Below are 113677 nucleotides of genomic sequence, written 5' to 3'. Positions count from 1 at the left end.
GGCTGAAAATTGGACAGGACGGAGATCAGGGCATCGACCCCCCCGGTGCTGGAGCCGATCACGATGATCCGGTCAGCGTCGGGTATCGCCTTGACGGGCGCCGGGGGCGGCGGGCTGGGCTTGGCCGCGACAGGCACCGGTCTGGCGGGACCCGCGCTGGTCAGGCTGCGCAACTGATCGGCGATCATCTCGGGGCTGGCGGTGGCGGGCACCGCGAATAACTCGGACCCCATGGGGTTGCCGGGCGAAACCGTGCGGTGCAGGTCCGCGCCCTGATCCCTGTCCGTGACCACAAGCCAGCGCACATCCAGGGCCGAAAACAGCGCCCGCATGACTTCGAATTCCGGAAGCCTGGCAAGGCCGCTGGAAATCAGGACGACCTTTGGCAGGTTTGCTTCGACTTCGTTGTAGGTGTTCATCAAGTCGGCGGTGCAGGCAATCACCCGAAAATCCGCCAGGCGATCCACCACGGATGCCAGACGGTTTCGCTGGACAGGCTCCGGAATCGCTACAATTGTCGACTTTGTCGTCACGATTGATCCTCTAGAAGGCTGTGGTCCTGGAGCGATGCCCTGACTGACCGATTGCGAAGGCGGCCGTTTTCGACCGGCAAAGACCGTTCGGTGATCAGAACAGTTCCGCGTGTTGCGTTTGTTCGCGTTTGACCTCGGCTCCGCGCAGGCGCGCAGCCATGTCGCGCAAGGTGATGGCGGATATCGCATCCTTGACGCAGACCTGCCCATCGACCGTGGTCAGCATCGACAGCCGTTCCAGATAGTTGGACAGGGCCGTGATGGACTGCAACAAAAAGTCCACATCCTGAAGCGTGCCGATGGAATGCCCGTCCAGTTTGACCGCGGGGTTCTGGTACAACGATTCAAGCGTGTCCTCGAGCCGTGCAATGCGGTCCTGCAGGCCGCGCAGCTCGGCTGCCACGCGGCCGCTGGCGACGGACAGCGGTTGCAGTTCTGCCCCCGACCCGGTCATAGGCGCCCCACGACACTTTCGATGCATTGCTTCATCGAAGCGGATGTAAAGGGTTTCTTGATCATGTTGTTCAACCCCAGCCGCCTTGCCTCATTGACGATCTCCGGGGTCGGGCGCCCGGTCACCAGGATGAACCCCATCTTTTGCGTAGATGGCGCGGTACGGACGGCCTTGAGCAGACCGAGGCCGTCCAGCCCGGGCATGTTGAAGTCCGACAGGACCAGGTGGACCGGCGTCGTGGACAGCCGTTCCAGTGCGCGGCTGCCGTCGTTTTCGGTGATGTAGTTCTTGATCCCGATGTCATCGAGCGCCTGGGTGATCAGGCCGCGGCTGGTCGCCATGTCGTCGACCACCATAATTCTAAGGGATTCTTTCAAACCCATGTTGCTCTCCTATCGAGGTTGTGCGGCTGTTGCGGTCGCGGTTTTCTGGTAGCTGGTGATGCCAACGCCCCTGAGGACGCTGGTGGCGGGGCCGGTGATCCGTTCCGAATGTCCGATGAACAGATACCCGCCGGGCATGAGCAAATCGCAAAAGCGCTGCCACAATGCCTGCTGGGTTTCCTGATCGAAATAGATCGCCACGTTTCGGCAGAAGATCGCGTCGAACGGTCCCTGGAACGGCCATTGGGAAATCAGGTTCAGCTCGGCAAAGGTGATCAGACGGCGCAGGTCGTCGGACATCGAAAGCGCCGGTTTGCCACCCGTCGCGGTGGTCACCCATTTCTTGCGATAGGCCTCGGGGATCGCGGCGGCGTCCTCTGGCGCATAGCGCCCGGTCTTGGCCTTGGCGACGATTTGCGGGTCGATGTCCGTGGCCAGGATCTTGGCGTCGTGGTTGTGGGCCTCGGGAAAGACATCGAGCAGGGACATGGCGATGCAATAGGCCTCTTGACCGGAGGAACAGCCGGCCGACCAGATGCGCAGGCGCTTGCCGTTCCGGGCGCGATCGGCGCAGGCCGGCAGGACATCCTTGCGCAGCATCTGAAAATGATGATCCTCGCGGAAGAAATTGGTGACATTGGTCGTCAGGGCAGAAATCAGCTCCATCCGTTCGGAATCATCATCGCCCTTGTCCAGCAGTTTCATGTATTCGGAAAAGCCGGCGATCTTGCGCGCCTTCAGGCGTCGCGACAGGCGCGAATAGACCAGCGGCTTTTTGCTTTGCGCCAGGTTCAGCCCGAATTCCCGGCGCGCCAATGTGGCGAGGGCCTGAAAGTCCTCATCGCTGAAGGGCACGTCTGCCGCGCCTGGTGTTCCGACCAGCTGGGTCATCAAGAAGCGCCTTTGCCCGCGTCCAGAACCGCATCCAGATTGACCACCCGCACCATCGATTCATCGACCGAGATCATGCCCAGGATGCTGTGCTTGGTTGCGTCCGATTTGATGTCGGGGGTTTCCTGAATGGCGGATTTTTCCACCGACAGGATCTCCGAGACGGATTCGACCAAAAGGCCGATGGTTGTGCCGCCAACCGCTGCAACGATGACGACATTGCGTTCGTTCGCCGGCGTCGCGCCCAGGCCAAAGCGTGCCGCAAGGTCAAAGATCGGGATCACCGCGCCGCGCAGGTTCATGACGCCAAGCACGTCCTTGGGCGTGTGCGGCAAGGCGGTGACCGGGGTCCAGCGCCGGATTTCCCGGATCTGCGTGATCTCGAGGCAGAAACTCTGCCCGCCCGCAGAGAAGGTGATGAATTCGAACTGCGAGTCGTTGCGGACTTCTGCTGCTTCAGCCATGACGAAGCTCCATTCTGCTCTGTTGTGCCATGAGATCCGTTCCGGTGATGTGGCCAAGGCGGATCAGTTCTTCGGGATCGAGGATCAGCGCGATCTTGCCATCCCCCAGGATGGTGGCGGCCGAAACCCCGGGGATTGCGGTGTAATTGCTCTCAAGACTTTTGATCACGACCTGCCGCTGGTCGTGGATCGAGGACACCCGCAGCGCGGTCAGCCCGTTGGTTTCCGTCGACACCAGCAACAGGATACCGGTCTGCGCCCGTTCGGGTTTGTCGGCCAACCCCAACGACTGGGCCACATCGACAATCGGCACGTACGAGCCGCGGACACTGACCACTTCGCTGTCGGTGCCGATGATATGGATGTCGCGGGCGCTGGGTCGGATGGTTTCCAGGATCGAGGCGATCGGAATGACCATGGTCTGATCGGCGACGGCGATCACGAAACCGTCCATGACCGCAAGGGTCAGGGGCAGCACGATCGTGAAGGTCGTGCCCTTCCCCGGCGTCGAGCTGATCGAAACGCGACCACCCAGCGCCTGCACGGCGTTCTTGACGACGTCCATGCCGACACCGCGCCCGGACAGGTTGGACACCTGGCCTGCGGTCGAAAACCCGGGCAGGAACAAGAGGTTGTCGATCTCGGGTTCCGACAGTTCGGCATCGGCGGCGACCAACCCCTTTTCGACGGCCTTGGCCAGGATGCGTTCGCGGTTCAGGCCGGCGCCATCGTCGGCGATTTCGATGAACACGCTGCCCGAGCGGTGCGACGCCGAGAGCCGGATGGTGCCGGTGGCATCCTTGCCTGCCGCAGCCCGGTCGGCCGGGCTTTCGAGCCCATGGTCGACGGCGTTGCGCACCATGTGAGTCAGCGGATCGGCCAGACGTTCGATCACCGTCTTGTCGACTTCGGTGGAATCGCCCACAGTCACCAGCTTGGATTTCTTGCCGGTGGCATCGGATGCCTCGCGCACGATGCGGGACATGCGCTGGAACAGCGGTTTCACGGGCTGGGCGCGGATCGCCATGACGCCTTCCTGGATGTCGCGCGCCAGCAGCTTGTAGGCTTCGAGCTCGTTCGTCAGATGCGCCACGGTCGGCAGGTCAAGCTCCTCGATTCGCTGGGAAATCATGGCCTGGTTGATGATCAGTTCGCCAACCGTGTTGATCAGGCGGTCGACCCGGTCCAGATCGACGCGCAGGGTTGGCTTGGGGCCGCGGGATTCCTTGGATTGCGCCGCGGCGGACGATGCCGGTTTCCCGACCTCGGCTGCCTTGGAGGAAGCCGCGGCCTCAGGCTTTTTTGCCGTGGGTTCCGGATCCTGAAGCGGAGGGAGCGCGTTGGGCGCCGCCAGAACAGAAGGCGCGGCATCCGCATCGACGGCGATTTCCAGATCGCACAGCCCTTCGACGAATTCAAAGACCTCGTGCAGCGTCGTCTCCGGCTCGGCGGTGGTCAGTTCAAGCGCCCAGGACAGCACGGAATCAGACGGATCGAATGCGTCGAATTCGGGCAGGTCGGACAAATCGACCGTGGATTTGAGCTGGCCCAGTTCGGCCAGGGCGTCAAAGATCAAAAGCGGTTCGTGACCGTTTTCATACAGCGACTTGCGCGGGCGAAAGGTGATCCGGAACAGCCTTTCGCCGTCGGCCAGATCCTCGGGCAGGTCCAGGCCCAGCGGCGGGGGGCCGCCAATGTCCAGGGTCATCGCCTCAAAGCTGAATTCCTCCTCGACCGCCTCGGGGCCAAGGTAATCCTCAAGCTCTTTGATCAGGGTGGTTTCGGCGCTTTCGTCCAGGTCGGTTTCGTCGCGGGCCGAGGCGACCAGGTCGTTCAGCATGTCGCCGGACCGATGGAACAGGCCGATCAGCTTTTCATCCACGCTGAGTTCACGATCGCGCACCTTGTCCATGACGGTTTCAAAGGTATGCGCGAAATTGACAAGCCGGGTCAGCGCAAAGGCACCGGCGCCACCCTTGATCGAATGCACGGACCGGAAGACCGCGTTGACGACTTCCGTGTCATCAGGCGATTCCTCCATGAGGGCCAGTCCCTCGACCAGGGCTTCGAGAAGTTCTTCGCATTCCTCGAAGAAGGTATCGCGGATCGAATTGCCAGACATCAGCCTACATGCCCCGTCAATCTTTTGAGGACGGAAACCAGAGAGGCGTCGTCAAAGGGTTTGACGATCCAACCGGTTGCCCCGGATTCGCGCGCCCGGGATTTCAGGTCATCCGAGCTTTCGGTGGTCAGGACGAGGATGGGAACATTGGTCTTGTTGGGGCCGCTGCGCAGGGATTCGATCACGCCAAAGCCATCCATGCGCGGCATGTTGATGTCGGTTATCACGACGTCCGGATCGACATCGGGAAAGACCTCGACCCCTTCCTGCCCGTCCTCGGCAGAATGAAATTCAAACCCCGCCCCTTCCAGCGATACCCGCAGAAGGTTTCGGATCGTGCGTGAATCGTCGATTGCAAGCACCTTTGTCGTCATTGCGGCATCTCCTTGTCGAAATGATCGGGCGCGAGCCCAAGCCGGCCTAGGCCATCACGGAAAGTCGGCGTCATGTCGGTGACCTGAAATACGGACCCGTCGTTGCGCCATTGCTTTTCGGCGACCAGAAGCAACTGGAGCCTGTGGGCATCCAGGCGCTGGACATCGCGCGCCGAAATCGTCACGGGTGCATTGCGGGCGCCAAGCAGGAAGGGAACCAGAGGATCCTCGCCCGAACGCGCCCTGGTTGCCCCAAGAGCGTGAAAGTTAATGTCTTGCATCGTGAAACCGTTCCTTCGTGGCACCATGCGCGCCGCTGATGGGCACAATTGACAGCCAGAAGGAATACGGACGCACCCTTAATAAAGGGTTTTGAGGTTTGAGGTTTCAGGCCAGACTTGCCGCGCGGTGGCCGATCGGGGCCGAAGCAAGGCCCGGCCTGGATTGACTGTGGCAGAACCTTGGGGATTTTGCGAAATCCCGAAAATTTCATTTTGAAGCAATGGGTTGGGCCAGTGTCCTGGCCCGCTGCGCGCGGGTCATGCCAAAGCCCCGGACTGGTCCGCGGCTCTGCTGGGCGTTTCAAAAGGTCAAGTTGACGCGAATTGGACAGAGTTCGGGGGCCGCCAGGGACTGGCCTTGGACGGCCCCCGTACACCCCCTTACAGCAACAGCGGCATCATCAGCGTGGCCAGGCTGAGCACCAGGAAGAAACCCGCCATGTCGGTGATCGTGGTCAGCAACGGCCCGCTTGCCGCCGCCGGGTCCTGGTTCAGCCGCTTGAGAAGCAAGGGCACGACGCCGCCGATGGACACCGCGATCACCGTGTTGATGGCCAGCGCCAGGCCGATCACCAGGCCCAGATAGGGGTTGCCCTTCCAGGCAAAGGCGACAAGCCCGATCAACACACCCAGCGCCAGGCCGTTGATGACCCCGACTGACACCTCCTTGAGCCAGACGCGAAAGGCGTCCTTGGGCTGGACGATGCCCAGCGACAGCTCGCGCATGGTGACGCCGACCGCCTGGTTGCCCGAACAGCCGGACATGTCCGACACCATGGGCAAAAAGACCGCGATGGCGATGACGGCGGCCAGGGTTTCCTCGTAGGCGGAAATGACGCTGGCGGCGATGATGTTCAGAACGATGTTGGCCGACAGCCAGGCCAGCCGCCGGCGCGAACGCAGCCACAGCGGCATGGCGCGCACTTCGTCGCCGACAACACCCTGACGTTTCAGGCTGGAGCTTTCGGCCCGTTCCAGCGCGGCGGCATCGACGGCGCTGCGCGACACGACCCCGGCGATCCGGCCATCCTTTTCGACAACCGGCAGGCCAAGATAGTTGTTGCCGTCGAACAGATCCTGCAATTCGTCCAGCGTGGTATCGACGCTGACGGTCATCGGGGTGGTCATGATCGTGGTCAGCTTGTCGCTGCGCTTGGCGGTCAGCAGCCCGCGCAGCGAAACGACCCCGACCGGGCGATCATCGGCATCGACCACATAGGGGTGCTGGCCGCGATAGCGTTCGAAATCGTCATCTTCGCTGACCATGCCGCGCAGCACCGCGCCCACGGTCGCCGTGTCGGGAAAGGAAAAGGCCTCGGCCACCATCAATCCGCCGGCGGTGTCGTCCTCGTAGGCGGCCAGCCTGCGCAGGTCGGCGGCCTCTTCGGGGTCAAAGCGGGACAGGATCGCTTCGGCCTCTTCGGTGTCGAGATCGCCGATCAGGTCGGCCTGAAGGTCGGAATCGAGTTCATCAAGGACTTCGGCGGCGCGTCCGGCCTCCATCCGTTCGACCAGGTCGGTGGCGGTTTCATGCGGCGCCTCTTCGACCAGGTCGGCGGCGAGCTCAGCATTGACCAGTTCCAGCAGCAGGTCGCGGTCGTCCTGGGACAGCGACAGAAGTTGCCGCATCTTGCCGCTGATCGGCAGCGGGGCCAGCAGGGACTCGATCTTTTCGGCGTCGCGTTGATCGAGCGCCTCCTTGATCTGTTCGCGCATCGGGCGCTGGCTGTCCTCGGCGGTGTCGAGTTCGATCTGGTCTTGGTCATCGGTCATGATGCCGACTCCTTTCCGGCCCTGTTCGCGGGGGTGTAAAGGGTTTTGGGGGGCTCAATCCCGCAGGGGATTGGCAACAAGCTGCGCGTGGATGTCGTCGTCCAAAGGCGTTCCGAAGGTGTTCAGGATAAAGCCCAGCGTGGAATAAAAGCCGACCGTCGCCATCAGGTCGAACACCGCATGGGTGCCAAAGGTGGCGGTGACGGCGGCCAGCGTTGCAGGGTGCAGGCGGGCGCCGTCGAACAGTTCGTCCACGGCGGCGCACAGGATCGCGTCGCCCGGTTGCATGGCGTCCAGCGGGCCGCGCAGGGATGCGATGCGCGGGTCCGTCAGCCCGTATTTGCGGGCCCGGACGATATGCTGCGACCATTCATAGGGCGATTGCAGCCGGTGGCCGCCGCGCAGGATGACGACCTCCAGATCATCGCGGCCAAGCGCCGAGTGGTTGACGATGTGATCGCGCAGATCGGCCCAGGCCCGCAGCAGCGCCGGGTGATGCGCCATGGTGCGATAGACGTTCAGCCCGCCGGCAAAACCGGACAGCATGTCCGCCAGTTCGGGCGGCCAGTCGGCATCGCCCAGCGGCGCCAGAACGGGCTGGGGACCAGCGTCAGACATAAGAGGCATCAAACGGTTCAAAGGCTTCGGCCCGCGCCCGGTTCCAGCGCATGGAATAGCCAAAGTCGTCACCGTCGCCGCGCAGCAGGAACCCTTCGGGCAGGTAGGGATAGACCTCTTCTCCGGTGACCATGTCGCGGTCGCTTTCGCGCATCAAGAGGTGGTGCGGCATGAAGCCGTTGGGATGGGTCAGGCCCGCCGCGCCGGTCATTTCGGCCAACGCCTTGAGCGTGTTCTGGTGAAACCGGAAAACGCGTTCGGATTTGGCCGGGACGTCCAGCGCGCGCTGGCGCGTCTTGTCCTGGGTGGCCACGCCGACGGGGCAGTGGTTGGTGTGGCAGGCCTGGGCCTGGATGCAGCCGATCGAAAACATGAAACCGCGCGCGGAATTCGCCCAGTCGGCCCCCAGCGCCAGCGATTTGGCAATGTCAAAGGCGGTCACCAGCTTGGCCGAGGCGCCCAGTTTCAACCGGTCGCGCAGGCCCGCGCCGCGCAGGGTGTTGTGGGCAAAGACCAGCCCTTCGACCAGCGGCATGCCCATGTGGTTGGCAAATTCCAGCGGCGCAGCGCCTGTGCCGCCCTCTTTGCCATCGACGACGATAAAGTCGGGGACGATGTCGGTTTCCAGCATCGCCTTGACCATGCACATGAATTCGCGCCGGTGCCCGATGCACAGCTTGAAGCCCACCGGTTTGCCGCTGGCGTTGTCGCGCAGGGTCTTGATGAATTGCATCAGTTCGATCGGGGTGGAAAATTCGGGGTGCGAGGCGGGCGACACGCAATCCTGCCCCATCGGCACGCCGCGCGCCTCGGCGATCTCGGGCGAGATCTTGGAGGCGGGCAGAACCCCGCCGTGCCCGGGTTTGGCGCCCTGGCTCAGCTTCAGCTCGATCATCTTGACCTGGGGATCGGCGGCCTGTTCGCGGAACTTGTCGACGTCAAAGCGCCCCTCGGGGGTGCGGCAGCCGAAATAGCCCGACCCGACCTCGTAGATGATGTCGCCGCCGCCCTGGCGGTGATAGCGGCTGATGCCGCCTTCGCCGGTGTCATGGGCAAAACCGCCCATGCGCGCGCCTGTGTTCAGCGCAAGGATCGCATTGGCCGACAGCGCGCCAAAGGACATGGCCGAGATGTTGTAGATCGAGGCATCATAGGGCTGCTTGCAGTCCGGACCGCCGATCGTGACGCGGAAATCATGGTTGGCGATGTGTTTGGGCGCGGCGGAATGGGTCAGCCACTCATAGCCGGAATCGTAAACCCGCTGCCGGGTGCCAAACGGGCGCTTGTCCTCGACCCCCTTGGCGCGCTGATAGACAAGTGATCGTTTGTCGCGCGAAAACGGTTCTTCGTCCTGATCGCTTTCGATCAGGTATTGGCGGATTTCGGGGCGGATGCCTTCGAACATGAACCGCATGTGACCGATAATCGGATAGTTGCGCAGGATCGAATGGCGCGGTTGCACCAGGTCACTGACGCCTAGCGCCACAAGCGCCCCGAACAGCAGGACCCCCAGCCAGAACCAGGACGACCAGATCAGCCCGACAAGGGACAAAAACGCCAGAACGGCACAGCCGGCAAGAACGGAAAAACGCATGTATGGCCCCTTTTCGGATCAGGTCCCGATGACGGCGTCTATGGCGCGCCCCAGCTTGTCGGTCAGCTCGTCCAGCTGGTGGTCTTCGATGATGAAGGGCGGGGCCAGCAGGACATGGTCGCCGCGCCGCCCGTCGATGGTGCCGGACATCGGATAGCAGGCCAGGCCTTCGGCAAAGGCGGCCTTCTTGATCTTGGCGGCGACGCCCCTGGACGGATCGAAGGGGGCCTTGGTATCGCGGTCCTCGACCAGTTCGATGCCGCGAAACAGCCCGCGCCCGCGCAGATCGCCCACATGCGGGTGCTGGCCAAAGCGCTGCTCGAGCCGCTGCGCCAACGCTGTGCCTTGCGTGTTCACCCGCTCCAGCAGGCCGCGGCCAAGGATCGCGTTCACCACCGCATGTCCGGCCGCGGCGGCGGCGGGGTGGCCGATATAGGTGTGTCCATGCTGGAAAAAGCCGGACCCGTTCGCGATGGCATCATAGATCGCCGAGGTGCAAAGCATTGCGCCGATCGGCTGATAGCCCGCGCCAAGCCCCTTGGCGATGCAGGCGATATCAGGGGCGACGCCGTCCTGTTCGCAGGCGAACAGGGTGCCGGTCCGGCCCATGCCGCACATGACCTCGTCAAGGATCAAGAGCACGCCGTAGCGGTCGCAGATCTCGCGGATGTGCTTGAAATAGCCCGGGGCAGGGGCCAGCGCCCCGGCGGTCGCGCCGACGACGGGTTCGGCCATGAAGGCCATGACCGTTTCGGGACCGACGCGCAGGATTTCATCCTCAAGCGCCTGAGCGGCGCGTTTGCCGTAATCCTCAAGGCTTTCGCCGTCCTGGCGGAGGCGGTATTCGTAGCAGGGGTCGATATGGCTGACGTCCAGAAGCAGCGGGCCGAACTGCTGGCGCCGCCATTCGTTGCCCCCGGCGCTGAGCGCGCCGATGGTGTTGCCGTGATAGCTTTGCTTGCGGGCGATCAGGCGGCTGCGTTGCGGTTCGCCCTTTTCGACCCAGTACTGGCGGGCCAGCTTGATCGCGGCCTCGGTGGCCTCGGACCCGCCGGAGACCAGATAGACGCGGTCCAGATCGCCGGGCGCGTGTTCAATCAACAGATCGGCCAGCTGTTCCGCCGGCTGCGATGTGAAGAAACCGGTATGGGCAAAGGCCAGGGTGTCCAGCTGCGATTTGATCGCTTCGGTGATGTCGGGATCGCCGTGGCCCAGGCAACTGACCGCCGCGCCGCCCGATCCGTCCAAGTACTGCTTGCCCGAGGCGTCGAACAGATAGCAGCCCTTGCCGCCCACGGCGACCGGAGGTGAGGCATGACAGTGGCGGGCAAAGATATGCGACATCAGGATTTCCCAGTTGTGTAGGCCGACAGGCGCTGCGCACGCCCGGCACGATGGGCGTCAGGCAAACACGGTTGCGAGCGTGGTTCAAGGGTCCCATGGCGCAGCGCGCGCCATGGGCCGTGCAGGTTTTGGCGCCTATTCAGCCGCCATGGCGGGCATATCCGCGACTGCGTCGGCCAGAGCGGCCTCGAAGATCTGCAGCCCTTCGTCGATGATCGCGTCCGATGCGGTCAGCGGCACCATGATCCGCAGCGCGTTGCCGTGCATGCCGCAGGACAGCAGGATCAGGCCCCGGCGCAGCGCATGGGCGATGACCGACTTGGTAAAGGCCGCGTCAGGCTTGGCCGTGTCGAAATCGGTCACGAATTCGATGGCCAGCATGGCGCCAAGGCCGCGAATGTCCCACATCCGGAAGGGCGCGGTGCGCGCGCCGATTTCCGCAAAGCGGGCGCGGAAGGTTTCGCCAAGCGCGGTGGACCGGGCCAGCAGACCTTCGGTTTCGATGGCCTCGATGGCGGCCAGCGCCGCGGCGCAGGCAACAGGGTTGCCGCCATAGGTGCCGCCAAGACCACCGGGGGCCAGCGCGTCCATGACATCGGCGCGCCCGATCACGCCCGCGATGGGATAGCCGCCGGCCATGGATTTGGCGACGGTGATCAGATCGGGGACCACGCCGGAATGCTCGATCGCGAACCATTTCCCGGTACGCCCGAAACCGGCCTGGATTTCGTCGGCAATCAGAAGGATGCCGTGCTTGTCGCAGATCGCGCGCAGCGCCTGCCACATTTCGGTCGGCACCGGCTGATAGCCGCCTTCGCCCAGCACGGGTTCAAGAATGATGGCGGCGACACGGGACGGATCGGCATCGGTCAGGAACAGGGTTTCCAGACCGTTCAGCGCATCCTTTACTGTGATGCCGTTGCGGGCATCGGGGAAGGGCGCGCGGAAGATATCCGCCGGGAAGGGGCCGACGTCTTTCTTATAGGGGGTGACCTTGCCGGTCAGGCCCAGCGTCAGCAGCGTGCGGCCATGGTAGCCACCGGTAAAGGCGATGATCCCGGGGCGCCCGGTATGGGCACGGGCGATCTTGACCGCGTTTTCGACGGCCTCGGCGCCGGTGGTGACCAGCAGCGATTTCTTGGGGAAATCGCCGGGCGCCAGGGCGTTCAGCTTTTCGGCCAGCGCGACATAGGGCTCGTAGGGGACGACCTGGAACGAGGTGTGTGTATAGTGGTCTTCCTGCGCCTTGGCGGCGGCAACCACGCCCGGGTGGCGGTGCCCGGTGTTCAGCACGGCGATGCCGCCGGCAAAGTCGATATAGCGGTTGCCTTCGACGTCCCAGAGTTCAGAATTCTCAGCATGGGCCGCAAAGATCGGCGCGGCCGAGGCGACACCGCGCGGCACAGCCGATTCGCGGCGCGCGAGCAGGGCGGCGTTGCTGCCGCTGGGGGCAATCCGGGCGCCTTCAGTCATTGCCAGAGCGGCGGCAGCGGTCTGTGCCACGGGCTTGGAACTGTTTGTTTTCCGGGATTTGGCGCGCGAATTCTTGGGCGCAGAGGGTTTCTTGGTCATGGTTGGCTCCGGTACAGGCAGCAGTTTGTGATGAGAATATTAGTGCAGCGATTAGGATAATTGTCAATTATCATAGCATTTCATCGCCTGAAAGTTGAGCATTTCGAAGCGCCGGAAAAGGTGTTTTTCAAATTTTCATTGACGGGTCCGACATGCGGGTGCTTAAAATAACAATCAATCGTAGGGGCCGTGGGGGATTCTGTAGGTGGATATCGGAGGCAAGTTGAGGGCCGTTCGCGAGGCGCGCAAGATGTCTCAGCGGGAATTGGCTGCACGTGCCGGGCTGACCAGTGGGGCGATCTCGCTGATCGAACAGAACAAGAGCAGCCCCTCGGTTGCGTCTCTCAAGGCGCTGCTGGACGGTATCCCGATGACCATGTCCGAATTTTTTGCCGAAGTCGAAAACAAGGCCGAGCCAAAGTACTTTTACGGAACCGGAGAATTCGTGGAGCTTTCGCCGCAAAAGATCGGTCTGGCCGACAGCGCCAATGGCCTGTCGCTGCGGCAGCTGGGGAACGCGGGGGAACACAGTCTGCAGATGCTGCACGAACATTATCCGCCGGGTACGGACACAGGCCCCGACCTGATGTCGCATGACGGCGAAGAAGCCGGTATCGTGGTGTCGGGCAAGATCGAGATAACGGTGGATGACCAGGTGCGCGTTCTTGGCCCCGGCGAGGGCTATCTCTTTGACAGCCGCCTGCCGCACAGGTTCAGAAGCCTGGGGGACAGCGCATGCGTGATCATCAGCGCCTGCACGCCTCCGACCTTCTGACACAAGGAATGCGGTCTGCCGGGGCGTCCTGCCCCCGGACCGAATGGCAGCAATAAAGCTGCAAAGTAAACTGTAGTAAAACAGGGAGTTAAACATGAAAATCTTCAAAGTCGGGGCGCTTGTCTCTGCGGCGCTGCTGGCCGGTCAAACCGCCACCGCGCAAGAAAAGTTCATCACCATCGGCACCGGCGGCCAGACGGGTGTCTATTTCGTCGTCGGTCAGTCGATCTGCCGCCTGGTGAACCGCGGCACCGCCGAGCACAACCTCAAGTGCACCGCGCCGTCGACCGGTGGCTCGATCGCCAACATCAACGCGATCAAGGCCGGTGACATGGATATGGGCGTGGCCCAGTCCGATTGGCAGTTCCACGCCTACAACGGGTCGTCCCAGTTCGAAGGCGACAAGTTCGACAAGCTGCGCGCCGTCTTCTCGGTGCATGGCGAACCCTTCACCGTCGTGGCCCGCGCCGACAGCGGCGTGACCAACTTTGACGACCTGTTCGGCAAGCGTGTGAACGTCGGCAACCCCGGTTCCGGCCAGCGCGCCACCATGGACGTGGTTCTGGAAGCGATGGGCAAATCGTCCGCCGATTTCGCTCTCGCGTCCGAGCTGAAGCCCGCCGAGCAGTCTGCCGCGCTGGGTGACAACAAGGTCGATGCGATCATCTACACCGTTGGCCACCCGAACGGGTCCATCCAGGAGGCGACCTCGACCGTGGACGCCAAGCTGGTGAACGTGACCGGCGAAGCCATCGACAAGCTGGTGAACGACAACCCCTACTATGCCAAGGCGACCATCCCGGGCGGGCTTTATGCCGGCAACGACGAGGATGTGCAGACCTTCGGCGTCAAGGCGACCTTCGTGACCTCGTCCGATGTCGATGACGAGGTTGTCTACACCGTGGTCAAGGCCGTGTTCGACAACTTTGACCGCTTCAAGGGCCTGCACCCCGCCTTTGCTACCCTGCAAGAGGCAGACATGATCGCCGACGGTCTCAGCGCGCCGCTGCACCCCGGTGCGGAAAAGTACTATCGCGAGCGTGGCTGGATCCAGTAATCCGCCGCTTTTGAAAATCCGGGAAATCCGCTGCGGCGGGTTTCCCATCCGACAAGTCAGCAAAAACAACAAACGCGGCTTGCATCAGCTTTGACAGTGGGGACAGATCCATGAGTGACGACAAGCAATTCCATGCAGCCGCCACAGAGAACACGGCCGCCGGGGCCGGTGCGCTGAGCCAGGAAGAACTCGACGAACTTGTCGCCTCTTCCGACACGGGCGGGCGATCGCCGTCGGGGGCTGTCGGCACCTTTCTTGTCGTGGTCGCTCTGATCTGGTCGCTGTTCCAGCTGTGGATCGCCTCGCCTTTGCCCTTCATGATCGGCTGGGGTGTCTTCAACGACACCGAGGCACGTTCGATCCACCTGGCCTTTGCCATGTTGCTGGCCTTTGCGGCCTATCCGGCGGCGCGCACGCCGGCGCAACTGGGGCTTGCGGTGGCTGTGCCTGCCTTGCTGACCTTCTTTTTCATCTATGGCGCCAAGGCCGGCGTGCCGGTCTGGTGGATCCCGATCCCGGCGGTGCTGATCATCGCGGCGGTGCTGATGGGATCGCCCAAGGACCGCGTGCCGGTCTGGGAATGGGGGCTGGCCATCGTCAGCGCCCTTGCTGCGCTCTATCTTTACATCTTCTACGATGGCATCGCGACCCGCGTCGGGGCGCCGATCCTGCAGGACTACGTCGTCGCGGTCTTTGGCATCTTGTTGCTGCTGGAAGCGACGCGGCGCGCGCTTGGGCCCGCGCTGATGATCGTGGCCACGGTGTTCCTGGCCTATACTTTCCTTGGCCCGCTGATGCCCTCGATCATTGCCCACAAGGGCAACAACCTGTCCGAAGTCGTCAACCACCAGTGGATCACCACCGAGGGCGTCTTTGGCATTGCCCTTGGCGTGTCGACATCGTTCGTCTTTCTCTTTGTTCTGTTCGGATCGCTGTTGGACAAGGCCGGGGCGGGCAACTACTTCATTCAGGTGGCCTTCAGCCTGATGGGCCACATGCGCGGCGGACCGGCCAAGGCGGCTGTTGTGTCTTCCGCCATGACGGGTCTGATCTCGGGATCGTCCATCGCCAACGTGGTGACCACCGGCACCTTTACCATCCCGCTGATGAAGCGTGTCGGCTTTTCGTCTGAAAAGGCGGGCGCGGTCGAGGTTGCCAGTTCGGTCAACGGCCAGATCATGCCGCCGGTCATGGGGGCCGCCGCCTTTCTTATGGTCGAATATGTCGGCATTCCCTACTTTGACGTGGTCAAGCACGCCTTTGTTCCGGCGGTGATTTCCTACATCGCGCTGGTCTATATCGTGCATCTTGAGGCGATGAAGGCGAACATGCAGGGCCTTCCGCGCGCCTACGAGCCGAAGCCCATCGTGCAACGCCTGATCGGCATCGCCTTTGCGATTGCGGTGATCTGTGCGCTGTCCTTTGGTGTCTACTACGGCATGGGCTGGATCCGCCCGGCCTTTGGCAGCGCGGCGGGCTACATCGTCTTTGCCCTGCTGGTCGCGGTCTACATCGGCCTGCTTTACATCGGCTCGCGCGAAGAACCGCTGGAGCTGGAGGACCCCAACGCACCGGTGACCAAGCTGCCGCTGCCGGGGCCGACGATCCGGTCTGGTCTGCACTTTTTGCTGCCGGTCGTGGTGCTGGTCTGGGCGCTGATGGTGGACCGCCTGTCGCCCGGCCTGTCGGCCTTTTGGGCGGCGTCCTTCATGGTGTTCATTCTGCTGACCCAGCGCCCCTTGATGGCCATTCTGCGCGGCGAAGGCGATACCGCCGGGGCGATCCGCCAAGGCGGGCTTGACCTGATCGACGGTCTGGTCACCGGCGCGCGCAACATGATCGGGATCGGCATTGCCACCGCGACCGCCGGCATCATCGTGGGCGCGGTCAGCCAGACCGGCGTCGGCTCGGCGCTGGCGGATGTGGTCGAGGTTCTGTCGGGTGGCAACATCATGGCGATCCTTGTCCTGACCGCGATCCTGTCGCTGATCCTGGGTATGGGCCTGCCGACCACGGCGAACTATATCGTTGTTTCGGCGCTGCTGGCGCCGGTCATCGTGACGCTGGGCCAGCAGAACGGGCTGATCGTGCCGCTGATCGCAGTGCACCTGTTCGTGTTCTACTTTGGCATCATGGCGGATGTGACGCCCCCGGTGGGCCTTGCATCCTTTGCCGCGGCCGCCGTGTCGGGCGGTGATCCGATCAAGACCGGCGTGGTGGCGTTCTTCTACAGCCTGCGCACCGCTGCGCTGCCCTTCCTGTTCATCTTCAACACCGACCTGCTGTTGATCAATGTCGGATGGGGGCAGGGGATATTCGTCTTTATCACGGCGACCTTTGCCATGCTGCTGTTCGCGGCGGCGACGCAGGGCTGGTTCCTGACCCGCAACCGGTTCTATGAAACCATCGCCCTGCTGCTGGTCGCCTTTACCTTCTTCCGTCCGGGGTTCTGGATGGACATGGTGGCGCCGCCCTTCGAAAACGTGGCCCCCGCGGCCATCGAACAGGCGGCGATGGAAACCGCCGTCGGTGACAACCTGCGGCTTGAGGTCAGCGGCCTGAACGCCGTCGGCGATCCGGTGACCTTTACCGCGCTGCTGCCGGTTGGCGAGGGCGATACAGGTCAGGACCGGCTGTTTGCCTCGGGGCTCGAGTACCTAGTGAACGGCGATGAAGTGGTGATCGACAACGTCGCCTTTGGCAGCCCCGCCGCCGAGGCAGGCTTTGACTGGGATCAAAAGATCGGCCAGGTGCTGAAACCGGTGCCGCAGCCGTCGAAATACTGGATGTTCCTGCCCGGTCTGTTGCTGTTGGCCTTTGTCGTGATGCTTCAGCGTCGGCGCGCGCAGCCCGAACCGTCAACCGCAGCACAAGGAGCGTAAGCGATGTTCGACAGAATCCTGCTTCCCATCGACGTCACCCATCCCGAAAGCTGGGAAAAGGCGATCCCCGCGGCGCTTCAATGCGCCGGGACCACCGGCGAAATCCACCTGCTGGGGGTCGTTCACGACCTGGGCAGCGCCGTGGTGTCGTCCTTTCTGCCCGAAGGGTTCGAACAGAAGGCGATGGAAGACCTCAAGACCCGTCTGGCCGAGCTGGCGCAAAGCCAGTTCCCGGCCGGGTCCAATGTCATGGTCCACGTGGGCCATGGCCATGTGCCCGAAACCATCCTGCGCATCGCGGAACAGACCAATGCCGACCTGATCGTCATGCATTCCCAACCCGCGACCGAGCTGCAGACCCTGTTGGTCGGATCGAACGCCAACAAGGTCGTGCGGCACGCGACCATTCCGGTCCTGACCATCCGTTGATGCGCCAGGACATGCAAAAACAAGAAAGCAGCTGACCTTATGACCCCTTTCGCAATCGCCGGCATCCAGATGCACGTTTCGGCGCTGCATTCGAACGTCGAGGCGATGCGTCATCGCATCGAAATCCTTATGGCGCGTTTTCCCTGGACCCAGATGGTCCTGTTCTCGGAGCTGGCGCCCTATGGGCCGCTGGATCAATTCGCGCAGCCCTTTCCGAACGACGCGCTGGCCCAGTTCCAGGAAGACGCGCGCCGGTTCGGCATCTGGCTGATCCCGGGGTCGATGTTCGAAAAACTGCCCGATGGCCGGATCTTCAATACGTCGGTGGTGATCAACCCGCAGGGCGAAATCGTCGCCAAGTATTCCAAGATGTTCCCGTTCAAACCCTATGAACACGGCATTTCCTCGGGGACCGAGTTCTGCGTCTTTGACGTGCCGGACGTGGGACGGTTCGGGCTGTCGATCTGCTATGACATCTGGTTCCCGGAAACCACCCGCCAGTTGACCAGCCAGGGCGTCGAGGTGCTGCTGCACCCGGTTCTGACGGGCACCACCGACCGTGATGCGGAAATCGCGATCGCCCGGGCCACGGCGGCGCAGTTCCAGTGCTATGTCTTTGACGTCAACGGCCTTGCCGCAGGCGGTGTGGGCCGGTCCCTGGTGGTCGATCCGTCGGCCACGGTCCTGCACCAGTCCGCCGGACAAGAGGACATGTTCCCCATCGAGGTCGACCTGGACATGGTCCGGCGCCAGCGCGAAACCGGCCTGAAGGGTTTGGGCCAGGTGCTCAAAAGCTTTCGCGACCGCGCGGCGGATTTCCCGGTCTACGACCGCACCAGCGGGGCCGATGCCTATCTCAAGACGCTTGGCCCGCTGGAGACCCCCAAACAGGGATCGCGCGCCGGTGTCGGCGCCCGTGATCCGCGCAGCGCGGTCACGGACAATCAATCGAATATAGCCGCACATGCCTTTGTGCCGGGACAGAAAGGCAAGGTCGACCCCGGATAAGGAACAAGACGGCTGAACCGCATCGCATTGCAAGATGCACAAGGGAGGACCTGCATATGAATGTGCAGCACGATAGTCATAAACTACCCTCGGTCAGCGATTATTACAGTGCCACGCAGCTGCGCGCCGACCGTTGGAGCGCGCTGCGTGAAACGGCGGAATCCATGCTGGTGCACGGCGTCGAAGGGCGCAAGGGCAGCAAGCTGTTGAAGACCGCCGAAACCCTTTTGGATGCCCTTGCCCCGATCGAGCTTTACTGGGCCTTTCCGGGCGGGCAGGTCTTTGACCACCTTCGAAAACTGCTGGAACAGCGCAGCATCGAAGATTTGTCGATCTCGGTGCGCCGGGTGGCGCGTGCCCTGACTTCGGGGGCCTATCGCCGGCGCAAGATCCCCGTGGGCGGCGAAGAGACCGACAACGAGGACTACGAAGACGAAAGCACTCTGGCCCCCGAGGACCGCGCCCTTGGTCGCCCCTATTTCGAGGTGTTGATCGTCGACAATGTCAACGAACAGCAGGAACGGTTCCTGCGCAACAACCTGCACCGGGTACGGCGCGCCGAAGATCCCTTCATCTATGAACCGGTGATCGTGCCCAGCCTCGAAGATGCGCTGATGGGCATCTTGTTCAACCACAACGTCCAGGCGGTCATCGTCCGCCCCGGGCTGGTGCTGAAATCCAAGAACGTCCTGCCGATCCTGCAGCAGTATCTGAACGGTCTGAACCGCGAAGAGGACGTCGACGGGCTGGAGCCCTATGAATACGGTCCCGAAGCCTGCCGCCTGATTGCCAAGGTGCGCCCCGAACTGGACGCCTACCTGATCACGGACCGTTCGGTCGAGGATATCGCCGGGCTGGACCTGGGCCGCTGTCGCCGGGTGTTCTATAACCAGGAGGATTTCCTGGAACTGCACCTGAACATCCTGCGCGGCGTCAACCGACGCTACAAAACGCCCTTTTTCACGGCGCTCAAAGAGTATTCGAAACAGCCCACCGGGGTGTTTCACGCCATGCCGATCAGCCGGGGCAAGTCGATCAGCCGGTCGCACTGGATCCAGGACATGGGCGCCTTTTATGGCCCCAACATCTTTCTGGCGGAAACCTCGGCCACTTCGGGCGGGCTGGACAGCCTGTTGGAGCCGCGCGGCCCGATCAAGGAAGCGCAGGACATGGCGGCGCGGGCCTTTGGGTCAAAGCAGACGTTTTTCGCGACCAACGGCACCTCGACCTGCAACAAGATCGTCGTGCAGGCGCTGGTGCGGCCGGGCGACATCGTGCTGGTCGACCGCGACTGCCACAAGTCGCACCACTACGGCATGGTGCTGGCGGGGGCCAATGTCGCCTATATGGACAGCTATCCGCTGCACGAATATTCGATGTATGGCGCGGTGCCGATCCACGAGATCAAGCATACCCTGCTCAAGCTGAAGGCAGCCGGAAAACTGGACCGGGTGCGCATGGTGCTTTTGACCAACTGCACCTTTGACGGGCTGATTTACAACGTCGAGCGCGTCATGGAGGAATGCCTGGCCATCAAGAAGGACCTTGTGTTCCTGTGGGACGAGGCCTGGTTCGCCTTTGCGCGCTTCAGCCCGACCTACCGCCAGCGCACCGCCATGTCGGTGGCCAACGCCCTGCGCGAGCGGCTGCGCGAAGACAGCCACAAGGCCGCGTGGGAGGCCCAGCAGGTCGCGTTGAAGGACGCCGACGAAGACACGCTGATGCAGACGCGGCTGATCCCGCCGCCCGATGCCCGGGTCAGGGTCTATGCCACGCAATCGACGCACAAGACGCTGACCTCGTTGCGGCAGGGGTCGATGATCCACGTCAACGACATGGATTTCAAAGGCGAAGTCGAACAGGCCTTTCACGAGGCCTACATGACCCATACCTCGACCTCGCCCAACTACCAGATCATCGCGTCGCTGGATGTGGGGCGCCGGCAGGTCGAACTGGAAGGCTTCGAATTCGTCCAGCGCCAGATCGAAAGCGCCATGGCGATCCGGCGGGCGGTCGCCACGCATCCGCTGTTGCAAAAGTATTTCAAGGTGCTGACACCGGCGGACATGATCCCTGAAAACTACCGCGAAAGCGGGATTTCATCCTATTACGACCAGCACGACGGCTGGTCCGACAAATGGGAGATCTGGGCGCAGGACGAATTCGTCCTGGATCCGACGCGCGTCACCCTGGCGGTGGGCGGCACCGGCTGGGACGGGGATACCTTCAAGACCAAGATCCTGATGGACAAATACGGCATCCAGATCAACAAGACGTCGCGCAATTCGGTCCTGTTCATGACCAACATCGGCACGACGCGGTCCTCGGTCGCCTATCTGATCGAAGTGCTGGTCGAGGTCGCCAACGAACTGGACGACTTGCTGGACGACGCATCGAAGATGGAGCGCCGGTCCTTCGAAAAACGGGTCAGCGCCCTGATCGAACATGTGCCGCCGCTGCCCGATTTCAGCCGCTTCCACGATGCCTTCCGATCCGGGTCGGAAACCCCCGAGGGCGATATCCGGTCGGCCTTTTTCCTCGCCTACAACGAGGACAATTGCGACTATTTCGATCTCGACGATGGTTTGATGGCGCGGCTCGAAGCGGGCGAAGAGCTGGTTTCAGCCTCGTTCATCATTCCCTATCCACCGGGGTTCCCGATCCTGGTGCCGGGGCAGGTGATCAGCCCTGAAATCCTGTCCTTCATGCGGGCACTCGATGTCAGCGAAATACACGGATACCGGCACGACCTTGGCCTTCGGGTCTTTACCAGCGAGGCCCTGACCGGGCTGTCAAAGAAAGCGCACTAGAAAGGATTGACCATGCCCAAGAAGACCCTGAACAACATCTCCGAGATCCGGCGGTTCTTTCACACCAACACGGACCCGGTCTATTTCGTCTCGGCCACCAACTTCAACCTGCTGGGCCTCGACGAGTGGGTGAAGAACTTCAAGTATATCTGCTACATGGACTGTTTCGACGGCCGTCATCCCAACGTGCTGGTCCCGTCCGAGTTGCCGCATGACGAATTCCAGTCGATCGAGGACATCAACAACTATCTGCTGCAACACAAGGAAGTGGTCGACTACGTCAAGGAACGCGGCGGCAAGCCCAAGTTCGTCTTTCTGATGTTCGACGAAAAGACCGAGGCGTTGGCCAAGGAACTGGGCGGCGAGGTCTGGTTCCCCAAGGCCAAGCTGCGCACCAGCATGGACAACAAGATCGAAACCGTGCGCATCGGCAACAAGGCCGGGGTGCCGTCGGTGCCCAACGTCTTGTCCGAGGTCACCAGCTACAAGCAGCTGCGCGAGGTTTGCGAAAAGGCCGGGATCGGGCACGATCTGGTGCTGCAGTCGGCCTTTGGCGACAGTGGCCACACAACGTTCTTCATCAAGTCCGAGGCCGATTTCCGCAAGCACGAACATGAAATCGTCGGCGAGGGCGAGATCAAGATCATGAAGCGGATCGATTGCCGCGGATCGGCGATCGAGGCCTGCGCCACCTCCGAAGGCACCATCGTCGGGCCGCTGATGACCGAACTGGTGGGCTTCAAGGAACTGACCCCCTATCGCGGCGGCTGGTGCGGCAATGAAATTTTTTCCACCGCCTTCCCGCCCAAGACCCGCGAAAAGGCGCGCGAGCTGACCTTCAAATTCGGTGAACAGCTGCGCAAGGAAGGCTATCGCGGCTATTTCGAACTCGATTTCCTGATCGACAAGAAAACCGGTGACATCTGGCTGGGCGAATTGAACCCGCGCATCACCGGCGCGTCGTCGATGACCAACCATGCGGCCTTTGCCCATGCGGATGCGCCGCTGTTCCTGTTCCACCTGCTGGAATTCTCCAGGAAATCCTTCAAGCTGGATGTCGAAGAGCTGAACGCGCGCTGGGCCGACCCGGACATGATCGACTCGTGGAGCCAGATGGTGATCAAGCACACCGACGACACGGTGGACATCATCACCCATGCGCCGGAATCGGGGATCTACAAGATGCTGCCCAACGGGCAGGTGGTCTTTGACCGCTTTGACTATCACCGCCGGGCGGTCGAGGGCGAGGACGAAGCGTTCTTCTTGCGGATCTCCAACGCCGGGGATTACCGCTATGAGGGCGCAGACCTTGGCATTCTGGTGACGCGCGGGCGGTCGATGACCAAGGGCTTCCAACTGACCGACAAATCCAAAAAGTGGATCGAGGGCATCAAGAAAGCCTATTCCGCACGGCCCTTGCCTTCGGCGCAGGCGCTGGCGGACCCGGCTTTCAAGATCATGTAAGTTCCGGGGACAAAGGGGGCGGTCTTGCCGCCCCTTCGCCCCGGGGGCGATCGGCGCCGGGCAGGGCAGGGCGGTGCGCGGTTTCGGGCCTGACCTCGGCTTTGTGACTTGTTCGGTAATCAAATTCGGGTATCCAGACCGCATGAACGTCGTGTTTCGCGCCATCAGTGAGGATCAGCCAGGGCCGAAATGGGCTGGCCAATTCGCCGAATACTGGCCGTCCTACTCGGCCTGGTGGGCCCGAGAGGGGCTGTCGGGGCGCCCGACCTATGCCGAATCCCGGCGCGCCATCCGCGACTACATGCCGGAACTGCTGGACCTGTATGACAGGCTTTGCGCGCTGGCCGGCGGCGGCGATACCGAGGCGCGGTTTCTCAGCTTTTATTGCCCGCCGCGTTACCTTGCGGGATGCAGTCAGGCGATCTGGCCGGGCAACGAACCGCTTTTGGTGCGCAACTACGACTATGACAGCAACGCCTTTGACGGGATCACCCTGAAAACCCGGTGGAACGGTCGCGGTGTCATCGGCACGACGGACGGTCTGTTCGGACTGGTCGACGGGATGAACGATGCCGGACTGGCCGCTTCGCTGACCTTTGGCGGGCGGCGCGAGGTCGGCACAGGCTTTGGCGTGCCGCTGATCCTTCGCTATATCCTGCAAACCTGCACCACCGCCAAAGAGGCGGGCGCGGTGCTCAAACGCATCCCCTGCCACATGAGCTATAACGTCACCGTTCTGGATGCCCAGCGGCAGTACCTGACCGCCTATCTGACACCGGACCGGCCCACGGTGCTGACACGGGCGGCGGTGGCCACCAACCACCAGGAACGTGTCGAATGGTCCAGCCACGCAAGGTTCACCGCCACGGTCGAGCGCGAGCGGTTCCTGCTGCAACGGCTGACCCTGCACCCGGACACGCAGAAACGCTTTGTCGGGGCCTTTTTGAAACCGCCGCTGTATTCCACGGCCTTTTCGTCGGGCTTTGGCACGCTGTATACCGCCGCCTATCGGCCCAGAAAGGGAACGCTGGACATTCACTGGCCGGATCGGACCTGGTCCAAGGGTTTTGATGACTTCCCCGAGGATGCGATTACCGTGACTTTCCCTTCGGCCGAACGGCAGGTCACCTACTAGGACGCAGGGCCGCGCTTGTAAGGCTGAACGGAAATGAGGCGGGGCAGGGTCCCACCATCAGGTTTCCGAACCGTAAAGGGTGCCGAAAACCTGATGGGTGGATCTGGAGGCGAGTACCGGAATCGAACCGGTGTACACGGATTTGCAATCCGCTGCGTCACCACTCCGCCAACTCGCCAGAGCAGCGCCTGCTTAGGGTCTTCGCAAAGCCGCGTCAAGCGGATATCGGGCCTTGGGCCGGCTGGAAACCAACCGGTAACGACGTGCACGGTAAATCGTCCCGACAGGCCCGCAAGACATTGCCGTTCTTCGCCGGTTGTGTCACAAAAGGACAAGGTATCTGAACGAAAGAGTTTAGTTCATGACTGACTTCGCCACCCGCCGCCGCATGATGGTCGACACTCAGGTGCGCCCGTCCGATGTGACCGAGTTCCCGATCATCGACGCCATGCTGAACGTCCCGCGCGAGGTTTTCGTGCCGCGTGACCGGATCGAGGCCGCCTATGCCGACACCGATGTCGAACTGGGCGCAGGCCGTGTTCTGCTGGAACCGCGGCTTTTCGCCAAGATGCTGGATGCCCTGAACCTGACCAATTCGGACTTTGTCCTGGATGTGGGCGCAGGGCTTGGCTACTCGTCCGCCGTGATCGCCCGCATCGCCGAGGCAGTCGTCGCCCTTGAGGACGACGAAGAACGCGCCGGCGAAGCCCAGGCGCTTTTGACTGAACATCAGGCCGACAACGTGATTCTGCAGACCGGCCCGCTGGGGCAGGGCGCTGCGGAACATGGCCCCTATGACGTGATCATCGTCGAGGGCGGGGTCGAAGACTTGCCGCAGGCGCTGTGCGATCAATTGAAGGACGGCGGACGAATTGCCGTCATCTTTATGGAAAAAGCGCTGGGAACGGTGCGGGTTGGCCACAAGATCGACGGCGTGATCAACTGGCGCTTTGCGTTCAACGGCACGGCGCCGGTGCTGCCGGGCTTTGAAAAACAGGCGGCTTTCGCCCTGTAATCCCGGGAATCAACGGTGGTGCGGGTTTGGATTTCCATGCTCCGTAACCCGCGCGCCGTCAGAAAAGATTAACTTTTTCTGCGTCTGTTGTGTGAACGCCTTGGCGCGGGTAAACTGATGCCCGAGGCGAGAGTGGATAAAAACAGATGTCTGATCCTGTGACGAATATGGAAATAGAGGATGTCCTGTCCTCGATTCGGCGGCTCGTATCCGAAGATTCGCGGCCCAAACGTGTTCCCGATTCTCCGTCACAGCCGGGCAAGCTGGTTCTGACACCGGCCCTGCGGGTCAAGCAGGACAGCCCTGCCAAGGCGCCGGATCGGCCTGCCTCGGCCCCGGTGCTGCTGACCAACCCGACTGTCCTGCCCGCCGAAGACATCCCCGCCGAACCCGCGCCTGAACCGCAGGCCGCCGTGGAACTGCCCGCGCCCGAACCCGCTGTGCCGGAACAGGCCGAACCGCAGGCGATTCCCGAAACCATTCCTGACGCCGACTCTGCGCAGGTCGCCGATCAGCCCGAAGATCGCCAGGACCCGGCCGAGCCTCTGCCCGAGGTCGATGAGACCGACATGGCGTTTTTCGACAATCACGACCTGGATGATGATGCGCCGCTGACCGCCTCGTCGATTCTCAGCCAGCTGGTCGAACAGGAAGTCGCCCGCGCCTTTTCCACCGAAACGGACGACAGCGCGCCTGCCGAACAGGCCGCAGACTCCGCGCCGCAACCGGCAGAGGCCGCAACCGACGCCCCGGAGACCGCAGCGCCTGTCGAAGCGCAGCAGCCGATGCTGGATGAGCCCGAGGACAGCGCCGACCTGGCGCCGCAGGTCCAGTCGGACACCGCCGCCGAGGACGCGCCGGCGCAATCGCTGGAAAGCAAGATCGCCGAGTTGGAGGCGATGGTCGGGCGCACCCCGGACGAATGGGAATGCGACAGCAGCGAAGAGCCCGCCTTTGTCCACCGCCCTGCGACACCCATCGATTGGGAAGATCACCACGACAACCGCCCCAAGGCCGACCGGACCAAGCCCGAGCTTAAGCCCATGGAGCCGGAATTGACCGCCATCGCCACCGAAAACGAGGCGCTGCCCACCATTGACGAGGCGACGCTGCGTGAAATGGTGTCGGATATCGTGCGGCAGGAATTGCAGGGCGCGCTGGGCGAGCGGATCACCCGCAACGTGCGCAAACTGGTGCGCCGCGAAATTCACCGCGCCATGGTCAGCCAGGATTTCGACTAGTCCTTGCGCCCTTGCACCCCGGCTTTGTGCCGGGTGCGCGGCCCTGATCCCTAATCCCGAAACTGCACGTCAGACAACAAAAAACGCGCCCCTTCAGGGCGCGTTTTTCTGCTTGGCAGCGTTTGGATGTCAGGCCGCTTCGGCCTGCTGAGCGGCGGCATTGCGACGCTCGCTTTCTTCGCGGGACAGCGCCACCGAGGTGCGCACACCTTTGGAGACGAAATCCATCAGACCGGACACGACACGTTCGTTCGGGTCGATCCCGGCGCAGGACAGAACCTCGCGACCGTCGCGGGACCGTGCCCAGCGTGCGATCTGTTCGGGGCCATTGCCATACTTCTTGTCATCCGCAATGGCGTCATCCAGAGCAGCCAGTACCACCGCCGCGAACAGCTTGCGTGCGCGGTTGCCTTGTTCGGCATTGAAGGCGGTGCCGTCAACGAAATCTTTCATAGTTGGACCTTTGATTATTGCTCTTGTGTTTTCCGGCGTGAAGGGGGTTATGGACTATTCGATCCGATTCGGATACCCCTTGTGCGCATACCACCCATGCAATTTGCTCATATCTGTCTGCAAATGCGAAACGACATATCGTTGTCTTGCACGGGCGTCTTCCGCCAGATATAGGAGCCGTCAACCAATCTTCAACCTTTTGCCACGGTTTAGCCACATGCCTAAGATCAACGGAAACGAGATCCGCCCCGGGAACGTTCTGGAGCACAATGGTGGCCTTTGGGCCGCTGTCAAAGTCGACCACGTCAAGCCCGGCAAGGGCGGCGCCTTTGCCCAGGTCGAGCTGAAAAACCTGCGCAACGGGTCCAAGCTGAACGAACGGTTCCGCAGCGCCGACAAGGTCGAGCGCGTGCGCCTGGAACAGAAGGACATGCAGTTCCTGTACGAAGACAGCGGCCAGCTGATCTTCATGGACACCGAGACCTATGAGCAGGTCCAGCTGGACGCAGACCTGCTGGGCGATCGCCGTCCGTTCCTGCAGGACGGCATGACCATCGTCGTCGAATTCCACGACTCCGAGGCGCTGAACGCCACCGTGCCGCAAAAGGTGATCTGCAAGATCGTCGAGACCGAGCCGGTCGTCAAAGGCCAGACCGCAGCCAATAGCTTCAAGCCGGCGGTTTTGGACAACGGCGTGCGCATCCTGGTGCCGCCCTTTGTCGGGCAGGACGAGGATATCGTCGTGAACACCGAAGCCATGGAATATTCCGAACGCGCCTGAGGGCTGCATTCGGCCCTCATCGACGGGGGTTGCACACGATCAAGGCCTCCGGCGCAGCGCCCGGAGGCCTTTTTCATGTCACGTCTCGACCGGCAGGATCTGCCGCAGGTGGTGCCGCTGCTGCGCGCCCTGCATGCCCATCACGTGGCGCATCTGCCCGATGTCTTTCACGATCAGGCGTCCAGCGGCGCCTTGCTGGCCTTTCTGGAAACCCAGGCCAAGGCCGGGGCTTGGTTCTTTGGCCACCGCGACAACGGCGTTTTGTCCGCCTACCTGATGGCCGTGCCGGAACGGCGCCCGCGTGACAGTTTCCGCCAGGCCCAAAGCCGCATCCTGCTGGATCATCTCTATGTTGCCCCGTCGTTGCGCGGCCGGGGCATCGCGCAGGCGCTGGTCCACGAGATGGAAGAGCGGATGCGCGAAGGCGCGATCACCTGCTGGGACGTTACCCACCACGCCTTCAACACGCAGGCGCAGCGGTTCTTTGCCCGGCAGGGTGCCATGCCCCAGGTGCACAAACTGGGAAAATCCCTGAAAGAATAGGCGCCGTCAGTCCGACGCCAGGCGCAGGCTGGCGCCATCGGCTTGCATCGGGCCGCTGGCCCGGTCGAACCGCAGATAGGCAATGCCGCGCCCGCCGGACTGGGTGTAGATCGTACCGACCGGCTTTCCCTCGGCGGTGATGTCGCTGCCAAGGGGCGCCGCGCCGTCGACGGTGACAAGGGCCAGGCCCTTGCGCAGCTCGGTCTTGTGCTTCATGCGCGCGGTGACCTCCTGGCCGACATAGCACCCCTTTTTGAAATCCACCCCGTTCAGGCGTTCGAACCCAGCCTCGAGGATAAAGGTGTCTGGGGTCAGCTCGATCCCGCTTTGCGGAATGCAGGCGGCAACGCGCAGCGCGTTCCAATCGGCATCCTGCCCGGGCTGCCCGGCATAGCCGCGCCAGCCCAGCGACGGATGGCGCGGGTCGGCATAGGCGCCCTGCGGCGGCGTGCCGGTTCCGCGTGTCACCGCCAGATCGGTCTGCGTGATGTCGACCTTCGATCGCAGCTTGTACATCGCCAGCCGTTGCATCAGGGCCGGGGCCTGGTCGGCATCGGCGTCGATCAGAACATCCTCCCCATCGGGGACAAGGAAGAAATCGGCCAGGTACTTGCCCTGCGGCGTCAGCAGCGCCGCATAGACCAGACCGCTGTCCAGCCGCGCCACGTCGTTGGTCACCAATCCTTGCAGAAAATGCCGGGTGTCCGGCCCGCTGACCCGCAAGATTGTCCTGTCGCTGTGTGCCATGGCTTTCCCCTTTTGCTGTTCCTTGCCATATAGGGTGCACAAGCCATAGCGAACAGGCCCCATGCGCGCCCCCATCTCGGTCATCATCCCGACGCTCGACGCCGAAGCCGGATTGCCCGCCTGCCTTGCCGCCCTTGGCGAAGGCCTGGGCGCGGGCCTGATCCGCGAGCTGATCTTTACCGACGGCGGATCGCGCGACGCCACGCTGCGCATAGCCGAGGCGGCAGGCGCCGAGGTGGTCAGCGGACCGCCGTCGCGCGGCGGACAGATGCGCCGGGGGGGCACGGCGGCGGCGGGCGACTGGCTGCTGTTCCTGCATGCCGACACCGTTCTGGACGAAGGCTGGACACAGGCGGTCGCGGCCGCCCTCTCACGGCCTGGCGCCTATCATTTCCGCCTGCGCTTTGACGCACCTGGCGCTGCGCCGCGCCTTGTGGCGGGCTGGGCGAACCTGCGCTCGCGGTTGTTCGGGCTGCCCTATGGCGATCAGGGGTTGCTGATCGACCGCGCCACCTATGACACGGCGGGCGGGTTCCCCGATATTCCGCTGATGGAGGATGTGGCCCTGGCGCGTGCCCTGCGCGGCCACCTGACCGAAGTGCCGGTTTTTGCGATCACCAGTGCCGACCGCTATCGGCGGCAGGGCTGGTTGCGGCGCGGCGCGCGCAACCTGGGCACGCTGCTGCGGTACCTGGCCGGCGCGGACCCCCGGACGCTGGCCCGGGACTATCGCAAATAGGCCTTAGCCATGGTCGAATTGCAGGTGGTACAGATCCTGGTACGGGCCATCGCGGGCGATCAATTCGTCATGCGTGCCCTGATCGACAACGCGGCCCTGGTGCATCACGACGATCTTGTCGGCATTGCGGATCGTCGCCAGCCGGTGCGCGATGACAAGCGTGGTGCGCCCTTCGGACAGACGTTCCAGGGCTGACTGGACCACCGCTTCGGACTGGGCGTCCAGCGCGCTGGTGGCTTCGTCCAGCAGCAGGATCGGAGTGTCGCGCAGCAGCGCGCGGGCGATCGCGACGCGCTGGCGTTGCCCCCCCGACAGGTTCGATCCGCGCGGGCCGACAGGCGTGTCCAACCCGTTTTCCAGGCGCGGCAGAAAGTCGGTGACATGGGCCGCCTCAAGCGCCTTTTGCAGGGCCTGTTCGTCCACGTCGCGGCCAAGCACCACGTTTTCGCGCAGGGTTTCATCGAACAACAGCGAATCCTGGCTGACGACCGAGAACATCCGGCGCAATGCGCGCAGCTCCATGTCGCGGGTGGCGACGCCGCCGATCAGCACATCGCCCTGATCGCTGTCCAAAAGCCGGGTCAACAGGTTGAAGATCGTGGATTTCCCCGCGCCCGAGGCCCCGACAAGCGCGGTGGTCTGGCCAGGCTCGGCAATCAGCGACACGCCGCGCAGGGCAGGGGCATCGCCAAAGCTGAGATGGACGTCGCGCAATTCGATCCGCGGCACGCCCTGCGGCGCGGGCACGGGATGCGCCGGGTCCTTCAACGTCGGGCTTGTCTGCATCAGTTCCTTGATGCGTTCGATGCTGGCGGCGGCCTGCTGCCATGCGCCGCTAAAGGCCCCCAGCCGGCGCAGCGGTTCAAAGGCCAACCCGATGGCGGTGAAAAAGGCCATGAAATCGCCGACGGTCTTGGCGCCGGACAGGATTTCGCTGCCGCCGTACAGCAACACGCCGACAAAGCCGATGCCGCTCATCACGTCGATCAGACCGGGCAGGGCGGCCTTGCCCACCGCTGCGCGGGTTTCGGACCGCACCCGCGCCTTGGTCAGCGTGGCATAGCGTTTGGCCTGATACCGCTCGAGCGTGTTCAGCTTGACCGGGGTGATGCCGTGGAACACCTCGTTGAGGTGGCTGGACATGCCGGCGGTGACATTGCGCACATGGCGTGAATTGCCGCGCACGAAGCGTTGCAGAAAGATCGAGGGCACCACCAGCAGCGGCACGCCGATCAGCGCCACCAGCGTCCAGCGCCAGTCGATCAACAGCGCCACCCAGAAAAGCGAGATCAGCGCCACCACGTCGCGGCCCGCCCCGGTGATCAGCGTGCTCCAGATCTTGGAGATCGCCGAGACGTCGCCTTCGACCCGGTGCATCAGAAGGCCCGGCCCGTTGCTTTGATGAAACCCGGTGTCCAGCACCATGATGTGTTCCAGCATGTCCTGGCGCAGATCGCCCATGGACAGCTGCGACACCCGCGTCAGCAGCACTTTCTGGATCACGCCGGAAAAGGCCCGCGCCAGGAAAATGGCCATCACCGCAAAGGCGACCCAGACCAGCGCATCGGCATTGCCGCCGACAAAGACGTCGTCGAACATCGGCTTCATCATGTAGGACAACATGCCGAACATCGCGCCTTCGATTGCCATGAAGACCATCGCGATGGCCATCAGCCCGGTGTATTTCTTCAGGTAGCCTTTCCACAGCCACAGCGCCAGGCCGCGCGCCGCCTCGGGCGAGACCTCGGGGGTCTTGTGGCGATCGGCCTTGCGTTTCTTGCTCATCGCATCAGCTCTTGGGCGATGTCGGCGGCCGGGCGGCGGCCGTCCCAGGCCTCCTGGATGGGCTTGGCCTTGTATTCGTCGCGAATCCAGTCCTCGAACCCGATGGGGCCAAGGACAAGGCGCGCCTCGTAGATGTCCAGGATATAGTCCTGCACGCCCGTGGCGGTGAAATCGAGATGGATGTATTTCAGGCCCAGCTGTTTCTTGGCCTCCTGGATGCTGGCGCCTTCAAAGACCAACAGATAGGTTGCCGCAACGAACCCGGCGCGATCCGCCCCCGACTTGCAGTGGAACATCATCGGCTTTTCGGCTTTGCGCAGGGCGTCGATCACCGCCAGGATGCGCCGGCTGGGTGCCGCTTCGCGCGCCCAGAGCTTGGCATTGACCAGGGTCAGGCCAAGCGCCTCGCAGCTTTCCTGTTCCAGCAGGTAGTGGGCATGCTTGTCCTCGCCGCGCAGGTTGACCACGGTCTTGATCCCCATGGCGGCGTATTTTTCGAACCGCGCGTGCGTCGGCTGGTTCGACCGCCAGACCCCCGGCGCCACGGGCCAGAAGTTGGTCCACAGGATGCGCAGAAAGGCATGGTCGAACAGGTGGTAATGCAGTTTCGCCCAGCGGCGCGCCGACGGGGTCGAGATGTCCTTGCCCCACGAGCGGCGGAACTTGCGTTCCGCGTCTTCCAGTTGGGTCCAAAGTTTGCGCAGCATCAGGTTTGTCCCGTCACATCAGGGGCCGGATGTAGCCCCTGACCCTCGGTCTTGCAAGCGCGGCATTGACGCGCGGGCCGGTGCGGGTAGGGTTGCGCGGCCCCGCGATGGGCCTTTTCTGGAGTTTCAACGATGTCGCTTGCCCATGGTCGCCCCTACCTGGCCATCCCCGGTCCTTCCGTCATTCCCGACGCGGTCTTGCAGGCCATGCACCGCCCTGCGCCCAACATCTACGAAGGCGCGCTGCCCGAGATGGTCGACACGATGATCCCGGACCTGCGCTATGTGGCGCAGACCAGCGGCCATGTGGGCATCTACATCTGCAACGGCCATGGCATGTGGGAGGCGGCGTTGTCGAACGTGGTGGCCGAGGGCGAAAAGGTGCTGGTGCCCGCCACCGGGCGCTTTGGGCTGGGCTGGGCCGATACCGCGCAGGCCATGGGGATCGAGGTCGAATTGCTGGAGCATGACCGCCAAAGCGCGATCGACCCCGAGCGGGTGCACGCCGCGCTGGCGGCGGACAAGGCGCACAGGATCAAGGCGGTGCTGGCGGTTCACGTGGATACCTCGACCTCGGTGCGCAGCGACATGACGGCGCTGCGCGCGGTTCTGGACGATCTGGGGCATCCGGCGCTGTTGATGGCCGATTGCATCGCCTCGCTGGCCTGCGACGAATTCCGCATGGACGACTGGGGCGTCGACGTGATGATCAGCGCCTCGCAAAAGGGGCTGATGGTGCCGCCGGGGCTGGGATTCGTGTTCTTCAACGACAAGGCCGCCGAGGTGCGCCGCGCCATGCCGCGCGTCACGCGCTATTGGGATTGGACCCAGCGCGCCAACCCCGAGATGTTCTACCAGTATTTCAACGGCACCGCGCCCACCCATCACCTGTACGGGCTGCGGGTGTCGCTGGACATGATCAAGGCCGAGGGGATGGAGGCGATCTGGGCCCGCCATGCCGCGCTGGCCGGGGCGATCTGGGTGGCCTGCGATGTCTGGGGCAGCGCCGGGCCGCTGACGCTGAACATCAAGGACCCGGGCCTGCGATCGCATGCGGTGACCGCGCTGCGGCTGGGCGCGCCGCATGGCAAGCGGCTGCGCGAATGGACGGCCGAGCAGACCGGCGTCACGCTGGGGCTGGGCATCGGCATGTCCGAGCCGGACGATCCGAACGGTACCGGGTTTTTCCGCCTTGGTCACATGGGCCATGTGAGCGCGCATATGATCCTGGGGCTGCTGGGGGTCTTGGAAACGGGCTTTGCCGCGCTGGACATTCCGCACGCCAAGGGCGGCGTGACCGCCGCGGCACAGGTTCTGGCGCAGGCCAGCGCGCGGGGCTAGGGTCAGATCGGCCCGGTTCCGTCAAGGCCGGGCCGCTTGCGGCGCTTGTGCAGATCCAGCCGGGTGATCAGGTGATTGAGCACCGTCGCAAGGACCAGCACGGGGCCCAGGCCCCAGGCGCTCCAGACGGCGGCGAAGATCCACATCAGGTTGACGAAGATCAGGATCAGGTTGGCCGTGGTATAATCCTCGACCGGTTCGGGATGATTGCCGTTCATCAGGCCCTCCACTTCGGTATGCGACTACCGAAAAACGATACCGCGAAACATGCCCCTCTCGGATCACGATCCCGTAAAGCCGTCAATTTTTCGTAAACTTAGCCGGATTTCGCTGATGCAAGCGCCTTTGGCAGGGCTTCGGCAAGGATTTTCAGGTCTTCGGGCCGGCCCGCGCTGACCCGGATGCAGCGATCCTGCGGCGCGACAAAGGGCATGCGCACAAAGACCCCGTCGGCGATCAGCGCCGCCAGGACAGAGCGGGCGAAATCACCGTCGCGGCCGCAGTTGATGGCCACGAAATTGGTGGCCGAGGGCAGGGTGCGCAACCCGCAATCCCCGGCGATGCGGGTGATTTCCTGCTTGGCGTCCTCGACCAGGCGCAGCACCTGCTCCAGCCATTCGCTGTCCTGCAAGGCGGCCAGCGCGCCGGTCTGGGCCAACCGGTTCATGGCGAAATGGTTGCGGATCTTGTCATAGGCGGTGATCAGATCGCGCGCGCCCACCGCATAGGCAACCCGCGCCCCCGCCATGCCATAAGCCTTTGAAAAGGTGCGAAAGCGCACGACCCGCGGATCATCGGCGGCAATCTGCGGGGCGGTGCCGTGGGGGGCGAATTCGATATAGGCCTCGTCCAGCACCAAAAGCGTGCCTTCGGGCAACAGCTCCAGCGCGTCCTTGATTGCGGCGCCGCTGTGCCAGGTGCCCATGGGGTTGTCGGGGTTCGACAGGTAGACCAGCTTGGCGTCGACCTCGGCGGCCTTGGCCATCAGCGCCTCAAGGTCCTCTTTGTCGTCCTTGAAGGGGACCTTGTGCAAAACGCCGCCATAGCCCGCGACGTGGAAATTGAAGGTCGGATAGGCCCCGTCCGAGGTCACCACCGCATCGCCCGGCTCGACCAGAAGGCGCACGGTATAGCCCAGCAGCGTGTCGATGCCTTCGCCGATGACGATATGGCCGGGGCCGCAGCCCATGTGCGCGGCAAGCGCGGCCATCAGTTCGTGATGGGTGGGATCGGCGTATTTCCAGATATCGGCGGCTTCGTCCTGCATCGCGGCCACGGCAAAGGGCGAGGGGCCAAAGATGTTCTCATTCGCACCAAGGCGGGCGCGGAACGGCGCGCCACGTTGGCGTTCCTGCACTTCGGGGCCAACAAAGGGCACGGTCGAGGGCAGCGATTTGATCAGGGCGGGGTATCTGGGTCCGGTCATGGGCGCACTATGGCAGGGCGCGCGGCGGGTGCAAGCCTTGCAATTGCCGCTCAGCGTTCATACCTGAGAATGACTCGCAACAGTAAAAAGGCGTTTCCATGCCCCAGATGTCCCGTCGTGGTTTCATCATCACCGGCCTTGCCGCCACCTCTGTGCGCGGCCTGCCGCAAATCGCCCTGCGCCAGAAACGCGTTCTGACGTTGGTCTATGACAAAAGCATCGGAGCCATGCGCGCGATTGATCGTCTGGTCCCTTAACGCATGAACTTCTGGCGTGCCTCGCGGGCGATTTCATAGCGCAGCTGCATGTCGGCGATCGCCTTCATCAGGCGTTTCTTGTCCTCGGGGGCGCTGGCGGCCTGCCAGTCCGCGCGGGCCTGATCCAGCGCCGCCTTGAGCTTGACCTCGGCGGGCAGGGCGCCTGCCTCGGCCATGATGCGAAAGCCGACAGCTTCGCCGGGGTCGACAAGTGCGTCTCCGGGCCGTTTCGGCAGGGGTTTCCCTTCGCCTTCAAGGCCCGAAAGTTTGCCTTCGGCCAGGGCTTTGCGAATTTGCGACTCGGTCAGATGTCTAAGCTTGTCCATCCTCGATTTGTGGCACGCCGCAAGGCCAAGGACCATCGCGGCTCACGCCGAATTGCGCCGACGGCGGGGCAGCCATCCCCTGTTACGCTTGACCCGGCACGCCCAAAAGGCCAGTTTCCGCCCTGAGCAGCCGGACAAGAGCAAGAATGCCCAGAACACCGCCCCCCTTCGCCCCGTTTGAATGGATGATCGCCTGGCGCTATCTGCGCGCCAAGCGTGCCGAGGGCGGCGTGTCCGTGATGACCTGGATCAGCCTGATCGGCATCACGCTGGCGGTCTTTGCCTTGATCGCCACGCTGGCGGTGCGGGCGGGGTTCCGGGCGGAATTCGTCGATACGATCCTGGGCGCCAACGCCCATGTCACGGTCTACCACATAGAACGCACCGACGATCAGGGCCGCAGCACGCGCACCCTGCCGGACCATGACGCCATGGCGGCCCGCATGGCGCAGGTGCCGGGCGTTGCGCGCGTGGCGCCTTTGGTCAAGGGCCAGGTCATGGCCACCGCAAACGAACGCAACGCCGGGGTCGAGGTCTTTGGCATCACCGCAGATGACCTCAAGGCGATCCCGCGCATCGCCGATCCCGAAACCGGGCGCGGCAGCCTGGATCTGTTCGGCGAAGGCGTGGCCATCGGATCGGGCGTTGCCCTGATGCTGGGGGTTGGTCTGGGCGATCAGGTCAAGCTGATTTCGCCCAACGGGGTCAAGACCGCCTTTGGCGTCAGCCCCAGGGTCAAAAGCTATGACGTGACCTACATCTTTACCGCCGGGCGCTATGACATCGACCGCACCCGCATCTACATGCCCTTTGACGAGGCGCAGCTGTATTTCAACCGCGAAGGCGCCGCCGACGAGTTGGAGGTCATCGTCGAGGCCCCCGAAACCGTCGAGCAATACACCGGTGCCATCGCCGAGGCCGCCGGCGTCGGCGCGCTGATCTGGACCTGGCAGGATGCCTCGGGCGGGTTCCTGCGGGCGCTGGACATCGAGGACAACGTAATGTTCGTGATCCTGTCGGTGCTGGTGCTGATCGCGGCGATGAACATCACCTCGGGGCTGATCATGCTGGTCAAGAACAAGGGCGGCGACATCGGCATCCTGCGCACCATGGGCCTGACCGAAGGGTCAGTGCTGCGGGTGTTTTTCATCTGCGGCGCCTTCACCGGGATCATCGGCACCGCACTGGGCGTGGTGCTGGGCTGCCTGTTCGCGTTTTACATCGACCCGATCTTTGCAACGGTGAACTACCTGTCGGGCGGCGGCGTCTGGGACCCGTCCATTCGTGGCATCTATGCGCTGCCTGCGAAACTGCAGCTGCAGGACGTGTTGTCGGCGGTCGCCTTGTCGCTGGGCCTGTCCTTTGTCGTCACCATCTTTCCGGCCCGCCGCGCGGCCCGCATGAACCCGGTCGAGGCCCTGCGCTATGAGTGATCCTGTCCTGCGCCTGACCGGCGTCGAAAAAGCCTATAAGCGCGGCACCCCGGCCGAGGTGCAGGTGCTGCGCGGCGCCGATCTGACCGTCAACAAAGGCGAGGTCGTCGCGCTGGTCGCACCGTCCGGCGCGGGCAAATCCACGCTGCTGCATATTGCCGGGCTGCTGGACACCGCCGATGCCGGCACGGTCGAGATAGCGGGCGAGGAAATGCAAGGCCGCTCGGACCGCAGGCGCACGGCGATGCGGCGCGAGAACCTGGGCTTTGTCTATCAGTTCCACCACCTTCTGCCGGAATTCACCGCGCTGGAAAACATCGTGTTGCCGCAACTGGCCAACGGTGTCGCCCGCGGTGACGCCGAGGCGCGCGCCCGCGATCTGCTGGCCAGTGTCGGCATCGCCGAGCGCGCCGATCACCGCCCCGCCGCCATGTCAGGCGGCGAACAGCAGCGCGTCGCCTTTTGCCGCGCCATGGCCAACCGGCCCAGGCTGCTGCTGGCGGACGAGCCGACCGGCAACCTTGATCCGGCGACCTCGGACAGGGTGTTCGACGCGCTGATGCGGCTGGTGCGCGAAACCGGCCTGTCGGCCCTGATCGCCACGCACAACCTGGAACTGGCCGCCCGCATGGACCGCTGCCTGCGGCTGGATGACGGTCACCTTACGGAAAGCTGAGCCCGGCACCGGGTTTGACCCCAATCCTGCCCAAATTTTAGCGATTTCTTCGGATAGCCCTGCCAGAAGCAGACTTTCGAAAGGGTCGAACATGGGCGTTGAGCTGATCATTCTTTTGCTGGGCATGGTGCCCTTTGCTGCCGCGATGTCCAGCGGCGGTGACGACGACGCCGCCGAGGATGACATTCCGCCCGAGGATACGCTTGATTTCGGTCTGCTTGAGGGCCTGATCGGGTCGGACGACGAAGAAGACACCGAACCGGACACCGGGTCGGGCGACGAAACGGTTGCCCCCGACGAGGCGCCGATCGACGAAACCGCGACCCCGGATTTGGGCGAACCGGACGCCGCGCCCACGACGCTGGTCGGCACGGACGGGGCCGATACCATCGCCGGCACCGCCCAAAGCGACACGATCGAGGCGGGCGCCGGCGACGACAGCCTGGATGGCCGCGACGGCTTTGACCAGATCGACGGCGGAACCGGCAATGACACGCTGCTGGGCGGGCTTGGGCAGGATACCCTGCTGGGCGGTGACGGGCTTGACCTGCTGCGCGGCGGCGATGGCGCCGACCAGCTGTTCGGCGGCGCCGATGCAGACACGCTCGAGGGCGACGCCGGGGCCGACGTGCTTTGGGGCGGCGAGGGGGCTGACCAGCTCAGCGGCGGCTCGGGCGATGACATTCTGGACGGCGGCCTTGCGGGCGGCGCGGATGGGCAGGGCGACCTGCTGGATGGCCAGACCGGCGACGATACGCTGTACCTTGAAGATGGCGATACCGGCACCGGCGGCCTTGGCGCCGACAGCTTTTATGCCAATGGCGTGGTGCAGATCACCGATTTCACCCCCGGCGAAGACCTGTTGACGATCGAATACCTTGGCGCGACGGCCCCGACGGTGGCCGATCAGTCCGTGACGGCCGGTGGCCTGACGCTTAGCCTGACCGACGGCACCGTGGTCCTGCTGAGCGGTTTGACCGAGGCACTGGACGAGGCCAGCCTGACCTATGTGTCGCTGGGTCCGATCACCTGACGGGCCTTGGCGCGCCCCTTGGGGGGCTTGAGCGGGCGCAGCCCAGGTCCTAGGGTCCGGGGGACGCGCCCGCCCGTGGCGCATATCTGCGAAACCGCCGGAGAGCCCGATGCCCGAAATTTCCATCGACCAGATCGAAGCCCTGTCCGCGCAGGCGCTGGAGCGTCACGGCGCCGCCCCGGACGTAGCTGCCGAAATGGCGCGGGCCATCGCCTGGGCCGAGGCGCGCGGCAACCGCATTTGCGGGCTCTACTATCTTGAAAGCTATTGCCAGCAACTGGTGACGGGCCGGGTCGATGGCAAGGCGCAGGTGCAGATCGCGCGCCCGCGCCCGGCGGAATTCCGGGTCGACGCGGCGCATGGCTTTGCCCAACCCGCCTTTGCCGCCGCGCTGCCGCAGGCGCTGGTCGCGGCGCAAGAACAGGGCATCGTCAGCCTGGCGCTGCATCACGCGCATACCTGCACCGCGCTGGGGTATTTCACCCAGCAGGTGGCCGAAGCGGGCTGTCTGGTGCTGGGGGTGACCAATGCAACGCCGATCGTGGCGCCGCCGGGGGGCAAGACCCGGGTGATCGGCACCAACCCGATTTCCTTTGCCGTGCCGGATGGGCAGGGCGGGGTGTCGATGATCTTTGACCAATCGACGACCCCGGTGGCGATGGGGCGGATCACCATGGCCAAGGCGGCAGGCGAGCCGATCCCCGAAGGCTGGGCCATCGACGCAAAAGGCCATCCGACCACCGACCCCGAGGCCGCGTTGGCAGGGTCGATGCTGTCCTCGGGCGGGTACAAGGGCTGGGGCATCGGGCTGATGGTCGAAATCCTTGCCGCCTGTCTTGGCGGCGGCGTGCTGAGCCGCGACGCCAAACCGCTGAAGGCGCCCGAGGGGGCGCCGCATGACCTGGGGCAGTATTTCGTGCTGATCCACCCGGGCGAAAGCGGGTTCTTTGACAAGGTGGCGCAGTTGGCGGCCTTTGTGGCCGAAGACGAAGGTTGCCGGATGCCGGGGCAGGGCAAGTCGGTGGCGCTGCGCGCCGCGGTGCCGCAACCGCTTTTGGACCAGTTGCACGATCTGGCCGGGACAAGCGGGGCATAACCCCGCCTGTGCTGTCAGGCGCGCTGGGTGATCCAGACCCCCAGCGCCATCACCGCGATCCCGGTGGCGCGGGTCAGGGTCAGCGGGCTGATCCTTGCCCCGAACAGGCCGAAATGGTCGATGGCGGCGGCGCTGATCAACTGCCCGAGCAGGACAAAGAACACCGCATTGCCGACGCCGAAATGCGGCGCGATCATCGTGATCGACAGCACGTAGAAGGCAACCAGAAGACCCGCCAGGAACAGGTGTCTTGGCGCATCGGCCAGCCGGTTCAGCCCCTGTGCGCCGCTTAGCCCCCAGACAAGGGTCGTGGCCAGCAGCGCCACGCAGAACAGGATCATCGCCGCCGCCACCGGCGAGCCAAGGCGCAGACCCAGGGCCGCGTTCAATGCGGCCAGCAGCGGAATGCCGATCCCGGCGGCCAGCATGACCAAAGCGTAATGTGCCATGATGTGCGCGCCCCTTATGGCAAAAAGAACGTGGCGCTGGCGGCGGCCACGGGCTTGCCCTCGGGCAGGGATGACAGCAGCGCCTCGGCAAAGATCAGCGCCCGCCCGGCGCGGATCACCCGGGCCTCGCAGCGGATGGTGTCGCCGCGCGCGGCGCTCAGGAACCGCGTTTCCAGGTTGGTGGTTGCCACCAGCTTGAATTCCCCCAGTTTTCCGGCGCAGGCAAAGACCATGCTGGTGTCCGCCAGCGTCGCAAGCGCCTGCCCGCAGACGATCCCGCCGACCCGGGCGATGGCCGCAGTGACGGGGATTTCCAGAACCGCGCCCTCGGCGTCGATGCGGGTGACCTGCGGCGACAGGGCCTGAACCCAGTCGGCGAAATTCTCGGCCAGCAGGCGCTGGGCGGTTTGCGTGGTAACCATCTGTGTCCCTTCCGTTTGCGATGGCACGATGGGGCCGCCGCGCCCCGCTGTCACCTGCGAATGATGCAGATCATGGGCCGCTTTGCGCTTTTGCGGCAATATGGTACCGTAAGAAAAAAGAGCAGAACAAAAAAATCGGAGCAGGACAATGGTTCGCATCTCGATGGCCCTTCTGGCCTTGGCGGCAGGCTGCAATCCGCAGCCGGACGATCCGGTCAGTGGCCGGGCGCTGTACGATGGCTATTGCGTGAAATGCCATGGCGAGCGCGGGCTGGGCGATGGGCCCATGGCCGCCGAGCTGCCGATCGCTGTCGCAGATCTGTCGATGCTGCGCGAAAGCAACGGCGGGGTCTTTCCCTACGAGGCGGTCATGACGCAGATCTACGGGTATCCGGGGCGCTATCACCAGGGGCTGATGCCGGAATTCGGCCCGGTTCTGGAAGGCCAGCAGATCGACTGGGTCTCGCCTTCGGGGCAGGTGGTCAGCACGCCGCGCGCGTTGGTCGAACTGGTCGATTATCTCGAACACCTTCAGCAATAGCGCTTGCAAGGGCGCGGTGCTCTTGTCACCTAGGGCGCAAAGAGACAGAGGAACGTCATGCGTAAAATCGCGATTGCATTCGCCGGGCTGACCGCCCTTGGGGCCTGCCAGCAGGGGGCCGAAATGCCCGGCCCGCAGGATGGCCGCGCCCTGTTCATGGAAAACTGCGCCGTGTGTCACGGGGCAGACGCCAAGGGCAACGGGGAACTGGCCCGGTCGATGGCCAAGCCGCCCAAGGACCTGACGCTGATCGAAATCCGCAACAAGGGCAGCTTTCCGCGCGCGCGGGTCATGTCGCTGGTCGATGGCTATGCGCGGTCGGACATGTCGGGGCCGGGAATGCCGGAATTCGGCGCCTTGCTCGAAGGCGACCTGGTGCCCTTTGATTCCGGCGACGGCATCCAGACACCGACCCCGCGCAAACTGGTGGCGCTGGTCGAATACCTCGAATCGATCCAGGCGAAACGCTAGGGGGCGCCGCGTGGGTGCGGGTGCGGGCCGTCAGGCGCTGACGGCCTTGCGCACCATGTCCCAGTAGTTCCGGGCGACCTCGTCCTCGGACAGGCGCCCGCCGCTGCGATACCATGTGGTGACGCCGGTCAGCATGGCGATCACCGCCAGCGTGGCGATCTTGGAATCGGCAACGTCGAACAGCCCTTCGGCGCGGCCGGCGCGCAAGATATCCTCGAGCGCGTTTTCATAATCGCGGCGCAGCCCCTCGATCACCTCGAAGTTCGGGCGGTCGAGGTTGCGCAATTCCATGTAGGAAATGAACACCGCTTCTGGCCGCGCCAGATGAAAGCGGATGTGAAAAAGGACAAAGCGTTCCAGCCGTTCCAATGGCGTGCCGGTCTGGGCCAGGCTGGTCCAGGCCTCCAGCAATTCGTCCATGTGCCCCTTCATCAGGGAAAACAACAGCGCCTGCTTGTCGGGGGTGTAATTGTACAGGGCGCCCGCCTGTACCCCGACCTCGGTGGCGATCTGGCGCATGGAAACGGCGGCAAAGCCGTGTTTGGCAAACAGCTTCAAGGCGGCCTCGCGCACGCGCGGGCCGGTGATCTGGGAATGACTGCCTTGGGTTCGTGCCATGCCTCAAGGTGTATCTGAACAGATGTTCAGATCAAGCGGGCGTCTTGCGTGCACCGCCAGAGTGCGGCAAGAGAGAGACATGGCAAACCCCTTGCGTGGCCCCCTGCGTCCCGGCGCGATGATCCTGATGACCGGTCTGCTGATCGGCCTGTCGGGCTGTGCGCAGTTTCCCGAACTGGACGCGGTGCAGACGCCGGGGATCGAACAGGCGCCCTATCCGGCGCTGGTGCCGCTGGACGGCCTCTTGGCCAATCCCGAACCGCGCGCCACGCTTGCGGTCCTGGGGCAGGTGCAGGGGCGGGTGTCGGGGCTTCAGGCGCGGGCCGACCGGTTGCGCCGGATGCGTGCCACCCCCGCCGCTTTGTCGGACCGGGTGGCGCGTTTGCGGCAAAAGGCGGCGACGCTGCGCGCGGCCGAGTGACCGCGCCCGGCAGGTCCTGCGGGCGCGGCCGTGGGTTGTGGCGGGTGCCTAGGCGCAGCAGCAGCTGTAGCAATAACACATGACAGCGCCCATCGGGCCGACCTCGAATTCGTAATCGGCCTTGGCGGGGACGAACATCCAGTCGCCCTGGGTCAGTTCCATGTCCTTGTAGTGGATCGAGCCGCTGATCATGAAGCGGATGCCATCGCCTTCGTCGTGGCTGTGGCGGGGCACCTTGACGCCCGGCGCCCCGGCCGAGATGTAAAGCGTCGTCGGGTCAGAAAAGAAGACCGGCAGCCGGGTCTTGGTGAAGCCGTCCGGCACGTTCGAGACGTTCAGCTGGTCATAGGCCAGTTTGCGGATCACCGGATCGCGCGATGTCAGGATGCGCCCGGTGTCCAGCCCGAATTCCTTCTGGATGTCGCGCAGTTCCTGCATGCAGCCTGCAAGGGTGGATTGGTTGGGGTTGAATGCCATCTGGAAAAATCCTTTTGTCCTATCTTGCCATCAATTCGGCAAGGACAAGCCTTTCATGCCTGCGCAATCCCTGCGCAAAGCTACCGTTAAAGTTGCGTGAATCTTGATGCGGGGCCGACACGGGCCGAAACAATTGCCGGTGCGGCCCCAGCCCCCGTTGCACCCGGACGCGCTTGGCGCTAACCGGAGCGCAACATTTCATCACGTTCAGGAGCCTTCCTTCATGTCCAGTCCTCTCCGTCTTGGTATCGCCGGTCTTGGAACTGTCGGCGCGGGGGTCGTGAAGATCGTGCGCCAGAAGGCGGCGCTTTTGTCCGCGCGGTCGGGGCGTATGGTGGAAATCACCGCCGTGTCGGCGCGCAACCGGGACAAGGACCGCGGTGTGCCGCTGGACAGCTACGCCTGGGAAGACGATCCCGTCGCCCTGGCCAAACGCGACGACGTGGATGTGTTCATCGAACTCATGGGCGGCAGCGATGGCCCGGCCAAGGCCGCGACCGAAGCGGCGCTGAAGGCCGGCAAGGACGTTGTCACCGCGAACAAGGCGCTGTTGGCCCACCACGGGCAGGCGCTGGCCGAACTGGCCGAGGCCAATGGCTGCGTGCTGCGCTTTGAGGCGGCGGTCGCGGGCGGCATCCCGATCATCAAATCCCTGACCGAAGGCTTGGCCGGCAACGAGATCAAGCGCGTGATGGGCGTGATGAACGGCACCTGCAACTACATCCTGACGCGGATGGAAGCGACCGGGCAGGGCTACGAGGCGCTTTTCGCCGAAGCCGACAAGCTGGGCTATCTTGAAGCCGATCCCAACCTGGACGTGGGCGGCATCGACGCCGGGCACAAGCTGTCGCTGCTGTCGGCCATTGCCTTTGGCACGCAGGTCGATTTCGACGGGGTCGAGCTGGAGGGTATCCAGCGTGTGGCGCTGGAAGATATCCGCCAGGCCGCCGACATGGGCTATCGGATCAAGCTGCTGGGCGTCGCCCGGATGACCGGCCGCGGGCTGGAACAGTCGATGGCGCCCTGCCTGGTGCCGGCCAATTCGCCGCTGGGCCAGCTTGAGGGCGGCACCAACATGGTCGTCGTCGAAGGCGACCAGGTGGGCCAGGTGGTGCTGCGCGGCGCCGGTGCGGGCGAAGGCCCGACCGCCAGTGCCGTGATGGGCGATGTCATGGACATCGCGCGCGGGCTGCGCATGACGACGTTCGGGCAACCTGCCACGACGCTGGTCAAAAGCACCTCGGCGCGGGCGGCGGCCCCGGCGGCCTATTACCTGCGCATGGCGCTGATGGACAAACCCGGCGCGCTGGCAAAGGTGGCCACGGTTCTGGGCGAAGCGGGGGTTTCGATCTACCGGATGCGCCAGTACGACCACGTCGACAATTCGGCGCCGGTTCTGATCGTCACCCACAAGACAACCCGCGCCACCCTGGACGAGGCGCTGACGCGGATGGGATCGACGGGGGTTCTGTCCTCGGACCCGGTGGCGCTGCGCATCGAGGAAGTCTGACTTTCGCGTCTTGCCCGCCGTCGTTAGCGCCAGCGGGACTTGCCGCTGGGGGGGCTTGCGGGCTACACCCCCGGTAAGGATTTGCACGCAAGGAAGATGTTCCCATGACCAGCCCGATCGATTTCAATGACCGCATGCTTTCTCTCGGGCTTGCCCGGGTGGCGGAACAGGCCGCCATCGCCAGCGCAGACTGGATCGGCCGCGGCGATGAAAAGGCCGCAGACCAGGCCGCCGTCAACGCCATGCGCGATCAGCTGAACCAGCTGGACATCAAGGGTGTCGTCGTCATCGGTGAAGGTGAACGCGACGAGGCCCCGATGCTGTACATCGGTGAAGAGGTCGGCAACGGCAACGGCCCGGGCGTCGACATCGCGCTGGACCCGCTGGAAGGCACGACCCTGACCGCCAAGGACATGCCCAACGCGCTGACGGTGATCGCCATGGGCCCGCGCGGCACCATGCTGCATGCGCCTGACGTCTATATGGACAAGCTGGCCATCGGCCCGGGCTTTGCCGAGGGCGTCGTGTCGCTGGACATGAGCCCGAAGGAACGCGTCGAGGCGCTGGCAAAGGCCAAGGGTTGCACGACTGCGGACATCACCGTTTGCATCCTGGAACGCCCACGCCACGAAGAGATGATCGCCGAAGTGCGCGCCACCGGCGCCGGCATCCGGTTGATCACCGACGGCGACGTCGCGGGTGTCATGCATTGCGCCGAGCCGCACATCACCGGTATCGACATGTACATGGGTTCGGGCGGCGCCCCCGAGGGCGTTCTGGCGGCCGCGGCGCTGAAATGCATGGGCGGTCAGATCTTTGGCCGCCTGCTGTTCCGCAACGACGACGAACGGGGCCGCGCCGCCAAGGCCGGGATCACAGACCTGGACAAGATCTATACCCGCGACGAGATGGTCACGGACAACGTGATCTTTGCCGCCACTGGCGTCACGGGCGGGTCGCTTTTGCCGGGGATTCGCCGCGAGGTTGGTTGGCTGACCACCGAGACGCTGCTGATGCGGTCCAAGACCGGGTCGGTGCGGCGGATGAGCTATCGCAACCCCACCAGCTGATGTGGGGGCCGGGGAAGGGGGGCTTTGCCCCCGCCGTGCCTTTGGCACGACTCCCCCAGAGAATTTTTTCCAAGAAGAAGCAGGGGCGCGGCTTTGGCCTATCTGGGCGTTGAGAGCAGTCTGACCGGGCGACGCTGGGTCGGTCCGACGTCCGAGGTGGAGCGCCAGTCCGAGGCTCTGGTGCAGGCGCACGGCTATCCGCGCGGACTGGCGTTGGTTCTGGCGCGGCTTGGGGTCACGCCGGCGGAAGCGCCGGGCTACCTGGAGCCGAAGTTGCGCGATCTGCTGCCCGATCCGCGATCTCTGCGCGACATGGAAAAGGCTGCGGCGCGGTTTCTGGAGGCGCTGCGCCACCGGCAGAAGATCGCGGTTTTTGCTGACTATGACGTGGATGGCGGCAGTTCTGCGGCGCTTTTGATCCATTGGCTTCGGCAGATGGGTCTGGGGGCCACGCTGTATGTTCCGGACCGGATCGACGAGGGCTATGGCCCCAATGCACCGGCAATGCGCGATCTGGCGGCGGCGCATGATCTGATCGTCTGTGTCGATTGCGGAACCCTGTCGCACGAGGCGATTGCTGCGGCCAAGGGGGCCGACGTGGTGATCCTGGACCACCATCTGGGCGGGGAAACCCTGCCCGAGTGTCATGCGGTGGTGAACCCCAACCGGCAGGATGAAACCGGTGATCTTGCGCATCTTTGCGCGGCGGCCGTGGTGTTCCTGATGCTGGTCGAGGCGGGGCGTCAGCTGCGCGAGGCGGGGGCCAAGGGGCCGGACCTGATGGCGCTGCTGGACCTGGTGGCGCTGGCCACGGTTGCGGATGTCGCGCCCTTGAAGGGGGTCAACCGGGCCCTTGTGCAGCAGGGGTTGAAGGTGATGGGCGCGCGGGCGCGGCCCGGGCTGGTGGCGCTGGCGGATGTGGCCAAGCTGGATACCGCGCCGTCGTCCTATCACCTGGGCTATGTGCTGGGGCCGCGGGTCAATGCGGGCGGGCGCATCGGGCAGGCCGATCTGGGCGCGCGGCTGTTGGCCACTGACAACCCGCACGAAGCGCAGGCCATGGCCGAACGGCTGGACCAGTTGAACACTGAACGGCGGGATATCGAGGCGGCGGTACGTGCCGCTGCCCTTGCGCAGGCCGAGGACCGGGGGCTGGATGCGCCGCTGGTCTGGGCGGCGGGCGAGGGTTGGCACCCCGGTGTTGTCGGGATCGTCGCATCGCGGCTGAAAGAGCTGACAAACCGCCCGGCGGTGGTGATCGGCCTGGACGGCGACGAGGGCAAGGGATCGGGCCGGTCGGTTTCAGGCGTGGACCTCGGGGTATCGGTACAAAGGCTGGCGGCCGAGGGGCTGTTGATCAAGGGCGGGGGCCACCGGATGGCCGCCGGTCTGACGGTCGCGCGTGACAAGCTGGAGGCCGCGATGGAGCGCCTGTCCGAGATGCTGGCCAAGCAGGGCGCGGGGCAGGGCGGGCCCTCGGACCTGCGGCTGGACGGGATGTTGATGCCCGGCGCGGCCAACCTGGATTTGGTCGAAAACCTGGAGCGCGCGGGGCCGTTTGGCCAGGGCGCGCCGGGGCCGCGCTTTGCCATTGCTGACGCGCGGATTTCCTATGCGCGGCAGGTCGGTACCGGGCATCTCAAAATCGCCTGTGACGACGGTCTGGGCGGGCGGCTGGAAGGCATTGCCTTTGGCGCCTTTGACGGGCCGATGGGGGCGGCGTTGATGAATCACGGCGGCGCGCGATTCCATTTGGCGGGCCGACTCGAGGTAAACGAATGGGGCGGGCGCCGTTCGGTTCAGCTTCGGCTGGAGGATGCGGCGCCTGCTGCCGGGTAGGTCAGCGGGGGTGATTTTTATCCGATTGATTTTGCGGGATAAAAAATAGAAATTCGCGGCTGCGGAAAAAACTTTGCCGGAAGGTGAAAAAGTTGAAATTTCCGCTTGCAAGCGCGTGGTTCATTTCATAGAAACCGCCTCACGCCGCAGCGGTGGACACGGTCCGAAGCAGCGGAAACACAGAGTGGCCCGTTCGTCTATCGGTTAGGACGCCAGGTTTTCAACCTGGAAAGAGGGGTTCGATTCCCCTACGGGCTGCCACTTTTCCCCAAAAACTCAGTCAGTTGCCAGATCAAGACCACCGCCTTTGCGTCTTGCCGTCACATGGGTTTGGCCTGATCCGTGGTTCGCGTTTTGGCGCGGCGCGTCGGGGCTCTGTGGCTTTTGAAATCCCGGTTTTAGCTGGCCCCCAGGCATTGGACGCGGGGCGCCTTTCATGGCGGCCCGGACGGGGCGGTTTGCCGCCTGGGTGCGTCTGTACGCACGAAAACGGCGCGGAACTGGTGTTCCGCGCCGTTGCCGTTCCAGAGGGGCGTAGGGGTCAGCCCAGGGCGTCGTTGCAGCGTTTGCAGGTGCCCGGGTGCTGATGCGTGCCGACGTCTGGCAGGATCTTCCAGCAGCGCTGGCACTTGTCGCCGTCTGCCTTTTCGAACACCACGCCGACGCCTTCGACCTCGGGCATGCGGAAGGCTTCGTTCGGCATGGGATCACCGGTCAGCTGCACGTCCGAGGTGATGCAGATATCCTCGAACGGGACGGATTTCAGCGCCGCCAGCATTTCGGCGTCGCGCACATGCACCACCGGCGCTGCCTCGAGCGAGGCACCGATCACCTTGTCGGTGCGCTGCACCTCAAGTGCGGCGGTCACGGCGCGGCGGGCGCGGCGAACCATCTGCCATTTCGCGGCCAGCGGTTCGTTCAGCCAGTCCTTGGGCGTGTCCGGGATATCGATCAGGTGCACGGAGGACGATTCGCCGGGGAAGCGTTCCAGCCAGACCTCTTCCATGGTGAAGACAAGGATCGGCGCCAGCCAGGTGGTCAGGCGGTGGAACAGGATGTCCATGACCGTGCGCGCGGCGCGGCGGCGCGCGGTGTCGCCATCGCAGTACAGCGCATCCTTGCGGATGTCGAAGTAGAAGGCAGACAATTCCAGCGTGCAAAAGTTGAAGACCTGCTGGAATACGCCCTGAAAGTTGTACTCGGCATAGCCCTTGCGCACCACGTGGTCGAGTTCGGCCAGGCGGTGCAGGACATAGCGTTCCAGTTCCGGCATGTCGGCGGGGTCGACCCGCTGGCTGTCGTCGTAATGGGCCACGGCGCCCAGCAGGTAACGCATGGTGTTGCGCAACCGGCGATAGCTGTCGGCCACGCCTTTGAGGATCTCGGCCCCGATGCGCAGGTCGGCGGTATAGTCCGACTGGGCCACCCAAAGCCGCAGGATATCGGCGCCGTACTGTTTGGTCACATCGTCGGGCGACACGGTGTTGCCCAGCGATTTGGACATCTTGTTGCCCTTTTCATCCAGCGTGAAGCCGTGGGTCAGAACACCGCGATAGGGCGCGCGGCCCTTGGTGCCGCAGGCCTGAAGCATGGACGAATGGAACCAGCCGCGATGCTGGTCGGTGCCTTCCAGGTACAGGTCGGCAATGCCGTCCATGGCCCCGTCAGGCCGGTCACGCAGCACAAAGGCATGGGTCGAACCGGAGTCGAACCAGACGTCGAGGATGTCGAACACCTGATCGTAGTCATCGGGATTGACGATATTGCCCAGGAACCGCTCTTTTGCGCCGTCCTTGTACCAGGCGTCCGCGCCCTCGGCCTCGAAGGCCTCGGCGATACGGGCGTTGACGTCCGTATTGCGCAGCAGGAAATCATCGTCCGTCGGCAGCGCGCCCTTCTTGGTAAAGCAGGTCAGCGGCACACCCCAGGCGCGTTGACGCGACAGCACCCAGTCGGGGCGCGCCTCGATCATCGAATACAGGCGGTTGCGCCCGGTTTGCGGTGTCCATTTCACCAGTTGGTCGATGCTGGTCAGGGCGCGCTGGCGGATCGTGGTGCCATAGTCGTCCTGACCGTCGCCGACCGGCTTGTCGATGGCGGCGAACCACTGCGGCGTGTTGCGATAGATCACCGGCGCCTTGGAGCGCCAGGAATGCGGATAGCTGTGGGTCATGCGGCCACGGGCGATCAGCCCGCCGACCTCGACCAGCTTGTCGATCACGGCCGCGTTGGCCTTGCCTTCCTTGCCCTTGCGGTCAAAGACCTGCAGGCCCGCGAAGATCGGCACATGCGGCAGGAATTCCGATTCCTCGCCGACGTTGTGGGTCATCCGGTCCATCCAGCCGCGCGCGACAAAGCATTCATAGTCGTCCTGACCATGGCTGGGCGCGGTGTGCACGAACCCGGTGCCGGCGTCGTCGGTGACATGGTCGCCGTCGATCATCGGAACGTCATAGTCCCAGAAGCCGTCCGCGCCGTCGAGGCCGCGGAAAGGGTGGGCCAGCGTCAGCGACGCCAGCTCATCTGCCGTCACATCGCGCAGGCGGCGAAACATCGTGGGTTCCAGCCGCGCCTTGCCCAGCACCTCTTCGGCGAGGGTATCGGCCAACAGGTAACGATCCCCGATGCGCACCCAGCATTCCTCGGGGCGGCCGGTGATTTCATACAGCCCGTACGAGATGGCGGGGTTATAGGCGACCGCCTTGTTCGAGGGGATGGTCCAGGGGGTCGTGGTCCAGATCACGACTTTGGTGCCGACCCATTCGGAGCGCACCTTTGCCATATCTACGTCATCCCAATTACCGGCATTTTGTCTTCCGGGAATCGGATCGCTACCCTCAAACTGGACTTCCATCGCATGCTGAATCGAGTTTTCCGATACATCGACCACCTTGAAGGGCACCCAGATCGTGTGGCTCTTGTGATCGTGGTATTCGATCTCGGCCTCGGCCAGCGCGGTCTTTTCGACCGGCGACCACATCACCGGCTTGGAGCCTTGGTACAGTGTGCCGTTCATCAGGAACTTCTGGAATTCCTCGGCGATCACGCGCTCGGCGTGGAAATTCATCGTCAGGTAGGGATCGGGCCAGTTGCCGGTGACGCCAAGGCGCTTGAATTCCTCGCGCTGGACGTCGATCCAGCCCTCGGCGAACTTGCGGCATTCCTGGCGGAAGTCGATGACCGGGACTTCGTCCTTGTTCTTGCCTTTCTGGCGGTACTGTTCCTCGATCTTCCATTCGATCGGCAGGCCGTGGCAATCCCAGCCGGGGATGTAACGCGCGTCATGGCCCATCATCTGCTGCGAGCGCACGACCATATCCTTGAGCACCTTGTTCAGCGCATGGCCGATGTGCAGGTTGCCGTTGGCATAGGGCGGGCCGTCGTGCAGCACGAAATCGGGCCGGCCCTCTTTCTCGCGCAAGCGGTCGTAGACGCCGATCTTTTCCCAGCGCTCCAGCCAGGCGGGCTCGCGCTTGGGCAGGCCGGCGCGCATCGGGAAATCGGTCTTGGGCAGGTTCAGGGTGTCTTTGTAGTCGGGGGTCTGATCGGTCATTGCCGTATCTTTCCTAAATGGTCAGGGGGTGCATGTCGCAAGGGTGCGGTTGAATGCGGCGCGGATGGTCCATACGCCTTAGCCCGGCGGCCCTGTGTCAGAGCGCCGGGGATATAATTCGAATAATGATCGCAAATCCCATCATCTTGGGGGCGGTTATAGGCCCGCGCGCGGCGATGGTCCAGAGCCGCGACACGCGGCGCAATGGCGCCCCTGTCGGCCATGTGCTACAGCCGCCGCCATGACCAGTTTGCCGCCCAAGTTCGACATCACCCGCGAAGAAATCGACCGCGTCGTCGCGGCCTTTTATGCCCGTATCCGAAGCCATCCGGGGCTGGGTCCGGTCTTTGCCGCGCATGTCCACGAATGGCCCCCGCACGAGGCGAAGGTCGCCGGGTTCTGGGCCAATGCGATCCTGCATGAAAGCAGCTATGACGGCAATCCGCTGTTGGTGCACCGCGAGGCGGGCAATGTCCGGCCCGGCATGTTCGAAACCTGGCTGGCGCTGTTCGACCAGGTGCTGGCGCAGGAATTGCGCCCGGATCAGGCCCGCGCCTGGTCAGCGCTGGCGCACAGGATCGGGCGATCCTTGCGGGCGGGTGTCGTCGAACGGGTCAAGGGGCCCGGCGGCGTGCCGATTCTGCGCTAGGGCGCAGCCTGTCCGTCCGGACCCGGCGCAAAGGAGGCCGCACCATGACCCAGCGTTTGAAGATTGCCGTGGCAGGCGCCGGGATCGGTGGTCTGGCGGTGGCCGCCGGGCTGGCGCAGGCGGGCCATCAGGTGCAGATCTTCGACCAGTTCGACGCGCCCGCGCCGGTCGGCTCGGGTCTGGTGATCCAGCCGGTGGGGCTGGAGGTGCTGCATCGCCTTGGGGCAGGTGCCTTGGCCGAGCATCAGGGCAACCGCGTCACCCGACTGCTGGGCCACGAGGCCGACAGCGGGCGCCGGGTTCTGGATGTCAGCTATGGCACGGGCAAGGACGCGCGCTTTGGTCTGGCGATCCACCGCGCGGCGCTGTTTGGCGCGCTGTTTCAGGTGGCGCAGACCGCGGGCGTGCAGATCTGCGCCGGGCACCGGGTCAGTGCGGTCAGCGGGCAGGACCTGTTGTTTGAAACCGGCCGCGCCGGGCCGTTCGACATGATCGTGGACGCCTGCGGCGCAGGCTCGCCCTTGTCGCCGCTCCGGGCGCGGGCGCTGGGCTATGGGGCGCTTTGGACGACGGTGGACTGGCCGCAAGACAGCGCCTTGCCCCGGGACGAATTGCGCCAGGTCTATCGCCGCGCCGACCGGATGCTGGGCGTTCTGCCGATCGGCACGGTGCCGGGGCAGCAGGGAAGCAAGGCGGCGATCTTCTGGTCCTTGCCGCGCGGCGGTCATGCGGATTGGCTGGCGGCGGGCCTTGACGCATGGCGCAACGAGGCCGGCGCGCTTTGGCCCGCCTATGCACCCTTTGCGCAGCAGGTCCGCGACCCGGCGCAGATGACCATGGCGCGTTATTCCCACGGCACCCTGCGCAAACCCTACGGGCGCGGCGTGATCCATATCGGTGACGCGGCGCACCGGGCCAGCCCGCAACTGGGGCAGGGGGCGAACATGGCGCTTCTGGATGCCTGGGCCCTTGTGCGGGCGTTGGGCGTCGCGCAGGGTGATGCCGATCTGGCGGCGCTGTACTATGCCCGCGCGCGGCGCTGGCATGTTTGGGGTTATCAGGCCATGAGCTGGCTGTTCACCCCGCAGTACCAGTCCGATAGCCGGTTGCTGCCTGCGCTGAGGGACCACGTCCTGTTCCCCGTGTCACAGGTGCCCCCCGTTCCCAGCGTCTTGACGCGTCTGGTGTGTGGGGACCTGTTGCCTCCGGCGGGATCGCTGGCGTAGGGGCGTCTTGCCCGGTCCAAACGGCCTGCCGCGCGTCCTGGGCGCGCCGGTCCGACCGGCGGTGGATCAGGCGCAGGATGATCGCCGGAATGCCCATGGCGATCCAGAAGCTTTGGATAAGGGCAGCGGCCAGGTTGAATTCCTGCGCCAGCGAGATCAGCACAAGCGTGGCGGCAAAGATGTTTCCGCAGAAATACAGGATGCTGTCGCTGTGCAGGACGCGCAGCGACAGGCAGGAATACAGGGTGACATAGGTGAGAAATCCAAGCACGCCGATAATACGAAGCACATCGGCGCCGACGGCCGTTTGTAAATAGTCCAACATTGGAAAGCCCCGTGAGCAGGAGTTTGAAAAGGGTTCTGAAACAATGCTCCAAGGCTAGAAGAGCGGGCTGGCCCGCTCCAGTCAGGTATTCCTGACGTCGGCGAAAAGGCGCGGTTGCCCGCCGCCGCGCCGCGCCGCAACCCAAAGGCCGACCCCATCGGGCGATCAGCGCGCGCAATCACATGGCAAACAGGGTGCCCGCCGAATAGGCGATGACCGCCGCCACGCCGCCAATGGCAAGGGTTTCCAGCCCCGACCGCCACCACGGGCTGAGCGACCAGATGCTTTTCAGCGTCCCGATGGCAAAGAATCCGCACATGGTCAGCACCGACGAGGCCAGAAACGCCTCGGCCGCGCCAAAGAAGAACGGCAGCAGAGGGATCAGCCCGGCGATCAGAAAGGCCGCAAAGGTCACAAGCGCCGCGCGCATCGGGTGCGGCTCGACCGAGGACAGCCCGTATTCGCCCTCCAGCATGGCGGCGATCCAGTTGTCCTGATGCGCGGCGATCTGCGCGGTGGCCTGCTCCAGCGTGTCGCCCGACAACCCCTTTTGCGCCAGGATGGTGCGCAATTCACGCAGCTCGCCTTCGGGATTGTTGGCGATATGGCGGGTTTCGACGGCGCGCAGGCGCTTGATGTCGTCCAGCTCTGTCTTGGTCGCCGAATAATTCCCTGCCGCCATGGAAAATCCGTCGGCCAGAACGTTGGCAAAGCCAAGGGCGATGATGACATAGGGCGACAGCCCCGCCCCCGCGACCCCGGCCACGATGGCAAAGGTGGTTACAGATCCGTCGATGGCGCCATAGACCACGTCGCGCAGATAACCGCGTCCGGGGGGCTGTGACAGGCGTGCGTCAATCTCGGCCTGGCTGTGGCCGTGCTCGATGGATTGGGTCATGGTGTCTCCTTGCAGGCAGAATGCGGCGCAAGTGGCGCGCTGCGCCATGCGCTATGTCAAACGCCGGGCAGCTTGTCCGTTCCGGTGTCCTTGTCCGGGCCGGGGCCGGCGCGGGTTTGCACCCAGCGATTGAACCAGGCGAGCCCGGCCAGCGACAGACCCAGCACCAGAAAGGAAAACACCCGCACCAGCCCGCTGAGCCCCGAAATGTCGATCAAAAAGACCTTGGCCACCGCCAGCGCGATCACCAGGACCCCGACCCGGCGCAGCAGATCAGACCGCCGCGCCAGCGCCTGGTAGAACAGCAGCGCCCCGGTCAGCAGAAGGGCAACGGTATAGGAATAGAGCTCGGGCTGGGTCACGCCATGGCTGACGCGCATCGCCTCGCCGCCCTGCCAGACATGGCGGATGGTCAGAGCGGCCCAGAAGACGGCCAGCCCCAGCGACACCCCACCCAACGCAAGACGCGTCCAGCGTGGCAGGGTGCCCAGCCTCCAGGCCCCCGCCGCAAGGATGATCGCCGGCAGCAGATAGGCCGGTATCAGGCTGTTGAGAACGGGCCAGCCGATGACGCTTTGACTGCCGACAAGCGGGTTCGCCAGCGTCAGCGCCAGCACCATCATCAGGGCGGCAATCGCGCCAAAGACGCAGGACAGCGCGATGCGCACATAGCGCATGCAGCCGCCCAGGCTTTGACGGTGCACCTGCGCCAGCGCGACCCCCGCCCAGACACAGGCATAAAGCCCGAAACCCCAATGGGTTTCAGAGGTATCCTGCCGCGAAAAGGCGGCAAAGGCGTGATACAGCGTCAGGCTCAGCGTCATGCCCCCGGTCGACCAGGCGGCGCTTTCCAGAAAGACCCGGCTGCGCGGGCGGTCCATCGCGGCCAGCAGCCAAAGCGCTGCCAGAAAGGCTGTCAGCGTGCCGCCATAGGCCAGCAGCATCGACAGCACCGGCGCCCGGGTGGCCCAGTCAAGGCCCGGGTCCACGGTCAGCCGATACCCCAGCGCCACCACCCCGGCGGCGATGTAGGTACCCATCAAGGGCATGTCGAACCGCCGGTCCAACCCGGCGGCGGCCAGCACGGTTGCGGCCAGCGCCAGGGTCAGGGCCGATTGGCTCAGGACCAGACCCAGGCCAAAGGCCAGGCAGGCCAGAGCCGAAAGCGCAGCCAGCGACGCGCGGGTCGGATCGGCGCCATCGCGGCGGGCAAAGCGTTCGGCCAGTACGGTCATTACCGCTGCCACAAAGGCGGCGTGCAGCGCCCAAGGGTAGGCACCGATGATCTGGTCGGGGTGCCAGGACATATCCAGGAACAACCCGGCGGCAGGGGCGATCAACGCCGCGGCGGCGGCCCAGACGATGCGGTTCTCGGGCACGGCAAAGCTGCGCCAGGCGGCCATCAGGCTGAGGATCAGCGCGGCGCCCAGGGCTTGGCTGATGTCGCGGATCATGCGGGTTTCGGTCTGCTCGGCGGCGGCCTGCAGTTGCAGCGTGATGGCGTCGCGTGCCGCCAAGTGCAGATCGGGCAGACCCAGCAGCGCCATCAAGGTCAAGACAGGCAGCAGCGCATGGTCCTGAAGCGCCGGGGCCCTGGCCGACCAAAGCATGTAAAGCGCGCCAAGGGCGGTCACCAGCGCAATGGCGCTCCAGTAGGTCAGGGCGCTGTGCGGGGTCTGCGCCGCGATGGCAAGGCAGGCGGCCAGCAGGCTGCCCAGCGACAACCGGGCCGGGAAGATCGGCCAGCTTGCCTTGCGCAACAGGGTTTCGGCCAGGCAAGGGCCGCCATGATCGGGCACAAGGTCGCGGGCGGGGATCAACGTTGCCATGACGCTCAGCCCGGCGGCAAAGCCGGCGAAGGCCAGCGCCAGGCTGTCGCTGGGGGCGCTCAGCACCTGCAACATCCAGCCCGCACCGAACCCCAAAACCAGCGCCAGAACACTGACCCAGGCCCAGCGGCGCAGCGTGTCGATGCCCAGGCCAAGCGCGCTGAGCAGCGCAAAATACAGCAGCAGCCATTCGGGCGTCTCGGACGATCCGCCGACCAGGAAAGGCGCGGCCATGCCGCCCAGCAGGCCGATCGCGGCCAGCAAGGGACCATGGAACCAACCCAGGACCATCCCGCCAAGGGCGACGGCGAACAGCCCGGCCATGGCCGGACCGGGCTCGATCAGCCCGTACAGCATGCGCGCCGCCAGGATGCCCCCGAACAGTGACACCAGCCCGGCGCTGGACAGGACCGAGGGCAGATAGGCGGCGCTGCTGTCCTCGCTGTCGCCAAAGCGGCGGCGGATGTATTCACCCGCAGCGATCAGCGCCGCGCCAAGGACAAGCGCGGCAGCAACCCGCGCCTGCGGCGGCAGCAGGCCGTTTTCCATGCCGTATTGCACCAGGAACAGGCCGGACAGCGCCAGCGACACGGCGGCAACGGCATAAAACCAGTTTTCCCGCAACCAGGCGGCCAGCGCCTCCATCCGTTCCCTGCGAAAGACCACGGCTTGCGACTCTGGGTCCTGCGGGGTCGGGGATGGGACCGGGGCAGCGGCAGGGGCCTTTCGCGCGGCGCCAACCCATGGCGTGCGCTCGGGCGATACCGGGACGGCGTCCGGAATGTCCTGCTGCCGCGGGTCCTGGCGGACCTGCGGGCTGTCCTGACGGGTGCCATCGGTTGCGGCAACAGCGCGGTCGGCCCCGGGGGCCTCGTCCAGCCGCCGGGTCAGGTCCCGCACCTTGTTCTTCAGGTCCGAAACCGCCAGCAGCAGGTAGATCACCGCGACCGGAATCGCCAGAAGCGCCAGCGCAAGCAGTAGAAGAAGGGGTTCCAACACGGGGCGGCTCCTGCAATTTTGCTCAGGATACGCCGTTGCCGGGCGAAAGAAAGGTAAGATTTACCAGACTGTTGGCGAGGCTCAGCCCTTGTCCGAGCTGAACAGCCCGCTCAGCGCCGTGCGCACGATGCCGCGTACCGAAGGCCGGCTGCCTTTCCCGAAAGGCAGGGGGCGACAGACCTCCATGGCGGCGACGCCGACCCGCGCGGTCAGCGCACCGTTCACCAGGCCTTCGCCAAAGCGGCGCGACAGCTTGCCCAGCAGGCCGCCGCCCAGGATCGGCTCCAGCATGTCGTCGCCCACGGCCACGGCGCCGGTCGCGACCAGGTGCGACATCACGGCCCGCGTCAGGCGCAGACTGCCCAGCGTGCCCGAACGCCCGCCATAGATTTCGGCGATGCGGCGGATCATCCGCAGGTTGGCGGTAAGGGCGGTCATCACATCGGCCAGCGCCAGCGGGACAAGCGCGGTGACCGTGGCGACCTGGCGCGCCGCGGCCTCGACCTGCGCCTTTGCGGCGGCGTCCAGCGGCGTCAGCAGCTCGTGCTCGGCCAGGTCCAGCAGCGCGCCGGCGTCAAAGACCTCGGGTTCGCGTTCGGCCAGCCGGTCACGGCCCCAGCGCGTATCGTCGCGGCCTTTGTATAGCGCGGTCAGCCGCGCGGTCACGGCGCGGGCCTGTTTCAGATCGTCATCAGCGCGGGCGGTCATGGCGGCATGGTGCAGCGCGTCGATGCGCGACAGGCGCGAAAAGGCGGCCAGTTCCTTGATTGCGATCAGCCCAAGCGTCAGGACGAACAGCCCCATCAGCACCGCCACCGCATAGCCCAGCAGCGGCACACTGGCGATCAGGCCGGTGACATAGTTCCAGGCCGCGATCGACACCAGCGTCCCGGTCAGCGCCAGCAGCAACCGCCAGAACCAGCGCGCCAACCGCGACGGCGGCCGCGCGCCCAGGGCGGCGACCGTGGCCATGGCGCGGCCCTGGGGGGGCATCTCGGGGTGCAGGTCCGGCACCGGCGGCGCCTCCGAGGGGGAGGGCGCGGCCTGGTCTTCGAGGTCGATCAGCACGGGGCCTTTGCGATCAGTCATGCGCGGCGTCCTTCAGGGTCAGGGGGGCAGGCCAGCGATAGCGGATATCGGGCAGACCTTCTTCGTTGCTCGCACCATCGGTGCGTTCCAGAACGGCAAAGCCTTCGCGTTCGTAGAACCGCTGCGCACCGGTATTGGCGGCAAAGGTCCACAGTTCGAGCCGGCGGCACTGCGCCTTGGCGTGATCGATCAGCGCCTTGCCGACGCCGCCGCCCTGGGCGTTGGCCGCCACATGCAGCGCGTGCACATATTCGTCGTCGCGGGCGATGAAACCCAGCAAGGTACGGTCCTGCGCCGCAACGGTCACCCAGCCGCGGTCGATCAGCTTGCCGGCATGGGCGATATCCTCGGCCCCGCTGTGCAGCATGGGTTTCCAGTCAAAGCCTGCGACCGCTTCGGACATCATGGCGCCCAGCTTGCCGGCATCGGTGCTGCGCGCGGGGCGCAACTGGAAAGGCTGGGTCATAGCCGGTCTCCGATCAGGAATTGCGCGGCGCGGTCCAGCCGGATGTGCGGTGGCCCCTCGCCGGGTTTCAGCGTCAGCCGGGCGGGGGCAAAGCGCATGATCCGGTAATCCTGGTCCAGCCAGCTGTCCGCGCCCTCGCGCGCCGGACCCAGCAGATGCGCCGGGTCCTGCGGCAATTCGCCGGGATAAAAGGCCGCCTGCTTGCCGCCGTCCAGCAAGGTGCCGCGCACGCAGTCCAGTTCGCGCCCGCCGTGGGAAATCGTCTGTTCGGTGGTGGCGCGCAGCGCGGCCATGGACATGGCCTGCGTTTCGGCCCCCGAGAACCGCGCACGGTCGCGGGCTTCGCGCACCAGCGCCTCCATGATGGCGGTCAGGCGGGGGTGCTGGCTGTGATGCAGGTGGTCCGCCTTGGTGGCGGCGAACAGCACCTTTTCCACCCGCTTGCCCAGCAAAAGCTGCGTCAGAAAGGCATTCGCCCCCGGGCGAAAGGCGGTCAGGATATCGGCCATGGTGCGGCGCAGGTCCTCGACGGCCCGTGGCCCTGCGTGGATCGCACCCAGGGCGTCGACCAGCACGACCTGGCGGTCGATCCGCGCGAAATGATTGCGAAAGAACGGTTTGACCACCCGCGCCTTGTAGGCCTCAAAGCGCCGCTCCATCTCGCGCCACAGCGATTTGCGCGGAGCACCGGACTGCGGCGGCAAGGGGGCAAAGGTCAGCACCGGACTGCCCGCCATCTCGCCCGGCAGCAGGAACCGCCCCGGCGAGCAATCGGAAAACCCGGCATCGCGCGCCGCATGCAGCGCCCGGGTATAGACGTCCGACAGGGCGCGGGCGCGCGATTCGTCCAGATCGCCGCCGGCCTCTTCGGCGCGGGCCATGGCCACATAGGCCGGCCCGTCCGGACGCGCCGCCATGCGCTCCAGCATTTCCTCGGACCAGCCCGCATAGGTCTTGTCCAGCAACCCAAGGTCCAGCAGCCATTCGCCGGGATAATCGACAATGTCCAGATGCACGGTGCGCGGCCCCTGCAACCCGGACAACAGCCCGCTGGGCCGGATCTTCAGCGACAACCGCAATTCGGACACCGCGCGGGTGCTGTCGGGCCAATGCGGTGCGCTGGCGGTCAGGGCGCCCAGGTGCGCCTCATAGTCAAAGCGGGGCAGGGTGTCGTCGGGCTGCGGTTGCAGATAGGCCGCCAGGATGCGGCCCTCGGTCTGCGCCACCAGCTGCGGCATGCGGCCGCGATCCATCAGGTTGGCCACCAGCGAGGTGATGAAAACGGTCTTGCCCGCGCGCGACAGCCCCGTCACGCCCAGCCGGATGACGGGATCATGGAACACCCCCGTCACCGTGTCGGTCACGTTTTCGACGCCGCGCGCCAGCGTGTCGGCAAGTGTTCCAATAACCAAGTGCTGCCCCCAGGTTCCGTTCTTGACCCTCAAGATAGGCACGCCCGCCGCAAAGGGCCAGAGCAGAAGCCCCGCAGCCCCTTCCCCCGTGTTTCCTCTTGCCCCAAATATCCCGGGGGTGAGGCCGCAGGCCGAGGGGGCAGAGCCCCCTGATCCCGTAACCCCCATTGCTCCCCTCGAAAACAGAGGCTAACCCCTTTGCATGCCCAGATACGCTCTTCTCATCGAATACGACGGCCGCCCGTTTTCGGGGTGGCAACGGCAAGCCGAACAGCCCTCGGTCCAGGGGGCGATCGAAACGGCGCTGTCGCGGCTCGAACCGCGCGCGCATACCATCGCCGCCGCCGGGCGCACCGATGCGGGGGTGCACGGGCGCGGGCAGGTGGCCCATTGCGACATGGACAAGGACTGGGATCCCTTCCGCCTGTCCGAGGCGCTGAACTATCACCTCAAACCCGCGCCGGTGGCAATCCTGCGGGCAGTGCGCGCGCCGGATGACTGGCACGCCAGGTTCTCGGCGCGCGAACGGCGTTACCTGTTCCGCCTGTTGACGCGCCGCGCCCCGGCGACGCTCGAGGACGGGCATGTCTGGCGGGTGAACCACGATCTTGACCTGCAGGCCATGCGCGAGGGCGCGGCATATCTGGTGGGGCAGCATGACTTTACCACCTTCCGCTCGGTGGTGTGCCAGGCGCAATCGCCGGTCAAGACGATGAACGAAATCGACATCACCCGGGTGCAGGGCTTTGCGGGGCCGGAGATCCAGTTCCGCCTGCGCGCGCGGTCCTTTTTGCACAACCAGGTGCGCAGCATCGTCGGAACGCTGGAACGGGTCGGAGCCGGGTCCTGGACACCGCAGGACGTCAAGACCGCGCTTGATGCGCGCGACCGCGCCGCCTGTGGGCCGGTCTGCCCGCCGCAGGGGCTTTACCTGATGGGCGTCGGCTATCCCGACGATCCGTTCGCAGGCCCGCCCGCGCGCTAGTCGTTGTCGATATTCCCCGCCCCGGCGCCCGCCAGGCGCGAGGCCTCGGAGGCGGGCACATAGGTGCGGGCGGCCAGTTGGCCCAGCGCCTCGATCAGGCTTTGCGGTGCCTCGATACGCGGTGGAAAACGCAGCCTGGCCGGGGTATCCGTGTCGGCGGCGACGCGCAGCCTTGCCTGGCCGGCCTCGCCGTCGGCTTCGACGACGGTGCAGGCGGTCATCCGCAGCGGCAAGAGCCGGGCATAGGCCGTGGCCAGCGCCTCGTCGCCCGGGTGCAGGGTCAGTTCGACCTCGGGGCCGGTCAGGGACAGGGCGCGCAGCACATCATCCATCAGCAAGGGCAGGCGCAGCAGCGGGCTGTCCGCAGGATCGCGCAGCGCCGTCAGCAGGGCATCGGGCGGCTGTCCGGCGGCCAGGTATGCCACCGCAGCCTGGCCAAAGCGCGCGGCCTGTTCGGGCGGGAACCCTGCGCCGCTGGCGGCCTTTTGCGCCAGTCCCATGATTTCATTGGCTGACCGGGTCATGCGTGCAGCCCCCACAGCCACCAGTCATCGGCTGTTCCTTGCGCCACATCGTCCGGCAGGGGCGCGCCCTGGGCCAGCGCGATGCGGGTCCAGCGATCCGATTTCGGGTCGAACTTGGTCGCGCCGAAAAAGGCCAGCTTGCAGCGCAGCATGTCGATGGGCAGGCAGGCGGCGCCGATCAGGTTGTCGTGGATTTCCGAATAAGGGTGCAAAGCGTTGATCTGCACCCGGCGCAGCGCCAGTTCGTGTTCGGGGTGAGCGGCGCGAAATTCGCGCAGGTCGCAGGGGCCGTTCAAGGCCCGGTGCAGCGCCTGCACCCGGCGGGCGATGTCCAGCGGGCTTTCCAGCTCGGCCCCCGGTTCTTCAAAGCGCAGACCCAGCCGCGGTTCCAACTTTTCCTCTGAGACATACCAGAACTGGTGCTGTTCGGGCGGGGTGTCGAAATCGATGGCCAGCGCCCAGGCAAACCCTGTCTCGATCGCGCGGCGCAGGTCATCGGCCTTTGCAAAAGGCAGGGCGCGCAGGCCCAGCGGGTCGGCCATGCAATCGGACAGCCCATCCACCAGCGTCGGAAAGGGTTCCAGCAGCAGCGCAACCAGCAGTTCCTGCGTGTCCTGCGAAAGCGCCTGCGCGCGCACAAAAAGCTGGTCCAGCGGCGCGGGTCCCTCCAGCCGGGACAGCCAGTCCTGCACCTTTGGCCATTCGCCCGCGATCCGGTCGATGCGGGCCTGGTGTTCGGGGGCGGGGACGCGCCATTCGTCCAGGTGCAGCGCCGCGCGCCGGGCCAGGTGGTGCAACTGGTCCTTGTGGTCATCAGTCAGGGCATCCACCGCCCGCACCCGCGCCAAGGCCGTTTCGCGCGCCATCATCCAGTTGTTCAGCAGGATCGGGTGCGAGACCAGGAAAGGCGCCATGCCCAGCCCGGTGGAATTGCCGATGCCCAGGTGGCGTTTCAGCCTTGCGTCCAGCGGCGCCCCGCCCAGGTGTTCGACCAGATCATGGGTAAAGCTGCGGATCATCCAGACCGTCAGCATCTCGGCGGCAAAGGGTCCGGACAGCCCGGGCCTGTCCTCGATCAGGCCACGGTCGGCGATGCCGAACTTGCCGTTGCCATAGACCGCGGTGGTGCGCATCAGGTAGCCCACGGCGTTGATCAGCCCTGCGTCGGGCTGTTTGCCGGTGCGCAGGCTGTCGACCACATGGGAAAACAGCCGCACGGATTTGTTGGCGCGGCTCAGGACCAGGTCGGCCTGGGTGAACCGTCCGGCCTCTTGCCGGGGGGCGTTCTGCGCAATGCGGGCGATTTCATCGGCATCGGGCACCCCGTCATACAGGACATAGGCGCTGTCCCAGGCGGTGGCGATCACCCGGTCGCTGCGCATCTCGTCGGGCAGGTGGGATGAAATCGCCACCAGACTGTAAACCCGCCCGCCCAGCGTGATGGAATAGACCGCATGTCCATAGCCCTGTTCGTCGATCTCCCAGACCGGGCGGGTCAGCCGCGCGCGCTCGGCCGCCAGATCCCGCAGCAGGCTGCGCAGGAACGACAGGCGTGTGGGAAACATCGCCCCCATGCGCGACAGGCGCATGACCTCTTGCGGCGGGCGCAACGCGGTCTGAGGAGGAGGCGGGGCAAGATCCTTCATGGTGGAAGACTGCCAAAGGAATCCCGTTCTGGGAAGCGGATTTCGGCTGCGGGCGTCATATGGACTTCACACAGGGCCATTACCGGCGCAGTGTCGAGGCACACAAACAACAAGGGAGTCTGCAAATGCCGCTGCAATTCAACCGCCGTCAATTCCTTGCCGGAACCGCGGGCCTGATCGCCCTGCATCCGTTTTCCGCCCGGGCGGCCTCGGGTCAGGCGCACCTGCGCATCATGGAAACCACCGACATCCACGTGCATGTCTTTCCCTACGACTATTACGGCGACAAGCCGGTCGACACCGTCGGCCTTGCCCGCACCGCCAGCCTGATCGGAAATGTCCGCGCCGAGGCGACGAACTCGATCCTGCTGGACAACGGTGATTTCCTGCAGGGCAACCCGATGGGCGACTACATCGCCTATGAACGTGGCATGAACGAAGGCGACACCCATCCGGTGATCGCCGCGATGAACGCGCTGGGGTTCGATGGCTCGACCCTTGGCAACCACGAATTCAACTATGGGCTGGGGTTCCTGACAAAATCGCTGGCCGGAGCAGGGTTTCCGGTGGTCTGCGCCAACGTCGCCAAAAAGATGGGCGCCACCCCGACCGAAGACGAAACGATGCTGCCGCCCTATGTCATTCTTGAGCGCACCATCACCGATGGCGACGGCGCCAGCCACCCGATCAAGATCGGGCTGATCGGCTTTGTGCCGCCGCAGATCATGAACTGGGACCGCAAGCATCTGGAAGGCAACGTGCAGGCGCGCGACATCGTCGCCACCGCCAAGGCTTATGTGCCGCAGATGAAAGAGGCGGGGGCCGACATCATCATCGCGCTGTCGCATTCGGGAATCGGTTCGGCCAACCACGAGGACGGGATGGAGAACGCCGCGATTCCGCTGGCGGCGGTCGATGGCATCGACGCGATCCTGACCGGGCATTCGCATCTGGTGTTCCCTGGCCCCAGTTACGACGGCTGGGCCGGTGTCGACAATGCCAATGGCACGATCCACGGCAAACCTGCCGTGATGGCCGGGTTCTGGGGCAGCCACATGGGGCTGATCGACCTGATGCTGGAACGTGACGGCAACGGCTGGCGCATCGCCGCCCATACCTCCGAGGCGCGGCCCATCTCGCAGCGTAACGAGGACCGTTCGATCACCGCGCTGGTGGAAAGCGATCCGGCGGTTCTGGCTTCGGTCCAGGCCGAACATGACGAAACCCTGGCCTATGTGCGCCGCGCCGTGGGCAAGACCGACGCGCCGCTGCATTCCTATTTCGCGCTGGTGGCCGATGATCCGTCGGTTCAGATCGTGTCGAACGCGCAGCGCTGGTACATCGAACAGATGATGGTCGGCACGGCGCACGAAGGTCTGCCGATCCTGTCGGCGGCGGCCCCCTTCAAGGCAGGCGGGCGCGGCGGCCCCGAGTATTATACCGATGTGCCCGTCGGCGACGTGGCCATCAAGAACGTGGCCGACCTGTACCTGTATCCCAACACCGTGCGCGCCGTGCGCGTCACTGGCGCGCAGGTCAAGGATTGGCTGGAGCGTTCGGCGGGGATGTTCAATCAGGTTCAGGCCGGGGCGCAGGACGCCGTTCTGCTGAACCCCGATTTCCCGTCGTACAACTTTGACGTGATGGACGGGGTGACCTATCAGATCGACCTGTCACAGCCGTCCAAATTCGACCGCGACGGCGCGGTGATCAACGAAGACGCCAACCGCATCGTGAACCTGGCCTTTGACGGCCAGCCGATTGATCCGGCGGCCGAATTCATCATCGCCACGAACAACTACCGCGCCTCGGGTGGCGGCAGTTTCCCCGGCACCGGCGATACGGTCATCTTTGAAGGGCCCGACACCAACCGCGACGTGATCGTGCGCTATATCGTCGAAAAGGGCACCGTCAGCCCGCGCGCCGATGGCAACTGGTCCTTTGCTCCGATGGAGGGCACGACGGTGCTGTTCGAAACCGGCCCGGCGGGGGCTGGCTATGCCAGCGACGTGCCCGGCGTGACCATCGAAGAAGCGGGCATGTCCGACACCGGCTTTGCCCTGTTCCGCATCGCGCTGTAACCCGCGCCCGAAACGACAAAACGCCCCGGCCTGCCCCGGGGCGTTTTCTTTGGCGCCGGCAGGGGACAAAGCCGCGTCAGGCCGGACCAAAACTGTTTTCGTAAAACCGCAGCCAGTTGCCGCCCAGAATGCCATCGGTGTCCTCGCGCGAAAATCCGACCTCGCGCAGACCGTCGCGGATATTGTCCCAATCGCGGTTGTCCTGAAACCAGTCGGGCATCGGGGGAAAACCGGGGTTGCTGGCCGAGCCTTCGCCAAAGTCGATGTCCTTGGTCCAGCGCCCCACGCGCATCCATTCCACCACGCTGTCGGGCTGATCCTGACACAGGTCGCTGCCCATCCCGAGGTTCTCGGCGCCATAACGGTCCGCCGCCTCGGCGATCATCTCGCAGAAATCGGTCAGGCGGCAGTTGGTGCCACCCGCAAGGTGGTGCGGATACAGCGAAAACCCCAGCATCCCGCCGGAATTGGTCAGCGCCTTCAAAACCTCGTCCGATTTGTTGCGCAGGGCCGGGTGCCACCAGTCGGGGTTGGCATGGGTGATGGCGATGGGGCGGGTCGAATGGTCGATCGCCTCAAGGGTCGAGCGTTCTGCGCTGTGGCTCATGTCGATGACCAACCCGACGCGGTTCATCTCGGTCACCACGGCGCGGCCCATACGGGTCAGCCCGGTGTCCTCCTCCTCGTAACAGCCCGTCGCCAGCAGCGACTGGTTGTTGTAGGTCAGCTGCATGAAACGCACGCCCAGCTGGTGCACGATCTCGATCAACCCGATATCGTCTTCGATGGGGCTGGGGTTCTGGAACCCGAAAAACACCGCCGTGCGCCCGCTTTCCTGCGCCTCGCGCACATGGCGCGCCTCGGTCCCGCGCATCAGCATGTCGGGATACCGCTCGAACCAGCGGTTCCACTGCTCAAGGTTCAGGATCATCTCGCGCAGCGTTTCGTGATAGGCGATGGTCACGTGGATCGCGTCCACCCCGCCGGCACGCAGCTGGCGGAACACCTTTTCGGAAAAGTTGGCGTATTGCAGGTTGTCGATCAGGGGCGCTTTCATGGCCGCGACGCTAGCAAGGCGATCGGGCCCTGCCAATCCCCCGTGTGACAAGGGAAGATGCCCGTACCCGCAACATTTCCCTTGATTTCTGGCGCAATAGCGCGCATCAGGCGGCCATGACCAAAGCGACCCAAACCCGACGAGCCTGAGCTTATCCCCGCGTGCCAAATCGGCGCGCCCCGGTCCTTTTCGTCCTGCCACCCCTTTCAAAACTTGACTTGCCCACGGCGGCTTGCCACCAATCGGGCTTCCCAACTGAGGATAGCGATATGATCTCCCCCGTCCTGCCGACCTATGCGCGCGCGCCCTTGCACTTTGTCAAAGGCGAAGGCACCTGGCTGATCGATGAGACCGGGCGACGTTTCCTCGACCTCGGCAGCGGCATCGCGGTGAACGCGCTGGGCCATGCCAACCCCGAACTTGTGGCCGCCCTGACCGAACAGGCCAACAAGATCTGGCACCTGTCCAACCTCTACGAGATCCCGCAACAAGAGGCGCTGGCCCAAAAGCTGGTCGATGTCACCTTTGCCGATACGGTGTTCTTCACCAACTCGGGCACCGAGGCCTGCGAACTGGCGGTCAAGATGGCGCGCAAGTACTGGTACGACAAGGGCCAACCGGACCGGGTCGAGATCCTGACCTTCTCGGGCTGCTTTCACGGGCGTTCCTCGGCGGCGATCGCGGCCTCGGGGGCGGAAAAGATGGTCAAGGGCTTTGGCCCCATGCTGCCCGGCTTCGTGCACCTGCCCTGGGGTGATCACGACGCGCTGCACGCGGCGATCGGCGACAACACCGCCGCCATCCTGATCGAACCCGTCCAGGGCGAAGGCGGCATCCGCCCGCTGCCCGATCAATGCCTGCAAGGGCTGCGCAAGCTCTGCGATGAAAAGGGCATCCTGCTGATCCTCGACGAAGTGCAATGCGGCGTCGGGCGCACCGGGCGCCTGTTCGCCCATGAATGGGCGGGCGTGACCCCCGACATCATGATGGTCGCCAAGGGCATCGGCGGCGGGTTCCCCCTCGGCGCGGTCCTTGCCACCGAAGAGGCCGCCAGCGGCATGGTCGTCGGCACCCACGGCTCAACCTATGGCGGCAACCCGCTGGGCTGCGCCGTCGGCAAGGCGGTGATCGACCGCATCTCCGACCCCGACTTCCTTGATGGCGTGCGGGCCCGTGCGGGCCTGCTGCGCCAGAAACTCGAAGGCCTCGTCGCTGCCCACCCGGACATCTTCGAAGGCGTGCGCGGCATGGGCCTGATGCTGGGCCTGCGCTGCAAGGTGGCCCCCGCCGACCTGGTCAAGGCAGGCTACGCCGCCGCGGTCATCACCGTCCCGGCCGCCGACAACATCGTGCGCCTCTTGCCGCCCCTCAACATCACAGAAGACGAAATCGCCGAGGCGATCAACCGCCTCGATCAGGCCGCCACCTCCCTCGAAACCGCCTGATCTTCCAATTGCCACAAATATCCCGGGGGGTCCGGGGGGCTGGCCCCCCGGTCCTTCGGCCGAAACAAAGTCCACCCACATGCAGCATTTTCTAGATATTCATAAGACTCAGGAATCCGCCCTGCGCGGCATCATCGACAACGCCAAGGCGATGAAGAACGCCCGCATGGGCCGCCCCAAGGCCATGCCCGACGACGAACGCCCGCTCGACGGGCGCATGGTCGCGCTGATCTTCGAAAAACCCTCGACCCGCACGCGCGTGTCTTTCGACGTGGGCGTGCGCCAGATGGGCGGCCAGACCATGGTGCTGTCGGGCAATGACATGCAACTTGGCCACGGCGAAACCATCGCCGATACCGCCCGCGTGCTGTCGCGCTATGTCGACATGATCATGATCCGCACCTTCGACGAATCCGTGCTCGAGGAAATGGCCGAATACGCCTCGGTCCCGGTGATCAACGGGCTGACCGATCGCACCCATCCCTGCCAGATCATGGCCGACGTCCTGACCTACGAAGAACACCGCGGCCCGATCAAGGGCAAGAAAGTCGTCTGGTGCGGCGATGGCAACAACGTCTGCGCCAGCTTCCTGCACGCCGCGGGGCAGTTCGGCTTTGACCTCACCTTCACCGGCCCCGTGCAGCTTGACCCGGAAATGGAATTCGTCGGCTTTGCCCGCAACAAGGGCAGCACCATCACCATCGAACGCGACGCCATGAAGGCGGTCGAAGGCGCCGACCTGATCGTCGCGGACACCTGGGTGTCGATGCACGATGCCCAATCCGCCCGCGAACGCCGCCACAACATGCTGCGCCCCTACCAGGTGAACCAGCGCCTGATGGAGGCCGCCAAACCCGACGTCCTGTTCATGCACTGCCTGCCCGCCCACCGAGAAGAGGAAGTCACCTCCGAGGTCATGGATGGACCCAACTCGGTCATCTGGGACGAGGCTGAAAACCGCCTGCACGCGCAAAAGGCGATCATGCGCTGGTGCCTCGGCCTTTGACGCCTAGAACACCACCCGCGCGAACCAGGCGATCGTGGTGATCCAGACCGTCGGGACAAGGATCATCACGGCGCCCCAGACCAAAGGCTGCGCCGGATGGCTGCGCGGCACCCGCTGCGCCAGGTGCGGGCGCTGTTGATAGGGGGCCAGGGCAAAACGCTGACCGCGCGCCCCTTGGTGCATCGATTCCATCGCGTGTCGGCTCTGCATTCTCGGCCCTCCTGGCGCCCCGGTTTCCAATGCCGAAGAGTGTGGCGCAGGGACCTTAACAATCCCTTATGACTTCAAGGTCCGGGGCGCTTTGCCCTCGGGGCCCCGCAGTCCAGCCGCGCCTTGCAATGGCCATCCCAAACGCCCCTCGCTGGCGCTGATCCGCGCTTCTTTGTGCCCAAAATATCCCGGGGAGTCGCGCAGCGACGGGGCAGAGCCCCTATGTCCCGCGCGGCTTGGCGCGCAGCGTCGGGTCGGCCTCGCGCGGATCGTCAGGCCAGGGATGGCGCGGATAGCGTGCGCGCATGTCCTTGCGCACATCCTCGTATGATCCGTCCCAGAACCCGGGCAGATCCATGGTGGTCTGCACAGGCCGCTGCGCCGGGGACAGCAGAGTGACCTTCAGGGGGGTCCTGCCGACCATCGGGTGGGTGCGTTGGCCGAACATCTCTTGCAGGCGCAGGGAAATCTCGGGGTGCTCGCCGGAATAATCGATCGGTATCTGCCGTCCCAGCGGTGTGGTGAAACCCGCCGGAACCGCCTTGTCCAGCGCCTGCATCTGCCCCCAGTCCAGCCTGGCCCGCAAGGCCGGCAACAAGTCAAAGCGCTTCCAGTCCGGACCCGTCCTAACGCCGTCAAGATGCGGCAGCAGCCAGTCTTCGAGACTGTCCATCAAGGCAGGCTCGGCCATGTCCGGCAGGTCCAGCCCTGCGGCGCGCCCGATGGCCACACGGGCCACGAAACGGCGCGCGGCATCCGGCAGCGCCAACCCCAGATCGCGCACCCCGTCCAGCATGGCGCGGGCCACCGCCTCGGATGGGGCGTCCTTCCAGATGCGGTCATCCAGGGCGATCGCCCCCAGCCGTTCCTGCTGGCGGGCCAGAACGCGGCGGTCGCGTTTCGACCAGGCGCAGCTGTCGACCCATTTGATCTGGTCGGCAAACAGCCCGCGCAACTCGTTTTCGCTGATCTGGATGGCCTGACGGATGCGTGCTTCGCGCGGGTTGCCATCGGTGTCGGTGACGACGATCAGCCGGGCTCCGGCAAGGCTGTCGCCCTCGGCCAGGATGGCGCCCTTGCCGCCGGACAACTGGAAACGCGGTGCATCGCCCTTGCGGCGCAGACCGATGCGGTCGGGATAGGCCAGCGCCGCCATTTCCGCCGCGCTGAAACCGGAGGCACCGGATCTTACCGCCTTTTCAAGGCGTTTCGCCTCGGACTTGATGCGCTCCAGCGCCGGGCGGTTGACGCCAAAAGGCCGGCGTTCGGCAAAGCGCCGCAGATCGCTCAGCGCCTCGAGGCGTAGGGTCAGATCTGTGGGTGCTCCTGTGAGTGGATCGCGATCAGACAAGAGAGCAGCCAGTTTCGCGGCCTCTGGCCCGGCAATTTGCAGCATATGTCCAAGCCGGGGGTGCAGCGGCAGGCGCGCCAGCGCGCGGCCATGGGCGGTGATCCGCGCGCTGTCGTCCAGCGCCCCCAGCATCTGCAAAAGTGCGCGCGCCTCGGCAAAGCCGCCCTCGTTGGGTTGGGTCAGCAGCGGGAGTTGCCCGGGCTCGGCCCCCCAAAGCGCCAGTTCAAGCGCCAGGGACGACAGGTCGGCCGCTTCGATTTCCGCAGGGGGAAAAGGGCTTAGCGCGCCTTCTTCACCCTTGGTCCAAAGCTTGTAGGCGACCCCGGGCGCGACGCGGCCGGCACGGCCGGCGCGCTGGGTCGCCTCGGCGCGGGTGACGCGTTCGGTCACCAGGCGCGACATGCCCGATCCGGGATCGAACCGCGCCCGGCGCGATTTGCCGCCGTCGACGACGACGCGGATATCCTCGATCGTCAGAGAGGTTTCGGCGATCGAGGTTGCCAGCACCACCTTGCGGCCCCGGGTTTCGGGGCGGATCGCGGCGCGCTGCGCCTCGAAGGGCATGGCGCCGAATAGCGGGCGCAGCGCGGCGTCGTCCGGCAGCCGGCCCTTGAGCGCGGCCTCGACCCGGCGGATTTCGCCTTCGCCGGGCAGAAAGGCAAGAAGGCCGCCATGTGTCTCGGAATAGGCTTGGGCGATCAGGTCGGCCATGGCCTGGTCGAACCGCTGCTGTTTGGCCAGAGGCCGGTCGAGCCAGCGGCTGTCCACCGCAAAGCTGCGTCCCTGCGAGGTGATGATCGGCGCCTGCATCAGGTCGGCGACGGGCTGGGCGTCCAGCGTGGCGGACATGGCCAGCAAGATCAGGTCGCCGCGCAGCGCGCCGGCGATTTCAAGGCAGAGCGCCAGCCCCAGGTCCGCATTCAGCGACCGTTCGTGGAATTCGTCGAAGATCACCGCACCGATGCCCGGCAGGTCCGGATCGGCCTGGATCATCCGTGTCAGGATGCCTTCGGTCACCACCTCGATGCGGGTTCGCGGGCCGATCTTCGCCTCGCCACGGATGCGGTAGCCGACGGTGTCGCCGGGGGCCTGGCCGAGCGTTTCGGCCATGCGCGCAGCGGCGGCGCGGGCGGCAAGGCGGCGTGGCTCCAGCATCAGGATGCGGCCCTGGGTCAGGTCCTGTTCGAGCAGGGCAAGGGGCACGCGCGTTGTCTTGCCTGCGCCGGGGGGCGCTTGCAGCACGGCGCGGCCGTGGCTGCGCAGGGCGGCGATCAGGTCGGGCAGGGCGTCTTCGATGGGCAGGGCGGTTTGGGTCATGGCGTCTTATCGGCAAATCCGGCGCTTTTGGCCAGTGCCGGAGCGAGGGGCGCTGCCCCTCGCGCTCCCCGGGATATTTGCGGCACAAAGAAGCGGGATGGTCTGGACTTTTGGGCAGGGGCGGGGGAAGAAACGGCATGGATATTCAAGAGCTTTCAGAGCGGATTTTGGCGGGTGAGCGGCGGGCGCTGGCGCGGGCGATCACCCTGGTGGAATCGCAGCGCGAGGATCATCGCGTGCAGGCGGCCGGTTTGCTGGAGCGGCTGCGGGGCCATGGGCGCGAGGCGTTGCGCATCGGGCTTTCCGGCACGCCGGGGGTGGGCAAATCGACCTTTATCGAGGCCTTTGGCTGCATGTTGACCGGGCTGGGGATGAAGGTGGCGGTTCTGGCGGTCGATCCCAGTTCGGCGCGTTCGGGCGGGTCGATCCTGGGCGACAAGACGCGGATGGAGCGCCTGGCGCGCGATCCGGGTGCCTTTATCCGGCCCTCTCCGTCGCAATCGCAACTGGGCGGCGTGGCGCGGCGCACCCGCGAGGCGATCGACCTGTGCGAGGCGGCCGGATTTGACGTGGTTCTGATCGAGACCGTGGGGGTCGGGCAATCCGAAACCATGGTGGCCGAGATGTCGGACCTGTTTCTTTTGCTGCTGGCGCCTGCGGGCGGGGATGAATTGCAGGGGGTCAAGCGCGGCATCATGGAGATGGCGGACATCTTGCTGGTCAACAAGGCGGATGGCGATCTGAAGACCACGGCGATGCGCACCTGCGCAGATTACGCGGGGGCGCTGCGCCTGCTGCGCAAGCGGCCGCAGGACCCCGAGGGTTTCCCCAAGGCGCTGACCGTGTCGGCGATCGAGGAGAACGGTCTGGAGAAGGCATGGGAGGAAATGCAGGCCCTGGCGCAATGGCGGCGCGCGCAGGGGCATTTCACCGCCCGGCGGGCCGCGCAGGCGCGGTATTGGTTCGAGGCGGAGGTGCGCGAGGCGCTGTTGGCGCGGTTGAAGCGTGAACCGGTCAAGGGCGCCATGACGGCGCTGGCGGGGCAGGTGGAAAACGGCGATCTGAGCGCCACGGCGGCGGCGGATCAGCTGATGCGCGAATACCTGATGGTCTGAGGCGCGGCCGCGGGCGTTTCCTGTGGGATAGGGCCTTGACGGGCGGGGCGCATCTGCCTAAAGACCACCAAACGAGATTCCGGGCGCCGTGGTGGCGCCCTTTCACATTGGCGAAAAGTACGATTCGCGTGCTGACGCCCTGAAGGATGAGGATAGACCCATGTCGCGTGTTTGCGAACTGACCGGTAAGGGCCCGATGGTTGGCAACAATGTCAGCCACGCCAACAACAGGACCCGGCGCCGTTTTCTGCCGAACCTGAACGATGTGACGCTGCAGTCGGAAACGCTGGGCCGTGGCATCAAGCTGCGCATTTCCGCGCATGCCTTGCGTTCGGTCGACCACCGCGGTGGTCTGGACAAGTTTCTTGCCAAAGCCAAGGATACCGAGCTGTCGGACCGCGCTTTGAAAGTGAAGAAAGAGATCACCAAGGCCCAGGCAACCGCCTGATTCTTGTGAATCTTCGGATTGGCAGCCTCGGACCGAAAGGTCCGGGGCTGTTTCCTTTTGTCGCTTTGTAACTTCTGAAAGCCTGCCTAGATTGGCGTCATGATCAACGCGTCCCGCAGATGGGTCGGGCTTGCCCTGGCCGTGCTGATGGCCCTCACTTCGGTGCAGGTGGCCGTGGCGCGTGGCGCGTCCCCGGCTGTGGGGACGATGGTGATCTGTCTGGGGCAGACGGTTGTGACGGTCGCGGTCGATTCGGATGGCCAGCCGACCAAGGGCACGACCCATCTTTGCCCGGACGTGGCCCTGTCGCTGTTCGTGGCGGAAGGGGGCGGCTTTGTCCCGGCCTCTCCGGTTCCGTCATGGGTGCGGCTGCCGCGCGATATCGCAGCCTTTCGCGGTGTGGGGCGCGATGCCCCCACGGCGCTGGCCCGTGGTCCACCCCTTCCGGTCTGACGCTTATCTATCACCTCAGACACGACAGGATGCCAGGCGGCGCGATGCGCCCGGGCACCACAATGGAAGGACATGAAATGACGTTCAAAATGATTCTCGCCGGCGCAGCAGCCCTGGCATTCGCCGCCCCCGCCTTTGCCGATATCATCATCACGGATGCCTATGCGCGCGCGGCCATGCCGGGTGCCAAGACCGGTGCCGCCTTCATGGTGATCGGCAACGATGGCGCCGAGGCCGACCGCCTGATCGACGCCCGTTCGGATATCGCCGCGCGGGTCGAGCTGCACACCCATATCGCCAACAGCGAAGGCGTGATGCAGATGGTGCATGTCGAAGAAGGCTTTGAGATCCCGGCAGAAGGCCAGCACCTGCTGGCGCGTGGCGGCGATCACGTGATGTTCATGGGATTGTCGCAGTCGCTGGTTCAGGGCGAAAGCGTCAAGGTCACGCTGGTCTTTGAAAAGGCTGGCGAAATCGAGGTCGAGATCCCCGTGGACCTTGAGCGCAAGCCGATGCACCAGGGCATGGGCCATGGCGAAGGTCAGGGCATGATGCACGGCACAAAGAACGACAGCTGACCCATGCTGCGCGGCGGGGATGCCCCTGCCGCGCGCGGACTATGCCCGGCGGCCCCGCTTGTTGCAGGACGCCGGGTTTTTCATGCCAGAAGGCTGGCAACCCAGTCCGGAACTGCCTGGCTGGCCGGGCCGATGCGGCGGCTGTCAAAGGCGCGGGACACATCGGTGATTTCCAGGTTGATCTCGATCGTGCTGGCCCCTGCGGCGCGGGCCTCTTGCACAAAGCCGGCCGCGGGATAGACCTGCCCTGAGGTGCCGATGGCGGCAAACAGGCTGCAGTCGGCAAGGTGGTCGGCGATCTGGTCCATGTGATAAGGGATTTCCCCGAACCAGACAACATCGGGCCTGGCGGCCGGGCTGTGGCAGGCCGGGCAGGGGGTTTGCGGGGTCATCTGCGGCGGGGCCTGCCAGGTGGCGTCGCAGGCGGCGCAGCGGGCGCGCGACAGCTCTCCGTGCATGTGGAGCGCCTGAGCGCCCGCCTTTTCGTGCAGCCCGTCGACGTTCTGCGTGACGATGACCACCTCGTCTGGCCAGTGTTCTTGCAACTGCGCAAGCGCGAGATGGGCGGGGTTGAGGCTGGCGTCGGCGGCCTGCACGCGGCGCGCGTTGTAGAAATCATGGACCAGCTGCGGGTTGCGGGCAAAGCCCTGCGGGGTCGCGACGTCCTCGATCCGGTGCCGGGCCCATAGCCCGTCTTCGTCGCGAAAGGTGCCCAGCCCGCTTTCCGCGGACAGGCCCGCGCCTGTCAGAATCACGATCTTGCCTGCCATTTGGTTCCCCTTGCCCTGACCGCGCCCCGCGGCTAGGTCGGGGCATGACCAAAGCTATCCTATTCGTCTGTCTGGGCAATATCTGCCGTTCACCCAGCGCCGAGGGCGTCGTGCGCCAGATGGCGCAGGCGCAAGGGCTGGACCTGCGACTGGACAGCGCCGGAACGGGTGACTGGCACGCCGGAGAGCCGCCCTATGCACCGATGCAGCGCGCCGCGGCGGCGCGCGGTTTCGATCTGTCGCAGCAGCGCGCCCGGATGGTCACCCCGGACGATTTCGACCGATTCGACCTGATCCTGGCGATGGACCCGGACAACCTGCGCCACCTGCAGCAGATGCGCCCGGCGCAGGGCGGGGCGCAGTTGCGGTTGTTCACCGACTATGCCCCGCACAAGGGTACGGATGTGGTGCCCGATCCCTATTACACGCGCGATTTCGACGGCACTTTGGACCTGATCGAAACCTGCGCCAAGGGGTTGCTTGCTCAGCTGTAGATCTGCTTGGCCACGTACCAAGCCACCGGGATCGAGACGACGAAACCGGCAGCGGCGGCCCAGAGAATCGGGAAAAGCGTGCCGTAGCCCGCGACCAGAACCGCGATGATGGCGCTGCCCGCAAGGGTGGTCGAGATCAAGGAATACAGGATTCCAGCCAGACGAAACATGATCAACTCCTGTCAACGAGACGTGTCTTACATATAGTAAAATTGCGATGTGATGTCCTTGATCTGCATCACGTCCCGACCGAAAAGCCAGCCATGGTGCTTTTCCATGCTTGATCGGATCGCCGCGTTCTTGGTAAATCCAGAGTATTGCTTTCGACTGGATACTACATGAAACGCCTTTTCCTTTTGCCAGCACTTTTGCTGGCCTTGCCCGCCTGTGATCCTGCCAGCCTCGCAGGCAAGATGCACCGCTCGAAACCCCCTGTGACCAGCTGCGACAGCTATTCCGGGCCGGGGTGCAAATTCGACAAATCCCCGCTGCGCGTTCTGCCCGAACCGGTGGTTCTGCCAAAGCGGGCCTATACCTTCTTTCCCACCGCCGAGCGGCTGCAGTTCGTCGATGCCGCTGGCAAGACCTGGGTCGCGCCGGACCGGACCCTGACGGACGGGGCGTCGATCCCCAAGATTTTCGTGTCGATCGTCGGCGATCCGACCAGCCCCGAATTCATCAACGCCGCCGCGGTGCACGATGCCTATTGCGGGATCGGGAACGAAACCGGGTCGATGTATCACCAGGCGCGCTGGGAAGACGTGCACAAGATGTTCTATGACGGGCTGGTGGTGGGCGGGGCCGAACCCTTGACCGCCAAGCTGATGTTCGCGGCGGTCTGGATGGGCGGGCCGCGCTGGGACACTGCGCGTACCCTGGCCCATGTTCCGGTTGCCGAACGGCAGCAGGGCATGCGCCGCGCCAAGGCTTTCATCCAGGCGCAGAACCCCACGCTGGACGAATTGCTGCAGTATCTGCAGCGCGAGGAAACCCGGCTGCTGAGCCAGTTCCCGCGCTTTCGCGCCAGCCCCGACGCGCCAGAGTCGTCGTCGCACGAAGAAATCCAGGAAGAAGAGCCCTACGATCCCTCGACCGGTCTTTGACCACACCTGCGCCCCGGGTGCTGGGGCGCAGGGCAGGGGCCCGCGATGCTGCGGGCCGCGGCCTGATCACGGCCGGATATAGGCGTAGCCCTGTTCCTGAAGGTCGATCAGACGCACAACCCCCGAAGGCGTGATCTGTGCTTCGTCCAGCAGCGCCACCTCGGTCCCGGCCTTTTCGGACATCTTGCGATGGGTGTTGCCGCAGGCCGCAAAGGTCAGGTTGTCCATCGCCAGGCTCATGGTGCTGATCCTGTCGGCCACGGGGCTTTTGCCCGCGATAAGCATGTTCAGCCCGGGGCCATAAGTGACCAACTCGACGATGACCTGATCGCCTTGCGCGCTGTAGTATTCGGACAGGTTCTGAACATTGTTCAGGGTCATGTTCATGACCTGCGGGTCGTTCTGGTTGACATGCAGCGCGACGTGATGCGTGACGCCCTCGGCGCTGGCCTGGCTGGCCACCAACAAGGCGGCGGTGCAAAGCAGGTGTTTCATCTGGTTTCCTCCCGTTTCGATCCCGGAAGCCTAGCAAAGATCGCCGGTATGGAAAGCCATTGATCCCGGGCAGGCGCACACAAGGAAACGGGCACCCACCATGGTGGATGCCCGGCCTTGTCGTGCGTGGCGCATGGCCCGGATGGGCCATGGCCGGAGACAGATCAGAAGATGAAGTCCGATGAGTCGAGGTTCGTGATCGAGATGTTCTCGAGCGTGATGGTGTTGCCCGAGAAGTCGTTGATGATCACATCCGCCCCGACCTGGTACATATGGCCGGTGGTGGACAGATCGGTAAAGTCGGTGATCGAAGCGACCCCCGACAGGTCGATCTTTTCGTTGACATCAAGGGCGGCAAAATCCTTGATCGTGTCGTTGCCAAAGTGGTCTTCGAACACGAAGGTATCGCTGCCTTGCTGGCCGTACAGCACGTCGTCGCCTTCGCCGCCGATCAGGCTGTCGTTGCCGGCCTGACCCCAAAGCACGTCATTGCCGTCCGAACCGTCCAGTTCGTTGGCCCCGGTGTTGCCGACAAGGACGTCGTTGAAGCTGCTGCCCAGCAGGGCCTCGGCTTCGCTGATGACGTCGCCCACGGCAGCACCCCAGTTCGCTCCGCCGTCAAGACGGGCGCCAACATTGCTGGTCGCGTCTTCGTAGCTGATCGTGTCGACGCCTGCGCCACCGACCATGGTATCTGCGCCAACACCGCCGATCAGAACGTCGTTGTCGTTCTGTCCGTACAGCTTGTCGTTGCCACGGCCGCCCAGCAGGGTGTCGTCACCGCTGTTGCCCCAAAGGGTATCCCAGCCGATGCCGCCATCAAGGACGTTGTCCCCAGTGCTGCCGACAAAGGTGTCGGCCCAGATGCCGCCCTTGAGGTTCTCGGTCTCCTGGATGGTATCGCCCAGGGCTGCGCCCCAGTTGACGCCGCCGTCAAGACGCGCGCCGGCGCCCTTGGTCGAGTCCTCGTAGGTGATGGTGTCATCGCCGTTGCCGCCGTTCATGACGTCGGCGCCAAGTCCGCCGGACAGAACGTCGTCATCGTCCATGCCCATCAGCGAATCGTCGCCTTCTCCGCCGACAAGGATGTCGTCCCCGGCAAGGCCGGACAGCGTGTCGTTGCCATCGGCACCGTACAGGATGTTGTCGTCGTCGTTGCCCGAAATCGTGTCGGCATAGTTGCTGCCCAGCACGTTTTCGATGCTGACAAAGACATCGCCAACGGCCGCACCGGTGTTCGGGGTGCCGTCAAGATAGACGCCAACGGCTGCCGGAGCATCCAGATAGGACGTGGTGTCCGATCCTTCGCCGCCATCAAGGCTGTCGGCACCCTGACCACCGGTCAGCGTATCGTCACCGTCCAGACCCATCAGGGTATCATTGCCGGCATCGCCCATGATCACGTTGTCCCACTGGTCGCCGACCAGGTGGTTGTCCTCGGTGTCACCGACCAGGGCGCCGTCCAGCGACCGGTCAAGCAGCAGGAAGTCATCATAGGTCAGCGGCTCGGTCACCCCGTTCAGCGTGACCAGCTCGACCCCGCCAACCGAGATCACGAGGTTGCCGCCGACGACCGCCTGGCTGACGACCTCGAGGAAGTTGAACTCGTTGATGTCAAAGTCGATGATGCCGATGGTGTCGACGCCGACCTCAAAGTCGGTGACGACGCTGGCCTGGATGTCGGTCCATTCATCCGACACACCGTAGGAAACAACGAACAGGTCCTCACCGGCGCCGCCCGCAAAGGTGTTGCCACCCTGACCGACCAGATAGTCGCTTTCGGCGGTGCCGTTGATGGCGACATTGGCGTCGTGAATGGTGATTTCCTCGTAGGACATCACCAGCTGCGTGTTGTACAGGGTCGCCGGCTTGATGTCGCCCTTGACGTAGAAGGCCACGTCAAGACCGTCGGTATAGTTCATGCCGTTGATCGAGGTGGTCCCGGACAGGTTGGTATAGCCCGCGCTGATCGACAGCGGCGAAATCGGGTTTTCCCAGTCCAGCAGGTTGATCACCGTGGTGGTGTCTTCGCCCACATCGTATTTGACCTGGTCCTTGGTCGGAGGGGGCGGCAGCGACGGGTCCTCGGGGATCACGACGCTGGGCAGGTCCTGACCGTATTTGTCAGGCTGCAGGCGCCAGCGCGGCCCGACGATGTATTCGCCGTTCTCGTCCAGATCGGCCTCAAAGGGTTCGCGGTCCATGGTGGTGTACCAGGCGGCGGTATAGCCCTCCAGCAGGTCTTCGGACAGCGCGCCCATGGCGGCCAGCGGCGAAGCGGCCGCAGCGGCGGCCAGTGCGGGGTCCTTCAGGACCGTGCCGGCCGGGTAGAAGGTGCCGTCACCAGCGTAGTAGTCATCGGTGGAGACCCATTTGCCGTCCGGCAGCACTTCGTAGGTGGGAAGCTGCCCGATGGCGGATTCGTTTTCATAATCCTCGGGGCGGATCTGGTCGTTGGGGTTGTTGGTGATCGTGTGGTTCACCACCAGTTCGGCCGCGGTGATCCGGTACAGCGGCGCCAGGTCCGGGGTTTCCGGATCGGCGGTTGTCCATTCATCGGGCAGGTCCAGCGTTGCCTCAAGCCGCACGTCGTTCGGGCGCTTGATCGCGTTGCCCCAGCGGTACAGCACCTTGCCGTCGTCCTTGACGGTGATCGAATAGTCGCTGCTGGCTGCGATGTTTTCGGTGATCGTGCTTTCGTTGGGCTGCAGCACGTCCTTCAGGTCGGCCACGCCGTCGCCGTTGCTGTCGCCTTCTAGGACGATCGCATCGGACAGCAGCATGCCGTCATACTGGCCGCCGATCACGTAAAGTTCGTCGTCCAGCGGGTATTTTGCCAGCGGATCGCCAGGATACATCTGGTCGGACAGGATGCTTTGCATGACCGAGTAGTGTTCGGTCGACGCCTTTTCAAAGCTGCCGCCGATGCCCATCAACCAGGTGCCAAGGGTCGCCGGGGTCTTGAAGGTGTCGGTCGGCGCGTCCGAGATGACAAGGCCGATATGCTCTCCGCCTTCGCCGTTCAGATCACCGGCAAACCCTTCGAGGTGTTCGGGGTTTTCGTAGAAATCCTTTTCGATCGCGCCTTCGAAGTCGGTCACGATGAAGCCAAAGTCGCTGTTGATCGGGTAAAGATCGACGCCTTCGGTGGTGATCTTCGGCGTCGCGCTGAAATCAATCAGGGTGTTGTCCCCCGGAGCAAGATCGCCCTGGGTCAGACCGTCAAACGTCCCGGTGATGTCATCCGTGCTGAAGGTGTGGGATGATGTCCAATCCGGAGTGGTGTTTAATACTGTATCGGCACACATATCGGCCCCCGTCCATTTATTTTGTTGCTGTCAAATGCTCTGCGGATGGCGCAAATCACCGCCGCGCGGGCATTGGCATTCGATTGCCTGAATGTATAGGACCACGGGAGCAGGGGCCGGACATTAACATAGATCAAGTGCCGTCCGTTGGTGCCTTTCCAGCGCGACGCGGCTGGCCCTTGGCCATGTGGTCGGACGTGTGCGTTGCGCAAAGATCTTCGCGCCGCGCATGGCGGCAATGGTGTATCGCGAATCCGGCGGGCTTTCACAGGGGCTGAGTTGATCTTTTGGTTGTTTTAGATGACGCAAAAACAACCAAGGGTATAGGTTTGTTGGCTGCCCAGGTCCTTCGCGCCTGTGGGCGATTGCAGATCGGCCGGGCACCTTCATCTGCCCAAAATTTCATCTTTTATCAGGAGGTTGTCGATTGGGCTTCTGGCGCCGTGCGTCCTGCGCCAGAACGTCCCGATCGGTCAAATTAACTTTCCGTTAGGTAATATCCGCTCTCGGGCGTAGTTTCGAAGGGTTTTTAAACGGTCGTATTAACCTTTTCGAAATATTTTACGGGGGGTGGATTGATGAAATTTCTTTTTGGTTTGTCTGGGTACGAAAGGCTGCTGGGCACCTTCATGGACACGGGCGGCAAGGGCGGAGGCCCGTCCACGGGATGGCACATCTTTGGCAACGGGTCCAAGGGCAGCAAACCCATCAACGGGACCAATGCCGATGACACGCTGACCGGTACGACCCTCGCGGACAAGATCAGCGGCAAGAACGGTGACGACACGATCTTTGGCCTTGCCGGGGACGACAACCTTGATGGCAACAACGGGGATGACGTGATCGAAGGCGGCGAAGGGGATGACGACATCACCGGCAACAACGGCTTTGACACGGCGGTCTATGGCGGCTCGATCCTTGATTTCTCGTTTTCCGCGCCTTCGGGCGGGGCCAACACGACGACCGTCACGGATCTGAACACCGCCGATGGCGACGAAGGCACCGACGTGCTGAAACACGTCGAGGCGATCCAGTTCAACGATTTCCTGTATCTGATCGGCCAGGACAATGCGCCCATGGTGATCGGCAATGGCGGCACGACGACCGAAGACAGCGCAGGCACCTTTGTGGTCACGGCCTATGAATTCGACGGCGATGCCTTGCTGCCCCCTGCGGTGACCTACGCGGGGCCGGGGACGGTTTCGCTGGTCTCGACCACGCCTCTCAGCCCGGCGATAGGGGTCGGGGCCACCTATACCTTTGAATTCGATCCGGACGGCCAGTTCGAAACCCTGGCCGACGGGCAAAGCGCGGTGCAGAGTGTCCAGGTCGAGGTGACCGATGCCAACGGAACCGCGAGTGTGATTGATGTCGACGTGACGGTGACCGGGGTCAATGACGCGCCCGTGGCCGTGGACGACACGGCCGAAACCGACGAGGACACAGGCCAGATCATTGACGTTCTGGGCAACGATTCGGATATCGACAACGGCGATACCTTTGGCGTCACCGATGCCAGCGCGCTGAATGGATCGGTCGTGATTCAGGGCGACGGGACGCTGCTGTATACGCCCGACCCGGACTTCAACGGCAGCGATACCATCACCTACGAGATCACCGACGGCGGCGGTTTGACGGATACGGCAACGGTTGCCGTCACGGTGAACCCGGTGAACGACGCGCCTGTGGCGGCCGATGATACTGCCGAAACCGACGAGGACACGGGCAAGATCATCGACGTTCTGGGCAATGACACGGATGTTGATATCGGCGACAGTTTGACGGTCACCGATGCCAGCGCGCTGAATGGATCGGTCGTGATTCAGGGCGACGGGACGCTGCTGTATACGCCCGACCCGGACTTCAACGGCAGCGATACCATCACCTACGAGATCACCGACGGCGGCGGTTTGACGGATACGGCAACGGTTGCCGTCACGGTGAACCCGGTGAACGACGCGCCTGTGGCGGCCGATGATACTGCCGAAACCGACGAGGACACGGGCAAGATCATCGACGTTCTGGGCAATGACACGGATGTTGATATCGGCGACAGTTTGACGGTCACCGATGCCAGCGCGCTGAATGGATCGGTCGTGATTCAGGGCGACGGGACGCTGCTGTATACGCCCGACCCGGACTTCAACGGCAGCGATACCATCACCTACGAGATCACCGACGGCGGCGGTTTGACGGATACGGCAACGGTTGCCGTCACGGTAAACCCGGTGAACGACGCGCCGCGGTCTCTGGAGATCCCGCTGACCATCAACGAGGCGGATGGCGTCCAGATCATCGACCTTGGCACTCAGGCCTTTGATCCTGACGGGGATGGGCTGTCGTTCGACGGCATTGCCCTGACGCGGGACAGCAAACCGATTCCCTTCCAGGTTGTCGGTGACGGGCTGATCCGCATTGATCCGGCGCGCATCCCGGGGTTGGGGCAGGGCGACAGCCTTGATATCACCTTTCGCTATATCGTCACCGATGACAGCGGTGCACCGAACGACAGCGCTGTCGGGTTTGTCCCGGTGACGATCAACGGCATCGACGATGCCCCGCCGCCGGCCAACTCGGCCCCGGTGGCGGCCCCCCTGGTCGTGGTGGCCGACGAAGAGAACGGGCCGGTTGCGATCAAGCTGTCGGAAATCGTCTCGGACCCCGATGTCGGGGACATCCTGACCATCACCAGCCTGACCTGGGACAGCGAAAGTGGCCCGATCCCGGTCAGCTTTTCTGGCGGGCTGACCGGCGGGGATGGTGGCGAACTTTCCTTTGATCCGGCGTTCTTCGGCCTTGAAGAGGGTGAGACCGCGGTCTTTTCCCTGACCTACGTGGTCGAGGATGCCGAAGGCCTGACCGCCAGCAACGTCATCACGCTGGAACTGGCGGGCGACACCCCAGGGGCAGGAAATACCCCGCCCGTGGCGACCAGTCTGCCAATCCAGCCGCCCTTTTCCACCGCTCCGCCCGCGCAGATCATCGTCGATGATCCTTTGGCGCCGACCTTTACCGTCAACCTGTTCGACCTGGTGTCGGACGCGGAAACACCGGACGGTGATCTGGTCATCACCATCGGCGGGCTGGAAATCGGCTTTGACGAAAGCACCGGAGATCCGATCCTGGCCGATGGCGCGCTCAGCTATGATGCGCTGAGCGGTGATCTGACCATCGACCTGACGGCCATCCCCGTCGCCGATGGCAGCAACCTTGTCGGCACGATCGACTATCAGGTCTCGGACGGCGAAGACGTCGCCAAGGGGCAACTGGTCTATGACTACGTCAACCCGGCAGATGGCCCGACCGAGTCCAAGACGGTGGTGCTGGACTTTGAAGAGTTCGCCTGGACCGATCCGGAATTCCAGGGCCCGGTTCCCGGCAGCATGGGCTTTACCTTTTCCGGCGTCGCCACGGCGGTGGAAACCGACGAGCTGGGCGGCGATGGGCGCACCCCGACAGGCATTCAGCTGGGGCAGACCACCGATGGCGGCGACAATGTCGTGATCGGCACCTATTCGACCATCACCACCGTGACCGAGGTGCTGGACGAAGAGGGCCAGCCGATCAAGGACGAGGCCGGAAACCCCGTGGTCGAAGTCGTCGAAACCCCGGACGACCCTTTTGGCATCCTGGCGCCGGGGCTGGCCTTTGGCATTGGCGGCGAGGGTCAGTTCCTGACCACGACGACGCCGGGTCAGACGTTTCCGGTGCCGGAAGACCTGGGAGAATCGTTCGATCTGAACGCGCTGTCGGTGAACCCGGCCTCGGGCGGTCAGGCGACGGTGACGATCACCCTTTACACCATCGGGGTCGTCGAACTGCCCAGCACGACCTTCGCGGGCTTTTCGGATTATTCCTACACCCTGGTCGAGGTCGATTCCTTCGAGTTCGTGATCGACAGCAGCACAGAGGCCACCCAGATCGACTTTGAGGCAAGCGATTTCGGCATCGGCGCGGTCGGGGCAAACACCACGCCCGAGGCCTTTGATGACATTCATGCGGTACAGATCACCACGGACAGCGGCGTTGCCGTCGTGATCGACGATGCCATCATGACGGTCTGATCCGGCGCCCTGCGCCCTGAACCCGCGCCCTGCAGGCCTGACCTGCAGGGCGCGCCATGCCGCACGGGCCGACAGGTTTGATTTGCATCTTCGGCAAGTTTGGCTAGGAGTGGACCAGACCAGAATTGCGGGGCCCCATGTCTGTTTCCATGCTTTCCACCTTCGTCAAGCCGATGCACCCCGAGGGCCGGCGTTTCGTCGCCATCGCGGCGGCGATCACGCTGTTGCTGTTCCTGCTGTGGGAACCGCTGGGCTGGATCGGCGTCGGGTTGACCGTCTGGGTCTATTACTTCTTTCGCGACCCCGAGCGGGTAAGCCCCGAGCGCCCCGACATCATGGTATCGCCTGCGGACGGCATCGTGTCGCTGCTGGAACCGGCGGTGCCGCCGGCCGAACTGGGCCTGGGCGAGGCCGAAATGATGCGGGTGTCGGTGTTCATGTCGGTGTTCAACTGCCACGTCAATCGCCTGCCCACCGCCGGACGGATCGAAAAGGTCGCCTATCGGCCGGGGAAATTCCTGAACGCTTCGCTCGACAAGGCCTCGGCCGACAATGAACGCAACGGGCTGACGGTCGCGTTGCCCGATGGGCGGCGCTATGGCGTCGTGCAGATTGCCGGGCTGGTGGCCCGCCGCATCCTGTGCTGGAGCACCGAGGGCCAGGACCTGGCCCGGGGCGAACGCTTTGGCCTTATCCGCTTTGGCTCGCGGTTGGATATTTACCTGCCCGAGGGCAGCACGCCGCAGGTGCGCATCGGCCAGACCATGGTGGCGGGCGAAACGGTGATCGCGGATCTGGCCGGCACGGTGCACGAGGCGTGAGCATGCCGGAAACTCCCCCCGGAGGGCAGCCCCGCAGCGAAGCGGGTGCCGTTTCGATCCTGATGCTCTTGCCGAACATGGTCACCCTCATCGGGATGAGCCTGGGCCTGACGGCGATCCGTTTCGCCATAGAGGGCCGGTTCACCACGGCGGTCTTTCTGATCATCCTGTCGGCACTGGCCGACGGTCTGGACGGGCTTCTGGCGCGCCGCCTCAAGGCGGAATCGCCCATGGGCGCGCAGCTGGATTCGCTGTCGGATTTCCTGTGCTTCGGCGTCGCCCCGGCGATCCTGGTCTACCAGGTCCACCTGAGCCACACGGGCGGCTTTGGCTGGATCTTCGCACTGCTTTTCGCGGCTGCGGCCTGTCTGCGCCTGGCCCGGTTCAACGTGACATCCGGCCAGGCCGACGAAAGCGCCCCGGCCAAGCGGTATTTCGTCGGGGTCCCGGCCCCGGCGGGGGCCTTGCTGGGGTTGATGCCGGTATTCCTGACCCTGTCCGGCACGTTTTCGGCGGGCAGCATTCCGGTGGCGGTCTGCATCTGGCTGACCATTGTCGGTGGCCTGATGATTTCCCGGCTCAAGACCCCGTCGCCCAAGGCGCTCAAGGTGCCGCGCAGCCTGACGGCGGTGATCCTGTTCGCCACGGTGATCGTGATCGGCCTGAGCTTTACCCACCCATGGTTCTTGCTGGCGGGTGTAAACGTCGGTTACCTGATGATGGTCGCCTACGGCCAGATCCGCGACCGAAGCACCAAACGCTGAGCCGACATCGGACAAGCCTGCGAAATGCCGTGTCACGCGGGTATGGTGCGCGGATCAACGATGCAGGAAAAAGCGGTGGCCCACAGGGGCTGTGATTGCGGCATTAAGAGGTTGATAAGGGACAAGTTCTTTTTGCGGTTTTCGCATAGTGCCCCCAGATCTCCGATTGACTGCCGACAAAGCGCTTCTTGAACCTTCAAGCAGCGCTGTGTTGATTTCCACCCGGACGTGCCCCGGGTTTTCCATCGGGATTTGGCCTGCCTTCAGGGTTTGTTTCGGGGGGCAGTCTTTGGTCAAGGCATGAGTGCCCCATTTGTTTTTCGCGCAGTTGCGGCCGAACTGGCCAGGAAGCGGAAGATGTCATTTCCGGTCCACGGAATGCGGCAACGATGGGTCAGGCGGTTGAGAAAAATCGGACCGTCCCGCGACCGACGCGATTAACCGCGGTGCGTATATTGTCTTTGATGCCGCGCTGCGGGACCCCGCCGAAAGACCCGGAACCCGTGCCAGTGGGCATCGAACAGCAACCATCGACCGACAGTACATTTCCACAGGCAATGTCACGAATGGACTGAGCTTGCTCTGCTGCTTCGGCGCCGCGAACTGTGGCTCGATCGGGCCTGCGTTCACAGGCTTCTTGATGGTTTTGCGCGGCGTCCCGGCCTGCTGCGCAATTTCGCGCAAAGCCATACGTCGGCTGTTGTTCATAAGTCCCATGTGTATCACGCCAATGTCCCCCGTTGCGCATGGCGACAGGCACAGGGGCCAAGGGGCAATTCTCAATGGAAATCACGCCGCTAGGCGGCTCACTTCCGGGTGGAAATCAACATCTGAGCCCGCGCGCTCAGAGATCATCGCCGAAAGTTTCACAGACCTGATCCCAGGCCTGCTCCAGATGGCTGCGCAGGGCCGCTTCTGCGCTGTCGGGATCGCGCATCAAGATGGCGTCGAAGATCCGCTTATGTGCTTCGAAGTTGGCGCGGTTGCGTTCCGGCAACCTTGGCATCCGCGACCACTGCGGTGCAAGCCAGGTGACATAGGCCTTGTGCAGCGCCGGGAGCACGGGGTTGCGCGGAATATCGTAAAGCAGCGCGTGGAAGGCCCGGTCGGTACGGTAGAATTCCTCGCTGTCGTCGATGGCGGCTTGGTTCGCCTCAAGCGCGGCTTTCAGCGCCGCGATGTCGTCCTTTCGCGCTTTTTGCGCCGCCTGCCGCACCAGCGCGGCCTCCATCAGGATGCGGGTGTCAAAGAGGTTCTTCACCCCGCCCGAATTGTTCAGCAAATGAACGACCACCGATTCCATCGCCGAGATCGCGGCGTCATACCCGGGTTTGCGAACGATCGGACGGTGGCGGGGGCGGGCTTCCAGCAATCCCTGTTTCGACAGGCTCTGAACGGCTTCACGGACCACGGTGCGGCTGATGCCGAATTCTTCCATCAAAAGGCGTTCGGGGGGCAGGGGGGTGCCGTCCGAATATTCGCCGGACTGGATTTTCTCTGAAAGCCGGCGCACGACCGTATCGGCGGCGCGTCCCAATTTGCTTTCGTTCATCCCAGGCATGAGGGTCTCCGTCATCCGCTTGTCCTTATAGTACACCCATCACCAGATCGGCGCACCTGTCGCCCAACATCATGGCGGGCGCCTGTGTGTTTCCGGCATTGATATCAGGCATTGCTGAAAGATCGCAAACCCGCAGTCCGTCGATCCCGCGCACCCGCATCCGCGGGTCGAGTACCGCCTTCGGATCGCCGTCCTTGCCCATTCGGGCCGTACCGGCGGGGTGATAGTTGGTCTTCACGAAGCGGCGGCAATAGGCGCGCAGGCTCTCGTCGTCGCGCTGGTCGGGGGGCGGCAGCATCACGCGGTCGATCTTGTCGGCAAGGGGGGGCTGTTCAAACGCACTCAGAAAATAGCGCAGGCCCGCGACCATCTCGTTCATGTCGGCGGGGTCTTTCAGCAGGTTGGGCGAGACAAGAGGCATGGCCGCCGGGTCAGCCGAGGCTAGCCGTACCTCGCCCCGCGACCGCGGCTTGACGACGACGGTGGTGACGGTCAGCCCATGACCGTCCTCCACCAGATCCCGTGTGTCGCGGTCGACATAGACGATCGGCACGCAGAAGGCCTGTATGGTCGGCTCTCCCTCAGGGTTCGCAGGATTGACGAAGGCCCCCGCCTCGACTCCCGCTGACGTCACGGGGCCAGATCCGAACAACTTGAACTGAAGCCCGTTGCGCAACATGCGCCAGCCATCGCCCTGTTTGTAATAGCCGTAGGGCCCGTTGACCCGCGCGGTGATCGGCACCTCGGGGTGATCCATAAGGTTCTGGCCTACTCCTGGCAGATCGGCGATGCACGCAATGTCGTGTTCTGCCAGGTGATCGGCTGGGCCGATCCCCGAAAGCATCAGGATCTTTGGCGTGACAAGTGACCCGGCCGACAGGATCACTTCACCGCCGCAGCGCACCCGATGTTCGCCCGTCTTGTCGCGATAGGTGACACCCACGGCGCGCCCGGTCTCGAAATCGATTCGCGAGACCTCGGATTGCAGGCGGACGGTCAGGTTCGGGTTGTCCGCTTGCGGGGTCACATAGGCATAGGCGGCCGAAGAGCGCCGCCCGTTGCGGTTCATGAACTGGTAAAAACCGACGCCGGTCTGCCGCGCACCGTTGAAGTCATGCGTGAAGGGTAGGCCAAGCCCTTGCGCCGCCTGAACGAAAAGCCGGGACAGGTTGTCGATATGGCCGGGATCCGACACCAGCAACGGCCCGGCCGCGCCGTGGCGGTCATCCAGTAGACGGTTGTTGCCCTCCATCCGGCGGAAGTGGGGCAGCACCGCCTCCCAGCCCCAGTCGACGGGGTCGTTGGAGCCGTGCAGCAGCGCCTGCCAACCGTCGTAATCCGAAGGCCGTCCGCGCATGTAGACTTGCGCATTGACCGAGGAGCCGCCGCCCAGCACGTGGCCTTGCGGGATGTCATGCACTCGCCCGCCCAGATGCGCCTGCGGCACCGTCTTGTGATAGCGCATGAAGCGGGTGCCGTTGATCATCTTGAAGATGCCCGGCGGCATGTCGAGCAGGGGGTGCCGGTTGGAATACCCCGCCTCTAGCAGCAGCACCCGCGCGCCGCCGTCCGAGGCGAGCCGCCCGGCAGCCACGCAGCCCGCGGCACCGCCACCAATGACGATATGGTCGAACTCTTCCACGCGTATCTCCATTTTTGGGCATACCAAAGTTGTGGGGCATCAAGCCATATTTCGAGGTAATCCGCAACATTCAAAGAAATCTGTTGACGAATGTCTCGTTTGAGTCAATGTTTCCCTAAATTTGGTCGTACCAAAAGGACGCACATGGATTTCGCCCCCTCCCAAGCTATCGTTGCGCAAATGCTGATTGGCGGACAGTGGATCGCCTCGCGTCCCGGTGCGCTGATCGAGGTCGAGAATCCGGCGGACGACACGATCATCGGCACGATCCCTGAAGGCAGCACCGAGGATGCCGCCCGCGCTGTGGCCGCCGCCCGCAAGGCGCAGCCCGGATGGGCGGCCCGCCCCGCGGTGGAGCGGGGTCGCGCGGTGCGCAAGCTGGCGCAGCTGGTGGGGGCGCGCGCCGAGGAGCTTGCAACGCTCATCACCCGCGAACAGGGCAAGCCGATCGGCCAGGCGCGGGGCGAGGTGGGGGCCGTTGTCGGTTTCCTCGAGCATGCAGCCGAAGGCGCGCGGCGGATCGAGGGCGACATCATAGCCTCGGACAACCCGGACGAGGAAATCCAGATTCGCCGTCATCCCTATGGCGTCGTCGTCGGTTTGACGGCCTGGAACTATCCGGCAGCCTTGGCGGCACGCAAGATCGGACCGGCGCTAATTGCGGGCAACACATTCGTGCTTCTGGCGCATGAAATCACGCCCTTCTTGGGTCTTTTCATTGCCGCGCTGGCCGAACAGGCCGGCATCCCTGCCGGGGTCATCAACGTGGTGACAGGGCGCGGCGCCGTGGTCGGGCGGGCGCTGGTCGAACATCCCGATACCGGATTGATCACCATGACAGGCTCGAACCGCGCAGGGCGCGAGATCTTCCGCTCGGCGGCGGATGGCATGAAGGTGCTGCGGTTGGAGTTGGGCGGCAAGGCCCCCTTCATCGTCATGGAAGACGCCGACATCGACAAGGCCGTCGCCGCAGCGGTCACGGCCCGCTACACCAACTGCGGCCAAATCTGCACCTGCAACGAACGTATGTACCTGCACAGGGACATCGCGGACGAGTTTCTTGAAAAGTTTGTCGCTGCCTCGCGCGCGCTGACCATCGGCGATCCGATGACCGACCCTGACATGGGCCCCAAGGTCAGCGGGCCCGAGCTCGACAAGGTCAAGTCGATCGTCGATGCCGCCGTGGCCGAGGGTGCCGAGGTTCTGCTGGAGGGCGGGCCGCTGACCGAAGGCGCCTATCTGCGCGGCCATTGGTACGCGCCCACCGTCCTTGAGGTGAAAAACAACGACTCGCCCGTGATTGAGCAAGAGGTCTTTGGCCCGGTGGTGCCGGCGGTGCGCGTGGCGGATTTCGACACCGCCCTGCAAATGGCGAATGACACCGATTACGGGCTGTCTGCCTACATCTTCACGCAAAACCATCGTCGCCTGATGCAGACGCCTTACCGGCTGAACTTTGGCGAAATCTACGTCAATCGCGCCAATGGCGAGCAGTTTCAGGCGTTTCACAACGGTTGGGGGCACTCTGGCCTTGGCGGGGAGGACGGAAAATACGGCTTCGACGGGTATCTGCGCAAGCAGACCCTTTACATGAACTGGGGATAGACCGGTTCGCTGCGGCCGAGGAGAAATGGCCGCTTTTTTGGGAGGAAGACACATGAAAAGACGTATCATTCTCGGGTCGGCACTGACCGGTCTGATTGCACTATCTGCCGGGATTGCAGGGGCAGAAACCCCGCCACTGGCGCAAAAGGACCGCTACAAGGTCGGCTTTGCGCAGATGGAATCCAACAACCCTTGGCGCATCGCGGAAACCAAATCGTTCCACGACACCGCCAAGGCCTGCAACTGGGACCTGATCGCCACGGATGCCGCGGGCTCTGCCGCGAAACAGGTGGCTGACGTGGACAGCATGATCGCCCAAGGCATTGACGTACTCTTCCTGCCCCCGCGCGAGGAAAAGCCCCTGATCCCCGCCGTGATGAAGGCCAAGGCCGCGGGCATTCCCACCTTCCTCGTCGACCGCTCGGTCGATCCGAACGTCGCCAAGGCGGGTGAGCACTTCGTGGCCTTCCTCGGGTCCGATTTCATCGACCAGGGCGAGCGTGCAGCCGAGTGGCTGATCGAGAACTTCGACGGCGACAAGGGAGTGATCGTGGAGCTTGAAGGCACCACCGGTTCCTCGCCTGCCAACGACCGCAAGAAAGGTTTCGACGACCGCATCGCACAGGATGACCGGTTCGAGATCGTCGCCAGCCAAACCGGCGACTTTGCCCGTGATTTGGGCCGCCAAGTGATGGAAACGCTGCTGCAAGCGCACCCTGACGTGAACGTGGTCTATGCCCACAATGACGAAATGGCGATTGGCGCGATCCAGGCGCTGGAGCTGGCGGGCCGCAAGCCGGGTGAGGACGTGACCATCGTTTCGATCGACGGCACCCGCGACGCGCTTCAGGCGATCATCGACGGCAAGATGGGTGTCACCGTGGAAAGCTCGCCATTCTTCGGGCCGCTGGCCTGCGAAGTGATGAAGAAATACGCCGCCGGTGAAGAAATCCCCGGCTGGGTTCAGGTCGAAGACCGCATCTTTACCCAGGACAACGCGGCCGACCACATCGACGAAGCCTACTGAGGCCTTTCGCCGGAGGACGCTGCGCGCGTCCTCCGGATTTCATCACGATCGGATACCACATGACTGACCTCATCGAGATGACGGGCATCGGGAAATCCTTTGCCGGTATCATCGCCTTGCAGGATGCCAGCCTTGCCATCCGCCCGGGCGAGGTGCACGCGATCATCGGCCAGAACGGCGCCGGAAAATCGACGCTGATCAAGATCCTGACCGGCGTTTATCGCCGCGACGCAGGTGATGTGCGGATGAACGGTGCGCCGCTTTCGATCACCACCCCGCGCGAGGCGCAGGATGCCGGGATCGCCACGATCTACCAGGAACTCAGCCTCGTGCCTTTGCGCAGCGTGACGGAGAATGTCGTCATGGGGTACGAGCCGCGCACACGGCTTGGCCTGATCGACTGGAAGGCCGCCCACGCGCGCACCCGCGAGATCCTCGCGCGCTTCGGTGTCGACGTGGACGTGACGCGGCAGCTGGGCAGCTATTCAACCGCAATCCAGCAGCTTGTTGCCATCGCGCGCGCGGTATCGCTTGATGCCAAGCTGGTCATCATGGACGAGGCGACTTCCTCGCTTGACGATCAGGAGATCGCGACGCTGTTTTCCGTGGTTCGGAGTCTGAAGTCCTCGGGCGTCGCGGTGCTCTATATTTCGCACTTCCTGAACGAACTCTATCAGATCTGCGACCGTGTGACGATCATGCGCGATGGCCAGACTGTGGCCACGCACGATGTGGCCGAGACGACCAAGCTGGGGCTGGTTTCCGAAATGCTGGGCCGCGACGCGAGCGAAATCCAGGCCGCGGGCCTGACAGCACTGTCCGGTGGTCACGGCGACCCCGGCGAGGTGCTGTTGCAGGCCGAGGGGCTGCGCAGCAAGACCGGTCTTCGCGGCACGTCCTTCACCATCCGCAAGCGCGAGATCGTGGGGTTGGGCGGGTTGCTTGGGTCGGGCCGGACCGAGGCGGCGCGCGCGGTTTTCGGCCTCGATGCGCTGACCGAAGGCCAGGTGCGCCACCATTCCGGCGCGTCGCTGGACACGCCCGCACAGGCCATTGCGCTAGGGCTGGGGTTCCTGACCGAGGACCGCAAGGCCGACGGCATCATCCCGCATATGTCCGTGCGCGAGAACATCACCTTGGCCTTGCTTCCAAAGCTGAAACGCATGGGCGCCGTCGACCGCGAACGCGAGCGCAAGCTGGTGCAGCACTATATCGATGCCTTGCAGATCAAGACCTCGGGCATGGAGCAGCCGATCCGCGAATTGTCGGGCGGCAACCAGCAAAAAGTGCTGCTGGCCCGCTGGCTGGCGCTGGAGCCGGAAATCCTGATTCTCGACGAACCCACCCGGGGCGTCGACGTGGGGGCGAAATTCGAGATTCAGTCGATCATCCGCAAACAGGTGGCCGACGGGCTGGCGGTGCTGCTCATCAGTTCGGAATTCGAGGAACTGGTGGAAGGCGCCGACCGCATCGTGGTGCTGCAGGATGGCACATCGGTCAGCGAATTGCAGAACCCCGGTGTGACCGAAAGCGCGCTGATCAATGCCATCGCACATCATCACGAAAGGAGCGCCGCGTGACCCAGACGCTTGCCATGATGCGGGGCCGCTTCGACCCCTCCCGCCACGGCGCCTTGCTGGCGCTTGTTGTGATCGTGCTGTTCAACCTTGCCGTGACGCCGAACTTTCTTCAGGCGCAGACGCTTTTCGTCAACATCAGCCAGGTGGCAACCATCGCCATCGTCGCGATGGGCATGACGCTGGTGATCGCCACCGGCGGCATCGACCTGAGCGTCGGCGCGGTGATGGCATTGTCGGGCGCGCTGGCGCCGCTGATCTTCCTGTCGGATTTCGCAACGGCCAACCCCGGCCTGGGGCTGGCGGCGTCGATCCTTGTGCCGATCGTTGTCGCGCTGTGCTGCGGGATTTTCAACGGCGTCCTTGTCAGCGTCCTGAACGTGCAGCCTATCGTCGCGACGCTGATCTTCTTCATCTCGGGGCGAGGGCTGGCGCAGGTGCTGACCAATGGCAACCTGCAGACCTTCACCAACCCGTCGTTCAGCTATCTTGGCACCGGCCGCGTGCTGGGCCTGCCGTTCCAGGGCTGGCTGGTGCTGCTGATCGCCGTGGTGCTGTTCTGGGTCGTCACGCGGTCGGTCTTTGGCCGGCAATTGCTGGCCGTGGGCGGAAACGAGCGCGCGGCGCGGCTCTCCGGGATCCCGGTGCACCGGGTCAAGATCGGGGCCTACGTGATCTGCGCCGGGCTGTCGGGCCTTGCCGGATTGATCGTCGTGGCGATCAACTCGGCCTCCGATGCGGCCCGCATCGGCAATCTGATGGAACTGGACGCCATTGCCGCGGCGGTTGTGGGCGGCACGCTGCTGCAAGGCGGGCGGGCGCCGATCTTTGGCGCGGTGCTGGGCGCAGTCATCATTCAGCTGGTGAAATACACCCTGCTGGCCAATGGCATCGCCGACGAAGTCGCGCTGATCGCCAAGGCGGGCATCATCATCGCCGCCGTCTACCTGCAACAGGCGCGCAAGGAGTAAAGCATGCTGGACAACACTGCATTCGACCTGCGGCGCTATCTGCGCGGCGGCGGGCATTCCTTCGGGGTCTGGGTGGCGCTGGTCGCCATGATCCTCTTTGGCCTCATTCGCTACGAGAATTTCGGCGGTGCCTACAACATCTCGTCCTTTCTGAACTACAACGCGATGTTCATCGTGATCTCGGTCGGCATGTGCTTTGTCATCCTGACTGGCGGCATCGACCTTTCGGTCGGCTCGGTCGCGGCCTTCACGTCGGTTGTGGCGGCTTACCTGTCGCCCTACGGCATCCAGGTGGCGCTGCCCGGCGCGGTGCTGGCGGGGCTGGCGATAGGGGGCTTGAACGCGCTTTTCGTGGTGGCGATGCGCATCCCGCCCTTCATCGCCACGCTGGCCACCATGCTGGGGGCCAAGGGCGGGGCGCTGGTGATCTCGGGGGCGCAGACGATCTCCATCGACTGGGGCTCGAACTTCACCAGGCTGGGGATGGAGCAGGCCTTTGGCATTCTGCCCTGGACCATCGTTATCACCGCTGTCGTGGTCATCGCACTTTGGATCGTGCTGGAGCGCACTTCGCTGGGCCGCACGGTGCTGGCCGTGGGCGGGGGCGAGGACGCCTCGACCATGATGGGGCTGGACGTGACCCGCGCCAAGGTCTTCGTCTACGCGCTCAGCGGGGCCTGTGGCGGGCTGGCGGGGGTCTTTCTGGCCTCGGGCTTTGGCGCAGGCCAGCCGCTGGAAGGCGTGGGCTGGGAACTTTCGGCCATCGCCTCGGTCGTGGTCGGCGGCACGCTGCTGACTGGCGGCATGGGATCGGTCGGGGCGACGGTCGCCGGGGCGCTTCTGTTGGGCTTGGTCTTCAACATTCTCAATTTCGAAAACGGGCGGGGCGTCATCAGCCTTAGCGCCTATTGGCAGATGGTCATCCGGGGCGGGTTCCTTTTTGCGGTGATCCTGCTGCAAAGCCATCTGGCCAGCCGATCCAAGGGAACCACGATATGACAAGGATAACCAAGGTCGAAGCGCGGCTGTTCAACGTGCCGCTGGCCGAGGTGCTGAGCGATGCCAAACACGGCGACCACACGCATTTCGAACTGATCACCGCCACAGTGACACTTGAAGACGGCAGCCAAGGCACCGGCTACAGCTATACCGGTGGGCGGGGCGGCCATGCGATTGTCGCCATGATCACCCATGACCTTGCGCCGTTCCTGGTGGGCCGTGATGCCGAAGACGTCGAGGCGCTGTACGAGGCCATGCAATGGCATGTGCACTACGTGGCGCGCGGCGGCATCGCGTCTTTTGCGATCTCGGCGGTGGATATCGCGCTCTGGGACCTGCGCGGCAAACGCTCTGGCCGGCCGCTATGGAAGATGGCGGGCGGCGCGGATCGCCGTTGCCGGGCCTATGCCGGTGGGATCGACCTGAACTTTCCCCTGCCCAAACTTCTCGACAGTATTCGCGGCTACCTCGCGCGCGGCTTTGACGGCGTGAAGATCAAGATCGGCCAGCCCACGCTGGCCGAGGACGTCGCCCGCATCAAGGCGGTGCGTGCGTTGATCGGGCCGGACGTGGCCTTCATGGTCGATGCCAACTACGCGATGAGCGTGGAGCAGGCCATCGAAGCGGCACGCGCCTTTGAACCCTTTGACCTGACATGGTTCGAGGAGCCGACGATCCCGGACGACTACAAAGGCTATGGCCGGATTGCCGAGGCGACGGGGATGCCGCTGGCCATGGGGGAGAACCTGCACACGATCCACGAGTTCGAATACGCCTTTGCCGATGCCCGGCTGTCGTTCATCCAGCCCGACGCCAGCAATTGCGGCGGCATCACCGGCTGGCTTCAGGTGGCCGAGCTGAGCCGCAAGCATGGGCTTCCTGTTTGCAGCCACGGGATGCAGGAGCTGCACGTCAGCCTCGTCTCGGCGCAGCCCAACGCCGGCTGGATCGAGGTCCACTCTTTCCCGATCGACGCCTACACCCGCCGCCCGCTGGTGGTCGAGGATCACATGGCCGTGGCCCCCGATACGCCTGGAACGGGCGTGGAATTCGACTGGGACAAACTGAATTCAGCACATGAGGACATGAAAGCATGAGCACCATCACCGCCGCCTATTACCGCGGGAACAAGACCTTTGCCGTCGAAGAGGCCAACGCGCCGCCGCCCGCGGCGGGCCAAGTGCAGTTGCGCATCGCCTATTGCGGCATCTGTGGCACCGATATGCATGTCTACCACGGCAACATGGACGCCCGCGTCGGGTTGAACCGGATTGTCGGGCACGAGCTGTCCGCTGTGGTGGAAGACCTGGGCGAGGGCGTGACCGGCTTTGCCAAGGGACAGAAGGTCGTGGTGCGCCCGCTGGACCACTGCGGCGATTGCCCGGCCTGCAACGCGGGGCATCAGCACATATGCCACAAACTCAAGTTCCTCGGCCTCGACACCGATGGCGCCATGCAAGAGCTGTGGAACGTGCCTGCGCATACGCTGCATGTGCTGCCCGACGACATGCGTCTGGACCATGCCGCGCTGATCGAACCGGTGGCCGTAGCCTGTCATGACGTGCGCATGGCAAGCGTGCAACCGGGCGAGGACGTGGTCGTCATCGGCGGTGGGCCCATCGGCGTGCTGGTCGCCATGGTGGCGCGGGATGCGGGCGGCAAGGTCGTGATCTCCGAGGTCAACGAAAATCGGCTGGCTATTGCCGAGAAACTCGGGTTCGATACGGTCAACCCCGCCAGGGTCGACCTGAAGGCGGCGATCACTGACCGTACAGGCGGCAAGGGCGCCGATGTCGTCTTCGAGGTCTCGGGCACGCAACCCGGTGTCGATGCGATGACCGCCGTGGCCGCGACGCGCGGGCGCATCTGCATGGTGGCGATCCATGCGACGAAGCCGCAGGTCGACATGTTCCAGTTCTTCTGGCGCGAGTTGAAGCTGATCGGCGCGCGGGTCTATGAACCGCAGGACTACGACAAGGCCATCGAACTGGTGGCAAAGGGCGCCATCGACGCGGACACGGTGATCACCGATGTCAGCCCGCTGGGTCAAATCCAGCAGGCCTTCGAGTCGCTGGACGCCAGCCCGACCGCGTTGAAAAGCCTGATCAAGGTAGGAGAGCTTGCATGAACGTCCTTCAATCATTTGACCTGAGCGGCAAGACCGCCGTCGTCACCGGTGCCAAGCGCGGCATCGGGCGCGGCATGGCCGAAGCGCTGGCGCAGGCCGGGGCCGATATCGTTGGGGTCAGTGCCTCGCTGGCCCCGGGGTCCGAGGTGGAACAGGCGGTCACCGCGCTGGGCCGCAAGTTCACCGCTTACCAATGCGACTTTTCGGACCGCGCCGCGGTGACCGGCTTTGCCGCGCAACTGGAGAGCGACGGCATCGCGCCAGACATTCTTGTGAACAACGCGGGCACCATCAAGCGCAAGCCTGCGGTCGAGCATCCCGACGACTGGTGGGACGAGGTGATCGAGGTGAACCTGTCGGCGCAATTCGTGTTAAGCCGCGAGATCGGGCGTGGCATGGTGGAACGCGGCCGGGGCAAGATCATCTTCACCGCCTCGCTCCTGACTTTCCAGGGCGGCATCACGGTGCCAGGCTATGCGGCCTCCAAGGGCGGCATCGGCCAGCTGACCAAGGCGCTGGCCAACGAATGGGCCGGCAAGGGGGTGAACGTGAATGCCATCGCACCGGGCTATATCGCCACAGACAACACACAGGCGTTGCAGGATGATCCTGACCGTTCGAAATCCATCCTTGAACGGATCCCCGCGGGGCGCTGGGGCAAGCCGCAGGATTTCGCCGGACCAGTGGTCTTCCTTGCCTCCTCGGCTTCGGACTATGTCAACGGAGAGATTCTCGTCGTCGATGGGGGCTGGATGGGCCGCTAGGGTTTCACGGTGCCGGCAGTGAGTGTCGCGTGGCCTTAAAATCTGAAATGCAGAAGTCAACGAAATCAGGGGGAAAGCTTTGCGTTCAGGGTTCTGACCCTTGTGTTTTGAGCCTTGGATCTTGGTCAGTTTCATCTGGATTGGACAATTGAAGCCTCGTTATCGCATAGCCAGTTCAGCCCGCCCCTAGGACCGCTCAGCGGCTCTGTGGAAGGTCACCGGACGCCCTGTTCCTTTCAAGCGAAGGTAGATGGCGACGGCTTCGGACAGCTTCACGGATTATTGCTGGGTACCAGGCGTTGCTTCCCAGACCATTGGGGCTGCGTTGGTGTTCTGTGCCTGCCGTAGCATGTGTTTGCCCGGAAGATCGCTGTCCTTGATCCTGAGGTGATGCCAGTAGTCGTCCAGCTTTTGCGCTGCTCTGTCGGCCCAGGTCGCAGCTACAGAAACAGATCGGGTGCGAAGAGAATACGCGGTTTTTGGTGAGGTGTAGTGCTGTCGCAGGTCTTTCGGGACGCGTCTCACGAAGTAGAAGACGCCATCTTTGACAAATGTGCGGGCGCCAGGGTTGTTCTCCGCCATGTTCCGCGGCCGCTCCATCATCATATAAAGATGAGGAAAAACAATGGATTATATGGTGCAGTGGTGCCCCACACGGACTGTGATTGCGGCATTAAGTTATTGATAGGGTGTAGGTTATTTTTGCGGTTTTCTCATAGTGCCCCCAATAATGCCCCCAGAGATCCTATTTACTGCCGATAGAGCGCTTCTTGAACCTTCAAGAACGCTGCCTTGATCGCAGAAAGATCACCCAATTTGGCCTTGGCTTCGGATACGCGACCATACCTTGCCGTCAGGAACTCACCCAACTTCGGAAGGGCCAGTTCACGCGTCCCGTTCCTTTCATAGGCGCCAAGGACACCGACCAGCAACTGCTTCAGTTCCTCGTTTTCTTCGCCAGCCATGTCAGACCGCGCAAAATCCGCGCGTTCGTGACGTGAACGCTTCTCGTTCTGGTACAGAATGTAGCTCAATACATCGAATAGATCGCTGTGCGGGGCGTCCACCAACCTTCGGATGTCTTCCAGTTTTTCGCCGTCATAGCCTCGATCCGAAAGCTGATTGATCAATTCCATACGCGTGTCGGGATGGCTCCAGATGCGGCGCAACTGGTCCTCGTTTTCAATCAACCCTGACAGGTCTCCGAAAAGCTGCTCAAGGAACTGCTGGGCAGACATGGGAGTGCCATCCGCGCTCCAGTAGGTGGTCGTCGCGATATACTGGATTTCCCGTTCCTTGCCGTCCGACAGTTTGATCCGGATTTTTTCAATCGGCGGCTCGTTACTTGGTTCCGTCCCGCTGGGGTCATTCGGATCGGTCGGTTCGGGCGAGGGTGTCGGCTCTCTTGGGGCGTTTGGCTCGTCTGGGGGCAATGGCTCGCCATCCCACTCGGGATCATTGAAGTTCAGGTGCGCCTTCACGAAATCCCAGATCGTAAAGTGGTCTTTGCCCTCATAGGTGCGTGTTCCGCGCCCGATGATCTGTTTGAATTCGATCATCGACTTGACTGGACGCATCAGCACGATGTGCCGAATATTCCGGGCATCGACACCCGTGGACAGCTTTTGCGAGGTGGTCAGGATCGTCGGGATGGTCTTTTCGTTGTCCTGAAAGGTGCGCAGCCACTTTTCCCCAATCGCGCCGTCCTCTGCCGTCACTCTGTGGCAATAATCCGGATGATTGCTGCGCTTTTCCTGATTGATCAAATCCCGCACCAAGGCAGCGTGATCCTGGGTCGCGCAGAACACCAGGGTCTTTTGCCGTTGGTCTATGGCCTGCAAGAACTCGCGCACGCGGCTGCGTTCGCGTTCTTCGATCACCACGCGCGTATTGAAATCGCCTTCGGTAAAACTGGTGCCTTCCTCGACCTCGCCCGCCAACAACTCGTCCGAGCCGTCATAGACGTATTCGTCGATGGTGCTGGCCATCTGGCGCACCTTGAACGGGGTCAGATAGCCGTCTTCGATCCCGTCCTTCAGGGCATAGGTGTACGCCGGTTCGCCGAAATAGGCATAGGTATCGGCGTTATGCTTTCGCTTGGGCGTCGCGGTCAGGCCAAGCTGATAGGCCGGTTCGAAATACTCCAGCAGGCTGCGCCATTCGCTTTGGTCGTTCGCGCCGCCCCTGTGGCATTCGTCGATCACGATGAAGTCAAAGAAATCCGGGGCGTACTGGCGGTAAACCTCTTCGCCCTCGCCGGTCATGAAGGTCTGGAAAATCGTGAAGAACAGGCTGGCGTTCTTGGGAACCTGTCCGCCGTTCTTGCGAATGGTCGCGGGATCAATCCGGGTCACGGCATCGTTGGGAAAGGCGCTGAACGCGTTATAGGCCTGATCAGCAAGGATGTTGCGGTCGGCCAGGAACAGGATGCGCGGGCGGCGCACTGGGTCGCCCGACAGGTTCCACTTGGCCTGAAACAGCTTCCACGCGATCTGGAACGCGATGGAGGTCTTGCCCGTTCCGGTGGCCAGCGTCAGCAGGATCCGCCGGTCGCCTTTTGCCACGGCCTCCAGCGCCGCCGTGATCGCATTGTGCTGGTAATAGCGTAGCTCCCACTTGCCGCCGTCCGTTTCGAAGTCGACCGCGCCAAACCGGTCGCGCCACAGGTTCGGGGTGGCAAAGGTGCGGTTCCAAAGATCATCGGGCGAGGGGAAGGGCAGGGCCAGGTCGCCCTCGGCCCCCGTGGTCATGTCGATCTGATACCAGCCCAACCCGTTCGAGGCATAGGCAAAGCGCGAGCCAAGACGGGTGGCATAGTCCTTGGCCTGCCCGACGCCGGTGCGGTGGCTTAGGCCCGCGCGCTTGGCCTCCAGCACAGCGAGCTTCTGGCCCTTGTGGATCAGGACATAATCAGCAGACAGCCCCTTGCCGCGCGTGCCGCCTGATTGAATGCGCCCGGGACAGATCACCTCACGTCGCACCCTGGAACCATTCTGCCCCCAGCCCGCCGCCGCCAAAACGGGGTCTATGCGCTCGGCGCGGGTATCGGCTTCGGTTTCGTCGTGAATGCTCATCAGGTCTACTCGTTACATCATGTTAATTCGCCCGCGAAGGCTTTTTGCAAAAGGGATTGGCGAAGGTCGTCGATGTCTTGAAGCTTGCCTCTAAATGCTTCTTCAAGTCGCTCCATATCATCATAGGCGCTCTGGCAATTCGCTGCGATTGCACGTTGGCGATCAAGGTTCTTCGGAAACCTCAAAGGCACTGTCTTTAGCAGCTTTGCCTTGATACCAACTACAGTTGCGCCTGTGCCGCGTCTGTGAATTTCGGATTGCATGGGGGGTGCCATCAGTGAAAATTTCAAGAACTCCGCCAAAATAACGTCTTCATCTGCCTGCATAGTGATCAATCGCTGACCGATAACGACAGTTTCTTCAGTGTCCAATTGTGCAACGTTTGCAAGCGGTGCCTCGGTCGAGAACAAGACATCGCCTAGTTTTGGAAAACCGCGTGTCATCCATCCTTCGTAAGCACTTTCCAAAATGAACTCTTCGGGTTCACGTTGGATGTAGCCCATCTTCACATTCTTGGCTGTAATCAGCCTTATACCGACTTCTGTTTTCGGTGGGGTCTTCCCGCGATAGTCAATGAAACGCACATGATCGTTGAGCTCACATTCATCCCAGCCTGCTTCATCTCCGGAAAAGGCCGTCGCAAGGTAGCTCTCAAACAACTCCCGCGCGTTTTGGAGGTTGGCTTCGGCGTGGGCGCGGGCGCGGGCCAGACCCTCGAAGGCCTCGTCCAGAACCGCAACAATCCGCTGTTGTTCTTCGAGTGGCGGGAGGGGAATTTCGATATCCTTGATCTTTTTCAGATTAAGGTTTTTCTGACGTGTCCCGCGCCGCTGCTCCATTATAGACGGCTTGATCGCCTCAAGTGCAGCCTTGACGAATCGTAAGTCAGTTCGCGGTGTTGGCTTTATTCCCGCGACGGCTTGGTTGAATGCAGCATCACGATCAAGCAACGCCATCTTCATCGCAGCCGTATCGTACATGCCGACCAATAGAGACCCCTTGGGAAATAGCTTGGCGTTCGATCTATCAAGCCCAAGAGCAGTAATTCTGTCTTTCGGCTCTATTGTGAATTCGCCATTTAGCTCGCCCGATGAGTACCAAGGGATGTCCCCGTCCCAGAATTCAGCAGTTGATTTGAGAGGTGTGCCACCGCTGGCAACAAACGAAAGTTCGCCGAGCTTTTTTACATCCCAACCAGCCTTCACAGCATTCCCCGAATGTCTTCGAGGATTTGCGCCGTCTCGGCATCCCGCGCCAGCATGTCGGCGATGATCTCTTCGGGGCTGCGCAGCGCCTCGGCCTCGGGTGCGTTGGGGTTCTTGACCGACAGATCACAGGTGTCCTCGTCCAGATCGGCGCGACCCACGATCCAGCTTTTCGGCCCATTCGCGCGGGTGCGCTGCAACTCGACAAACTCTGCCAGATCGTCGTCGTTCAGCGGGTTGGTCTTGCCCAGGGACCGCCCGGGATCAAGCTGGTAATACCATATGTCGCGCGTTGGTGCGCCCTTTTCAAAGAACAGCACCACGGTCTTGACACCTGCGCCCTGAAACGTGCCTTGCGGGCAATCAAGGATGGTGTGCAGTTCCGCCGCCTCCAGCAGTTCGCGGCGCAGGGCAACGCTGGCGTTGTCGGTGTTGGACAGGAAGGTGTTCTTGATCACCACAGCCGCGCGGCCCCCGGCCCGCAGCTTGCGGATGAAATGCTGCAGGAAAAGATAGGCGGTTTCCCCGGTGCGGATCGGAAAGTTCTGCTGCACCTCGCGCCGTTCGCCGCCGCCAAAGGGAGGATTGGCCAGAATGATGTCGTGGCGGCCTGATTCCTGAATATCCATCACGTTTTCATTCAACGTGTTGGAGTGGATCAGGTTCGGCGCCTCGATCCCGTGCAGGACCATGTTCATGATCCCGATCACATAGGCCAGGCCCTTTTTCTCCTGTCCATAGAAGGTGCGGTTTTGCAAGGTGTCCCAATGGCTGCCAACGTCCTTGCGGGTGCCATCGGGGTTGGTGGTCAGGTAGGCAAAAGCCTCGCACAGAAAGCCCGCCGATCCGCAGGCGCCATCATAGATGGTTTCGCCAATCTTTGGGTCGGTGACCTTGATCATGGCGCGGATCAGGGGGCGCGGGGTGTAGTATTCCCCGCCGTTGCGGCCAGCGTTGCCCATGCGCCGAATGCGGGTTTCGTACAGTTCGGACAGTTCGTGGCGCTGTTCCTGGGTGTTGAAGGCCAGGCTGTCGATCTGTTCCAGCACGTCGCGCAGGATATAGCCCGAACGGAACTTGTTGCGCAGTTCGGTAAAGACCTCGCCGATCTTGTACTGGATGGTCTGGGGGCTTTCGGCGCTTTGGCGGAAGGCAGCGAGGTGCGGGAACAGGTCCTGATCGACAAAGGTGGTCAAATCGTCGCCAATCATGGCGTTCGGATCGAGTGCGCCGTTTTTCAGGGGCGCGGCCCATTTGTCCCAGCGGTATTTGCCGGTGATGATCGGAGCGTAGTCCTTGCCCTCCAATTCGGCGCGGTCCTGACGTTCGATTTCCAGATCGTGCAGGTACTTCAGGAAAAGCACCCAAGAGGTTTGCTCAACATAGTCCAATTCATTGGCGATGCCCTCTTCGGCGCGAAGGTCTTTTTCGATCTTGTTGAACGCGTTTTCGTACATGTTTGCCCGTCTTCAAGTGTTTTTCGTACTATGGCGAAGGGGGTAGGGCGGCGCAACTCAAGGCGTGGTTTCGCGGATCAATTCCGCCTGCCGTTCCTGCGTGACATGGCAATAGGCGCTGACGGTTGTGACAACGCTGTCGTGACCGATGTTCTGGGAAAAGGCTTTGAAGGCCTCGCGGGTGGGATAGTGGTTGTCCGCCCAGCGCACGAGTGTCTTGCGAAAGCTGTGCGGGCCAAAGGCGGGCATATGTGCATCGGTGAAGGCCTTCTTGATGGCCTCTCGCAGCGGCCCGGCCCCGGCATAGCATTCACGCTTCAAGCCAAGAACTTGGAAGCCGTCATTTCCAACACCCATGCGGGGTGGGGGAAACAGCGTGTCGTCCGGTCCAAACAATTTTTCGGTGCGGAGGTACGTCACCCACTCTTCGAAAGCGGGGCGATATATCGGATCGACCGGCAGGAAATAGGTGTTGAAGGTCTTCGACCCTTTGGTCCGCACCTCGCGCCCGTCCTGAAAGATCGAACCACTGATCAGATCGACGTGTTTGAGCCGAAACGACGACAGCGCGCCATCCCGCGCCCCGGTAATCATCAGGCAGGCAAACAACGCCCGGTTTCGGCGCTCGATCTCAGTGCTTTGCGGCATTGCTACGAAAGCCGCGCGGCATTGTTCAAGCGAGGGATACGGCGTCTCGCGCTGGGCATGGGCGGCGCGGGCGTCTTTGGCGTTCTGGTTGAAGTATTCCGCGTCGGAATAGCTGATCCTGGACTTGTACCCAGGTTGCCCAGCGAGCCACTGAAAGAACGCCTTGTTCGCCCGCAGAATACCGCTGACAGTCGCTTTGCCAAGCGGCTTTCCGGTTGTGGGGCTGACCTCTTCGCTCAAGTCATTCTTGAAGCGGCGTGGCTGGTCGATGTGGAATTTCTTGAAGCACTTGTAGCCGGTGGACTTCTCGAACTTCAGGATGCCTTCAGCCGCGCGACGGCACGTTGTTTCGTCCATGCGCTTGGCTTCGCGCAAGTAATGCAGATAGGCGCGTTTGATACGCTCGTTTTTCTCATTCACTTTGCGGGTCATGCTCGATCCTCTTGCTGTGTGGTTTTCAATAGGGGCAGGGCGTATCCCTTAGGGTTATTTCCCGTCACTGGTGGCGAGGTCGAATATCCGGGCGATTTCCGGTATTTTCGCCGCGCTGACAACGCGGCTACATTTCCCCTCGCATACCTCGCAAAGCCCTTCGATACGCGGCGCGCGCCTCGTGCGAACCAAATCAACCATACCGCCCCAAGGGTGCCGGGGTGCCTTGCAAGTGAGGCAAAAGAGCTGGTCGGGTTCGAGTGGGGATCTTGCCTGCACGTTCGCGACTTCGATGTACGCTTTGGCTGCCGACCCAAGGATGAGGGTCGGGCGCTGGCTGTTCAGCGTCGGCAACCCGCGCCGGATCATTGCCCGGACAGTGCCTTGCGTAACGCCCAGCGCCCGCGCCAGTTCCGGCACATCGTAGGTTAGAACGGCGCGCAGTCGGCGGGGATCAAGACGCTTCGCCATCAGCCCGATCCTCGAACAATGCGCGGATGTCTTCTGCGTGCCAGACAGTGGTGCGAGGTCCAAGCTTGCGCGGCTTTGGAAAACGCCCTTCTTTGACGCCCTGCCACCAAGTGGATTTGGACACTGGGATAGGACCAGCAGGAGCGAGGATCTGAGATAGCCGGACAAAACCGGTGCGGGGGAAGCTCGGATTTTTCATTGGGTTGCCTAAATCTGATGACGTTCAAGCAAATGTTGGCAAGTCCGAGATGGTTTGAGCCGGAATGGCAGCTTTCCTACAGGAATCCTCTTCGCGTCATTGCTTCCAATAGTCTGCCGGAACCAGTTCCGCTGCTTCTCGTACCCACTTTCGAACGGTTTTGTTGTCCATACTCAAACCGACCCGATCCAAGTCTTCACAGATGCTGGATATCGCTGTTGTGCGGGTTGCTTTGGGGTCAAATTGGTATTGCTCACAAGCCATCGCAGCGATCAGCCTAAGCAAAGACTGCCTTTCCTGCATAGAAAGACTTTGGCTAGGTCGATCATCAGGCAATCGGATTGCGAGGGTTCGTTTTTCAAGCTGACTGTAGAACGCTTCCGGAACCTGCAAATCAATCTCGTCTATCAGCTTCTTGAGCCAAACAGGAGAAACAGGCATGTACCCTCCAGGCCCTACTGGAAAATGCCCCTGAAAAAGGCGCATTTGTCGACCTAGATGAAACATTTGCGGGTTCATCTTTGTGGGCTCTTCCTGAGAAGCTGCGGAATGGGCCTGATGTTCCGGAAACTTGGAAGGCTCAACCCCAAGTGACAGCATCGTTGCCTCATAGACGCTGTACCTACTCAATTTACCCCAATAGTCGTAGTCTGCTGCGACATCAGGGTGCCCAAATCCCATTGCTAGCCACACCGGTTGATTGCGCTCTAGGCTTTTGATCTCGTCCCCAAGTAAGCTTGAAAACCATGAGCGCAGATCGGCGAACTCAGGGGCTTGTCCAACCCGTAATTCTCTTAGTTCAAGATCACTCAATTGCTCTAACTCGTGCCTTGCTTTGGCTTTCAACTCATCCAAACGATCAGCAAAGGCGTCGAATGCATGCGGATTGGTCGGGCCAATGCTGTGGACAGGAATGGGCTTGGACCAGAAAAGCCAGCTCCCGAATTTCTTTTTCATGACCCATTCTAGGTGGTCTTCTCTTTCATTTTTTCCAAAAGCCATAATGACCTCACTCAACGAAGAAGCTCAGCTTGCCCGCAGTTCCGTCAGATATCCAGCCCACCAATCCATCATGCGCGCGCGTTCTTCCCAATGTTCGCCGCGCGCATAGGCGCGCCGCACCGCATTGCCTTCGACGTGGGCAAGTTGCCGTTCAATGGCGTCAGGGTGCCATAGCCCGCTTTCGTTCGCCAAGGTCGAGAAACACGCTCGAAAACCGTGGGCGGTCATTTCATCGCCGCCATATCCCATACGTCGCAAAGCTGCGTTCAATGTGTTTTCACTCATCGGGCGCTTGACGGATCGAAGGCTCGGGAACAAATACGAACCGTTTCCCGTAATCTCATGAAGTTCGTTCAGCAGCTCCATCGCTGGCGCTGCAAGAGGCACGCTATGCGGGCGCCGCATCTTCATACGCTCCGCAGGGATAGACCAGACCGCCCCTTGGAGGTCGATGTCAGCCCAATTGGCATGGCGCAATTCGCCTGGGCGTTGCGCCAGTAGCGCCAGAAGTTGCAGGCCAATCCGGGTGGTCGTTTGTCCTTCGAAGGCGTCAATCGCGCGCAATAGCCCGCCCAGTGCTTTGGGGTCGGTAATCGCCGCGCGTGGTGTCGGTTTTGCTCGGACCAGCGCGTCTTTCAAAGCTTGTGTCGGGTCCGTCTCAGCCAGTCCGTTTGCTATGGCATACCGAAAAACGCCACCAATTTTTGACCGCAGCCGTTTTGCTGTTTCATAGTTGCCCTTTGCTTCGACTTTGCGCAGGCAGGTCAGGATCGCCGGCGATGTGATGTCCGTTATCGGCCACTTGCCAAAATCAGCGCAGGCCATGTCCAACAACCATTCAGTCTTGGCCATCGTGGCAGGGGCGCGGCCTTCACGACGGGCTTTGTCGATATACCCCTTGGCCTGGTCTTCGAACGTGTGACTGCGACGTTCCCGATCCAACAACTTTTGTCGTCGTTTGGTTTCGCCGGGGTCTTCGTTATTGGCCAGCTTCGCGCGTGCTTCATCCCGCAACTGGCGAGCCTGCACCAGACTGACTGCTGGATAGGCCCCAAAAGACAGTCGTTTTTCCCGCCCATCTATCCTGTACTTCAAATGCCAAAGCCGGGATCCACTTGGCGTCACTGTCACATACAAACCGTCAAAGTCCGAAACCTTGTAGGGTTTGGCCTTGGGTTTCAGGTTCCGGATTTGTGTGTCGCTCAGTGGCATCTGGGGGCATTCTCCAAAAACAAGTTCTGGCGATGCCCCCAAGAAAGCCCCCAAACTGGGGGCATTCCAAGGGACCAGGCTGGACGTGATTGGACAACCATTCGCCTGAAAACCCTTATACAGAAGGGACTTCTGGATGTCTTTGGCTTTGTTCGGATTGGAAAGTGGTGCCCCCACACGGACTCGAACCGCGGACCTACTGATTACAAATCAGTTGCTCTACCAGCTGAGCTATAGGGGCACTGAATGATGGATGCTGGTGGCGCCATCAACGCTGCGGCAAAGGGGGTGACCCGTGCCGCATCGGCGTTTTACCCGAGCGATGTGCGAAGGACAATACTGCATCGCACATCCGGGACGCGGATTTAACGGTCGCTTTTGGGTTTGCGACGCAGGGGGGAATCGCCGCCCCGGTTGACCGGTTTGCCTTTGCCTGGACCCTTGCTGCCGGGACCCTTGCTGCCCGGGCGGTCCATGCGCACCGAAGTGTCCATGGCATTGGCCGGCCGCGGTTTGCCCGGCTTGGCGCCGGGTTTGCCGGCAGGCTTGCCGCCCTTCTTGTCGAAGGGCTTGCCTTCGCTTTTGCCGAACGACTTTCCCTCGGGCTTGCCGAAGGGTTTGCCATCGCGCTTGGCGGCGGGTTTGCCTTCGGGTTTTCCATAGGGTTTCGCGTCGCGCTTGCCGGCCGGTTTCCCTTCGGGCTTGCCAAAGGGTTTGCCGTCCCGTTTCGCCGCGGGCTTGCCCGCCGGTTTGCCATAGGGCTTGGCGTCGCGCGGTTTGTCGTCCCTAGCGGGACGTTCGCTGCGCGCGGGATGGGCGGTGGCCGCTTCGCCGGCCGGTCTGGCGGGCTTGTCCGCGCGGTCGGGGCGCGGGGCGCGGGGTTTTTCGCGATCGTCCGAGCGGGGCTTACCCTGCCAGGGCTTCTTGTCGCCACGATCACCACGATCACCCCGATCGCCGCCGGGCCCCTTGCGGTGCGGCTGCGCAGGGCGACCGCGATGGGCCGGGGGTTGACGGATCTCGGCGGGCTCGGCGTCCAGCTGGCGGCCAAAGACATCGTTTTCAAGCAAGCCGTCCGGGCCAAGGCTGCCAAGGAAATCGGCGGCCACGCTTTCGGACAATTCGACAAAAGTTTCCTGGTCCTGCACGCGGATGCGCCCGATATTGGCCTTTTCAAAGTTCCCGACACGCAGGATCAGCGGCAAAAGCCAGCGCGCCTCGGCGCCCTTGTCGCGGCCGATGGACAGGGAAAACCAGGCCGAGGGGCCGAAATCGCCGCGGTCCTCGCGCGGGGCGCGGGCTTCGGGCTGGTTCAGCTCTTCGGGGGCGGACAGGCCGGCGCGGAAAAAGCTGAGGCAGGCGGCGGCGACCTTTTCGGCGCCATATTCGGCCAGCAGCTTGGCGGCAAAGCCTGCCTCCTGCTCGGTGGGGGCGGTGTTCCAGACCGGATCGGCCAGCAGACGGGCCTCGTCCTTGGCCAGGATGTCCTCGGGGCCGGGGGCGTGGGTCCACTCGGCCTCGATCTTGGCCCATTTCAGCAGGCGCGCGGCCTTCTTGGAAATCTTGTCCGGCACGATCAGCGCCGAGATGCCCTTGCGCCCGGCGCGGCCGGTGCGGCCCGAACGGTGCAGCAGCGCCTCGGTGTTTTGCGGCAGATCGGCATGGATCACCAGTTCGAGGTTGGGCAGGTCGATGCCGCGCGCGGCGACGTCGGTGGCAACGCAGACCTTGGCGCGGCCGTCACGCAGCGCCTGCAGGGCGTGGCTGCGTTCATCCTGCGACAGCTCGCCAGACAGGCTGACCACGGACAACCCGCGATTGGCCAGTCGGGCGGTCAGGCGGGCAACGGTGGCCCGGGTGTTGGCAAAGACGATGGCATTGGGCGCATCGTGAAAGCGCAGAAGGTTGATGATGGCGTGTTCGGCATCGCGCTGGGTGACCTGAATCGCCTGGTAGGCGATATCGGCGTGCTGCGCCTTGCCGGTGATGGTCGAAATCCGCTGCGCGTCGCGCTGGAACTGTTCGGCCATCTTGGCAATCGAATCCGATACCGTGGCCGAGAACATCAGCGTGCGGCGGTCCTGCGGGGCCTCGCCCAGCATGTATTCCAGGTCCTCGCGAAATCCCAGGTCCAGCATTTCGTCGGCTTCGTCCAGAACCACGGCGCGGATGTCGGTCAGATCCAGCGCGCCGCGCATGATGTGATCGCGCAGGCGTCCGGGGGTGCCGACGACAATATGCGCGCCGCGTTCCAGCGTGCGCCGTTCCTGGCGGGCGTCCATGCCGCCGATACAGGCGGCGATGCGACCGCCGGCCTTGCCGAACAGCCATTCAAGTTCGCGCTGCACCTGCATGGCCAGTTCCCGCGTCGGCGCCACGATCAGCGCCAGCGGCGCGGCAGGCGGTCCGAAACGGGCGTCTTCGCCCAGCAAGGTCGGTGCGATGGCCAGGCCAAAGCCCACGGTCTTGCCCGATCCGGTTTGGGCTGAAACCAGAAGGTCCGCCTCTGACAACTCGGGCGCGGTGACGGCCTCTTGGACGTCGGTCAATTGGTCATAGCCGCGCTCGGCGAGGGCGTCAGAAAGGGTAGAGATCATGGGAGGGTGTGTCCGAGGGGTAAGGATGCCAGATTCCGGCAGAAGCGCAGGCCATAGCGCAAACCGCGCCGCATGTCCATGCGCAGCGTTAGACGTTGGCCAATTCGCCGCGTTGCAGCGTGAAATCCGCGCCAGAAGGCGTCAGGGGCGGCACCAAAGGGCGCCGCCGCTTTGTGTATTACGCGTTCCAGGCCTTGTCGATGCCGCCAAGGCCGCCAACCTGCACCCGTGTCGGCAGGCCGATACGATCAAGGATGGTAAAGAACGGCTTGGGGTCCAGTTCCTCGACGTTTTTCATGGTCTTCGCGTCCCATTCACCGCTGGCCACCAGCATGGCGGCGGCGACGGGCGGCACACCTGCGGTGTAGGAAATGCCCTGGCTGCCGACCTCTTCATAGGCTTCCTTGTGATCGGCGACGTTGTAGACGAACAGCTCGATCTCCTGGCCGTCCTTCACGCCCTTGACCAGATCGCCGATGCAGGTCTTGCCGGTGTAATCGGGCGCAAGGGACGAGGGATCGGGCAGGCAGGCCTTGACCACCTTGAGCGGCACGACCTCCAGCCCTTCGGCGGTGGTGACGGGCTGTTCCGACAACAGGCCGATGTTCTTGAGCACAGTGAACACGTTGATGTAGTGATCGCCAAAGCCCATCCAGAAGCGCACGTCGGCCTGCGGATAGTTGGTGGCCAGCGAATGCACCTCGTCATGGCCGGACTGGTAGGCCTGGCTTGGCCCGACCACCGGCAGATCCCAGACCCGGCCGCTTTCGAACATCGCGGTTTCCTTCCACTTCTGGTCTTCCCAGTAATAGACGGTGCCGGTGAATTCGCGAAAGTTGATTTCCGGGTCGAAGTTGGTGGCGAAATACTTGCCGTGCGAGCCTGCGTTGATGTCGACGATGTCGATGGATGTCACCTCGTCCATCTGGTCGATGGCATAGCGGGCATAGGCGTTCACGACGCCCGGATCAAAGCCCGCACCAAGGATCGCGGTGATCCCCTTTTCGGTGCACAGATCGCGTTTCTTCCATTCGTAGTTGGCGTACCACGGCGGGGTTTCGCAGATCTTGTCGGGTTCTTCGTGGATCGCGGTGTCGATATAGGCGGCGCCTGCCTCGATGCAGCCATCCAGCACGTGCATGTTCACAAAGGCGGTGCCGACGTTGATCACGATCTGGCAGCCGGTGTCGCGGATCAGCTGGGCCACGGCGGCGCTGTCTGTCGCGTCCAGCGCGTGGGCCTTCAGAACGCCCTTTACCTTCATCGAACCCTTTTCGCGGACCGACTCAAGAATGGCGTCGCATTTCGACACCGTCCGGCTGGCGATATGGATATCCCCCAGCACATCGTTGTTTTGCGCAACTTTATGCGCCACGACCTGAGCGACGCCGCCTGCGCCGATGATGAGAACGTTCTTTTTCAACCTTCCGGACCTCCTGAGGGTTTCTCTGTTGTGATGCCTGTGGGCATGGGTTTACGACAACGCCGCTGCGAAATCGTCATAGGTAAAGTCGCGCACCATGCGGACCGAACCATCCAGTTCGCGGATCGCGATGGCGGGCATCTTGACCCCGTTGAACCAGTTCTTCTTGACCATGGTATAGCCTGCCGCGTCCTGAAAGGACAGGCGATCGCCCGGTTGCAGCGCCTTGGGAAAGCGGAATTCGCCAAAGATATCGCCCGCAAGGCAGGATTTCCCGCAGACCATCCATTCCTGATCGCCGCTTTCGTGCATCTTGGCGCTTTCGCGGTAGATCAGCAGATCCAGCATGTGCGCCTCGATGGAACTGTCGACGATGGCCAGGTTCTTGCCGTTGAACAGCGTGTCCAGCACGGTGACTTCAAGCGTGGTGGATTTGGTGATCGCCGCCTCGCCGGGTTCAAGATAGACCTGCACCTCGTTTTCACCGGCAAAGCGTTTGAGCCGCTCGGCCAGCTTGTCCAGCGGATAGTCCGCGCCGGTGAAATGGATGCCGCCGCCCAGCGAAATCCACTGCATGCGGCGGATCAGCGGGCCAAAGCGCGCCTCGATATCGGTCAACATGGCGTCAAAGCGGTCGAAATCCGCGTTCTCGCAGTTGTTGTGGAACATGAAGCCGCTGATCAGATCGGCCACCGGTTCGATATCCTCGGGTGCATGTTCACCAAGGCGCGAAAACGGGCGCGCCGGATCGGCCAGGTCAAAGCTGCTGGTCGACACGCCGGGATTGACGCGAAGGCCGCGGGTGTGGCCGCGCGACATCTCTTCAAAGCGGCGCAACTGGTTCGCGGTGTTGAAAATCACCTTGTCGGAACTGGCCAGCACTTCGGCCATTTCATCGGGGGCCCAGGCAACCGAATAGGCGTGGGTTTCCCCGGGAAACTTCTCGCGCCCCAGCTTGACCTCGAAAAGCGAGCTGGAGGTGGTGCCATCCATGTAATCGGCCATGAAATCAAAGACCGACCAGGTGGCAAAGCATTTCAGCGCCAGCAGCGCCTTGGCGCCCGAGGCTTCGCGCAGATGGGCGATCTTTTCCATGTTCGGCAGCAGCCGGGATTTGTCGATCAGGTAATAGGGTGTTTTCATCTCAATCATGCCTTGGCCGGGGGCGGGGTATCGGCACTGCACCTAATGCGCATGACGCGTCAGGGCAATGCTTTGCTGGGGCGGGCAGGGATTGCAGCGGGGGGGCGGGGCTTGCGCGCCCGGGGTCCTGGGCGTACCAATCAGGCCCTGATCCTTGCCGCAGACCGGAACACCGCCTTGACCAATGCCGGGCAGGCCACCAGCCTTGATACCTTGTTGCGCCGCATCGGCACCGTGACGCGGGGCTGGGGCGGCGATGTGCTGGACCCGCAGGGCAGCCTGCACCATGTGCACGAGACACCCATGCGGCCCCGGCTGTTCTGGTGTTTCAACGCCAACCACGAATTCGACGCCTTGGCGCAGGCGCTGGGCGCAGGGCAGCCACTGGTCGGGATGCGGTCGATGAACAAGGTGGCCGAACCCCTGGCCTTGCGATCCGCCCTGGGCGATGCACTGGCGGGGCATTATGCGCAGCACCTTCTGACGCGGTTCGGTACGGCGCCCTGCATCGTGGGCGGCAATTGCCAGGCGGCGGGCCTGGCCTGGCGGGTGGCGCAACGCCTGATGCAGGCCGGGGTGCCGGTGCTGCGGCTGGTGACGCTGGACGCGCAGCCCCGGTTTCCCTTTGCAGGGCACCTGCGGATGCTGTTCGGTCAGGACAGCGGCTTTGGCACGCAGG

Annotated in this window: 102 protein-coding genes, 3 tRNA genes and 1 pseudogene (2 of these 106 only partly in view); 50 read left to right on the top strand and 56 right to left on the bottom strand. The window is 63.6% G+C overall.

Going from position 1 to position 113677, the window contains the following annotated elements; genetic code table 11:
- The 13 genes from QF118_RS17780 to gabT all read right to left on the bottom strand — a co-directional run.
- Positions 1-419, bottom strand: partial view of a CheB methylesterase domain-containing protein gene (locus QF118_RS17780; protein ID WP_282300375.1) — the start only. It extends 508 nt beyond the left edge of the window; only the first 419 of its 927 coding nucleotides appear in the window; the start codon lies at positions 417-419; the stop codon falls past the left edge of the window.
- 208 nt (positions 420-627) lie between these two features.
- The gene (locus QF118_RS17775; RefSeq protein WP_282300374.1) at positions 628-987 is read right to left on the bottom strand and encodes a DUF8776 family protein; all 360 of its coding nucleotides are present in this window, start codon (positions 985-987) and stop codon (positions 628-630) included.
- Entirely contained in the window at positions 984-1370 is a 387-nt protein-coding gene (locus tag QF118_RS17770; RefSeq protein WP_282300373.1) for a response regulator, read from the bottom strand. Before QF118_RS17770 ends, QF118_RS17775 begins: the two co-directional genes overlap by 4 nt.
- A 9-nt stretch (positions 1371-1379) precedes the next feature.
- Entirely contained in the window at positions 1380-2261 is an 882-nt protein-coding gene (locus tag QF118_RS17765; RefSeq protein WP_282300372.1) for a CheR family methyltransferase, read from the bottom strand.
- Positions 2261-2725 carry a chemotaxis protein CheW gene (locus QF118_RS17760; RefSeq protein WP_282300371.1) on the bottom strand — a complete coding sequence of 155 codons (465 nt, stop codon included), beginning with the start codon at positions 2723-2725 and terminating at the stop codon, positions 2261-2263. Before QF118_RS17760 ends, QF118_RS17765 begins: the two co-directional genes overlap by 1 nt.
- Entirely contained in the window at positions 2718-4847 is a 2130-nt protein-coding gene (locus QF118_RS17755; protein WP_282300370.1) for a chemotaxis protein CheA, read from the bottom strand. Before QF118_RS17755 ends, QF118_RS17760 begins: the two co-directional genes overlap by 8 nt.
- Positions 4847-5221, bottom strand: coding sequence for a response regulator (locus QF118_RS17750; protein WP_282300369.1), 375 nt, complete (start codon positions 5219-5221; stop codon positions 4847-4849). The genes QF118_RS17755 and QF118_RS17750 overlap by 1 nt, the downstream gene beginning before the upstream one ends.
- Entirely contained in the window at positions 5218-5502 is a 285-nt protein-coding gene (locus QF118_RS17745; protein WP_282300368.1) for an STAS domain-containing protein, read from the bottom strand. The genes QF118_RS17750 and QF118_RS17745 overlap by 4 nt, the downstream gene beginning before the upstream one ends.
- Positions 5503-5883: 381 nt before the next feature.
- Entirely contained in the window at positions 5884-7275 is a 1392-nt protein-coding gene (gene mgtE, locus QF118_RS17740; RefSeq protein ID WP_282300367.1) for a magnesium transporter, read from the bottom strand.
- 54 nt (positions 7276-7329) lie between these two features.
- Positions 7330-7893 carry a carboxymuconolactone decarboxylase family protein gene (locus QF118_RS17735; RefSeq protein WP_282300366.1) on the bottom strand — a complete coding sequence of 188 codons (564 nt, stop codon included), beginning with the start codon at positions 7891-7893 and terminating at the stop codon, positions 7330-7332.
- Positions 7886-9487, bottom strand: coding sequence for an FMN-binding glutamate synthase family protein (locus QF118_RS17730; RefSeq protein ID WP_282300365.1), 1602 nt, complete (start codon positions 9485-9487; stop codon positions 7886-7888). Before QF118_RS17730 ends, QF118_RS17735 begins: the two co-directional genes overlap by 8 nt.
- Before the next feature lie 18 nt (positions 9488-9505).
- Positions 9506-10831, bottom strand: a complete 1326-nt coding sequence (locus QF118_RS17725) for an aspartate aminotransferase family protein (RefSeq protein WP_282300364.1) — start codon at positions 10829-10831, stop codon at positions 9506-9508.
- A gap of 135 nt (positions 10832-10966) precedes the next feature.
- Positions 10967-12304 (bottom strand): 4-aminobutyrate--2-oxoglutarate transaminase, encoded by a 1338-nt coding sequence (gene gabT, locus QF118_RS17720; RefSeq protein ID WP_282302506.1) that lies wholly within the window; start codon positions 12302-12304, stop codon positions 10967-10969.
- Between the two features lie 304 nt (positions 12305-12608).
- On the opposite strand from gabT, the gene QF118_RS17715 reads away from it, so the two are divergent.
- The 8 genes from QF118_RS17715 to QF118_RS17680 all read left to right on the top strand — a co-directional run bounded on the left by QF118_RS17715 (position 12609) and on the right by QF118_RS17680 (position 23963).
- Positions 12609-13178: a cupin domain-containing protein gene (locus QF118_RS17715; RefSeq protein ID WP_282300363.1), complete on the top strand. Its 570-nt coding sequence runs from the start codon at positions 12609-12611 to the stop codon at positions 13176-13178.
- A gap of 94 nt (positions 13179-13272) precedes the next feature.
- The gene (locus QF118_RS17710; protein ID WP_282300362.1) at positions 13273-14235 is read left to right on the top strand and encodes a TAXI family TRAP transporter solute-binding subunit; all 963 of its coding nucleotides are present in this window, start codon (positions 13273-13275) and stop codon (positions 14233-14235) included.
- A gap of 110 nt (positions 14236-14345) precedes the next feature.
- Positions 14346-17117, top strand: a complete 2772-nt coding sequence (locus QF118_RS17705) for a TRAP transporter permease (RefSeq protein ID WP_282300361.1) — start codon at positions 14346-14348, stop codon at positions 17115-17117.
- 3 nt (positions 17118-17120) lie between these two features.
- Entirely contained in the window at positions 17121-17546 is a 426-nt protein-coding gene (locus QF118_RS17700; protein ID WP_282300360.1) for a universal stress protein, read from the top strand.
- Positions 17547-17585: 39 nt separating this feature from the next.
- Positions 17586-18554 (top strand): carbon-nitrogen hydrolase family protein, encoded by a 969-nt coding sequence (locus QF118_RS17695; RefSeq protein ID WP_282300359.1) that lies wholly within the window; start codon positions 17586-17588, stop codon positions 18552-18554.
- Positions 18555-18616: 62 nt separating this feature from the next.
- A complete protein-coding gene (locus QF118_RS17690) occupies positions 18617-21364 on the top strand; it encodes an aminotransferase class I/II-fold pyridoxal phosphate-dependent enzyme (protein ID WP_394357067.1) in 2748 nt (915 codons plus the stop codon).
- A 12-nt stretch (positions 21365-21376) separates the two neighbouring features.
- On the top strand, positions 21377-22828 hold the full coding sequence (locus QF118_RS17685) for a biotin carboxylase (protein WP_282300356.1): 1452 nt from the start codon (positions 21377-21379) through the stop codon (positions 22826-22828).
- A gap of 142 nt (positions 22829-22970) precedes the next feature.
- Positions 22971-23963, top strand: a complete 993-nt coding sequence (locus QF118_RS17680) for a C45 family autoproteolytic acyltransferase/hydrolase (RefSeq protein WP_282300355.1) — start codon at positions 22971-22973, stop codon at positions 23961-23963.
- A 104-nt stretch (positions 23964-24067) separates the two neighbouring features.
- On the opposite strand, the gene QF118_RS17675 is transcribed toward QF118_RS17680, so the two are convergent.
- Positions 24068-24141 (bottom strand) — tRNA-Cys (locus QF118_RS17675).
- A gap of 183 nt (positions 24142-24324) precedes the next feature.
- Between QF118_RS17675 and QF118_RS17670 the strand changes: the two genes are divergently transcribed.
- Both QF118_RS17670 and QF118_RS17665 read left to right on the top strand, forming a co-directional pair.
- Positions 24325-24978, top strand: a complete 654-nt coding sequence (locus QF118_RS17670; protein ID WP_282300354.1) for a protein-L-isoaspartate O-methyltransferase family protein — start codon at positions 24325-24327, stop codon at positions 24976-24978.
- Positions 24979-25124: 146 nt separating this feature from the next.
- The gene (locus QF118_RS17665; protein ID WP_282300353.1) at positions 25125-26219 is read left to right on the top strand and encodes a hypothetical protein; all 1095 of its coding nucleotides are present in this window, start codon (positions 25125-25127) and stop codon (positions 26217-26219) included.
- A gap of 129 nt (positions 26220-26348) precedes the next feature.
- Here the strand turns inward: QF118_RS17665 and QF118_RS17660 are convergent, their stop codons facing one another.
- Positions 26349-26672, bottom strand: coding sequence for a DUF6280 family protein (locus QF118_RS17660; protein ID WP_282300352.1), 324 nt, complete (start codon positions 26670-26672; stop codon positions 26349-26351).
- Positions 26673-26889: 217 nt separating this feature from the next.
- Between QF118_RS17660 and efp the strand changes: the two genes are divergently transcribed.
- Positions 26890-27453 carry an elongation factor P gene (gene efp, locus QF118_RS17655; RefSeq protein WP_282300351.1) on the top strand — a complete coding sequence of 188 codons (564 nt, stop codon included), beginning with the start codon at positions 26890-26892 and terminating at the stop codon, positions 27451-27453.
- 75 nt (positions 27454-27528) lie between these two features.
- On the top strand, positions 27529-27996 hold the full coding sequence (locus QF118_RS17650; protein ID WP_282300350.1) for a GNAT family N-acetyltransferase: 468 nt from the start codon (positions 27529-27531) through the stop codon (positions 27994-27996).
- A gap of 6 nt (positions 27997-28002) precedes the next feature.
- Here QF118_RS17650 and ygfZ read toward each other — a convergent pair whose 3' ends face one another.
- On the bottom strand, positions 28003-28743 hold the full coding sequence (ygfZ, locus tag QF118_RS17645; RefSeq protein WP_282300349.1) for a CAF17-like 4Fe-4S cluster assembly/insertion protein YgfZ: 741 nt from the start codon (positions 28741-28743) through the stop codon (positions 28003-28005).
- A 61-nt stretch (positions 28744-28804) separates the two neighbouring features.
- On the opposite strand from ygfZ, the gene QF118_RS17640 reads away from it, so the two are divergent.
- Positions 28805-29482: a TIGR04283 family arsenosugar biosynthesis glycosyltransferase gene (locus QF118_RS17640; RefSeq protein WP_282300348.1), complete on the top strand. Its 678-nt coding sequence runs from the start codon at positions 28805-28807 to the stop codon at positions 29480-29482.
- A gap of 3 nt (positions 29483-29485) precedes the next feature.
- Here the strand turns inward: QF118_RS17640 and QF118_RS17635 are convergent, their stop codons facing one another.
- Positions 29486-31267, bottom strand: a complete 1782-nt coding sequence (locus QF118_RS17635) for an ABC transporter ATP-binding protein (protein ID WP_282300347.1) — start codon at positions 31265-31267, stop codon at positions 29486-29488.
- Positions 31264-31974 carry a fused DSP-PTPase phosphatase/NAD kinase-like protein gene (locus QF118_RS17630; RefSeq protein WP_282300346.1) on the bottom strand — a complete coding sequence of 237 codons (711 nt, stop codon included), beginning with the start codon at positions 31972-31974 and terminating at the stop codon, positions 31264-31266. The genes QF118_RS17635 and QF118_RS17630 overlap by 4 nt, the downstream gene beginning before the upstream one ends.
- Positions 31975-32106: 132 nt before the next feature.
- Between QF118_RS17630 and QF118_RS17625 the strand changes: the two genes are divergently transcribed.
- Positions 32107-33315 (top strand): pyridoxal-phosphate-dependent aminotransferase family protein, encoded by a 1209-nt coding sequence (locus QF118_RS17625; RefSeq protein ID WP_282300345.1) that lies wholly within the window; start codon positions 32107-32109, stop codon positions 33313-33315.
- A 2-nt stretch (positions 33316-33317) separates the two neighbouring features.
- On the opposite strand, the gene QF118_RS17620 is transcribed toward QF118_RS17625, so the two are convergent.
- Both QF118_RS17620 and QF118_RS17615 read right to left on the bottom strand, forming a co-directional pair.
- On the bottom strand, positions 33318-33533 hold the full coding sequence (locus QF118_RS17620; protein ID WP_282300344.1) for a histidinol phosphate aminotransferase: 216 nt from the start codon (positions 33531-33533) through the stop codon (positions 33318-33320).
- A 98-nt stretch (positions 33534-33631) separates the two neighbouring features.
- A complete protein-coding gene (locus QF118_RS17615) occupies positions 33632-34741 on the bottom strand; it encodes a pyridoxal phosphate-dependent aminotransferase (protein WP_282300343.1) in 1110 nt (369 codons plus the stop codon).
- Between the two features lie 98 nt (positions 34742-34839).
- Between QF118_RS17615 and QF118_RS17610 the strand changes: the two genes are divergently transcribed.
- Positions 34840-34998 carry a Tat pathway signal protein gene (locus QF118_RS17610; protein ID WP_282300342.1) on the top strand — a complete coding sequence of 53 codons (159 nt, stop codon included), beginning with the start codon at positions 34840-34842 and terminating at the stop codon, positions 34996-34998.
- Here QF118_RS17610 and QF118_RS17605 read toward each other — a convergent pair.
- A complete protein-coding gene (locus QF118_RS17605) occupies positions 34995-35324 on the bottom strand; it encodes a DnaJ family domain-containing protein (protein WP_282300341.1) in 330 nt (109 codons plus the stop codon). The two genes, QF118_RS17610 and QF118_RS17605, sit on opposite strands and share 4 nt — an antisense overlap.
- Before the next feature lie 146 nt (positions 35325-35470).
- Between QF118_RS17605 and QF118_RS17600 the strand changes: the two genes are divergently transcribed.
- The 4 genes from QF118_RS17600 (at position 35471) to QF118_RS17585 (ending at position 39562) form a co-directional block, all read left to right on the top strand.
- A complete protein-coding gene (locus QF118_RS17600) occupies positions 35471-36757 on the top strand; it encodes a lipoprotein-releasing ABC transporter permease subunit (protein ID WP_282300340.1) in 1287 nt (428 codons plus the stop codon).
- Positions 36750-37433 (top strand): ABC transporter ATP-binding protein, encoded by a 684-nt coding sequence (locus QF118_RS17595; protein ID WP_282300339.1) that lies wholly within the window; start codon positions 36750-36752, stop codon positions 37431-37433. Before QF118_RS17600 ends, QF118_RS17595 begins: the two co-directional genes overlap by 8 nt.
- 91 nt (positions 37434-37524) lie before the next feature.
- A complete protein-coding gene (locus tag QF118_RS17590; protein WP_282300338.1) occupies positions 37525-38466 on the top strand; it encodes a calcium-binding protein in 942 nt (313 codons plus the stop codon).
- Between the two features lie 109 nt (positions 38467-38575).
- Positions 38576-39562, top strand: coding sequence for an Ldh family oxidoreductase (locus QF118_RS17585; protein ID WP_282300337.1), 987 nt, complete (start codon positions 38576-38578; stop codon positions 39560-39562).
- 14 nt (positions 39563-39576) lie between these two features.
- On the opposite strand, the gene QF118_RS17580 is transcribed toward QF118_RS17585, so the two are convergent.
- Positions 39577-40011, bottom strand: coding sequence for a DMT family transporter (locus QF118_RS17580; RefSeq protein WP_282300336.1), 435 nt, complete (start codon positions 40009-40011; stop codon positions 39577-39579).
- Between the two features lie 14 nt (positions 40012-40025).
- Positions 40026-40433: a PaaI family thioesterase gene (locus tag QF118_RS17575; protein ID WP_282300335.1), complete on the bottom strand. Its 408-nt coding sequence runs from the start codon at positions 40431-40433 to the stop codon at positions 40026-40028.
- 148 nt (positions 40434-40581) lie between these two features.
- On the opposite strand from QF118_RS17575, the gene QF118_RS17570 reads away from it, so the two are divergent.
- Positions 40582-40974 (top strand): c-type cytochrome, encoded by a 393-nt coding sequence (locus QF118_RS17570; RefSeq protein WP_282300334.1) that lies wholly within the window; start codon positions 40582-40584, stop codon positions 40972-40974.
- A 57-nt stretch (positions 40975-41031) separates the two neighbouring features.
- Positions 41032-41445: a c-type cytochrome gene (locus QF118_RS17565; RefSeq protein ID WP_282300333.1), complete on the top strand. Its 414-nt coding sequence runs from the start codon at positions 41032-41034 to the stop codon at positions 41443-41445.
- A gap of 30 nt (positions 41446-41475) precedes the next feature.
- On the opposite strand, the gene QF118_RS17560 is transcribed toward QF118_RS17565, so the two are convergent.
- Entirely contained in the window at positions 41476-42063 is a 588-nt protein-coding gene (locus QF118_RS17560; RefSeq protein ID WP_282300332.1) for a TetR/AcrR family transcriptional regulator, read from the bottom strand.
- Positions 42064-42142: 79 nt separating this feature from the next.
- Between QF118_RS17560 and QF118_RS17555 the strand changes: the two genes are divergently transcribed.
- Entirely contained in the window at positions 42143-42484 is a 342-nt protein-coding gene (locus tag QF118_RS17555; protein WP_282300331.1) for a hypothetical protein, read from the top strand.
- A 48-nt stretch (positions 42485-42532) separates the two neighbouring features.
- On the opposite strand, the gene QF118_RS17550 is transcribed toward QF118_RS17555, so the two are convergent.
- Complete coding sequence (locus QF118_RS17550; RefSeq protein ID WP_282300330.1) at positions 42533-42961, bottom strand: cupin domain-containing protein; 429 nt, start codon at positions 42959-42961, stop codon at positions 42533-42535.
- A gap of 223 nt (positions 42962-43184) precedes the next feature.
- Here QF118_RS17550 and QF118_RS17545 point away from each other — a divergent pair, with 223 nt between their 5' ends.
- The 4 genes from QF118_RS17545 to QF118_RS17530 all read left to right on the top strand — a co-directional run bounded on the left by QF118_RS17545 (position 43185) and on the right by QF118_RS17530 (position 47641).
- Positions 43185-44471 carry a homoserine dehydrogenase gene (locus QF118_RS17545; protein WP_282300329.1) on the top strand — a complete coding sequence of 429 codons (1287 nt, stop codon included), beginning with the start codon at positions 43185-43187 and terminating at the stop codon, positions 44469-44471.
- Between the two features lie 104 nt (positions 44472-44575).
- On the top strand, positions 44576-45541 hold the full coding sequence (glpX, locus tag QF118_RS17540; protein ID WP_282300328.1) for a class II fructose-bisphosphatase: 966 nt from the start codon (positions 44576-44578) through the stop codon (positions 45539-45541).
- Positions 45542-45634: 93 nt separating this feature from the next.
- Positions 45635-47380, top strand: a complete 1746-nt coding sequence (gene recJ / locus QF118_RS17535) for a single-stranded-DNA-specific exonuclease RecJ (RefSeq protein ID WP_282300327.1) — start codon at positions 45635-45637, stop codon at positions 47378-47380.
- 186 nt (positions 47381-47566) lie between these two features.
- A tRNA-Glu gene (locus tag QF118_RS17530) sits at positions 47567-47641 on the top strand.
- A gap of 280 nt (positions 47642-47921) precedes the next feature.
- On the opposite strand, the gene ileS is transcribed toward QF118_RS17530, so the two are convergent.
- Positions 47922-50933 (bottom strand): isoleucine--tRNA ligase, encoded by a 3012-nt coding sequence (ileS, locus tag QF118_RS17525; RefSeq protein WP_282300326.1) that lies wholly within the window; start codon positions 50931-50933, stop codon positions 47922-47924.
- A gap of 241 nt (positions 50934-51174) precedes the next feature.
- Here ileS and QF118_RS17520 point away from each other — a divergent pair, with 241 nt between their 5' ends.
- Together QF118_RS17520 and QF118_RS17515 are read left to right on the top strand one after the other, a co-directional pair.
- Entirely contained in the window at positions 51175-51582 is a 408-nt protein-coding gene (locus QF118_RS17520; RefSeq protein ID WP_282300325.1) for a group III truncated hemoglobin, read from the top strand.
- A gap of 44 nt (positions 51583-51626) precedes the next feature.
- Positions 51627-52808, top strand: coding sequence for an FAD-dependent oxidoreductase (locus QF118_RS17515; RefSeq protein WP_282300324.1), 1182 nt, complete (start codon positions 51627-51629; stop codon positions 52806-52808).
- A gap of 139 nt (positions 52809-52947) precedes the next feature.
- Here the strand turns inward: QF118_RS17515 and QF118_RS19840 are convergent.
- The 6 genes and pseudogenes from QF118_RS19840 to QF118_RS17485 form a co-directional block, all read right to left on the bottom strand.
- Positions 52948-53133: pseudogene (locus tag QF118_RS19840) on the bottom strand (CBU_0592 family membrane protein); the annotation flags it as partial.
- Positions 53134-53311: 178 nt separating this feature from the next.
- On the bottom strand, positions 53312-54031 hold the full coding sequence (locus tag QF118_RS17505; protein ID WP_282300322.1) for a VIT1/CCC1 transporter family protein: 720 nt from the start codon (positions 54029-54031) through the stop codon (positions 53312-53314).
- A 56-nt stretch (positions 54032-54087) separates the two neighbouring features.
- On the bottom strand, positions 54088-56859 hold the full coding sequence (locus QF118_RS17500) for a DUF2339 domain-containing protein (RefSeq protein ID WP_282300321.1): 2772 nt from the start codon (positions 56857-56859) through the stop codon (positions 54088-54090).
- Positions 56860-56940: 81 nt separating this feature from the next.
- Positions 56941-57948 (bottom strand): YcjF family protein, encoded by a 1008-nt coding sequence (locus QF118_RS17495; protein ID WP_282300320.1) that lies wholly within the window; start codon positions 57946-57948, stop codon positions 56941-56943.
- Positions 57941-58414, bottom strand: a complete 474-nt coding sequence (locus QF118_RS17490) for a GNAT family N-acetyltransferase (RefSeq protein WP_282300319.1) — start codon at positions 58412-58414, stop codon at positions 57941-57943. The genes QF118_RS17495 and QF118_RS17490 overlap by 8 nt, the downstream gene beginning before the upstream one ends.
- On the bottom strand, positions 58411-59826 hold the full coding sequence (locus tag QF118_RS17485) for a YcjX family GTP-binding protein (protein ID WP_282300318.1): 1416 nt from the start codon (positions 59824-59826) through the stop codon (positions 58411-58413). The genes QF118_RS17490 and QF118_RS17485 overlap by 4 nt, the downstream gene beginning before the upstream one ends.
- 202 nt (positions 59827-60028) lie before the next feature.
- Here QF118_RS17485 and truA point away from each other — a divergent pair, with 202 nt between their 5' ends.
- Positions 60029-60811: a tRNA pseudouridine(38-40) synthase TruA gene (gene truA, locus QF118_RS17480; protein ID WP_282300317.1), complete on the top strand. Its 783-nt coding sequence runs from the start codon at positions 60029-60031 to the stop codon at positions 60809-60811.
- Here truA and QF118_RS17475 read toward each other — a convergent pair.
- Positions 60808-61335, bottom strand: coding sequence for a hypothetical protein (locus QF118_RS17475; RefSeq protein ID WP_282300316.1), 528 nt, complete (start codon positions 61333-61335; stop codon positions 60808-60810). The genes truA and QF118_RS17475 overlap by 4 nt on opposite strands.
- Positions 61332-62981: a hypothetical protein gene (locus QF118_RS17470; RefSeq protein ID WP_282300315.1), complete on the bottom strand. Its 1650-nt coding sequence runs from the start codon at positions 62979-62981 to the stop codon at positions 61332-61334. Before QF118_RS17470 ends, QF118_RS17475 begins: the two co-directional genes overlap by 4 nt.
- Positions 62982-63106: 125 nt before the next feature.
- Here QF118_RS17470 and QF118_RS17465 point away from each other — a divergent pair, with 125 nt between their 5' ends.
- On the top strand, positions 63107-65062 hold the full coding sequence (locus tag QF118_RS17465; RefSeq protein WP_282300314.1) for a bifunctional 2',3'-cyclic-nucleotide 2'-phosphodiesterase/3'-nucleotidase: 1956 nt from the start codon (positions 63107-63109) through the stop codon (positions 65060-65062).
- A gap of 76 nt (positions 65063-65138) precedes the next feature.
- On the opposite strand, the gene QF118_RS17460 is transcribed toward QF118_RS17465, so the two are convergent.
- On the bottom strand, positions 65139-66119 hold the full coding sequence (locus tag QF118_RS17460) for a membrane dipeptidase (protein ID WP_282300313.1): 981 nt from the start codon (positions 66117-66119) through the stop codon (positions 65139-65141).
- Between the two features lie 269 nt (positions 66120-66388).
- On the opposite strand from QF118_RS17460, the gene QF118_RS17455 reads away from it, so the two are divergent.
- Complete coding sequence (locus QF118_RS17455; RefSeq protein ID WP_282300312.1) at positions 66389-67564, top strand: aspartate aminotransferase family protein; 1176 nt, start codon at positions 66389-66391, stop codon at positions 67562-67564.
- A gap of 79 nt (positions 67565-67643) precedes the next feature.
- Entirely contained in the window at positions 67644-68570 is a 927-nt protein-coding gene (argF, locus tag QF118_RS17450; protein ID WP_282300311.1) for an ornithine carbamoyltransferase, read from the top strand.
- A gap of 3 nt (positions 68571-68573) precedes the next feature.
- On the opposite strand, the gene QF118_RS17445 is transcribed toward argF, so the two are convergent.
- Together QF118_RS17445 and hrpB are read right to left on the bottom strand one after the other, a co-directional pair.
- Positions 68574-68780, bottom strand: coding sequence for a hypothetical protein (locus QF118_RS17445; RefSeq protein ID WP_282300310.1), 207 nt, complete (start codon positions 68778-68780; stop codon positions 68574-68576).
- A 220-nt stretch (positions 68781-69000) separates the two neighbouring features.
- Positions 69001-71448, bottom strand: coding sequence for an ATP-dependent helicase HrpB (gene hrpB / locus QF118_RS17440; RefSeq protein WP_282300309.1), 2448 nt, complete (start codon positions 71446-71448; stop codon positions 69001-69003).
- 137 nt (positions 71449-71585) lie between these two features.
- Here hrpB and meaB point away from each other — a divergent pair, with 137 nt between their 5' ends.
- The 4 genes from meaB (at position 71586) to QF118_RS17420 (ending at position 74042) form a co-directional block, all read left to right on the top strand.
- Positions 71586-72563 (top strand): methylmalonyl Co-A mutase-associated GTPase MeaB, encoded by a 978-nt coding sequence (gene meaB / locus QF118_RS17435; RefSeq protein ID WP_282300308.1) that lies wholly within the window; start codon positions 71586-71588, stop codon positions 72561-72563.
- Positions 72564-72723: 160 nt separating this feature from the next.
- Entirely contained in the window at positions 72724-73011 is a 288-nt protein-coding gene (gene rpmB / locus QF118_RS17430) for a 50S ribosomal protein L28 (RefSeq protein WP_282300307.1), read from the top strand.
- A gap of 99 nt (positions 73012-73110) precedes the next feature.
- On the top strand, positions 73111-73464 hold the full coding sequence (locus QF118_RS17425) for a hypothetical protein (protein ID WP_282300306.1): 354 nt from the start codon (positions 73111-73113) through the stop codon (positions 73462-73464).
- A 77-nt stretch (positions 73465-73541) separates the two neighbouring features.
- Positions 73542-74042 carry a copper chaperone PCu(A)C gene (locus QF118_RS17420; RefSeq protein WP_282300305.1) on the top strand — a complete coding sequence of 167 codons (501 nt, stop codon included), beginning with the start codon at positions 73542-73544 and terminating at the stop codon, positions 74040-74042.
- 80 nt (positions 74043-74122) lie between these two features.
- On the opposite strand, the gene QF118_RS17415 is transcribed toward QF118_RS17420, so the two are convergent.
- Entirely contained in the window at positions 74123-74812 is a 690-nt protein-coding gene (locus tag QF118_RS17415) for an NAD-dependent deacylase (protein ID WP_282300304.1), read from the bottom strand.
- 44 nt (positions 74813-74856) lie between these two features.
- Between QF118_RS17415 and QF118_RS17410 the strand changes: the two genes are divergently transcribed.
- A complete protein-coding gene (locus tag QF118_RS17410) occupies positions 74857-75306 on the top strand; it encodes a low molecular weight protein-tyrosine-phosphatase (RefSeq protein WP_282300303.1) in 450 nt (149 codons plus the stop codon).
- Here the strand turns inward: QF118_RS17410 and QF118_RS17405 are convergent.
- The gene (locus QF118_RS17405; protein ID WP_282300302.1) at positions 75297-75476 is read right to left on the bottom strand and encodes a CTP synthetase; all 180 of its coding nucleotides are present in this window, start codon (positions 75474-75476) and stop codon (positions 75297-75299) included. The genes QF118_RS17410 and QF118_RS17405 overlap by 10 nt on opposite strands.
- A 168-nt stretch (positions 75477-75644) precedes the next feature.
- Here QF118_RS17405 and QF118_RS17400 point away from each other — a divergent pair, with 168 nt between their 5' ends.
- Entirely contained in the window at positions 75645-76409 is a 765-nt protein-coding gene (locus tag QF118_RS17400) for a DUF1353 domain-containing protein (protein WP_282300301.1), read from the top strand.
- Between the two features lie 66 nt (positions 76410-76475).
- On the opposite strand, the gene QF118_RS17395 is transcribed toward QF118_RS17400, so the two are convergent.
- Both QF118_RS17395 and QF118_RS17390 read right to left on the bottom strand, forming a co-directional pair.
- The gene (locus QF118_RS17395; RefSeq protein ID WP_282300300.1) at positions 76476-76904 is read right to left on the bottom strand and encodes a DsrE family protein; all 429 of its coding nucleotides are present in this window, start codon (positions 76902-76904) and stop codon (positions 76476-76478) included.
- 164 nt (positions 76905-77068) lie between these two features.
- A complete protein-coding gene (locus QF118_RS17390; protein WP_282300299.1) occupies positions 77069-80212 on the bottom strand; it encodes a calcium-binding protein in 3144 nt (1047 codons plus the stop codon).
- Positions 80213-80790: 578 nt separating this feature from the next.
- On the opposite strand from QF118_RS17390, the gene QF118_RS17385 reads away from it, so the two are divergent.
- The 3 genes from QF118_RS17385 (at position 80791) to pssA (ending at position 85861) form a co-directional block, all read left to right on the top strand.
- The gene (locus QF118_RS17385; RefSeq protein ID WP_282300298.1) at positions 80791-84276 is read left to right on the top strand and encodes a cadherin-like domain-containing protein; all 3486 of its coding nucleotides are present in this window, start codon (positions 80791-80793) and stop codon (positions 84274-84276) included.
- Between the two features lie 137 nt (positions 84277-84413).
- The gene (locus QF118_RS17380; RefSeq protein WP_282300297.1) at positions 84414-85097 is read left to right on the top strand and encodes a phosphatidylserine decarboxylase; all 684 of its coding nucleotides are present in this window, start codon (positions 84414-84416) and stop codon (positions 85095-85097) included.
- Between the two features lie 2 nt (positions 85098-85099).
- Positions 85100-85861 carry a CDP-diacylglycerol--serine O-phosphatidyltransferase gene (gene pssA / locus QF118_RS17375; protein ID WP_282300296.1) on the top strand — a complete coding sequence of 254 codons (762 nt, stop codon included), beginning with the start codon at positions 85100-85102 and terminating at the stop codon, positions 85859-85861.
- An 844-nt stretch (positions 85862-86705) separates the two neighbouring features.
- Here pssA and QF118_RS17365 read toward each other — a convergent pair.
- Positions 86706-87413: an FCD domain-containing protein gene (locus QF118_RS17365; protein WP_282300295.1), complete on the bottom strand. Its 708-nt coding sequence runs from the start codon at positions 87411-87413 to the stop codon at positions 86706-86708.
- A 34-nt stretch (positions 87414-87447) separates the two neighbouring features.
- Positions 87448-89076, bottom strand: a complete 1629-nt coding sequence (locus QF118_RS17360) for a GMC family oxidoreductase (RefSeq protein ID WP_282300294.1) — start codon at positions 89074-89076, stop codon at positions 87448-87450.
- 168 nt (positions 89077-89244) lie between these two features.
- On the opposite strand from QF118_RS17360, the gene QF118_RS17355 reads away from it, so the two are divergent.
- The 8 genes from QF118_RS17355 to QF118_RS17320 are packed head-to-tail and all read left to right on the top strand — an operon-like array spanning position 89245 to position 98135.
- The gene (locus tag QF118_RS17355; protein WP_282300293.1) at positions 89245-90669 is read left to right on the top strand and encodes an aldehyde dehydrogenase family protein; all 1425 of its coding nucleotides are present in this window, start codon (positions 89245-89247) and stop codon (positions 90667-90669) included.
- A gap of 52 nt (positions 90670-90721) precedes the next feature.
- Positions 90722-91696, top strand: coding sequence for an ABC transporter substrate-binding protein (locus tag QF118_RS17350; protein WP_282300292.1), 975 nt, complete (start codon positions 90722-90724; stop codon positions 91694-91696).
- A gap of 59 nt (positions 91697-91755) precedes the next feature.
- Positions 91756-93276, top strand: a complete 1521-nt coding sequence (locus QF118_RS17345; protein ID WP_282300291.1) for a sugar ABC transporter ATP-binding protein — start codon at positions 91756-91758, stop codon at positions 93274-93276.
- Entirely contained in the window at positions 93273-94244 is a 972-nt protein-coding gene (locus QF118_RS17340; protein WP_282300290.1) for an ABC transporter permease, read from the top strand. The genes QF118_RS17345 and QF118_RS17340 overlap by 4 nt, the downstream gene beginning before the upstream one ends.
- A 3-nt stretch (positions 94245-94247) precedes the next feature.
- Complete coding sequence (locus QF118_RS17335) at positions 94248-95243, top strand: ABC transporter permease (RefSeq protein WP_282300289.1); 996 nt, start codon at positions 94248-94250, stop codon at positions 95241-95243.
- Positions 95240-96340: a mandelate racemase/muconate lactonizing enzyme family protein gene (locus QF118_RS17330; RefSeq protein ID WP_282300288.1), complete on the top strand. Its 1101-nt coding sequence runs from the start codon at positions 95240-95242 to the stop codon at positions 96338-96340. Before QF118_RS17335 ends, QF118_RS17330 begins: the two co-directional genes overlap by 4 nt.
- Positions 96337-97371, top strand: coding sequence for a zinc-dependent alcohol dehydrogenase (locus tag QF118_RS17325; protein ID WP_282300287.1), 1035 nt, complete (start codon positions 96337-96339; stop codon positions 97369-97371). The genes QF118_RS17330 and QF118_RS17325 overlap by 4 nt, the downstream gene beginning before the upstream one ends.
- Positions 97368-98135 (top strand): SDR family oxidoreductase, encoded by a 768-nt coding sequence (locus QF118_RS17320; protein ID WP_282300286.1) that lies wholly within the window; start codon positions 97368-97370, stop codon positions 98133-98135. The genes QF118_RS17325 and QF118_RS17320 overlap by 4 nt, the downstream gene beginning before the upstream one ends.
- Positions 98136-98414: 279 nt before the next feature.
- Here the strand turns inward: QF118_RS17320 and QF118_RS17315 are convergent, their stop codons facing one another.
- From QF118_RS17315 to QF118_RS17255, 13 genes are all read right to left on the bottom strand, one after another.
- A complete protein-coding gene (locus QF118_RS17315) occupies positions 98415-98717 on the bottom strand; it encodes a DUF6538 domain-containing protein (protein ID WP_282300285.1) in 303 nt (100 codons plus the stop codon).
- Positions 98718-98884: 167 nt separating this feature from the next.
- Positions 98885-101209: an EcoAI/FtnUII family type I restriction enzme subunit R gene (gene hsdR, locus QF118_RS17310; RefSeq protein ID WP_282300284.1), complete on the bottom strand. Its 2325-nt coding sequence runs from the start codon at positions 101207-101209 to the stop codon at positions 98885-98887.
- Between the two features lie 17 nt (positions 101210-101226).
- On the bottom strand, positions 101227-102414 hold the full coding sequence (locus tag QF118_RS17305) for a restriction endonuclease subunit S (protein WP_282300283.1): 1188 nt from the start codon (positions 102412-102414) through the stop codon (positions 101227-101229).
- On the bottom strand, positions 102411-103871 hold the full coding sequence (locus QF118_RS17300; protein WP_282300282.1) for a class I SAM-dependent DNA methyltransferase: 1461 nt from the start codon (positions 103869-103871) through the stop codon (positions 102411-102413). The genes QF118_RS17305 and QF118_RS17300 overlap by 4 nt, the downstream gene beginning before the upstream one ends.
- 57 nt (positions 103872-103928) lie before the next feature.
- Positions 103929-104951 (bottom strand): site-specific integrase, encoded by a 1023-nt coding sequence (locus tag QF118_RS17295; protein WP_282300281.1) that lies wholly within the window; start codon positions 104949-104951, stop codon positions 103929-103931.
- A 54-nt stretch (positions 104952-105005) separates the two neighbouring features.
- A complete protein-coding gene (locus QF118_RS17290) occupies positions 105006-105422 on the bottom strand; it encodes a helix-turn-helix domain-containing protein (RefSeq protein ID WP_282300280.1) in 417 nt (138 codons plus the stop codon).
- Positions 105406-105621, bottom strand: a complete 216-nt coding sequence (locus tag QF118_RS17285) for a helix-turn-helix transcriptional regulator (protein ID WP_282300279.1) — start codon at positions 105619-105621, stop codon at positions 105406-105408. The genes QF118_RS17290 and QF118_RS17285 overlap by 17 nt, the downstream gene beginning before the upstream one ends.
- Before the next feature lie 96 nt (positions 105622-105717).
- Entirely contained in the window at positions 105718-106578 is an 861-nt protein-coding gene (locus QF118_RS17280; RefSeq protein ID WP_282300278.1) for a hypothetical protein, read from the bottom strand.
- Between the two features lie 69 nt (positions 106579-106647).
- The gene (locus QF118_RS17275) at positions 106648-107835 is read right to left on the bottom strand and encodes a tyrosine-type recombinase/integrase (RefSeq protein WP_282300277.1); all 1188 of its coding nucleotides are present in this window, start codon (positions 107833-107835) and stop codon (positions 106648-106650) included.
- 165 nt (positions 107836-108000) lie between these two features.
- Positions 108001-108076: transfer RNA gene (locus QF118_RS17270), tRNA-Thr, on the bottom strand.
- A gap of 124 nt (positions 108077-108200) precedes the next feature.
- A complete protein-coding gene (locus QF118_RS17265; RefSeq protein ID WP_282300276.1) occupies positions 108201-110432 on the bottom strand; it encodes a DEAD/DEAH box helicase in 2232 nt (743 codons plus the stop codon).
- 178 nt (positions 110433-110610) lie between these two features.
- Positions 110611-111855, bottom strand: a complete 1245-nt coding sequence (locus tag QF118_RS17260) for a saccharopine dehydrogenase family protein (protein ID WP_282300275.1) — start codon at positions 111853-111855, stop codon at positions 110611-110613.
- 51 nt (positions 111856-111906) lie between these two features.
- Positions 111907-112998, bottom strand: a complete 1092-nt coding sequence (locus QF118_RS17255; protein WP_282300274.1) for a carboxynorspermidine decarboxylase — start codon at positions 112996-112998, stop codon at positions 111907-111909.
- A 111-nt stretch (positions 112999-113109) separates the two neighbouring features.
- Between QF118_RS17255 and QF118_RS17250 the strand changes: the two genes are divergently transcribed.
- Positions 113110-113677 carry the 5' portion of an alpha/beta hydrolase family protein gene (locus QF118_RS17250; RefSeq protein ID WP_282300273.1) on the top strand. It continues 482 nt past the right edge of the window, so only the first 568 of its 1050 coding nucleotides appear in the window; the start codon lies at positions 113110-113112; its stop codon lies beyond the right edge, outside the window.

Origin of the sequence: Tropicibacter oceani (assembly GCF_029958925.1) — a bacterium.
Lineage (GTDB): Bacteria > Pseudomonadota > Alphaproteobacteria > Rhodobacterales > Rhodobacteraceae > Pacificoceanicola > Pacificoceanicola oceani.
The sequence above is the reverse complement of the archived record's forward strand: the minus strand, read 5'-3'. Positions and strand labels throughout refer to the sequence as shown.

What these genes read in the sequence shown, in the direction of transcription:
- QF118_RS17595 (WP_282300339.1), top strand. Translation starts at nt 36,750, where the DNA reads ATGAGTGATCCTGTCCTGCGCCTGACCGGCGTCGAAAAAGCCTATAAG.
- QF118_RS17475 (WP_282300316.1), bottom strand. Translation starts at nt 61,335, where the DNA reads ATGACCCGGTCAGCCAATGAAATCATGGGACTGGCGCAAAAGGCCGCC.
- efp (WP_282300351.1), top strand. Translation starts at nt 26,890, where the DNA reads ATGCCTAAGATCAACGGAAACGAGATCCGCCCCGGGAACGTTCTGGAG.
- QF118_RS17725 (WP_282300364.1), bottom strand. Translation starts at nt 10,831, where the DNA reads ATGTCGCATATCTTTGCCCGCCACTGTCATGCCTCACCTCCGGTCGCC.
- QF118_RS17415 (WP_282300304.1), bottom strand. Translation starts at nt 74,812, where the DNA reads ATGGCAGGCAAGATCGTGATTCTGACAGGCGCGGGCCTGTCCGCGGAA.
- QF118_RS17300 (WP_282300282.1), bottom strand. Translation starts at nt 103,871, where the DNA reads ATGTACGAAAACGCGTTCAACAAGATCGAAAAAGACCTTCGCGCCGAA.
- QF118_RS17570 (WP_282300334.1), top strand. Translation starts at nt 40,582, where the DNA reads ATGGTTCGCATCTCGATGGCCCTTCTGGCCTTGGCGGCAGGCTGCAAT.
- QF118_RS17745 (WP_282300368.1), bottom strand. Translation starts at nt 5,502, where the DNA reads ATGCAAGACATTAACTTTCACGCTCTTGGGGCAACCAGGGCGCGTTCG.
- QF118_RS17330 (WP_282300288.1), top strand. Translation starts at nt 95,240, where the DNA reads ATGACAAGGATAACCAAGGTCGAAGCGCGGCTGTTCAACGTGCCGCTG.
- QF118_RS17350 (WP_282300292.1), top strand. Translation starts at nt 90,722, where the DNA reads ATGAAAAGACGTATCATTCTCGGGTCGGCACTGACCGGTCTGATTGCA.
- QF118_RS17650 (WP_282300350.1), top strand. Translation starts at nt 27,529, where the DNA reads ATGTCACGTCTCGACCGGCAGGATCTGCCGCAGGTGGTGCCGCTGCTG.
- QF118_RS17275 (WP_282300277.1), bottom strand. Translation starts at nt 107,835, where the DNA reads ATGCCACTGAGCGACACACAAATCCGGAACCTGAAACCCAAGGCCAAA.
- QF118_RS17315 (WP_282300285.1), bottom strand. Translation starts at nt 98,717, where the DNA reads ATGGCGGAGAACAACCCTGGCGCCCGCACATTTGTCAAAGATGGCGTC.
- QF118_RS17405 (WP_282300302.1), bottom strand. Translation starts at nt 75,476, where the DNA reads ATGTTTCGTCTGGCTGGAATCCTGTATTCCTTGATCTCGACCACCCTT.
- QF118_RS17705 (WP_282300361.1), top strand. Translation starts at nt 14,346, where the DNA reads ATGAGTGACGACAAGCAATTCCATGCAGCCGCCACAGAGAACACGGCC.
- QF118_RS17255 (WP_282300274.1), bottom strand. Translation starts at nt 112,998, where the DNA reads ATGAAAACACCCTATTACCTGATCGACAAATCCCGGCTGCTGCCGAAC.
- QF118_RS17565 (WP_282300333.1), top strand. Translation starts at nt 41,032, where the DNA reads ATGCGTAAAATCGCGATTGCATTCGCCGGGCTGACCGCCCTTGGGGCC.
- QF118_RS17445 (WP_282300310.1), bottom strand. Translation starts at nt 68,780, where the DNA reads ATGCAGAGCCGACACGCGATGGAATCGATGCACCAAGGGGCGCGCGGT.
- QF118_RS17670 (WP_282300354.1), top strand. Translation starts at nt 24,325, where the DNA reads ATGACTGACTTCGCCACCCGCCGCCGCATGATGGTCGACACTCAGGTG.
- QF118_RS17490 (WP_282300319.1), bottom strand. Translation starts at nt 58,414, where the DNA reads ATGACCCAGCCTTTCCAGTTGCGCCCCGCGCGCAGCACCGATGCCGGC.
- rpmB (WP_282300307.1), top strand. Translation starts at nt 72,724, where the DNA reads ATGTCGCGTGTTTGCGAACTGACCGGTAAGGGCCCGATGGTTGGCAAC.
- hsdR (WP_282300284.1), bottom strand. Translation starts at nt 101,209, where the DNA reads ATGAGCATTCACGACGAAACCGAAGCCGATACCCGCGCCGAGCGCATA.
- QF118_RS17640 (WP_282300348.1), top strand. Translation starts at nt 28,805, where the DNA reads ATGCGCGCCCCCATCTCGGTCATCATCCCGACGCTCGACGCCGAAGCC.
- QF118_RS17685 (WP_282300356.1), top strand. Translation starts at nt 21,377, where the DNA reads ATGCCCAAGAAGACCCTGAACAACATCTCCGAGATCCGGCGGTTCTTT.
- QF118_RS17295 (WP_282300281.1), bottom strand. Translation starts at nt 104,951, where the DNA reads ATGACCCGCAAAGTGAATGAGAAAAACGAGCGTATCAAACGCGCCTAT.
- QF118_RS17515 (WP_282300324.1), top strand. Translation starts at nt 51,627, where the DNA reads ATGACCCAGCGTTTGAAGATTGCCGTGGCAGGCGCCGGGATCGGTGGT.
- truA (WP_282300317.1), top strand. Translation starts at nt 60,029, where the DNA reads ATGCCCAGATACGCTCTTCTCATCGAATACGACGGCCGCCCGTTTTCG.
- pssA (WP_282300296.1), top strand. Translation starts at nt 85,100, where the DNA reads ATGCCGGAAACTCCCCCCGGAGGGCAGCCCCGCAGCGAAGCGGGTGCC.
- QF118_RS17620 (WP_282300344.1), bottom strand. Translation starts at nt 33,533, where the DNA reads ATGAACGGCAATCATCCCGAACCGGTCGAGGATTATACCACGGCCAAC.
- QF118_RS17365 (WP_282300295.1), bottom strand. Translation starts at nt 87,413, where the DNA reads ATGAACGAAAGCAAATTGGGACGCGCCGCCGATACGGTCGTGCGCCGG.
- QF118_RS17760 (WP_282300371.1), bottom strand. Translation starts at nt 2,725, where the DNA reads ATGGCTGAAGCAGCAGAAGTCCGCAACGACTCGCAGTTCGAATTCATC.
- QF118_RS17770 (WP_282300373.1), bottom strand. Translation starts at nt 1,370, where the DNA reads ATGGGTTTGAAAGAATCCCTTAGAATTATGGTGGTCGACGACATGGCG.
- QF118_RS17385 (WP_282300298.1), top strand. Translation starts at nt 80,791, where the DNA reads ATGAAATTTCTTTTTGGTTTGTCTGGGTACGAAAGGCTGCTGGGCACC.
- QF118_RS17420 (WP_282300305.1), top strand. Translation starts at nt 73,542, where the DNA reads ATGACGTTCAAAATGATTCTCGCCGGCGCAGCAGCCCTGGCATTCGCC.
- QF118_RS17730 (WP_282300365.1), bottom strand. Translation starts at nt 9,487, where the DNA reads ATGCGTTTTTCCGTTCTTGCCGGCTGTGCCGTTCTGGCGTTTTTGTCC.
- mgtE (WP_282300367.1), bottom strand. Translation starts at nt 7,275, where the DNA reads ATGACCGATGACCAAGACCAGATCGAACTCGACACCGCCGAGGACAGC.
- QF118_RS17665 (WP_282300353.1), top strand. Translation starts at nt 25,125, where the DNA reads ATGTCTGATCCTGTGACGAATATGGAAATAGAGGATGTCCTGTCCTCG.
- QF118_RS17615 (WP_282300343.1), bottom strand. Translation starts at nt 34,741, where the DNA reads ATGACCGGACCCAGATACCCCGCCCTGATCAAATCGCTGCCCTCGACC.
- QF118_RS17290 (WP_282300280.1), bottom strand. Translation starts at nt 105,422, where the DNA reads ATGGCGAAGCGTCTTGATCCCCGCCGACTGCGCGCCGTTCTAACCTAC.
- QF118_RS17765 (WP_282300372.1), bottom strand. Translation starts at nt 2,261, where the DNA reads ATGACCCAGCTGGTCGGAACACCAGGCGCGGCAGACGTGCCCTTCAGC.
- QF118_RS17325 (WP_282300287.1), top strand. Translation starts at nt 96,337, where the DNA reads ATGAGCACCATCACCGCCGCCTATTACCGCGGGAACAAGACCTTTGCC.
- QF118_RS17495 (WP_282300320.1), bottom strand. Translation starts at nt 57,948, where the DNA reads ATGACTGATCGCAAAGGCCCCGTGCTGATCGACCTCGAAGACCAGGCC.
- QF118_RS17505 (WP_282300322.1), bottom strand. Translation starts at nt 54,031, where the DNA reads ATGACCCAATCCATCGAGCACGGCCACAGCCAGGCCGAGATTGACGCA.
- QF118_RS17455 (WP_282300312.1), top strand. Translation starts at nt 66,389, where the DNA reads ATGATCTCCCCCGTCCTGCCGACCTATGCGCGCGCGCCCTTGCACTTT.
- QF118_RS17590 (WP_282300338.1), top strand. Translation starts at nt 37,525, where the DNA reads ATGGGCGTTGAGCTGATCATTCTTTTGCTGGGCATGGTGCCCTTTGCT.
- QF118_RS17460 (WP_282300313.1), bottom strand. Translation starts at nt 66,119, where the DNA reads ATGAAAGCGCCCCTGATCGACAACCTGCAATACGCCAACTTTTCCGAA.
- QF118_RS17470 (WP_282300315.1), bottom strand. Translation starts at nt 62,981, where the DNA reads ATGAAGGATCTTGCCCCGCCTCCTCCTCAGACCGCGTTGCGCCCGCCG.
- QF118_RS17465 (WP_282300314.1), top strand. Translation starts at nt 63,107, where the DNA reads ATGCCGCTGCAATTCAACCGCCGTCAATTCCTTGCCGGAACCGCGGGC.
- QF118_RS17775 (WP_282300374.1), bottom strand. Translation starts at nt 987, where the DNA reads ATGACCGGGTCGGGGGCAGAACTGCAACCGCTGTCCGTCGCCAGCGGC.
- argF (WP_282300311.1), top strand. Translation starts at nt 67,644, where the DNA reads ATGCAGCATTTTCTAGATATTCATAAGACTCAGGAATCCGCCCTGCGC.
- QF118_RS17630 (WP_282300346.1), bottom strand. Translation starts at nt 31,974, where the DNA reads ATGCTGCGCAAACTTTGGACCCAACTGGAAGACGCGGAACGCAAGTTC.
- QF118_RS17335 (WP_282300289.1), top strand. Translation starts at nt 94,248, where the DNA reads ATGCTGGACAACACTGCATTCGACCTGCGGCGCTATCTGCGCGGCGGC.
- QF118_RS17660 (WP_282300352.1), bottom strand. Translation starts at nt 26,672, where the DNA reads ATGAAAGATTTCGTTGACGGCACCGCCTTCAATGCCGAACAAGGCAAC.
- QF118_RS17755 (WP_282300370.1), bottom strand. Translation starts at nt 4,847, where the DNA reads ATGTCTGGCAATTCGATCCGCGATACCTTCTTCGAGGAATGCGAAGAA.
- QF118_RS17625 (WP_282300345.1), top strand. Translation starts at nt 32,107, where the DNA reads ATGTCGCTTGCCCATGGTCGCCCCTACCTGGCCATCCCCGGTCCTTCC.
- QF118_RS17695 (WP_282300359.1), top strand. Translation starts at nt 17,586, where the DNA reads ATGACCCCTTTCGCAATCGCCGGCATCCAGATGCACGTTTCGGCGCTG.
- QF118_RS17700 (WP_282300360.1), top strand. Translation starts at nt 17,121, where the DNA reads ATGTTCGACAGAATCCTGCTTCCCATCGACGTCACCCATCCCGAAAGC.
- gabT (WP_282302506.1), bottom strand. Translation starts at nt 12,304, where the DNA reads ATGACTGAAGGCGCCCGGATTGCCCCCAGCGGCAGCAACGCCGCCCTG.
- QF118_RS17285 (WP_282300279.1), bottom strand. Translation starts at nt 105,621, where the DNA reads ATGAAAAATCCGAGCTTCCCCCGCACCGGTTTTGTCCGGCTATCTCAG.
- QF118_RS17320 (WP_282300286.1), top strand. Translation starts at nt 97,368, where the DNA reads ATGAACGTCCTTCAATCATTTGACCTGAGCGGCAAGACCGCCGTCGTC.
- QF118_RS17600 (WP_282300340.1), top strand. Translation starts at nt 35,471, where the DNA reads ATGCCCAGAACACCGCCCCCCTTCGCCCCGTTTGAATGGATGATCGCC.
- QF118_RS17735 (WP_282300366.1), bottom strand. Translation starts at nt 7,893, where the DNA reads ATGTCTGACGCTGGTCCCCAGCCCGTTCTGGCGCCGCTGGGCGATGCC.
- QF118_RS17550 (WP_282300330.1), bottom strand. Translation starts at nt 42,961, where the DNA reads ATGGCATTCAACCCCAACCAATCCACCCTTGCAGGCTGCATGCAGGAA.
- QF118_RS17355 (WP_282300293.1), top strand. Translation starts at nt 89,245, where the DNA reads ATGCTGATTGGCGGACAGTGGATCGCCTCGCGTCCCGGTGCGCTGATC.
- QF118_RS17360 (WP_282300294.1), bottom strand. Translation starts at nt 89,076, where the DNA reads ATGGAGATACGCGTGGAAGAGTTCGACCATATCGTCATTGGTGGCGGT.
- glpX (WP_282300328.1), top strand. Translation starts at nt 44,576, where the DNA reads ATGACCAGCCCGATCGATTTCAATGACCGCATGCTTTCTCTCGGGCTT.
- QF118_RS17390 (WP_282300299.1), bottom strand. Translation starts at nt 80,212, where the DNA reads ATGTGTGCCGATACAGTATTAAACACCACTCCGGATTGGACATCATCC.
- QF118_RS17605 (WP_282300341.1), bottom strand. Translation starts at nt 35,324, where the DNA reads ATGGACAAGCTTAGACATCTGACCGAGTCGCAAATTCGCAAAGCCCTG.
- hrpB (WP_282300309.1), bottom strand. Translation starts at nt 71,448, where the DNA reads ATGACCCAAACCGCCCTGCCCATCGAAGACGCCCTGCCCGACCTGATC.
- meaB (WP_282300308.1), top strand. Translation starts at nt 71,586, where the DNA reads ATGGATATTCAAGAGCTTTCAGAGCGGATTTTGGCGGGTGAGCGGCGG.
- QF118_RS17710 (WP_282300362.1), top strand. Translation starts at nt 13,273, where the DNA reads ATGAAAATCTTCAAAGTCGGGGCGCTTGTCTCTGCGGCGCTGCTGGCC.
- QF118_RS17610 (WP_282300342.1), top strand. Translation starts at nt 34,840, where the DNA reads ATGCCCCAGATGTCCCGTCGTGGTTTCATCATCACCGGCCTTGCCGCC.
- QF118_RS17410 (WP_282300303.1), top strand. Translation starts at nt 74,857, where the DNA reads ATGACCAAAGCTATCCTATTCGTCTGTCTGGGCAATATCTGCCGTTCA.
- QF118_RS17555 (WP_282300331.1), top strand. Translation starts at nt 42,143, where the DNA reads ATGGCAAACCCCTTGCGTGGCCCCCTGCGTCCCGGCGCGATGATCCTG.
- QF118_RS17380 (WP_282300297.1), top strand. Translation starts at nt 84,414, where the DNA reads ATGTCTGTTTCCATGCTTTCCACCTTCGTCAAGCCGATGCACCCCGAG.
- QF118_RS17750 (WP_282300369.1), bottom strand. Translation starts at nt 5,221, where the DNA reads ATGACGACAAAGGTGCTTGCAATCGACGATTCACGCACGATCCGAAAC.
- ileS (WP_282300326.1), bottom strand. Translation starts at nt 50,933, where the DNA reads ATGACCGATCAGACCCCCGACTACAAAGACACCCTGAACCTGCCCAAG.
- QF118_RS17560 (WP_282300332.1), bottom strand. Translation starts at nt 42,063, where the DNA reads ATGGCACGAACCCAAGGCAGTCATTCCCAGATCACCGGCCCGCGCGTG.
- QF118_RS17680 (WP_282300355.1), top strand. Translation starts at nt 22,971, where the DNA reads ATGAACGTCGTGTTTCGCGCCATCAGTGAGGATCAGCCAGGGCCGAAA.
- QF118_RS17400 (WP_282300301.1), top strand. Translation starts at nt 75,645, where the DNA reads ATGAAACGCCTTTTCCTTTTGCCAGCACTTTTGCTGGCCTTGCCCGCC.
- QF118_RS17265 (WP_282300276.1), bottom strand. Translation starts at nt 110,432, where the DNA reads ATGATCTCTACCCTTTCTGACGCCCTCGCCGAGCGCGGCTATGACCAA.
- QF118_RS17545 (WP_282300329.1), top strand. Translation starts at nt 43,185, where the DNA reads ATGTCCAGTCCTCTCCGTCTTGGTATCGCCGGTCTTGGAACTGTCGGC.
- QF118_RS17580 (WP_282300336.1), bottom strand. Translation starts at nt 40,011, where the DNA reads ATGGCACATTACGCTTTGGTCATGCTGGCCGCCGGGATCGGCATTCCG.
- QF118_RS17585 (WP_282300337.1), top strand. Translation starts at nt 38,576, where the DNA reads ATGCCCGAAATTTCCATCGACCAGATCGAAGCCCTGTCCGCGCAGGCG.
- QF118_RS17425 (WP_282300306.1), top strand. Translation starts at nt 73,111, where the DNA reads ATGATCAACGCGTCCCGCAGATGGGTCGGGCTTGCCCTGGCCGTGCTG.
- QF118_RS17395 (WP_282300300.1), bottom strand. Translation starts at nt 76,904, where the DNA reads ATGAAACACCTGCTTTGCACCGCCGCCTTGTTGGTGGCCAGCCAGGCC.
- QF118_RS17280 (WP_282300278.1), bottom strand. Translation starts at nt 106,578, where the DNA reads ATGAAAAAGAAATTCGGGAGCTGGCTTTTCTGGTCCAAGCCCATTCCT.
- QF118_RS17345 (WP_282300291.1), top strand. Translation starts at nt 91,756, where the DNA reads ATGACTGACCTCATCGAGATGACGGGCATCGGGAAATCCTTTGCCGGT.
- QF118_RS17635 (WP_282300347.1), bottom strand. Translation starts at nt 31,267, where the DNA reads ATGAGCAAGAAACGCAAGGCCGATCGCCACAAGACCCCCGAGGTCTCG.
- ygfZ (WP_282300349.1), bottom strand. Translation starts at nt 28,743, where the DNA reads ATGGCACACAGCGACAGGACAATCTTGCGGGTCAGCGGGCCGGACACC.
- QF118_RS17575 (WP_282300335.1), bottom strand. Translation starts at nt 40,433, where the DNA reads ATGGTTACCACGCAAACCGCCCAGCGCCTGCTGGCCGAGAATTTCGCC.
- QF118_RS17520 (WP_282300325.1), top strand. Translation starts at nt 51,175, where the DNA reads ATGACCAGTTTGCCGCCCAAGTTCGACATCACCCGCGAAGAAATCGAC.